Below are 115,343 nucleotides of genomic sequence, written 5' to 3'. Positions count from 1 at the left end.
TACTTCATTATATAAGAGTTGCAATGGTTCACTTGAAAAACTTATGGATTATTCTGCACTTGATATGGATGAACTTGTAGAAATAATTAAGTCTAAAGGAGAAAAAGTAATATTTATTGGAGATGGATTAGATAAATACAAAGATTATCTAATTGAAAATTGTCCAAATTGTTACTTCCCTCCAAATCACTTAAATTTAGTTCGTGCATCATCTCTAGGTGAAATAGGTAGTAAATTGCTAAGAGATGGTCAATTTGATGATCCTAACTCCACTCCATTCTATTTAAAGAAGCCACAAGCTGAGAGAGAATATGAACAAAGGATGCAATTAAGAAATGAATGTAACTGTTGATTTAATGGAAGAGGAAGATATTGATGGAGTTTTAGATATCAGTTCCTTAAGTTTTTCTCTTCCTTGGAGCAAGGAATCCTATATTCAAGAATTAAATAATCCAATAGCACATTACTTTGTTGCAAGATGTGATGATATAGTAGTAGGATTTGTTGGTACTTGGATTATATTAGACGAATCTCATATAACAAATATAGCTGTTCACCCTAACTATAGAACGCAAGGAATTGCTTCTAAATTATTAGATGAATTGCTAACATACTGTAAGTCTAAGGGATGTATTGCTTATACTCTTGAGGTAAGAGCTAGCAATGAAAATGCTCAAAAGCTTTATCTTAAACATGGTTTTAAAAAAGATGGAGTTAGAAAAGGATATTATGAAGACAATAAAGAAGATGCCATATTAATGTGGCTAAGAGAAAGTTAAAATTCTTAATAACATTTAAACTTATAGTAAAGCGATTAAGCAACTAAAAAATATCACTTATTTAGATATATATGCATAAGTTTAATAAAAAATAAAATACATATAAATTGCTTAGATTCTATATAAATCTCTTTGCAATTTATATGTATTTTTTAATTTAATTCTTAAACTATATTTTTACTTTTCTATGATTGCTAACTCTGTCCTTATCTTGGTTGCAGAATCTACTTACATAGTTTTTGCACTATTTTTAGAACCACCAAAATTAGGTTCAACTTTAAATATTGACACAGATATTTTTTTATACAATACATATGTTACTACTGATACTATAACAGACTTTATTCCATTAAAAGGTAATAGTCCTAAAGTAATATATTGCATAAGTTGAGCACTGTCCATATTCATTCCATAAGCAGGTAATAAGAAATATGCATTTACTATAATAGCTACTACCTCCATGAAAATACCACCTAATATCATGCCTATAATAGCAGTTTTCTTACTTTTCTTCTTATGATATACAAGTCCTGCTGGTACTAATAGTGCTACTCCAAATAAAAAGTTTGCAACTTCTCCAACAAAAGCAGTGCTTGTTCCCTTTATTCCTAATATTAAAACATTTTTCAATAGTTCAATTATTATTCCTACTATTGGTCCAAAACCAAATGTCCCTAACATTGCTGGTACATCACTTAGATCCATTTGCAGCCATGGGAATAGTGGTAATACTGGAAATTCTATATACCTAAGTATAAGTGCTATAGCCGATAATAAAGAAATTTTTACTAGTTTACTTGTTTTTTCATTCATTTTCTTTGCCTCCCAAAAGTTATCTCCTGGTGTAGCTTATTAGTATTTAGCCTTTGAAAATAATCTTATTTTAAATTCATTAACAAAAAAATTAAACCCTGATGTTAAATACATCAGGGCATACATTCAAATAAATAAGAATAACTAAACTCTTAAATACTAATAGGTTACCTTCTTTCATCCAGACTATACTGTCGGCTTCGGAATTACACCGAATCTGCTTAAATTAAAGCTCGCGGGCTATACCGCCGGTAGGGATTTTAACCCTGCCCTGAAGATATATTTTTTATTAATTTTATTATATCTCTTAATTAATCATATTACAACAACATCTATAACAAAATAAATTAGTCTATAATATATTTTTACAATCAAATAAGAAAATAATATGTTTACCTAATGGTAATCTATTAAATAAATATGATTATAATGCAAAAAATAGACTATTATTTTTTTGATTGTTCCTTATTTTCCTATAAATTTATCACTTATTAATATGTGATCAGATAACCAATCATTTAAAAAATCTAACACTTTTATCAAACTTTCATCTTGATTTTCATCAATCTGCTTGAAATCTAATTCTTGAAGAACATTAATAAATTTTTCATGTTGTAGTTTTTGACTAAATAATCCCTTATAATTTATACTTTCCATATATTCTTCTTCTGATTTAAAATGAAAAATAGTGTACTCCTTTAATTCATTTATTATTTCTACTATTTTATCATATTTATCAACAGCAAATTCATCTTTTAATAACATATATGCTTTGTTAGCCAACTCAAAAAGCTTTTCATGCTGCTTATCAATATGATCTAATCCAATTTTATATTCTTCTTTCATATTATACATAATAATAATCTCCTTTATATAAATTTAAATCAATTTTACATTTTAGCTCCACAATTTAAAATCTAAGATTATTTCTTAATATATTTTCAACCAAACTAAGATAATCTCCTTTATATGTAAATGTCTTATTTGACAACATCGTAGCAAGCCCATGTACCATCGACCACATGGCAATTATGTCTTGTGCATATTTTTCTTCTTTAACATTTACACTTTGTAAAAATTCAAAAGCACAATTTTCAAATACTTTAAACGTTCCACACTCTTCACTTTTTAGTGTATTTTTTTCTATAGTTATTTTATACTCTGAATTTGTTAAAAACGCAAATTTCAAATAATCTGGATTTTCTACCATAAAAGCAACATATTTTTTTCCCAATTGTATAATTCTTTCACCTGGATTATCCTTATACTTCTCCACGATTTCATTTAGTGAGTTTTTAAAGTTATAAAATACATATTCAGATATTGCATTAATCAGTTCTTCTTTATTTTTAAAATGTTTATATGGAGCTGAATGACTTACGTTGCACATTGCGGCGACTTTTCTTATTGAAAATTTTTCTGCCCCTTCTTCATTAAATAACTTTAGTCCCATCTTTATTAGACTTTCTTTTAAATCTCCGTGATGATACTTATCGACCTGCATACGTAAAACCTCTTTCCTAAATTTTATATATAAATTTACTAAAATTCAAAATATATTATTAATACTTTTTTTATATTATCTATAATATTTTTAACATATATATTGAAAATTGAAATCTACATTAAAACTATGTACTGTATAAATAAATCAATTCACAAATCATATTGCAACATATGTATAATTCAAAAATAATTTAGTAATAGAAACTTGATTTTAATGAAAAATTAAATTTGTAATCTATATAATATCATAACATGTTGACAGTGTAAACTTTAAGTGCTACTCTATCATTAAGTTGACAGTGTAAACATATATTTATTAATAAATATAACTTAAAATTACCCTAATATAAAAATTACAAATAAATATAAAATTTCAACAAATATATACTTGTTAGTTTGTATATATTTCTGTGAATAAAAAGGAGACTTTCTATGTTATTAATTCATGATTTAAATGTTGACGATTCAAAAGAACTTACATCTGTGTTACCTCCTAATTCAAGAGTACTTTCAAAAGAGATAGATAATATTAATGGTTGCTTAGGATGTTTTAATTGTTGGCTCAAGACACCAGGTAGATGCATTATCGAAGATTCCTATACAGAAATGCCAAAATATATTTTAGAAGGTGATACTTTTGTAATTCTAACTGAAATAAAATATGGCTGCTATACTTCTTACGTAAAAAATGTAATTGATAGATCAATAGGCATTTTATTGCCTTTTTTTCAAACAGTTAATGGTGAGCTTCATCATCTTCCTCGTTATAAAAAAGACCTTAAATTTATTGTAATAGGATATAATAAAAATATTACTTTTGATGAAGAAGAAACTTTTAAAGATTTAGTTAGAAGAAATGCTATTAATTTATGTATTCCAGACTATGAAGTTTATATAATTAAAGATATATCCGAATCTAAAAAAATACTTAAAAATTTGTAGGGAGGGTTTATTCTATGATTAATTTATGTATTATAAATGGAAGTCCAAGAAAAGGAAAAGGTACTTCTAGTTATCTTATAAACGAATTAACTAAATTATTAAGTACTAATGTTAAATCAAAAGAATACTATATAAGCAATCTTGTTAACAATGAGAATTCGTTAAATGAGCTTTTATTATATGATAAAGTTATTTTCATTTCCCCTTTATATGCAGATTGTTTTCCAAGCACAATGTTAAATTTTCTTGCTACATTTGAAGATTTTCTTAAAGACAAAAACACTCCAAATATTGATATGTATGGACTTGTTAATTGTGGATTCTTAGAAGGCATTCAAAATAAAATAGCTCTTGATATTTTAAAAAATTATTCTAAGAGAATAAATTTTAACTGGCGATTTGGTCTTGGTATAGGTGGCGGTGAATTTCTTAAAGGCTCTAAAAACATTCCTTTAAACTCTCGTATGAAAAAACCTGTTTATAACGCTTTCTTAACTTTAAAAAATGATATTGAAGATAATTCTAATAATTCAATAAATAATATATTTACTAATGCAAAAATGTCTAAACTTATATTTAAACTTGCAGGCAATCATGGTTGGAAATCCATGGCTAAGAAAAATAATCTAAAAGTTAAAGATCTTTATAAACAAATCTATTGATTTTATATCTTAAATTATAGATAAATAACTTAAACTTATGTAATTTCTAGTATGGGAACACATTCTAATTATAAGTCTAAATCTTAAATTAGATATCTATAGAAGGATGCGAAAAAGTCTATTTTATACAACAAATTATAAATTAGCTTTAAACTTTGAAATACATTCCAAACCAGAAAGCAAGGGTACTCTTTTGCGAGCATTGCATTTAGAATATGGCTATAGGTATTTCTTCAGTAAAAGTTGTTCAATTCTTGCTTGTCTGGGGAACATGCAGGAATTGAGCAACTCTTACTGTTAGAAATCCATAGCTATGTTCTATAGCAATCGAGCAACAGAGTACCCTTACTTTCGTTTAGTCACCTCATAAGTCTAAATTCAGACTTTTAAAATATGGTAACTTAGATAAATGTTTAACTACAAAATTTGCAGTCACTCCAATAAAAATTCCTGTACCAATTCCTGCTATCGATAATATAGGTAAATAGAGCATAACAGCTATATTTTGAACTATAGCTGAAGCTACTACTAATTGACCAATATTGTGAAATACCGCTCCAGAACAGCTTACTCCTACTATGCTCACTCTATCTTTTCCAAATTTTTTAACAAATATCATTACATAATAACTGAGAATTGCACCTGCAGCACCATACATAAATGTAGATAAGCTTCCATTGAATATAGTTGATAACAATAACCGCAATAATATTATTAGAAAAACATCCTTTTTGTTATTTAATATGTATAAAGCTATGACAGTAATTAAATTTGTTAATCCAAGTTTGGCACCAGGAGCAATGAAAGGTACTGGAATCATACTTTCAATTGTATAAAGTGCCAAAGCTTGAGAAACTAAAAGACCTATAAAAACTATTCGAAATGTTTTTTTCATTTTAACCTCCATTTCACCGTTATCTCTATCGATATAAATATTGTTAAAAGTATACATAACAGCAAATATATCTAAATTAATTCCAAATATATTTATGAAACATCAAGATTTTTTTCATTGTTGCTGCTTTTAATTTCAATCATTAATTTATGAGGAAGACAAACTGAAATTTGTCCAGGTTCTGATATAAATCCAGAGTGGACACAAATTTTATCTGGACAATCTGCATCAAGTATTCCAATAGATTGATCATTAATTTCAACTTCGTTATATCCATATTTTGTTTTTATATCAAATTCTTCTTTTCCCCTATGCTCTGATAAAAGTATCTTTTTATAAAGCTTGCCATCTAAAGTTATTTCTGCATAAGTTCCATTATAATTTTTACCCATTGCTACTCCAAAAATAATCTCTGGAATAAATGATAAACATATTAAAAAAATTATAATAATTATATCCCACTTTTTAAACATAATAGTTCCTCTTAAAATTAATCTTTATAGATATCCAAACTATAATCTAGAGTTATGTGATCACTAACCGAAATTCCATACATTCTAGTTATAAGTCTAATTCTTAAATTATTTATCTATATCAAAATCATATATATTTTACTTTACTAGTTTGCAAATTCAAATTCTTTATTTAAATCTGTAATTCTATCTTTAAAGTCATCTGATGTATAAATTTTATAATCTGATGTTGTAATTTCACAAGATACATTAGGTAAAGTTTTTATAAGATTTAATCCTTTTTCAGGTCCTAATATAAATACTGTTGTAGTTAATAAATCTGCTAACATATTTTTATCTTCATCATCGTTATCTATTACCATTGTATCGCTCATAACACCATTATCTGCTGGATATCCAGTCTTAGGATTTATTATATGATGATATCTTTTATTATCTTTTATAAAATATCTCTCATAATCACCTGATGTAGATAATGCTTCATTACTTAATTTAATTATGCCAAGATAGTTCTTAGAATCTTCACTTCTAGGATGTTTAATTCCAACAGACCATTTATTGTTATCTTTATTTTTTCCAACAGCGTAAATAGAGCTTGATCCTAAATTAATAAGACCATTTTCAATATTATATTTCTTATAAATTTTTAAGACTTCATCAGCTGCAAATCCTTTAGCAATACCACCTAAATCTAAAGCCATACCTTTTTTTTGAAGCATAACACTACTTTCTTCTTCATTAATGCTAATTTTATCACATCCAACTAATGGTAACTTAGCTTTTATTTCTTCATCAGAAGGTACTCTTTCATTATCTGTTCCAATCCCCCATAAATCAATTATAGGACCTAAAGTAATATCAAATGCTCCATCACTTAACTTTGAATATTTTATTGAAGTTTCTATCATCTTCATAATTTCAGGATGAACCTGTACATAACTTTCTCCTGATGAATTATTTATTTTATAAATATCGCTAGTATCAATATTAGTACTTGCCATTTCATTAATTTCATCTAGCTTTTTAAAACTTTCCTCAACTGCTTCTTTAGAATTTTCTCCATAAGCACTTAATGTGACTACCGTATCCATAACTATATTACTTTTTTCATAATATTTATTTCTACTACTATCACAAGAAGTAAAATTTAAAACAATTGAAATAAAAACTAGTATTGCACATATATTTTTCTTCATATGATTACTCCAATCTATTTTTATCGAAAATATTTCAAAAAAACATTTTTAGACACATCAAAAAATAACGGTTCAAAATATTCCACCAATATTTTGCGTGAGACAAACAAGTAAATCCTGCTAATAGCACACGTATTAATAGAATTGTAGTATGATGCTAACTAATCACACATACTGATATTATTCTTTAATTGTGCCTTAATACAATTCCGATTATTAATGTGAAATCACCCATAGGATTCCCCAATGAAAACTCAAAATATAAACTATCAATAATCTAAGGTACATTCAAAAAAATAATATAAGTTAAATTCTCATTGTTAAACCCTATATATGATTTCATAATTTAAATATCCTTTAATTAGTTAGCAATTTTAATTGCTGATGTTGGACATTTAGCTAAACATGTTGGTTCTTTACATTTTTCAACACATATTTTAGAATCTACTACTGCAAGATTATTTTCAATCTTAATAGCACCATAAGTACAATTTTTTGCACAAATTCCACATCCTAAACATGTTTCTGCACTACAAAGTTTTCTAGCGATAGCTCCCTTATCTTTAGAATTACAATTAACTTTTACAATCGAATTTACTGGCATAACTTCTATGACATTCTTAGGGCAAGCTGTTTCACAAGTTCCGCAGCCTGTACATTTTTTTGCATCAACTTTAGGTAATCCATCCTCTCCCATTGACAATGCTCCAAATGGGCAGCTATTAACACAAGTTCCAAATCCTACGCACCCATGTTTACATCCTTTAGGTCCACCTTGAAGTAAAGTTGCTGCTGCACAATCCTCTATACCCTTGTAATTATAACTTAGCTTTGCTTTTCCAATAGCTCCTTTACATTTAATATGAGCTATTCTTGGTTCTACTTTTTCAGCACTTTTACCTGTAATTTCTGCTACTAATTTAGCAACAGCATCCTTTCCAGGTACACATAGATTTGGTGGTACTTCTTTATTTAGCACTACTGCTTCTGCATAACCTGCACATCCTGCATAACCACATGCACCACATTGTCCCTTAGGAAGAACATCCTCTACCTCATGAATAAGTGGATTTACTTCCACTGAAAACTTTTTATTTGCAATAGCAAGAATGAATCCAAAAACAATCCCAATTCCAACCATTACTGCTAAAACCATTATTACAGTAAACATAATCTCTATTCATCTCCTTTATATCATTCCTGAAAATCCCAAGAATGCTAATGCTAACATACCTGCTAATATAAAAGCAATTCCTGTTCCTTCTAGTGGCTTTGGTACATCTGCATACACCAGCTTTTCTCTTAAACTTGCCATGAGTATTAATGCAAGTGCAAATCCCATACCAGAGCCTATTGAAAAGACTATGCTTTTAACAAACGAATAATTTGATTGAACATTTAATAATGGAACTGATAATACTATACAGTTTGTTGCTATTAAAAGAAGATAAATTCCCCACATCCTATATAACGTCGGTGCTTGTTTCTTTATAATCAACTCTAATAGCTGTACAAAACTTGCTATAAGTATAACGAAAACAATTGTTGTTAGGAACGTTAAATTAAATGGTAATAGTACAAAATGGTATACTATCCACGCTAACATCGAACTAAGAGTTATAACTGAAGTAACAGCCATGCCCATTCCTATTGAAGCATTTAAGCTTTTAGAAACTCCAAAAAATATACAAAGACCTAAAAACTTTGTTAAAACGAAATTATTTACAAGTAATGCACCTATAAACAGTGTGAAATATTCTTTCATTATGCTTCACTTCCTTCTTCTACTTTTTTTGCTTCTCTATTCGCATTATGAAGCTTAATTGCACCTATCATATAACCAATTAAGATAAACGCACCAGCTGGTAAAATCATAATCAAAGGTGCGTTATACCATGTTCCTAATATTCTAAAACCACAAATTGATCCACTTCCGAAAAATTCTCTTATTATTGATATAGAAAGCATAGCTAATGTAAAACCACATCCCATACCAAAACCATCTAGAAATGAAGGAAACACTTTATTTTTAGATGCAAATACTTCAGCTCTTGCAAGTATTATCGCGAAAACAACTACTAAATCCAAATAGATTCCAAGAGCACTATATAACGTTGGTGAAATTGCCTGCAATACAAGTTCTACAACAGTTACTATAGTTGCTATAAATGTAATATAAACTGGTACCCTAACTTTTGGATTTACAAATTTTCTTGTAAGTGAAACTACTACATTATTGCATGTTATAACAAATGTTACGCACAAGCCCATAGTTAGTCCATTAATTACTGATGATGTAACAGCTAATGCGGGACAAAGACTTAAACATAACATAAATATTGGGTTTTCATCATATAAACCTTTGCTAAAAATTTTCCACTTTTCCTTCATATTTATTTACCTCCTGTAAAATCTGTCACTTCATGTACAGCATTTTTAACAGCTAGTGTTACAGCTCTAGATGAAATAGTTGCCCCTGTCATAGCTTGAATATCGTCTTTGTCAGAAGCATCTTTTGTCACTGTTAAATTAGCTTCCTTTTTCCCTTTAAATTCATCTTTAAATGGTTGCTTTGATGCATTATCTCCAAGTCCTGGTGTCTCATTACTTGTTGTTATGCTATAATCAATTACCTCTCCATCTGGTTTAACCGCTACAAGCATCTTAATTTCTCCACCATATCCTTTACTTTCACCCGGAACTACATAGGCTATTATTTTCCCGTCTTTTTCAGCTGTAAACCATTGGTCCTTATCTGGTACTGCTTTAAAGTTATCTGCATCACTGACTAATGATCTCATAGATTCTTGTTTAGATACCTCTTTTTTTTCAGCGGCAATTGGAGCTGTAAAATAATACACTAGTCCTATTATTAATCCAGAAACTAAACAAGTTATTATCAAATTTATTGCTATCTGAAAAATTGAATATTCTTTATTAACGTGTGCACCTTCCATCTTATTACCCCCTTGCTCCAAATTCTTTTGGTTTTACAAAACGATCTATTAGTGGTGTTACTGCATTCATTAATAAAATTGAATAACAAACGCCTTCTGGATATCCACCTACTAATCTAATTAAAGAAGTTATTGCACCTGCTCCTACTGCAAAAATTATTTGTCCTTTTATAGTAATCGGAATAGTTACCATATCTGTTGCCATGAAAAATGCTCCTAAAATCAAACCACCAGCCATCATATTAAATAATGGATCACCAGTGAAAAGTCCTGTAGGCGCAAAAACCCATGTAAGTATTCCTACTGTTGCTATCATACAAACAGGAATCTGCCAATTAACATATCCCCTATATATAAGGTATATTCCTCCAAGTACAAGTAATATAGTACAAGTTTCTCCAATGCATCCATTTCGTGTTCCCAAAAACATAGCCTTATACATTGCTGCTTGACTTCCAAATGTCTCAACCAATTTACTATACCCTTGTTGCTTTAATATATTTAATGGTGTTGCGCTGCTAACTACATCAACAGATGTTGTCATTTTAGTCCAGCTAGTCATTGCAACTGGCCATGATACCATTAATGCAGCTCTTCCAATATGAGCAGGATTGAAAATATTAAATCCAAGTCCACCCATAGAATGTTTAGCAATTACAATTGCTATAAATGAACCTACTATCATCATATAAGGTGGCAAACTTGGTGAAACAGACATAGCTAACAACAATCCAGTTAAAAATGCACTTCCATCAAATGCTGTGATTTTCTTTTTACGAAACTTTTCTACTAGATATTCAAATAAAACTGCTGAAACAGCTCCTGTAACCATATTAATTAATGCTGGAAATCCAAAATAGCATATAGAAAAAATAGCCGCTGGAGCTAATGCCAAATTTACATTCCACATTATCTTTGAAATAGACTCATCACATCGTATATGTGGCGATGCTGAAACTGTAAATTGATTCTCTTCTATTCCAATTTCCTTTGCTTTAATTTCTTGTAAACTGCCTTCCTGCACTTTAACTTCTGAACTCATTTTATCCCTTCTTCCCTACTTATTTGCTGCGTGTGCTAAATTTTGAGCTTTTGAATATTTTATATATTGCACAATATTACGTTTTGCAGGACAAGAATAAACGCAGCTTCCACATTCTATGCAATTAAATAAGTTGTAATTTTCTTTAGCTTCTTTATATTTATGACGCTGTCCTAATATGCTTAACATACTCGGTATCAGTCCCATAGGACATGCTTTAACACATCTACCACATCTAATACATGGAGATTCTTCTCCTGAATTTACAACATCAGAGCTTAACGCCAATATTCCAGATACACCCTTAATTACAGGTACATCTAATGTAGATTGAGCAAATCCCATCATAGGTCCACCCATAATTATTTTTTCAGGATCTTTACTAAATCCACCACAATAATTTATTGCATACTTAAAGCTAGTTCCTATTCTTAGTAATAAATTCTTAGGTTCCTTAATTGCATCTCCAGAAACTGTTGTAATTCTTTGTATCAATGGAATCCCATTAACAACAGCATCAGAAATTGCTACTGTAGTTCCAATATTTTGCACTACAACACCAACATCCATTGGCAATCCACCTGTTGGAACTTCACGGCCAGTAAGTACTTTTATAAGCATCTTTTCTGCACCTTGTGGATACTTTGTAGGTAAAGGCACTACTTCAACTGACGTATCCTTAAAAGCATCTTTCATTACTTTTACGGCATCCATTTTATTATCTTCTATTCCTATAAACACCTTAGTAACTCCAAGTACTTTCATAATTATTTTGACTCCAGTAACTATACGATCAGCATATTCAAGCATCATCCTATAATCCGCCGTTAAATATGGTTCACATTCAGCTGCATTCACAATACAAACATCAATCTTTTTATCTTTACTTGGATTTAATTTAATATGTGTCGGAAATGTAGCACCTCCCATTCCGACTATACCTGCATCCTTAATAATATTTCGGATTTCTTCAGCATTTAACTTGTCCCATTCACGATTCAATGGAATTCCTTCAATCCATTCGTCTAAACCATCATTTTTAATAACAATTGATAAGCAGCTTCCCTTAGATGCATGTGGCATATCTGCAATCTTAGTTACTTTACCTGAGATTGATGCATGTATTGGACTATGCATAAATGCATCACTATTAGCTATGACTTGCCCTTTCTTAACACTATCACCAACCTTAACTATAGGTGTACAAGGAGCTCCAATATGTTGACTTACCGGAATAACTACCTCGTCTGGTAATGATGGAGATTCAATTGCCTTATCAAATGTATACTTTTTACTATCATTAGGATGAATTCCTCCAAGAAAACTTTTTAACATTTACAATCACCTCACAAGCTTATTAAAAAACTATTTATATTATAAAAATCTCTATAAATGCTTTTAGCTATATAATTTAATGATTAGGAGAGATTTTTTAATCAAGATATTTCTTTCATTATTAGTCTAGATATTTAATATCTCATTATAAAATACGAACAATTACTGGCTGAGATTTATTATTTGCACTAGCAGTCTTATCAAACGACTTTACAAAAATCAATGACAACACGAACATAATTATTCCGCCTATTATTTGAGATATACGAATATTTGATCCAATATATTTACTAACTACTCCTCCAAGTAATACACCAATAAACAAAGCAATTATAGGCAAAACAAAAACAACAAATGTAGCCATTAAAAAATTACTTTCTTTTACTTCAAAGGCTACTCGCTGTCCTGGTTTTGCCCCTATCTTATTAGTAGCAGTTATAACAATACTGTCATTTCCCGGACACGCACCACAATTTTTACAATCATTATGCCTGCCTACTTTAATTTTAGCCACATTATCACTCACCTCAATTACTAGGCCTTGTTCTGTTTTCATTTTTATCAAACTCCTTAAAATTGTTTTTAGGCACGTGAAAATAATTAAATTTGCTTAAAATTAATATTTTATCCACTAAAGATATATAACATGTCTAATCACCTCTCCAATCATTTATTAAATTAATTAAACTTTATTTAACTAGGTATCATTGCCAAGTTTTTATCCATATGTTAATTTATTACTTTAAAACTATATTTTGTATTTTTAATCTTATTATAAACTCTTGTTGTATTGTTTTAAAGAATAAATTTCATAATAATTAAAATTAATTTAATATATTCTTAATAATTTCCATTAAATATATATTGCAATTTTAATTTTTTAGTTAAGTTAATTCCCTATTATTCATTTTTGTTTAACCATTTTTATTTCATTGCTATGCAAATTAATTTTTATAATGTAAATACACTTGTTATTTTTTAAATGTGACTAAATAAAATAATCCACAAGGAATATTTATTAAATAACTATCCATGTGGATTACTTTTTATATTTTATGATTCTTTATTTTCTTTTAGTACATATAGATAAATAATTTTGGATTTAGAGTTTTGTTGTAATTTTACCGAAAGAAATGGTGCTCTGTTGTTTCGGTTACTAGAAGAAATCCTACAATCATTTTTTTGATAAGTAGAGTAAAAGAGAACTAATGGTAGCAATTTTATATTTTTTTTCAAATCCTATAGATTTAGTGTCTTCTATAAATTTTTCTACATCAATTACATCAATTTTAGCATACAACGCTATTGTTTCATAACTTATATAAAATTCTTCTTTTAATATATCAATTATCCCTTTAATTCTATCATCATTATCAACAAACGTTATAGCATCAGATAACATAAAACTTAAATTAGATAACTCCGCCATTGACTGGTACGAGAGGTCATGTACACTTGCTCTTTTATTCAAATAAGAATTCAGCCACTCAGGGTCCAAACCTGTTATTTTCTGTAATGCTTTGGTACTTAGTTTGAAATTAGTCACTGCTTTTAATAAGTTATTTCTTGTTGGCTCATTTTCACTTATATTATTTTTAATAGTCTCAAATTTATCCATAATCTTATCCTTTCTTATTACATATAATTTAAGCATAACAAAACTATATCATAAAATTATTTTTTCTGTGTATCTTGTACCAAGCTTGTCTGGGGAACATGCAGGAATTTAGCAACTATTACTATTAGAAATCCATAGCAATGTTCTATAGCAATAGAGTACCCTTACTTTCTGTTAGTCAACACATAAGTTTAAGTTAAAAGTTGAATATCTATAAAAAGAAAAACTTCTTAATTTTTCTCTAAATTAAGAAGTTTTTCTTTTATATCTATGCCTCCTGCGTACCCAACTAACTTACCATTTGCTCCAATCACTCTATGACAAGGAATTATAATCATTATTGGATTTTTATTATTAGCCATTCCAACAGCTCTTGATGCTTTTTCATTACCAATTAGCTTTGCAATTTCACCATAACTCCTTGTTTCCCCAAAAGGAATTTCCTTTAAAGTATTCCATACTTTCTTTTGAAATTCTGTTCCTTTTGGTGCTAATGGTAAATTAAATTCTTTACGTTTGCCATCAAAATATTCATTAAGTTGTTTTATGGCTTCTTTTAATAATTCTGTCTCATTTTTTTCTGATGGTCCTTTTTCAATATCTTTATCTACAAGAAATACTTTTGTAATTGCTAATCCATTTTCTTCTATTCCAAGTTCTCCAATCATAGTATTGTAATAAAATATATTTCTCATAATTTCCTCCTAAAAAGTTTTGAAAATATCGCTGTATTTTTCTGTAGGTATTTCTTCAGTAGAAGTTGACCTATTCCTGCTTGTCATAAACTTTCCTTAAGAACATGGAATTTATATAACTTCTACTGTTAGAAATCTACAGCAAAATTATATAGCAACAGACAAAAAGAATATAACTTCTTTCGTTAAGATATATCCTACGTCTAAGTCACTAGTTGTTTATCTATAACATATTAACGCAGCTTTTCTAAAAAGTTATTTAATATTTGAGCTGTTATCCCCCATATATTGTAGTCTTCATATTTGTAAAATAAAACTCTATAACTACCATTTTTAAATTTATAGTTGTGCTTATTAACAATTAAATCATAAGGAAAATCTTCAGGCCTTTCAACATTTAGTTTATTTTCTATTTCTAAAGGTTCTTGATTTAGAAAATAATTTACTGGAACATAAAATGTATGATCTACTTCACTTTCATTCATATCAATTTCATTAATATTTTGAATTACTCCCACATAAGGATGAATTATAATATTATCATATCTAACTACAGTATCCAATTCATTTATTATATCAACATCTTTAATACCTAGCTCTTCAAACACTTCTCTTATTGCTGCTTCTTTAGGCGCTTCATTACCATCTATCTTTCCACCTGGAAAACATATATCCCCTGGTTGACTGCTTAATTTTTTGGCTCTTACTTCAAATAATATACATATCTCATTATTTATTTTTACTAAAGGAATAATTATAGATGACCTCTTCATTCTTTCCCAACCATTAATATAAGGTTTATTGTCTTTTATTTTATTCTTTATATCTTCTATCTTCATATACTATAATCTCCCCTTTGCTAACTATTTTATATAAATATTATATCAAATTACAAATATTAAGATAATCTTAACTCTATTTCTTTTCTATTAAAAATTGATTTTTAAAAACTTTACAGATTTTAATATATTTTGCCTTTTCGTCACATAAATATATACTAAACATTTTAAATCTAAAAGTTATGAAGGTGATTTTATGAATTTACATGAATATCTTGGAAATAGAGCTAGAAAAACAATTATGAAGAGTGTATGCACAACCCTTGAAAGAAATCCTGAAAAAAATATTCCAAGACTTTTTAAAATGTTAAAACTTCTTGCTAAAGATGAAGATAGTAATAAAGCTATAAGAAACATAGAAACATATTATAGCGACAATCCATCTATTAAACAACTTATTGATTCTATCTTAATTGAAACTAATCCTAAATTTCTAAAAAAATTTTTTGTCAATTTTATAGCAAATGCAATATGGATTGGCGGTAAAAAAAGATCGGAACTTCTTGAAAATGAAGACATAAAAGTTCCATTTACGCTTCTTATTAGTCCTTCAATGAGATGCAACTTACATTGTACTGGATGCTATGCTGCAAAATATGATAAATTAAACGGACTTACATATGAAGAAGTTGATAGAATAATAGGCGAAGCTAGGGATCTTGGAGTACATTATATTATTGTACTTGGCGGTGAACCATTCTTTGTTGATTTCATGTATGATATCTATAAAAAATATGATGATATCCTCTTTACTCCTTTTACAAATGGTACGCTTTTCAACAATGATATAGCCGATAAATTAGTTTCCTTAGGTAATGTTATGCCAATGTTTTCTCTTGAAGGTTTTGAAAAAGAAACTGATGCAAGGCGTGGCAGTGGTACATTCAATAAGGTTATGGAAGGAATGGATTTATTAAAATCACGAGGCATTCCATTTGGTGTATCCTCAGCAACTTCAACTAATAACCTCAAAACTGTAACTTCAGATGAATTTATTGACATGCTTGTAAAAAAAGGCTCTAGAATGAATTGGTACTTTATGTACATGCCTGTAGGAGAATCTCCTAACATTGATAACATGTTAAAGCCAGCTGAGCGAATAGAACTCGGCAGGCTAACTAAAAAAATCAGATCAACTAAACCATATTTTACAATTGACTTTTTTAATGATGCTCCATATGTTGGTGGTTGCATTGCTGGCAAATATTACTGTCATATAAATTCAAATGGTGATGTTGAACCTTGTGTTTTTGCTCATATTGCATGTGATAATATTAAAGATAAAAATTTAATTGATATTTTTAAAAGTGAATTTTTTAAGGGTCTTAGGCATAGACAACCATACAACAAAAATATGTTAAGACCTTGCATGATGATTGATAATACAAATGTAATCAGAGAAGTAAGTGAAAAATTCAATGCTCATCCAACTGATGAAAGTGCTGAAGCTATGTTGCATGATAAAGATTTTCAAGCAAAACTAGATAAATTATCTTCAGATTTTAAACCTTATGCAGATGAAGCTTGGGAAAAAGATTTCAAATCAAAGGGCAATGATTCATTTGCAAAAGGATAAAAGTATGGAATTTAAACTTATGTAGTAATTTACCGAAAGAAATGGTACTCCGTTGTTTCAGTTACTACAGAGCACCATTTCTTTCTATTTCAGAATATATTTCAACTCATAAATCTAGTTTAGTAATTTGTTCATCTATATAAGGTGAGCGTGATTAAAGAACATTACACAATCAACAAATCGTCACATAAGCCTAATTCACAATCTACTTATCTATAATTCCATGTAGACATGTAACTAAATATTTTATATTCGAGGTGAACTTAAATTGTATATACACCAAAAAGTTAAAGGGGGAATTAAGATGTGGGTAGTATGTGCATTATTGTCTGCACTTTTTGCAGCTTTAACCTCAATATTAGCTAAAATAGGAATTGAAGACGTTAATTCTAATTTAGCTACAGCAATACGTACTGCTGTAGTTCTTTTCATGGCTTGGGGAATAGTTTTTTTAACAGGTACTCAGAATCAAATCTCAAGTATCCGATCTAAAAGTTGGATATTCTTAATTCTCTCTGGTTTGGCTACAGGACTTTCTTGGCTATTTTATTATAAGGCGTTACAAATTGGTCAAGCGTCAAAAGTTGTACCCATTGATAAATTTAGTGTAGTAATAAGTATGATTCTTGCTTTTATAGTATTAAAAGAAACCATGACAATAAAAACTATATTAGGTGGTATTTTTATAACAATAGGAACTTTCATAATGATATTATAGATGCAAACATAACTTAATAATATTATCTCAACCTAAAGATTAAAAAATAATGTTGATAATTTAACTCTTTAAACTATCAACATTATTTTTTAATTATCCACAAAACTTTTATATCTAATGTGAATAAATTTTCTAAAACTATAAATCATATACATATTTGTGGAAGAGGCATTTAAAATTGAGCTATTGAAGATTCTTAATGGGTGCTTGTTCCATTTGCTGCTTGTCAAAATGGATATTTGGAACATGCAGCAATGGTTGCAAGCTCCCATTTAGAATCTTCCAACTAAAATTTCATAAGTCCGATGAAACAAATATATATGTGATTTCGGTAAGTTACCACATAACCCTAAAGCTAAAAGTGTTTATTTTATTGCACATTATTATTCAGCTACTGGTGCTGTATTTTCTTTTTTAACTCTATAGACTAAGAATATTCCATAGCATACAAGTATTAAAGATATTAAAATTTTAATATCAAATATATTTTCTCCTAAGAATATTGCTGATAACAATGTTCCAAATACAGGAACTAAAAAATTAAATACTGATATAATTCCAACTTTATTATATTTTAATAGCTGTGTCCATATAGCAAATGATACTGAAGATAATAATGCCATATATATTAAAAGCGATGTAGATTTCATTGTAAATCTACTCAAACTACCACCAAAACAAAAACCTAAACCTATCAGAATTATGCCGCCTATAAATAATTGAAATCCAGTAACTATTGGTGGTTCTAAGATTTGAGTTATTTTTTTACCATATATTGATGAAGCTGAAAATATAAATGCTGCGATCATTATAAATCCTTCTCCTTTGAATGTAAAAGAGCTCCCTCCTAACGATTGTCCATTTAAATTAACAATTACCACACCTACAAATCCTATAATACATCCCAATATCTTATTAAAATTAAGTTTATCATTTTTGTAAATAAAATGTGCTAATATTATGCTTGCGAAAGTTCCTGTTCCATTGATTATTGAACCTCTTACCCCAGTTGTATATGATAAACCTACATAAAAAAATATGTACTGAAGTGCAGTTTGTGTTGAACCTAAAATAAATATTTGTCCAAATTGTTTTTTAGAAAATTCAAATATATTTTTCTTTGTAGCTAATTCTAATAAAATTACTAGAATTCCAGCGATTGCAAATCTATATCCCGCAAAAACCAATTTAGATCCTATTGCATTTTCTCCTATGTTAAATAATGAATATCCTGCTTTTATTGCAGGGTATGCACTCCCCCATAAAATACAGCATAGTATTGCTAGAATAATAATATTTTTTCTATTAGTATAAAATTTAGTTTTATCCATATCTTTAATTCTTCTCTCTTAAATTAAAATACACTAGTAAGTTTAATATTAGATATATTCAAAAACAGCTAGTCCATCTGTCAAGCCTATTTTTCATTTTCCATTTCTTACAGCTTCTTTTACATGCCTCAATTGCTAGTGCAATTAGAAATCATCTGTATTTTAAGTATATCATATTAATTGAAATGAACAATTATATTTTTATTACACATATTAAGATAAAAAAGCCTTAAGAACAAATACATTCTTAAGGCTTTTCATATTATCTTTTCATACTTACTACTGCTATCATTTTTATTTTTCTAATTCATTTGTTCTTTCTAGAGCTTTTCTTATACTAGACATAACAGTTCCATGGAAACCTGATTCACTTAATACATGTAATCCATCAATTGTGATACCAGCTGGTGAAGTCATTGTATCTGTAATTTGATATGGATGTTTTCCTGTCTTTTGAATAGTTAATGCAGAAGCCATTAAATTTTCTAATGCAATTGATATTGCATCTTTACGTGAAAATCCTGATTGCACTCCTGAATCCACTAATGCTGCAATAAAATACATAACATATGCAGGACCTGCACAGCTATACGCAGTAAATGCATTAAACATATTTTCATCTATAAACATTGTTTGTCCTAATGCATTTAAAAGTGATTTAATAATTTCTTTATCACTTTCTTCTACTTTATCATTTACACTTGCAGCGCTATATCCATGTTGTACCTCAATCATTGTGTTTGGCATAACACGAACAAATTTATGCTCACTTCCAAATAGTTCTTCCATTTTCTCCATTTTAATTCCAGCACATATAGAAATAATAATTGCTGATTTTGATAAATCATTCTTTATATTTTGTGCTACTTTCACAATATCTTGTGGACGTACTGCAATTAAAACTATATCTGCATCTTTCACTGCAGATGAGGTATCTTCTGCCTCCGTAATTCCATATATATCTTTAAGATACTTTCTTCTTTCATTTAATATATCAAAAACTGTAATATTTTTAGGCTGAAACACTTCATTAGATACAATTCCTTTGATAATCCCTTCTGCCATATTACCGCCGCCAATAAATGTAATCTTATTATTTAACATATATAATTCCTCCTCTTTATTCATACTTTCCATCTAATACAGTTAAATACTCTTCTCCAAATAATTCTATATATTTCTCTAGTACTTGATTAATAATTAATTTTCCATCTTCTCCAAGCTCTTTTTCTAATGTTTCACTTATTGAATGTAAAAGATGTGCAGTATGGAAATTAAAATCTCTAGTACAGCTAGTACCTAATTCAGCTTTCTTTTTGACAAGTCTCTTAGAATCTTCTTCACTCATAGAATTTCCCCAATGAAATTCACAATGATCTGCTCCAAAACTTAGATTACTAGTTGCTTTCATATGAAATTTTTCATTAAAACCATTAAAAACAGCTGAATCTATATTAATGCAGTAATACTTTCCGTAATCTAAAAGATTATATTTCTTCCACACCCTACACCATTCACATTTTGTAACATTACTAATAAGTTCTGGTTGCGTTTTTAGAACTCCAAATTCCATTTGCCCTTCTTCTGGAACCCATTCACCATAAGCTTGACTATTTATAAAATCCAAATCATCTCCATTAGCAACTGCTCTATTGGCCATTCTCTTTCCGCGTTCCTGTCCATAATTTTCAACTGCAGTATAAATTATATCTTTACCTTTTTCATCTAAACCTTCTATAATGTATTTTGCAAAAAGTGCAAATAATGTTGCATGATGTTCAATTGTGCACTGAATGTTATCTAACTCTTTCATTTTTATACCTCACACCTTTCTCAATATTTATTTATATAGACGAATTTTTATGTTCATCCATAGCTTTCAATAATATTTCTGGATTATCAATCAACATCATTCCACCTAGAGCCATAGATTTTGCTACATAAATCATTCCTTTATATCCAATGGATGATCCAACTTGCGCTGTAAATGCCCAGTGATGTAGAGGAGTCCCCTTACATGCAGTAGCTGCATTTAAAGTAATAGTTGGTACAATATGACTTACATTAGATACATCTGTAGAAATAAATATGTCTATTTCTCTATTCTCAAATTTATGTAATCCATCAAAGTATTTACCTTGATTTTTTAAATTTGCTGCTTTACTAATCGATTCTGCAAATTGTATTTCCTCTTGTGTATAAGTTGGTACTTCAATACCACTCATTGCTTTATAAAATGCATTAAGTAACGTAAAATTCAATTTAGTTTCCATGCAGCTAGCCACTAATTCGCTTTCATATCTTGTGTCCGTCATTAATGCCGCACCTTGTGCTATACGCTCTATACGAGCTGATGCATCATCAACATGTTCACGGTTTTTTCCACGAATATAATATGAAGTTTGTGCAAAATCAGGGACTATATTAGGTTTTTCTCCACCATCTAAATACGTATAATGTATACGAACATCGTCTGTTACATGTTCTCGTAAATAATTTACTCCTACATTCATTAATTCCGCTGCATCAAGTGCACTCCTACCTAAGTGTGGACTTCCAGATGCATGAGATGTTGTTCCAAAAAATTTAAATTTTTTAGAATCCATAGCTTGATAAATATCTTCTCCAACACGATTTGAATCGGATGGATGCCATGTAATTGCTGCACTTAATCCATCAAAACAACCTTGTTTTGCCATTACAATTTTCCCATACATAATTTCTTCTGCTGGGCAACCGAATAACTTTATTGTTCCTAGCTTACCACTGAACTCCAATTCACTCTTAAGAGCTGCTGCTGCTGCCGCCGCACCAACACCAAGTAAGCTATGACCGCAGCCATGTCCACATCCTTCAATTTCACAACGTTCCTCTACTGGCTTCTGACCTAATCCAGGCAAAGCATCATATTCTGCTAAAAATCCTAATACAGGCTCTCCTTGTCCCCATGTTGCTACAAAGGCTGTTTCTAACCCACCTATATTCCATTCAACTGAAAAACCTTGTTCTTCCATGAATTTTGCTAAACATTGTGATGATTGTCTTTCCTCTAATGATAATTCAGGATTTTCAAAAATAAATCTTTCTGTTTGTTTTATCTTGTCATCATTTTCACAAAACCAATTTTCAATACTATTCATATCTTTATGCTCCTTATTTAGGCACATGAAAGAAAATAACAATTCCAAAATCCCAAGATTATTTTTCATCATGCAAGAAAGTAGATTGGCCTTATAGCGAGTCTATTATGACAATCTGCCGACTCGCTTACTCAGCGAGCGTATGCGAGTCGCACTTCCTCTGGTGGAAAATAGACTTGACAGATGGACTTGTTTTTTGATTGTGCCTTATCCTTTTTTTATAATATAACACATATTTAATCATTCAAGATGTTTATAGAAAAATAAATAATCAAAAAATAACCTCTTTAGTTGTTAATGAAGATTCCCCCAAAATATGTACTAATTTTTTTCCTTTAATTCTTTATAAATCATAAATCCTGCAAAAATAATAGCTGAATATCCTGCTAAAGGATATAAAATATTTACCAATTTAGCAAAAGGAATTACTCCTCCAAAAAACATTCCTATAACAGTTAATATTATTGCAATGATATTAAATTTTTTAGTTTTGTCAACAGCAAACTTTCTAACAGTCATTGTAAGGAATGAAGCCACTGCAGAATAGATACTTACTACTATTAAAACTGTAAAAATTAATCCCAACACAGGAGATATATGATTAGCAATTGCTAATGTAGGAACTTGTTGCCCTACAATCAATTTATAATAAACAAGTTCACCTATTACAAGAGATATAATTCCAATAGTAAAAGCAACAGTTCCAATCAAGGCTGCACTTCTTGCTTCTTTTACACTTCCTGCCGATGCTCCACACTCAACTTGAAATGGTATACTAACCATAAGAGCAAGAAAAGCATATAATATTCCTGACCATGCCCAATTTGAAGAAGCTGATTCAAAACCTAATGTTGGTATAAGTCTGCTAGCTTCTGATAGTAAAGTTGGTTGTCCAAAAAAAGTAATAATACCAGCAATTCCTACTATTGCTACAAATACAATTTTAATAGGTCCTATAACACCTATTATATCAATAAGCCTTTCTTCACCTAACAAGGTTGTACCTAATGCTAAAATAGCTATTACTCCAGTGCCTATATATGCTGGTATTCCATAATATTGATTAATTGTAGCACCTGCACCCGCAAGCATAACTACAAATATACAATATACTAATACAACACTATACCATATATAAACTTGACCTATAACTTTTCCACAGTAATACTCAAAAACATCATATGGATTGCTAAATTTCTTTTTTTGACCTATTCCATATAAATTGTACGTTAAGATAATCAACAAAACCATACAAATTAATGCTGCTATAATCCCCTTTGTCCCACTTGTTGCAAAAAATTGCAGAACTTCCTGCCCAGTTGCAAACCCAGATCCAATCCAATATGCGCACAAAGCTCCAGCAAGAAGTATTACTTTTTTAAAATTAATTGATTGTTTTTCCATTATTTCCACTCACTCCTTTTCCCTTTTTCATACAATTCCTATAAGTTTAGTATGTTTTATTAATTTATTATAATTTAGAAACAAAAGTAAATCAATAAAAAAATGAAAATTATTAATATTTTTACAACTATTTATATAATTTTATCTACAATTAATATAATTAATTATTTATATTACAATATACATTCACATTCTTCTTGTCTAAAATTAGAGCCAACTTATATACAGAACATAAATTATACAAGCAAGTTCTAACTTTATTCAGCTATAAATATTAAATAACTAACACTCATAAATCTAAAAAGTAAAGAAGGTGTTATCTTCTTTATTCTAAGTACTTAATCTTCTTTGGCAAGTTTTTTATTATATTTGTAAAATTAATTCAAACATAATAATTAACAAACATTTTATAAAATTTCTTTTAAGTAAGAACTTAATAGTACTATTGCATTAATATATTTAAATAACTTATTTCTGTTATAACATATTTTTATTATAGAATATTCATCAAAATACATCAACAAAAAATGTAAAAACATTATTTTTTTTCTATTTTTATATAATTTATTACAAATTTATAGTATTATTTGTTATTTTATAGATATATATTTTTGAATTCATTGTATAGTTTAAATTATTATATATATCCCCCACTAAAATCTAACAATTCATTTGCAAAGTCAAAAAATATACTACGCTACATCATTATTATTTCAATTTTATACTTTAAAAAAAGTCTTAAGAATAAAGCTAATTTCTTCATTCTTAGGACTTTTTATACCAACTACACTTCTATCGATTCCTTAATATCTTTCATCGTTAATGAAATTCTCTTTCTTTTTTCATCAACCTCTAAAATAGCTACTTTAACTATATCTCCAACCTTAACTATATCTAAAGGATGTTTTACGAATCTATCTGCCATTTGACTCTTATGAACTAATCCATCTTGATGAACCCCAATATCTACAAATGCTCCAAAGTCTGCTACATTTCTAACTGTTCCTGCTAAAACCATTCCTGGCTTTAAGTCCTTAAGCTCAATTATTCCTGTTTTAAGTATTGGCTTTGGCATTTCTTCTCTTGGGTCTCTACCTGGCTTCTTTAACTCCTTTATTATGTCTTTTAAAGTCATTTCACCAATTTCTAGTTCTTGACTTAATTTATGCAAACCATAAGTTTCTGCTCTTTGATCAATATCTTCAAGTTTATTATTCTTAAGGTCCTCCTTGTTATATCCAAGAACTTCAATTAAATTTTTAGCAACTTTATATGACTCTGGATGAACTGAAGTATTATCAAGAGGTTCTTTACTTTCAGCAACTCTTAAGAAACCAGCACATTGTTCGTAAGCTTTTTGACCTAATCTCTTAACTTTTAATAATTCTTTTCTTGAAGTAAATTGACCTGCTTCTTCTCTATAATCAACAATATTCTTAGCTATAGCAGCATTTATTCCAGATATATGTGTTAAAAGTGATGGTGTTGCTATATTTAAATCAACCCCAACAGTATTAACTGAATCTTCTACTACACCTGCTAAAGATTCTTCAAGTTTTTTAGGTGTAACATCATGTTGATATTGACCAACCCCAATTGCCTTAGGATCTATTTTAACTAATTCAGCAAGTGGATCTTGTAATCTTCTCCCTATAGAAATAGCGCCTCTTACTGTAACATCTAAATCAGGATATTCCTTAGTTGCAAGCTCTGATGCAGAATAAACAGATGCCCCTGCTTCTGATACAATTACATAAGCTAATTCTTTACCTGTTTCATTCTTTATTTCAGTAATCATCTCAGCAATAACTTCTTCTGATTCTCTAGATGCAGTTCCATTTCCAAGAGAAATAACATCAACATCATATTTAGCTATAAGTGCTTTTAAAGTTTTCTTTGTTCCCTCAATATCTTTTCTAGGAACAGTCGGATAAACTGCTGTATTTTCTAAGAACTTACCTGTTGCATCTAAAATTGCAATCTTACATCCTGTTCTAAATCCCGGATCATATCCCATTACAACCTTTCCTTTTATTGGAGCTTGTAATAATAATGCTTTTAGATTTTCTTTAAATATCTTAATAGCACCTTCTTCTCCTATATCAGTTAACTCATTCCTAATTTCTCTTTCTATTGATGGATAAATTAATCTCTTTAATGAATCCTTAACAGCAAGTTTCAATTTTTCATCCAATATTTCATTTCCACTTAAAATATGATTTTCTAAATATTTTATTATCTTTTCTTCATTGCAAGTAATTTTAACGCTCAATACCTTTTCTTTTTCACCTCTGTTAATAGCTAATATTCTATGAGGTGGTATTCTATTTACTGCTTCTGAATAATCATAATACATTTCGTATGGTGTTGGTTCTTCTGAACTGCCTTTTGTTTCTATTAAACCTTCTCTTATAACTAATTCTCTTATATATTTTCTATACTTAGCTTCATCTGATATTTCTTCAGCAATTATATCTAGTGCACCTTGTATTGCTTCTTCAGCACTTGCTACGCCCTTTTCTTCGCTTATATATTTAGAAGCTTCTTCAGATAAATCTTCCTTGAATTTTCCTTCCATAATCAAGACTGCCAAAGGTTTTAATCCTTTTGCTTGAGCTATTGTAGCTTTTGTTCTTTTCTTAGGTTTATATGGTCTGTATATATCTTCAACTTCTGTTAAGGTTGTTGCTTTTTCTAAAGCTTTACCTATCTCTTCTGTATATTTTTCTTGCTCTTGTATTAATCTTATAACATCAGCTTTTCTCTCATCTAAATTTCTTAAATATGTAAGTCTTTCTGATAATTTTCTTAAAACTTCATCTGAAAGTCCTCCAGTTGCTTCTTTTCTATATCTTGAAATAAACGGAACTGTATTTCCATCATCTAAAAGCTGTATAACATTTTGAACTTGACTTAATTTTATCTCTAACTCTTTGGCTAATCTTTCTTCTATTGAATTCATGATACCCTCCTAATTGTCATATCAAACTGCTCCTAAGATTATATCTACACTGGCAACAATAAGATAAATTTCCTATTAATATTATAAACCTATTTAAAGTTAAGGCAAGAAATTTATATAGATAAAGTTACGTGGTGACTTACCAAAATCATATACATTATTTGTTCTATCAGACTTGTAAAATTTTCGCCGGAAGATTCTAAATAGAGGCTTCTCCCCATTTAGAATTTATTGTATCCAAGCTAGAAAGAAATGGTGCTCTTTTGTTTAGTGTTACATTGAGAAATCGACAGTTCTTTTCTCCAGTAACCGAAACAACACAGCACCATTTCTTTAGATTTGTCACCATATAAATCTAAAGCACAAATTGCTTATCTACATAAGACACATTCAAAAAATAACAAATCCATCTGCAAAGCCTATTTTGCATCATGCTGCATTAGCGGATTCCTCTAATAGCCTGTTATGAGACAACTCCACTTCCTTGCCTGATGCAAAATAATAATGGCATTTTCGATTTGTTATTTTCTTTCATGTGCCTAATATTCTCTTTTAATAGAGTTCACTTTGTTTTAAATAAATATTGTTGTTTTTTATAAATTTAATAAACAAAGATATTCCTATCGAAAATATAACTGCTCCAATTCCTAAACACATACCAATACTATCAGACGTAAGTTTTATAGATTTATCTAAAAAATTATCAATAAATATTAAATCCATAATATTATAAATATAATCAACCATCATAGGCATTAAAATATTTTTATATTTTATGTACAAAATACAATTAACTACACCTAATAAAATCATTCCTGCTATTTCTGAAGTATCTCCTATTATTCCATAAATCATAGAAGATATAATAATTCCAATATAAATATTGTTAGTTCTTTTAGAAATTCTTTTAAACAACACTGATCTGAATGTTAGTTCATCCATAATTGGACTAATTATAAGAGATACTATCGTAAAAATAATATAATAGCTAGTTTTATTTATTTCAATAGATGAATCTTTAATAATCGTTGTTGCAAAACTTGGACTAAAATAATAACTAATCCCTATAATAAGGCCCTTGCTTCCAATTATTAAACATATAACTAAACCTATAACTTTAAATATTTCATAAAACTTTATTTTTGATTTAAAGTCATAGTACAAAGACTTGACAGCTTTTTTAGTTGGCCTAAATATGCTTATTATAGCTATAGATAAAAATATTAGCATTATAATTACTGTAATATAAACATAATCACTATTAGAATCAGTTTGAAAACCATTTGTGGTAAACATTGAAACAATTGTTATTACAGCAAAATATAATATTATAAAAATCATGTATATACCTAAAATTGTAGTAATTTTAACTTCTTTAAATCCACTATCAGAATCCAAAATATCAACTCCTTATTATAATGATTATAGACATTTCTAGTTAATGTATGCTTACACCAATATTAAAATAATCTTAAATACATATATTACTGATGCTATATATGTTTAATAATATTATTATTTAACAATTGGTAACTTAAACTCAAAAATAGATCCAATTTCACTGTCTATAATCCTTATATCTCCTTTGTGTTTATTTAATATCCTCTTTGTAATTGATAATCCTAGTCCAGTTCCACCTGTTTTAGAATTTCTAGACTTATCAAGCCTTACAAATGCATTAAAAATATTTTCTTGATATTCTTTTGGAATCTTTTCTCCATCATCAGATATTTCTATATAAAAATAATCATTTATAATTTTAGTTTTGATGTTTAATTTTGCTCCATTAGAATTATATTTAATTTTATTATCTAAAACGTTATTAATAGCTCTTGATAATTTTTTTCTATCCATCATAACATAACATGGCTCTTCGTTTATTTCAAAATCATATATAAATTCTTTTTGCTCAAATTCCGAAATATAGAATGTGACTATCTGTCTTAAAAATTCACATATATCAATTTTATCAACATTTAATTTATAATTACAGTTTTCATATAATGAAAATTCAAACAAATCGTTTATTAACTTATTAGCTCTATGAGAATTTTTATTTATTATACTTATATATTCTAGTTTTTCTTTTTCACTTAAATTTTCTTCATACATCAAAGTTTCACTATATCCTAATATAGATGAAAGTGGATTTTTCAAATCATGAGATATATCTAATACAAGATCTTCTCTCATCTTCTCCAATTTCTCTTTTTCTTTTCTTTCGTTTTGTATAGTTTCTGCCATCATATTAAATCCGTTTGTTAACTCCAAAAACTCATTTTTTTTCTTAATGTTAATTCGCACATCATAGTTTCCATTTGTTAATTCAATAACTCCATCTAATAAAGTTTGTATCGGCTTTACAAATGATTTAGAAGTTATTTGTGCAAGAACATAAACACATACCATAGCAAGTATTATATTTAATAAAAGCATACTTTTAAATAACAGTTTCTGAGAAACTATTTTAGTAATAAAATTTTCCTTTACTATTTCTTTATATGGGCATCCTAACACAATTAAGCTGCCGTCCTCCTGCATATATCTGCTATATATAGAATACACTCCATCATTTTTTGTTTGTATCTTTGCATTATTAAAATCATTTAGCATAAAAATTGATTTAAAATCATTATTTAAGGATGATTCATTATTTTCCATTATCCCAAACATGTTTCTATACGTCTCTAAATTTATTGAACTAAATTCTTCTATAGTATTGCCTTTTAAATATTCAATTTCATTTTGATGGTTAATCTTTATTATAAAACCATTTATCTTACTTAAATCATCATCAGTTATAGACATATAATTTTCCTCTAACTTATTATCCAATTCTTTAAAATCAGAACTATATTTTGGAAAAGTACATAAAATTCCATATATGATAATAGACAAAAAAACTCCTATCATTATCATTGCAGTAAGGCTAATATAACCAATGAAATATGTAAAAAATAATTCTGTAACAACACTTCTATTATTTTTGCTGTGTTTCATTTACATTGACCCTCTCTATTTTATAACCTATTCCTCTTATTGTTTTTACATAAACAGGATTCTTAGGATCATCTTCTATTTTTTCTCTAATGTGACTCAAATGAACCATTATATTATTAGAATCACCAATATACATTTCTTCCCATACTTCCTCATAGATTTGTTTTTTAGTAAAAACTCTTCCTAAGTTTGAAATTAATAACTGAACTATCTTAAATTCCTTTGGATTAAGTTCTATCTTTTTATCACCTTTAAATAGCTCAAAACTTTCAGTAAATAACTTCAATTCTCCAGTACTATAAACTTTATTCTTTTGAGTTGTATATTTATAACATCTTCTAAGATTAGATTCAACTCTAGCTGTCAACTCAATTGGACTTATTGGTTTTACTAAATAATCATCAGCTCCTAAACCTAAAGCTAAAACCTTATCAGAATCATTTCCCATGGCTGTGACACAAATAATTGGTATTGTTGAAACAGCTCGTACCCTTTGTATTAAAGAAATTCCATCGATATTAGGCATCATTATATCTAATAAAATTAAATCTATCTTTTCATTCTCAAAAATCTTTAAAGCTTCGTCACCATCACAAGCCTCATAAACATTATAATTTTCTTTTTTCATGTGTAAAGAAATAAGATTTCTAATGTCTTGTTCATCCTCAGCTATTAAAATATTCACAACTCCAACTCCCTACTTTATAATTAGTAACATCTAAAAAATAACAATTCAAATATGTATATGTATGAATTGCTACTTTTTTCACGTACCTTATTAATACATTTTAACATACATTTAGATACATTAATAATGCATAATATTAATTTCTTTCTATACATTAGGCACATGAAAGAAATTAACAAGACCAAAATATAATGATTATTTTTCATTAGGCAAAAAATTTAATTTCCATCATAGCGGGCTATTCGAATAATCTGATTATAATCAGATAAGTGAAAGTCCAAATCTATAATTTCGTTTTTTGAATACACCTTATTAAAACTAGAAATTTAATTTTAAACATAAATTCATATTGCCCTAAAATACATCTAACTGTATAATTATTATGTAAATATTTACCAAAAGGTGGTGGGTTTATGATTAAAAACGTAAGTAAAATATGTTCCTTCTTCTTATTATTCCTTTTTGCAGTTCTTGCCTTAAACGAATTTAAAATAATGACTTATTCAGAAAGCCTAAAAAATATATTTTATTTTTTAACGCTTATTTTTATTATGTTTTCTTCTGTTACAACCCTTATAACAAATAAATCAGGTTTTTTTAAATTTGTTAGTGTACTTATAATGTTAGCATTAGTAATTGGCGGTATTCTCTCAATACTTAAACCTGGACTTAATGTAGCATTATATGTTTGTATACTTCTTACAGCCATATATTCTTTAGTTGACATGTTCTATAAAACTGCCTAGTCACATATCACACACATTATCCTATAGCTAAATAAACTAAGAATTAAATTTAAACTTTGAAATATATTATATACTAGAAATAAGGGGAATTCTTTTGCGTAGCATTGCGTTGATAATTTGGCTGTAGGATTTCTTCAACAGAAGTTGTTCCATTCTTGCTTGTTCTTTACTTGCTTAAGGAGCATGCAGGAATGGGCACAATTTCTGTTGTTAGAAATCCACATCCAAATTATGTAGCAAGCGAGCAAAAGAATTCCCCTTATTTCGGTTAGCTATCACATAATTCTAAATTCTAAGTTGCTTATGTATAGTATATTATTGTTTCTGGATTAATAAACTTTAATGTATTAATAATTTAAGAGGTATAAATGTGAAAATAAATATAAAGAAATCTGCATATTATATTAGCTTAGCTATATGCTTTACCTTGTTAACTTATTCTATATTTGTTCAAACTACATATTATAAATTTAATCCACAAAATGTTAAGAATACTATTAAAATATTAACTTCTGATAAATATGAAGGACGTCTTACAGGCACTGTTGGAAATTTTGAAACATCTAACTTGATTGAAGAATCTTTTAAGAATTATAATCTAAGTTCACTTAATAATAGTTACAAAGAATCTTTTGAAGTTACAACTCCAATAAAAAATAATGACTATCCTAAATTAACTATACAATCAGGTACAAAAATAATTGGTGAGTATAAATATGGAACAGATTTCAAAGATGATATGCTTAACTTTCGAACTACTAATGTAACTTTTACTAAAGATGATATTGTTGAAATATATGTAAATTCAATTATTATTAAGCATAATAATAATGCTTTTTTATTTCGTGTTGCATCTGATAACAACTTTAATTTCAGAAGTTCATTTAATGTTAATTCTCCTTATGAATTTTCAATTACTATAACAACAAAGTTGTATAACGATATTTTAAATTCATTAAGAAATAATGATACAGTAACCATAAACTTACCTTATACATTAAAAGAAGAACAAACTTCTAATGTAATTGGTGTGCTTAAAGGAACCTCTAATTCATTGCCACCTTTGGTAATAAGTGCTCATTTTGATCATTTAGGAATAGATGCTTTAGGAAACCACTATAATGGTGCACTTGACAATGCATCTGGAACTGCATTCATGTTAGAATTATCAAAAAGTCTATCTAGTTTTTCTAAACCTAAAAGAGATATTATATTTGTTGGATTAACTGGAGAAGAATTCGGCTTACTAGGTTCTCAAAAATTTGCTAATGATTATCTTAATATAATAAGAGATGGTAAAGTAATTAATTTTGATATGATAGGAGCACCTAATACCCCTCTCACTTTAATGACAGGATCAATTTGTAAGGATACAGAAGACGACTCTACCTCTGAGCTTTTGGATTCATTAAAACTTATTTGCTCTAAAAAAAATATCAATTATGATGTAGAATTTAGAGATTCTAGTGATCACGCTAGTTTTTCAAACGCTGGTATTGATGCTGTAACTCTATGTAATTCAGATATTTCAAGAATTCATACACCAAATGATACTATAGATTATATAGATACAAATACAATAAATCAGGTTTATTCTATAATTCAACAAGAAATCTATAGCTATGCTTATAATAATTTCTTTTTACTATTATACAATCCTAAATTAATAGTATTACTTAGTATACTATTTATATTTCTAATTACATTCCCAAAATTAAAACCAAATCATTAAAGTCTTGCAATACCAACCCAAATATTACACATATATGTTCCGCAGGACTAGAAAAATTTCATTGGGAGTTACTAAATGTACCTGAATTTAATATATATAGTTCCAATCATCAAAAATAAATAATAAATAGATTTTCATTATTAAAGATAAATATTAGCGAATATTAAATATTTTTCTGACTTAAACTTATAAAAAATCACATCACCAGAAAGAAAGGGTGTTCTTTTGCGGAGTGTTGCATGAAAAATACAGTTATTAAATTTACATTTTGAAATATACACTATTCTAGAAAGAAATAGCATTTTGTTGTGTAGTGTTACATTGAGAAAAAAGCTGTAGGTATTTCTTCAGTAGAAGTTGTTGCATTGTTGCTTGTCACTAGCTTGCCTAGGGAACACGCAACAATGATACAACTTTTACTGATAGAAATCCACAGCTTTTTTCTCTAGTAACCGAAACAACAAAATGCTACTTCTTTCGGTTAGTTACGCATATATTTAAATTCAATATTGTCTATCTACTGCTTTAAGTAGGCATTTATGAACACATCTATTTCTCCATCCATTACAGCTGTAACATTTGATGTTTCCACATTTGTTCTGTGATCCTTAACCATACTATATGGATGGAATACATATGATCTTATTTGGCTTCCCCACCCCATATCTTTAAGTTCTCCAGTTAAGTCTTCTATCTTTTCTTTATGAGCTCTTTCTTTCAATTCAACTAACTTAGATTTCAACATTTCCATTGCTGTGTCTCTATTAGAAAATTGGCTTCTTTCATTCTGACATTGAACCACTATTCCTGTAGGAAGATGTGTTATTCTAACTGCTGAATCTGTTTTATTAACATGTTGTCCTCCTGCTCCTCCAGATCTATAAGTATCTACTTTAAGATCGTCAGGTCTTATGGTAATATCCTGCTCCTTTGTAAGCTCTGGAAGCACTTCCATTGATGCAAATGATGTTTGCCTTTTTCCATTTGCATTATAAGGAGATATTCTAACCAATCTATGAATACCCTTTTCAGCTTTTAAATATCCATATGCATATTCGCCTATAACTTTCAATGTAACACTTTTAATTCCAGCTTCTTCTCCAGGAATCAGATCTATAGTTTCCACAGTATATCCTTGTTTTTCACACCATCTTGTATACATTCTTAAAAGCATTTCTGTCCAATCATTTGCATCTGTTCCGCCAACTCCAACATGCAAAGTTAAAATAGCATTATTTTTATCATATTCGCCAGATAACAATATCTTCATGTTATAATCTTCAATTTGTGATTCTATTGATTTTATAGTTTCTATTATTTCATTTGAAGACTCTTCATCATCTTCTTCCATAATTTCTTTCAAAACTTCAATATCTTCAATTTGAGATTTTAGCTTATCAAAACTATCTATTTTGTTCTTTATAAGCTTACTTTGCTTAGTAACTTCTTCTGCTTTCTTAATATCATCCCAAAAGCCTGGTTCTTGCATTTTGCATTCTAATTCATGCAATTGTTTTTCTAAGCCTTCACGGTCAAAGTGAAGCCCCCATTTCCTCTATAGATTTTTTTATGTTAGAAAGCTTTGCTAATTCTTTTTCTAGTTCAATAATCATCTATTTTCACCCCTTTAATTCAGTTAACTGTTTATTTATTAAGCTCAAAGAGAAAGTTTAAATACGAAATATAAAATTCTGATTCTTACTTTTCCTTTCAGCATTTCTTTAATTTTAATAAAAATTCCGTAGAAATTTAATCATAATTGTTAATCAATTGATAACAATAATTCTTTCAAACCTCTACGGAATTTATTATAACATATTTATTCTTTAAAAAACTCCTTAGAATTTTTAATCTTAATTGTTAACTGTCATTAATAACTGTTAACTAAATTAAACTTCTCTTCCACAGCAGTTTTTATATTTTTTACCACTTCCACATGGGCATAAATCATTTCTTCCATGTTTATCAACGTTTCTAATTGGACTTGCTGCTGGGCCTCCTGGTCCTGCAATTGGTCCTGGTTGACCTGGGTTACTAGCACTTGGTCCAGTTGGTCCACCTGCATTTGCATTTACATGAACCGCTTCTGTTTCTTGTGCCACTCTAACTCTTTCTGGTGCTCTTTCTATTTTAACATGGAATAATAGTTTAACTGTTTCTTCTTTGATTGATTTAATCATAGCTTCAAACATTTCACTACCTTCCATTTGATATGCTTGAACTGGATCAATTTGTTTAAATGCTTGAAGTCCGATACCTTGTTTTAAATGATCCATATTATCGATATGATTCATCCATTTAGTATCAACAGATTTTAAAAGAACAACTCTTTCAATTTCTCTTAATCTTTCTGATGTAAATTCTTCTTCTTTAGCTTCATAGAATTTAGCTGCAATTTCATATAAATTTTCTGTTATTTCTTCATTTGATAAATTCTCAAGTTCTGGTAAATTAACACTGTTTGATGGTATACAAATGTCTTGTAAATAAACCATTAAGTTTAGAAATTCTTCTCTATAATCTGCTGATTCACCTGTGATATGTGTGTTAACCGCATCACCTATAACTTCTTTTGTCATTGCTAAGATTTCTTCTTTTACATCTTCACCTTCAAGAACTTCTGATCTTTGTTTGTATATAACTTCCCTTTGAATATTCATAACATCATCATAACCTAATAATGTTTTTCTTATATCAAAGTTATTACCTTCAACTTTCTTTTGAGCATTTTCTATAGCTTTTGAAACCATTTTACTTTCAATTGCTTCTTCTTCTTGAAGTCCTAATCTTTCAACAACTCCTTGGATTTTTTCTGATCCAAATATTCTCATTAAATCATCTTCTAATGAAATAAAGAATGTTGATTCACCTGGGTCTCCTTGTCTTCCTGAACGTCCTCTTAATTGGTTATCTATTCTTCTAGATTCATGTCTTTCAGTACCTATAATCTTAAGTCCACCTACTTCAACTACACCTTCGCCAAGCTTAATATCAGTACCTCTACCAGCCATATTAGTAGCTATAGTAACCATACCTTTTTCACCAGCATGACTAATTATTTCTGCTTCTTGTTCATGGAACTTCGCATTTAACACTTTATGTGGTATACCCTTTTTATTAAGCATACTAGAAACAAGTTCTGATTTTTCAATACTTACTGTACCAACCAATACTGGTTGACCTTTAGCATGAACCTTTTCAACTTCTGATGCAACTGCTTTAATTTTTCCAAGCTCTGTACTAAATACTAAATCTGGATTATCTATTCTTGCTATTGGTCTATGTGTTGGTATAACAATAACGTCTAATCCATATATTTCTCTAAATTCATTTTCTTCTGTTAACGCAGTACCAGTCATACCTGATAACTTATTATACATTCTGAAATAATTTTGGAATGTAATAGTAGCTAAAGTTTTTGATTCTCTTGCAATCTTAACTCCTTCTTTTGCTTCTATTGCTTGGTGAAGACCATCTGAATATCTTCTACCCTCCATAAGTCTTCCTGTGAATTCATCAACAATTATTACTTCTCCATCCTTAACCATGTAATCTTTATCTCTTCTCATGGCAAAGTTAGCTTTTAAAGCTTGTGTTACATAATGTTGTAATTCTATATTTTCAGCATCTGCATAATTTTCTACTTTAAATGTTGCTTCTGCTTTTCTAACACCTTCATCTGTTAACATTACTGCATTAGCTTTTTCGTCTCTTGTAAAATCTCTTTCTTCAGCTAATTTCTTTGCAAAATAATCTGCCACTTTATAAAATTCAGTTGATTTATCCCCTTGACCTGAAATTATAAGTGGAGTTCTAGCTTCATCAATTAAAATTGAGTCAACTTCATCGACTACAGCAAAGTTTAATGGTCTTTGAACTCTTTCTTCTTTATAAATAACCATGTTATCTCTTAAATAATCAAATCCAAATTCATTGTTAGTTCCATAAGTAATATCTGAACCATATGCTTCTCTTCTTTGGTCATTATTTAACTCATGTACTATAATACCTGTTGTCAATCCTAAGAATCCGTATAATTGACTCATTTGCTCAGCATCTCTTTTTGCAAGATAGTCATTAACAGTTACTATATGTACCCCAGCTTCACTTAATCCATTTAAGTATGCTGGTAATGTTGCAACTAATGTTTTACCTTCACCAGTTTTCATTTCTGATATTCTACCTTGGTGAAGTACCATTCCTCCCATAAGTTGTTCATCATAATGTTTCATACCTAAAACTCTTGATGATGCTTCTCTAACAACTGCAAATGCTTCTGGTAATATATCATCTAAAGTTTCCCCATTTTTTAATCTTTCCTTAAATTCTGGAGTCTTAGCTTTAAGCTCATCATCCGTAAGCTTTTGCATAGCTTCATCTAAATCATTAATTTTCTTTATAGTAGGTCTAAGCCTATTAACTTCTCTTTCACTATATGTTCCAAATAAGGCACTTAATAATCCCATAATGTCATCCTTTCGAAATCTTATATTTCAATAATTACTTTCTAATCATTTTAAAAATCAAGTATTAACGTATTTTTTAATTATAACATTTTATTTATCTATTTTTCAATAAAAGTCCTGATTTTTATAGTAAATTCAGTCTTAAACGCTGAATATTGAAGAAAATAACAAGTGAATAAATTATAATCCATACTTTAACTATAATACATCAACACATTTACATAATAGTTCATAATCAAATACTTTAAGTCTTTATTTAGCATAAATATAAACAATATTATAAACTTTTTATTTTTCATATATCATTATCAATCACTAACAAAATAAATATATATTTCCTAATATATTATAATTTCCTAAAAAGCAAAAAATATTCTCATCCTAATTTTACGTAGAATGAGAATATTTTAAACTTAGGCAAATAAAAATAAATAACAAGTCCAAATTTACCTTGGCCATTTTTCATCAGGCAAGGAAGTAAAGTGCCATCATAGCTAGTGTATTATGACACTTTACTTATACAGTATGATAGAAAATAGGCTGGCAGATGGACTTGTTGCTTTTGATTTTACCTTCTTATATGAATTCCGGCTCTAATAAACCATAATCTCCATCTTTTCTCTTATAAATAACATTCACTTTACTAGTATCTGCATCTTGATATACAAAGAAATTATGTCCAAGTAAATCCATCTGAAGAATTGCTTCTTCTGAATTCATAGGCTTAACCCCAAATTTCTTAACCTTAACTAATTTGCCCTCTTCTTCTTCAAATGGCTTAAGATCTATTTTATTTATTTCACCGAATCTCAATGATCCGTTATGTTTTCTTGATAACTTAGTTTTTTGCTTTCTAATTTGTCTTTCTAGCTTGTCCTCTACTAAATCTAAAGATTTATACATATCATCAGTCGATTCTTCTCCTCTTAGTATAACTCCATTAAACGGGATAGTAACTTCTATGATATGTCTATTTTTTTGAACACTCAATGTAGCTTTTGCTTCTACATTAGGATCAAAATACTTTTCCAATTTGGTTATCTTTTTTTGCACAATTTCCTTTAATGCACTTGTTAATTCGATATTTTTTGCTATAACTGTTACTTTCATAACTTTCAGCCCCTCTCTATATGAAAAAGTTTTTGAAAAATTTATATCCTTGTGTTAAATATATTTTAACATATCAACACTTGCTTAACAAGATATTTTTCAGTAAATTCTGAAAATTAAAAAGTAAAAAAAGTAAAGCTAGTTGACCTGGTCTTTGACCCCACACTCGCCTGCTGGAATTTTCGCTAATAGAAATTAATCCCTCACTACTAACTCTCTCAACCTTTACATGCTGGCAGGACTTACTTCTATACCGCACCATGCTCCTTAGACATTTTGCCTAAATTACGTGGATCGTTTTGCCTGCGACTGGCTTCGACTTTCAACCACAAACCTAGCTTTACATTAATATTATATATGACTTTTCGATAACGTCAATAGTTTTATATCTTTTGCACCAAATTTTTTTAATATTTTATATCCTTCTTTCAATGTTATTCCTGTTGTAGTAACATCATCTATTAAAATAATATTAATGTCATTTAGATTTATACCTTCTTTTAACTTAAATGCATCTTTTATATTTTCATATCTTTCATCTTTCCTAAGCGTCTTTTGCTCTTTTGTTTCTCTTTGCTTAATTAAAGTTTCTACGACTTCAATTGATAAATCTCTGGAAATTTTTTCAGCTATATATTCACATTGATTAAAACCTCTAGATTTCTTAGATTTCTTGGATAATGGTATATATGTTAATATGTATTTTTCATATTCAATATATTTAACTATATACTCCTCTAAAAGTTTTGATAAAATATCACCTGCCGTAAAATTACTTTTAAATTTAAACTGCAATATTAATTCTTTTAATACTCCACCATAATATCCATAACTAAGTATCTCTTCTTCTTCACAATACCTTATTATATTAATGCTCTTCTTACATGATGTACATATCCCAAAGCATTCACTTTCCTTGCATATTATACAATAATTCTCTATTGGATATATGACTTCTATTATTCCTTGTAATAGATTTACTATACTTCTCTTAAACGTTTTTCCCATACCTTTTTATTGAAATCTCTTGCCATATCTTTAGCCTTTTCCATATCATTTGAAATAAAATTTGATACTAATAAAACCTCTGGCAATTTTGCGTTTATCTTTCTCATTTGCCCACATATATATAGTATCTTTTTATAAGTATATCTTTCATGATCAGAAAACAGAACTACAGCATCATCAACATAGCAGTATTCAAGTAACTCCTCTATTTTATTTGTTATTACAAATATTGCCTTATCTTTATATTTTGATACTCTTTCGCATCTTTTTATTTCATCCTGCTTAGAAACCTTTATTACCCTAACATCTGAAAGCTTTAACTTATTTTGAAAATAATCATACACTATTTCAAGTTTCTCTTTATCTGGAACATATATACATACCTTATGATTATTATCTTTAAACCATTTTAAATAATCATAAAGGCTATATGGAATATCCTCATTCAAATCTATTCTAGTAGTTATTATCCTCGGTTCTAAAAAAGGTTGATTATAGTTATACGCTGCAAGTTCAAATTTTTCTCCAATTAATGCTACCTTTTCAATACTATATAATAGAACTCTTCCTCCTAACCTGGAGCATATATCTAAAAATTCTATTATAGCAACATTACTCAAGTTCGAAAAATAAGTTATATCATCAAAGATAACCAAATCATATTCACCTTTAATTTGAAATAAATTCTTATAATTAACAAAAGTCAATTTTGTTGCTGCATTTCCACTTTCAATATATGAATGAGTTATATTTGAATCAAATTCTTTTATTGAGCTTATCAACTCTCTATTTTCTCCTTTTTTGCCCCATACATATAATATATTTCCACCATTATTTGAAATTTGGCTTACTATATTAGAAAAAATGCATGATGTATTAAACGGAACTGTTATTATAGTTAAAAATCTTATATTCTTTTTATACCAATAATCAATTTTTTTTATAGCATACTTTAAATCTTCTAAGTTGACCTTGCATAAGCTTCCCATAATATATACTCCTTCCAACTATTCTCCGAACTCGTCTTTGGTTATTATGTCCCTGATTCTATATTTTAAAGCGGAATACCTCTCCATACTATTTGTATTATTAACCATATACATTAATGCTTTTTGATAACCAACAACAACAACTAACTGTTTTGCTCTTGTTATTCCTGTATAAAGTAAATTACGATTCATTAAAAATGGTGATCCCATAAATGCTGGAATTATTACAACTTTAAACTCACTCCCTTGACTCTTATGAATTGTTGTTGCATAAGCTAAATCTAATTCATCTAAAAAGTTAAAGTCATATATAACTTTTCTTTCATCATCAAATATGATTGTTAAGGTTTTTTTTTCTTCATCTATACTTTGAATAAATCCCAAATCTCCATTGAAAACTCCAACGCCTTCATTTTCGCCTTCCCCATTAACTCTAACCCATTTTAAAGAATAGTTATTTTTGGTTTGCATAACCTTATCCCCTTCTCTAAAATCCATATCTCGTGAAGTTTTTTCTTTTTTATCTTTTGACGCCGGATTAAATATTTCTTGAAGCCTCATGTTTAAATTATTAACTCCAAGAGTTCCTTTTCTCATTGGTGTTAAAACTTGCATGTCTCTTAATTTATCCCACGATTTATTAAATTTAGGAAGTCTTCTATTAAGCAAATCTATTATTGTATCCACAATTTTCTCTTGATTATCCACATTTATAAAGAAAAAATCTTTATCTTTCTGATTTAATAACGGCATATGTCCTTCATTAATTCTATGCGCATTTACCACAATTAAGCTCTCATTACCTTGTCTAAAAATTTCTTTTAATCTTACTACCTTTATATACTCACATTCTATAAGATCCTTTAATACATTTCCTGGTCCAACAGACGGCAATTGATCAACATCTCCAACAATTATTAATCTTGTACCTAAATTAATAGCTTTTAGTAAACTATGCATAAGCATTATATCAATCATTGATGCTTCATCAATTATAATCACATCACAATCCAGAGGTGATGATTCCCCCTTTTCAAAAACTGATTCATCATCTTCTGAAACTCCCATTTCTAAAAGTCTATGTATTGTTTTTGCCTCTCTCCCAGTAGATTCAGTCATTCTCTTAGCTGCTCTACCTGTTGGTGCTCCCAAAATCACCTTCATTCCGTTATTCTCATATATATGAATTATTGATTTAATAATTGTAGTTTTTCCTGTTCCAGGTCCTCCAGTAATTATTTCTATTCCATTACTAAATGCGCCTTTTATCGCCTCTATTTGAGATGGTGCAAACTGTATCTTTTGCTCCTTTTCAAAAACATCAATCTCAAAATCAATATCTGAGTTTATTGTTTGTGTCTCTTGTAATCCTAAAGTAATTATCTTGCTAGTTACTCCAAGTTCACAATAATAGTATTGAAGTAAAAATCCAACTTCAATATCATTTACTTTTTCAACAATTATTTTTTGTTCTGCTGCCATACTGTATATATTTTTTTCTATAAGCTCCTTAGATACTAATAAGTTTTTTTGACAGTCTTCTATTATATTTTCTTTTGGCATAAATATATTTCCAGCAGCACAAAACTGATTCATAACATATTTAATTCCACTCTGAATTCTAAATTCAGAATCGCTCGCAATTCCAATACTCATAGCAATTCTATCTGCAGTTTTAAAACCAATTCCCGAAATTTCATCACATAATACATATGGATTACTAGATACTATTTGCCTTGCATTAACTCCAAACTTTTTATATATTTTTACACATTGATTATTAGTTACACCATGTTTATGAAAATATAATATTACATCTTTTAAACCTTGTTGTTCGATATATGATTCATATATAATTTGAAATTTCTTTTCTCCTATACCTTCTATCTCCATAAGTCTTTCGATATGATTTTCCATTATATCTAATGTTTCTTCTCCGAACTTTGCTATTATCTTTTTAGCAGTAACAGGACCAATACCATGTATTATACCAGCACTTAAATATTTCTCTATTCCATCTAATGAATTTGGAAGAAGCTCTTCATAATCCTGAATATTAAATTGATTTCCAAACTGCTTATGTACTGTCCAATCTCCTGTTACTTTTACATTTTGACCTTCCTTAATAAGAGGAACAGTACCTACCGCATTAATCAGATTCTTTTCAGTTCTTATTTTACAAACTACATAACCAGTATCTTCACTTCTAAAAACAATGCTTTCAACAAAACCATTTAGGACTTCCATAGAATCTCTCCAAATCTTTTATATAATATATTAATTATTTTCTCGCAAATAATTAATTTCTAACCAAAATTATTTATTTTATATTTTTTTCAATTATATCATAAATTGAATATTCTACATTATTAAGTATAAGTTTCATTATTATAACTCATCCCATTCATTAAATAAACAGAATAAAGCGACCACTCTACTTTTAATAAAGAAAATGACTAACCAACAGTCTACTACACATTAAAAATGAGGTTAATTTAAAACAAATTAGTTTCAAATTAACCTCATTCTATTTAAAAAATATATAGATGTTCTAATTAACTCTTATAGATATTTTTTAATTTCTTCAACCTTATTTAATTGTTCCCATGGTAAATTAAGATCGTTTCTTCCAAAATGTCCATAAGCAGCTGTTTGTTTATAGATTGGTCTTCTTAATTCAAGATCTCTAATAATAGCACCTGGTCTTAAATCAAATACCTTTTCTACTATTTCAACTATATTATTTTCTGCTAATCTTCCTGTTCCAAAAGTATCAACTGTTATAGAAACTGGTTTAGCAACTCCTATTGCATAAGCTAATTGTATTTCTAGCTTATCAGCAACTCCTGCAGCAACTAAATTCTTAGCTACCCATCTTGCAGCATAAGCAGCTGATCTATCAACTTTAGTTGGATCCTTTCCTGAGAAAGCACCGCCACCGTGTCTACCATATCCACCATAAGTATCAACGATTATTTTTCTTCCTGTTAATCCTGAATCTCCTTGTGGACCTCCAACAACAAATCTTCCTGTTGGATTTATGAAATATCTAGTTTCATTATCTAATAATTCTGCTGGAACTACTGCTTTGATAACATATTCCTTAAGATCATTTTCAATTTGTTCTAATGATACCTTTTCATCATGTTGAGTTGAAATAACAATAGTATCAATTCTCTTTGGCTTATTGTCTTCATATTCAACAGTAACTTGAGTTTTACCATCAGGTCTTAAATAATCTAATGTATTGTTTTTTCTTACTTCTGTAAGTCTTCTTGATAACTTGTGAGCCATAGATATTGGAAGTGGCATAAATTCTTCTGTTTCATTTGTTGCAAAACCAAACATCATACCTTGGTCTCCTGCACCTACTGCTTCTACCGCATCCTTTTCACCTTTTCTAGATTCAAATGCTTCATCAACTCCCATAGCTATATCTGCTGATTGTTCATCTATAGATGTTAAAACTGAGCAAGTATCGCAATCGAATCCATATTTAGCTCTATCATATCCGATTTCTCTAACAGTCTCTCTTACTACCTTTGGGATATCAACATAACAATTTGTTGAGATTTCCCCCATAACCATAACCATACCTGTAGTAGTACATGTTTCACATGCAACTCTTGCAAGAGGATCTTGTGCTAAAATAGCATCTAAAATACCATCTGAAATTTGATCGCACATCTTATCTGGATGTCCTTCTGTAACTGATTCTGAAGTAAATAATCTTTTCATAACTTTCTCCCTTCATTGGAACTCTTTATCATTACCCTTATTACATCTAAACGTATTTAATTGAAATAAAAAAAACTCTTCGATAAGAAGAGTACAATTCAATAATCCTTTTCTTATCTCGTAGATATAATCTACAGGAATTGGCACCTTGTAAATACAGGTTGCCGGGTTTCATAGGGCCCTTTCCCTCCACCTCTCTTGATAAGAGTAACCTTAATTTAATTTTCATTCATATCATAACATATCATATTATACTAGTCAATATTATATTTATAATTAATGATACAAAGCGAATAGTGAATGATTAAAGATTAATTATTGATCATTTGTTATTCACTTTTCTCTATATAATACTCTCTTAGCTGTTGATATCACTCAACTTTAAAATCCAAAATTCTCATACTTTTCTAGACATAAAAAAAAGAATAAACACAGTTTATTCTTTTTTGGTGGAGGAAGATGGATTCGAACCATCGAAACGAAACGTAACAGATTTACAGTCTGCCCCCTTTGGCCACTCGGGAACTCCTCCATATTTTATTTTATATATTAAAATAGTTTTAATTATTTATCAAATATCTCAATATTTGATTGGAGCTGGCAATAGGAATCGAACCTACAACCTGCTGATTACAAGTCAGCTGCTCTACCGTTGAGCCATGCCAGCATATTTTATTAAAGTTTTATAATGGTGGGCACAACAGGGCTCGAACCTGTGACCCCCTGCTTGTAAGGCAGGTGCTCTCCCAGCTGAGCTATGCGCCCATTATAAATTGGTGGAGGAAGATGGATTCGAACCATCGAAACGAAACGTAACAGATTTACAGTCTGCCCCCTTTGGCCACTCGGGAATTCCTCCATATTTTGTTTTATATATTAAGATACTTTTAATCATTTATCAAATATCTTAATATTTGATTGGAGCTGGCAATAGGAATCGAACCTACAACCTGCTGATTACAAGTCAGCTGCTCTACCGTTGAGCCATGCCAGCATATTTTATTAAAGTTTTATAATGGTGGGCACAACAGGGCTCGAACCTGTGACCCCCTGCTTGTAAGGCAGGTGCTCTCCCAGCTGAGCTATGCGCCCATTATAAATTGGTGGAGGAAGATGGATTCGAACCATCGAAACGAAACGTAACAGATTTACAGTCTGCCCCCTTTGGCCACTCGGGAATTCCTCCATATTTTGTTTTTCTTTGTCGTTGTTTTTCAGAACCAATCGACAAGGATTAGTATATATTCAAAAGACTTTTATTTCAACTCCGCTATTCCTTAATATATCTAATTTATTTTGTATATTCTCTACTTTTCTTTAACATTCTTTCTTTTACACTACTAAACATAATTATTTTTTAACAACTGATCAACTGCATCCATATCAAGAAACTTAGATGATATTTCCTTTATTTTTTCATAATCCTCATTTGTAAGTCTCTTCTTTAAAAGCACAAAAATATTTTTTATTCCCTTTTGTTCATCTGAATCTTGAATATATTCTTTTATTTTTCCTAAATCAAAAGCAGATAATTTTCCCAATATTGATTCGAAATTCTTCTTATCTTCTATCTGTAACTGTTTTAATATATCATTCTTATCCACTTTATATATAGATTGTGTATAATTTACCGTTTCTTTACTAATCTCCTCTTTATTTGAGTTTTTTTCTTCTGGATACCAATAAAATATCAAATAAACATTTAACAGCAGTGCAACCATTAATACTATACATATAAAAACTTTTTTCATATTTCCCCTCCTTTAATAGTATTTATTTCCATTTAATATTTTTTTATACTATCCTCTCTTTAATCATCATATATATTTTATATAAGGAGGTATGTCCTTTGATAAAATCAGATATTAACAATGATTCTAATCTTTCCTCTTATAATTTAGCTCTAAAAATTAAAAATTATATTAGCCAAGATACTATAATTGTCTGTATCGGAACTGATAAATGTATTGGAGATTGTCTTGGTCCCTTGGTTGGTTCTCTATTAACTGAAAACTTTTTCCCTTTACCAGTATACGGAACTTTATCTTATCCGATTCATGCTTTAAATATAGATGAACGTCTGAATGAAATCTATTCCAAGCACCCTAATGCCTCTATAATTGGTGTTGACGCTTGCTTGGGCAATGAAGATGATATTGGAAAAATAAGAATAAGGGATTACGCAATACATCCAGGTAAAGGAGTTGGAAAGGAACTTCCTGAAGTTGGTATAGCATCAGTAATAGGAATTGTTGATTCTAGCGATAATTCTGAATTCTTTTTTTCAAGGAGCATCAGACTTTCTTTTATTATGAATATGGCTAAAACAATAACTAGATTATTAATAGAGGCTTATAATTTAAATCTTGGAGAATTTCCAATGATTTAACGTTCTAATTTAAAAAGACTGCTTCAAAATACAAAATTAGTACAATAAATTTATTGTTTTATATTTTAAACAATAGATTTATTATATCTAAAATTTATTTTGAAACAGTCATTTTGTTTTACTCGATTAAAACTATTTGTTGTGAATTTATATCACTATCTAATTTATCTATATAGTTAAGCACAGCACCAGTTCCTTTTGCAACGCATTCTACAGAATCTTCAGCAACATAAGTCTCTACACCTGTTCTAAACTGTATAAGTTTATCTAATCCATGCAATAATGCACCGCCACCTGTCATTAGAATTCCTTTTTCAACTATATCTGCTGCTAATTCAGGTGGTGTTTTCTCTAACACTCTCTTTACAGTCTCTACTATATTTTCAACAGGTTCCTTTATTGCATTTCTTATTTCTTCTGTAGTAATCTCCACTTCATCAGGTAATCCAGTTATCAGGTTTCTACCTTTCATGATTGCTGCTAAATTTCTTGAATTTTTAAACGCAGAACCAATATTTATTTTTAAATCTTCTGCAGTCTTTTCACCTATCATTAGTTTATATTGATTTCTCACATATTTTATTATAGCATCATCAAATTTATCTCCGGCTACTTTTATTGATTCTCTTTCTACAACTCCACCTAATGAAATAACAGCAATATCGCAAGTACCGCCGCCAATATCAACTACCATACATCCATTTGGTTTAGTTATATCAAGCCCTGCTCCAATAGCTGCTGCTAACGGTTCTTCTATTAAGTGAACTGTTTTAGCTCCTGAGTTCATGGCTGCATCTATAACTGCTCTTTTTTCAACTTCTGTAGCTTGAGAAGGAACGCATACAATTACCTTAGGCGCTGTAATATTTCTCTTACCACAAGCTTTTTTTATGAATTCTTTTAGCATTTTTTGTGTTATATCATAATCTGAAATTACACCGTCTCTTAATGGTCGAACTGCAACTATGTTTCCTGGGGTCCTACCTATCATTTTTCGCGCTTCTTCACCTATAGCTAATAGATTATTGTTATTTTTATTTATAGCTACAACAGAAGGTTCTTTTAATATTACCCCTTTACCTTTAACATAAACTAGTACCGTCGCTGTTCCGAGGTCAATCGCAAGGTCTGTCCCTGTTCTCCAAAAACCCATTTTTATTCACTCCTATAATACATATTAATGCCTTTGTTTACATAATTCTACTAATACTATATTATAGACTTAATCCAATTAAGATTCAATAGCTTTATACTTCATCTGAGTGGCTTTTCCACCTCTAATATGTCTTTCAGCTTTATTCAATTCTAATATTGAATGAGTTTCTTCTGCAATTTCAGGATTTATCTTTGGAAGTCTCTCTGTCATATCCTTATGAATTGTACTCTTACTAACTCCAAAAACCTTTGCTGTCTTTCTTATTGTTGCCTTTGACTCTATAATATATTTGGCGACATCCAATACTCTTTCCTCAATATAATCTTTCATAATATCATCTCCATAATTTTAGTTATCAATATATAATCTGTATTTTTCTCGATTATTTATTAGTATTAATCAGCTATTTTCAAATAAAAACAACTGATTAATACTAATTTTGAAATATGTTTTATTTTGCTTTTAAAGTAAAATATTTTTCTGGATTAACTTGTTGACCATTAGCATCGATTACTTGTAAATTCAAAAATTGGCCAAATACATCTTGACTAAACACTTTTGCAGTATTCCCAACTTTACCAATTACCTGATTTGAAGTAACTTTATCTCCTTGCTTTACTGATACATTAGCATCAAGATTTCCATATCTTGTTTTCAAGCCATTAGCATGTTTTATTTCTACAACTACGCCTTCTTCAACTCCTGAATTTTCAACTAAATCTACTACTCCATCAGCAGCTGCCTTAACATCAGTTCCTATTTTAGCTTCTACATTTACCCCTCTAATAGTTCTAAAAACATTGTCTTCTACTTTAACTGGCTTAGGGTAAGTATAAGTTCTGCTTTCAACTCCATCTACTGGGTTTAAAAATTTCACATTATTTGTTGTAGCTACTGTAGTAGATTTTTGTGTTTTACTATTGTCAGTCTTATTTTTTTCAGAACTTTGTTTGCTTGTATCTGCATCATTTTGTGCTCTTTCAGCATTAGGCATTTCGTTTGTAGCTGTTTTTTGATTGTCGTCAACATTCATTGTTATTTCTTTGTTTATATCCTCTGAATTACTAACTTCATTCTTATTGCTAAGCTTCTTATAAGAAATAGTTCCAACCGCAACTATTACACAAAGGCAAAGAAATAAAGCAATATAAAATCCTTTTTTGCTAAATAGTTCTTTCAATTTGTTTTTTAAATTTTTGTCCATATGAACACCTCCTTTTCTTATTGTTTCCTTTTTGTGAAAAATAATACATAAAATTAATTTTTATATAATATTTTTCATTTATATTATTTTTTTCCAATAGTACTTGCAACATATAAAAATACTATTATTTTAGATTATGTCCATTTTATAATTTTCTAGACATGGAAAAGACATGAAACTATGTTTTTAATTTCATGTTATTAATAGTTATTTAAATAAAAATGTTAAAAAGAGGCTATTGCATTAATGTATGTTCTTAAAAAACTAAAGAACATGCATTAATGAAACAACCTCTCATTAAAAAACTTCCACGAACTTTCATATTCCTGTAGAATAAAAGCATATTTGATTTCAGTTGATTGCCACATAATTATAAACTTCAAATAATTTACTCATATTTTATTTGAGTAATTTCAACTCCAACATAATAATGTTTTAGGATTTCATCATACTTAGCCCCATTTTTCGCCATTACATTAGCTCCCCATTGACTCATTCCTACGTCATGACCATACCCCTTACAATTTACAGTTACTGCATTGGTTCCAAAATCCAAGGTGAAATTTGTTGAATTTAATCCCAATAATTCTCTAAATTCTGTTCCCTTTATAACTTCATTTCCTATTTGAATTTCTTTTACACTTCCAGCTTCAGTATAGCTTTTTATTTTAATATAAGACGCTAAATTACTTTTACTTATATTTGCTTTTGAATATTTGTTATTAATTTTATTAACAAAATCATTTGTAGCAATCTGTACAGATGTTTTATATTTAGGCGCTATCTCTTCACCTTTACTTTCTTCTGATTTAAGATATGGTACATCAACAGAAAATACGTCCTTAGCATCCTCTGTTTTTCCAGAACTAATAGCGAAAAATTGTGGATATTCGAGCACTTGTCCATTATAAGTTAATACTTGTCCTTTTGTTTCTTCAACAGCCCTCTCAATTTTTTCCCAATCACTTTTTGCTTCACTACTGCTCCAGCTTTTCATTCTTTCTTCCTTACTCATATAAACTTGACAATGAGTTGTATCGCAAATTTCTGCACCTTTTTCTTTTGCATAATTACAAGGTTGATTTCTCTTGTTCATATAGAATGTTCTAGCTGCTACAGCTTGAGCCTTTAAAGCTTCTTCCTCAAAATTTGCTGGAACTTCACTTGATACAACCCCCATTATATAATCTTCCAAATCTAACTCTTCAACTGAGTTATCCTTTTTATGGTATAATTTAACCTTACCATTAACCGGAAAAGTTATTTGTGAATTTTTCACTAAATTTTTGTTATCTAAATTGAATTTGCTAATACTAAATCCACTACCTTTTAAAATAATTAGAGGTAAAATTATTAGTACAGCAAAAATAATTAAAGTCATTATTATTAATAATCTCATATTCTTGCCAATTCGATTAACTATTTTCATTATTTCCTCCTCCTAAAGCTTGCACTATAAATTATATGTTTTATTTGGATTATTATGATGCTTATGTTAACCATCATAAATTAATGAATATATTGAAATTTTAATTTTTCCATAAAATTAAGTTGCTGCCACTCATTTTGATATAAATTATTTTTTAACATATATACTTAATCATAAAATCAATAATCCAGAATAGAAAATTTATACCCCCTTCTTAGTGATATTTATACAAATATATACTAAAAGCAGCAATCTAAAAACATAAATAAATTATATTTTTAGATTGCTGCTTTTAGTAACATTCAATTTATTATTTTCATTCATAATGCTAACTATCTATTCTATAGATATCTGCACCTAAATTCCTAAATTTCTTCTCAATTTGAACGTATCCTCTATCAATATGATAAATATCACCTATTTCTGTTTGACCCTCAGCTATTAATCCACTTAATATCATTGCTGCACCTGCTCTTAAATCTGTTGCTTTTACTTGACATCCTGTTAATTTTGGAACTCCTTCAATTATAGCAGTTCTTCCATCAATCTTTATATTTGCGCCCATCCTTTGAAGCTCTGCAACATGCATAAATCTATTTTCAAAAACAGTTTCTGTAATTACGCTAACACCATCCACAATTGATAACAAACTCATCATTTGAGCTTGCATATCTGTTGGAAATCCTGGATATGGAAGAGTTTTTATATCAACTGGTTTCTTCTCTCCTGTTCCATCTACTATTATTGAATTATTTTTATAATCACTAAAAACAACACCACATTCCTTTAACTTCTCTATTACAGGTCTTAGATGTTCTTCATTTACTCCATTAATTTTTATCTTACCATTTGTAATAGCTGCTCCTATCATAAATGTTCCTGCCTCTATCCTATCATATATAGGCGTATAGCTTATTCCCTTTAACGATTTAACTCCATGTATTGTTATTTTTCCAAGCCCTGCACCTTCTATATCAGCACCCATTTTATTTAAGAATTGTGCTAAATCCCATATTTCTGGTTCTTCTGCTGCATTTTCTATTATTGTTGTCCCTTCTGCTAATACTGATGCCATAATAATATTCTCTGTTGCTCCAACTGATGGAAAATCAAGATATATTGTATTTCCTATTAGTTTTTTTGCTTTTACTTCCACAAAACCATGCCCAATCATAATGTCAGCCCCTAATAGCTTAAAACCTTTTAAGTGTAAGTCTATTGGTCTGCTACCTATATTACAACCACCAGGTAAAGAAAGTTTACAATATCCAAATCTAGAGATCATCGGTCCCATAATTAAGAATGATGCTCTCATTTTTCTAATGAGTTGTGCATCAGGATCCATTGATGTTATATTCTTTGTATCTATTGTTAATTTATTGTTGATACTTGAAATATTAACATCACAATTTAATTCGTTTAATAACTTACATATTACCTCAACATCTTCTAACATAGGTGCATTATTTATGACAACACGTTCTGGACATAATATAGTTGCTGCAATTATAGGTAAAATAGAATTTTTTGCTGAACTTATATTAACTTCGCCTCTAAGTTGATTTACACCTTTAACTATTATTTTCTCCATATTATCCTCCATATTTGAATTGTTAGACACATAAAACAACAAACAAAGCTGCTATATATTTTGCATTAAATAAGAATGCATATTCCCATTTAACCAACTGTTTAGTTGAAATATGCCAATTCAATTCAATGCAAAATAAAATAACATGATAACTTGCTATTTTTGAATGTGACTTAGTATGTTGCAAATATTATTGGTGTACCAATAATAACATACGAACCGGTATTATAATTAGTTAAAGCAAAATTAACTTTATCTCCATTATTTAAATACCCTGTTCCAGTGCAACCATTGTTAATATCTAATATATTAGCTTTTTGTATATTAGTTTGATCTATTATTTTACCTATCAATTCTCTGTTGTTAACTTCTTTTATCTCACCTTCATAATAAAGAAAATACTGAACATCTTCTAAATTTTTATTCTCCATTTTTGTTAATATATTTTTTAAATCTATTGTTTTATATTTAGAATTTTTATTTATTAATGTAATTTCATTATAGGTATATATACTATCAGACCATAACTTTATGTTGATATCAAAATTATCATTGAAACAATCTATCTCATTTTTAGAACATTGCTTGTAATCAACACTAATATTATTATCTAAATACATCTTTACCCTATCGAATTCTTTATCAATAGTATTTTTTGTTTTATATTGAAGTTTTACTCCATTTTCTTTAAATTCACTTTCTCCCATAGCAATAGTTTCTAAACCATCAAATGAATTTTTTGTCATTTGAATATTAGAAATAGCACCCATATTTAAAAAAGATAATAATAACATAATTAACATACAAAGTTTTATCTTCATAGATAATACCCCCTTAGCTTCATCTCTCTTAATTATGGTCACATATTCCATTTTCTATTCTACTTATAAGTTAACTTTAATCATAAGCAAAAAAATAATAGATTAAAGATGTGATACATATTTCTTGCCAAGCAAGAAGTTAAATTCAGCTCATAATGTGTATCTATTAGCTGAATTTGGTGACACAGTATGACGTGAAATAAACCAACATACTGTTTCTATTATTTTTTTGATTTTGTCTTTATACTATAATATATAAATTTATTAATATTTTGTGATAGATTGTCAATATTTAGAATAAAAAATAAAGTGCAATATTCTTATAATTGGATCTAATCCGTTTATAAGAATATCACACTTTAATTTATAGACATCTTTATCTACTTTTTTTTAATCTTAATCTTTCAGTCGCTCTGATTAATGCAAGTTGTGCTCTTTTTTTATCATACTTATCAATGTCTTTTAATCTACCTTCGGCTCTTCCCCTAGCTTCTTCAGCTCTTTCAAAATCAATATCCTTTGCAAATTCAGCTGCATCACTGCTTATTGTCACTTCATTATCTGATACATTAACAATAGCTGTAGAAATGAATAAATCATTAACATTTCCTTGAGCATCTTTGAATTTTACAATTGAAGGAACTGTACTTGTTATTAATTTTGCATGGTTCGCCAATATAGTTACTAGACCATCAGCATTTTTTAAAATTAACTCTTCAACTTCTCCATTATAAACATCATGACCTGGAGTAATAATTTTTAGTAAAAAGGTATTAGCCATTATTGCTCATCCCCTTATCCTAAAGTTTTTGCTTTTTCTATAACATCATCTATAGATCCAGCAAATAAGAATGCTGATTCTGGTAATTCATCATACTTACCTTCAAGGATTTCTCTAAATCCTCTTATAGTTTCTTTTATAGGAACATATTTTCCTTTTAATCCAGTAAATTGTTCACCAACTGCAAATGGTTGTGATAAGAATCTTTGTATTCTTCTTGCTCTAGCTACAACAGCCTTATCTTCATCACCTAATTCATCTACACCTAAAATAGCTATGATATCTTGTAATTGTCTATACTTTTCAAGAATATGTTTAACATCTGAAGCTACTTTATAATGTTCTTCACCAACTAGTCTAGGATCTAATATTCTTGACGTAGATTCTAGTGGGTCAACCGCAGGATATATACCAAGTTCAGCTATGCTTCTTGATAATACTGTTGTTGCATCTAGATGTGAGAATGTTGTTGCTGGTGCTGGGTCTGTTAAATCATCCGCAGGAACATATACTGCTTGAACTGATGTGATAGAACCATTAACTGTTGATGTAATTCTTTCTTGTAAAGCACCCATTTCAGTTGCAAGTGTTGGTTGGTATCCAACGGCTGAAGGTGTTCTTCCAAGTAACGCTGAAACCTCAGATCCTGCTTGAGTATATCTGAATATGTTATCTATGAATAGTAACACGTCTTGACCCTTATCTCTGAAGTATTCTGCCATAGTTAATCCTGTTAATGCAACTCTCATTCTGGCACCTGGTGGCTCATTCATTTGTCCAAATACCAATGCAGTCTTATCTATAACTCCTGAATCTTTCATTTCGTGGTATAAGTCGTTACCTTCTCTTGATCTTTCACCAACTCCAGTAAATACTGATAAACCACCATGTTGTTTAGCTATGTTATTTATTAATTCTTGGATTAGAACTGTTTTACCAACTCCAGCTCCTCCAAATAGACCTATCTTACCCCCTCTTTGATATGGAGCAAGTAAATCTACAACCTTAATTCCTGTTTCGAACATTTCTGGTTCAACTGATTGATCTTTAAAGCTAGGTGCTGGTCTATGAATTGGATATTCTTGTTTTATATCAATATCTCCACATTTATCAATAGGCTTACCTAAAACATTAAATAATCTACCTAATACTTCTTCACCTACAGGAACAGAAATAGGCTTTCCTGTATTAACAGCATCCATTCCTCTTTTTAAGCCTTCTGTAGCTTCCATGGCAATTGTTCTAACTATATCATCACCAACGTGTTGTTCAACTTCTGCTACTAATTCACGATCTCCCATATTAATAGTGATTGCACTATATAAATTTGGAAGAGAATCTGAATCGAACTTTATATCTATTACCGGTCCAATTACTTGAACTACTTTTCCCATCTTTCCAGGCATAAGATACCTCCTTACTATTTTTGAGCTTCTGCTCCTCCAACAATTTCACTTATTTCTTGTGTTATAATTCCTTGTCTAATTCTATTATATTTAAGATTTAAACTAGCTAACAAATCATTTGCATTCTTTGTAGCTCCGTCCATTGCAGTCATTCTAGAACTTTGTTCACTACATTTTGAGCTTAACAAAATACCTCTTATTTTCCCTTTTAAATAAACGTTAAGAGCATCTCTTAATGCTATTTCTGAATTAGGTTCAACAAGACATGAACTTGATTCACCTTCAATTTTTTCGATTGGTAAAATTTTAACTGCTTTTGGTTCTTGTTTAACTGTTGATATGAAATCAGAATATACAACATTAACTTCAGAAACTTCTTCATTGATATACATTTCAAGCGCTTTTTCAAATATAGTATTTGAATCTTTTACTGTAGGTATATCTGCAATATCTACATATTCAGCTACAGTTTGAAGTTTAGCTCTTTTAATATAACCAATTCCTCTGTTTCCTACTACGATAACTTTTGCCTCTTTTTTCTTATCTCCAATTAAAGTTTCTAAGTAAGATACTACACCACCATTGAATCCGCCACACAATCCTGTTTCTGATGTTATGACTACATATAATTTACTTTGACTGTTATTTCCATCAAAATAAATATTTTTACCAGTTTCAGAACCAGATGCTGCAAGCTTTCTCATAATAGGTTCTGTTGATTCAATAAACTTATTATTTACTAATAATTCGTTTTTAGACTTTCTTAACTTAGAAGTGGCAACAAGTCCCATGGAATTTGTAATTTTTCTTGTATTCTCTACTGACTTAATTCTCTTTTTTATATCAAGAAGTCCAGCTGCGCCCATGATTTCCACCTCCTAAAGAAGGGCATAGCTTAAAATTAAGCTATGCTTCTTGTAAAAATATCTTTTTGAATTCAACTATTGCTTTTTCTAACATAGTCTTAACTTCATCTGTTAGAGTTTTTCCTGTAATAATTGTTTTCTCAACTTCTCTATAGTGAGTATCCATATATTCTAAGAATTCTTTTTCGAATTTCTTTATATCACTAACCTTAATGTCTGATAAGAAATCATTAACTGCAGCATATAATATTGCAATTTGCTTTCCTACTTCCATTGGTTTGTATTGATCTTGCTTTAATATTTCAACTAGTCTCTTACCTTTTTCAAGTCTTCTAGTAGAGTCACTATCTAGGTCAGATCCGAATTGAGTGAAAGCTTCAAGTTCTCTATATTGTGCAAGTTCTAGTCTTAATGTACCACTTACTTGCTTCATAGCTTTAATTTGTGCACTACCACCAACTCTGGATACTGATATACCTGCATTTACGGCTGGTCTTTGTCCTGCATAGAATAACTCTGATTCTAAGAATATTTGACCATCTGTAATAGATATAACGTTTGTTGGTATGTAAGCTGTAACGTCTCCAGCTTGTGTTTCTATAATAGGAAGAGCTGTTAATGATCCGCCGCCTAATTCTTTAGATAATTTAGCTGCTCTTTCAAGTAATCTTGAATGAATATAGAAAACATCTCCTGGATAAGCTTCTCTGCCTGGTGGTCTCTTAAGTAATAATGACATAGCTCTATAAGCTACCGCATGTTTAGAAAGATCATCGTATATAATCAATACGTCCTTTCCTTGATTCATGAAATGTTCACCAATAGTACATCCAGCATATGGTGCAAGATATTGTAATGGTGCTGAATCTGCTGCTGTAGCACTAACTACGATGCTATAATCCATAGCACCCATTTCAGTGAAAGTATTCACTATGTGAGCAACTGTAGATTGTTTTTGACCTATAGCTACATATATACAGATAACATCTTTACCCTTTTGGTTTATTATAGTATCTATACCTATCGCTGTTTTACCTGTTTGTCTATCTCCTATGATAAGTTCTCTTTGTCCCTTACCGATTGGAATCATTGAATCGATAGCTTTAATTCCTGTTTGTAATGGTTCGTTAACTGAACTTCTGTCTATTATGCTAGGAGCTGGAATTTCAACAGCTCTAGTTTCAGTTGTATGTATTGGTCCTTTACCATCGATTGGTAATCCTAATGCATTAACAACTCTACCAATCATACCGTCTCCAACTGGCACTTCAACAACTTTACCTGTTCCTTTAACTATGTCTCCTTCTTTTATTCCTTCTTCAGATCCTAAAAGAACGCAACCTACATTATCTTGTTCAAGGTTTAAAGCCATTCCATATACATCATTAGGGAACTCTAATAATTCCCCTGCTATACAATTATCCAATCCATAAATTCTTGAAACACCATCTCCAACTTGGATTATAGTACCAGAATCTACTGTTTTAATTTGTTTTTCGTATTTTTCTATTTCTTTTTTGATAATAGAAGTTATTTCTTCTGGTTTAATATTCATGGATTCACCTCTATTCTTTCTTAAGCATTAACTCTTTCATTTCTTCTACTTTTGACTTAACAGTATCATCAATAACATCATTTCCAATTTTTACGTAAACTCCGCCTAAAATGCTTTCATCTACTTCAGTACTGAATATAATATTTTTATCATACTTCTTTTCAAAAATATTTTTTAATTTTTCTAATTCTTCTGGTAAAATTGATACAGCAGTTTTAACTACACCTCTAACAGTATTTTTTCTTTCCAGATCAATATTTTCCATCTGGTATAATATTTCTGCTAAATTAAGTATTCTACTCTTCTCAATTAAAAGAATTAAAAAAGATAATAATTCTTCATCAATTTTACCCTTAAATACTTGAACAAAAAGTTCTTTCTTTTTCTTTGTATTAATTTGAGGGTGTTTGATTACTTCAAAAAACTCTTGATTATTTTGTATCAAATCACAAATTTCTCTTAAGTCTTTTAAATATTCATCAACTTTATCTCGTTTTTCAGCCATTTCATAAAGCGCTAAAGCATATCGTCTATCTAAATATTCATACATAATTACATACCTACCTTAGCAATGAAATCACCGATAAGTTTTCTATGTGTTTCTTCATCTATCTTTTGACTTAAAGCTTTAACTGAAAGTTCTACAGCTAAATCTATAGCTTGCTTTTTAATCTCAAATTCTGCTTTTTGTTTTTCTCTTTCGATTTCTAAGCTAGCTCTTTCTTTTAATGAACTTGCTTCTGCTTTAGCGTTACTAACAATTTCATCATAAAGTTTATCGCCTTTTTCCTTTTGTCTTTCAGTAATTTTCTTACCTTCTTCTTTAGCTGATTGCAAGATTTGTTCATTTTTAACTAAATACATTCTGGCTTTTTCAGCATCTTCGTCTGCTTTAGATATCTTTTGATTTATAAGATTTTGTCTTTCTTCAATTATTCCTTTTAGTTTATTCCAAAAGAAATGTCTTAAAAGTAAAATTATAATGGCAAAATTGATCCAAGTCATTATTAATGTTGACAATCTAACTTCCATAACTTTATCTATATCCTCCCTTCGGAGTCAATACAATTAACTCATACGAACTCATATTTAGCTATTATTTACCCATTACTATAAATGCCATTACTAATCCATAGATTGCAGTTGTTTCTGCCAGTGCTGCACCTAAAAGGAAAAATGTCATTATTCTTGGTTGTGCTTCTGGTTGTCTTGCCACTGCTTCAATTGCCTTTCCTGCAGCTATACCAATACCTGCTCCTGCTCCAATACCAGATAATACAGCTATACCTGCTGCTAAAATTCCAAAACTCATTATAGTTCCTCCTTAATTCTTTATAAAAATTTGTTTTTTAACTTTACTCTTCTGCGATATTTTTAATATTAATCATAGTTAACATTGCAAATACTATCATTTGAAGTACTCCATCAAATAAATCAAAATAACCATGCACTATAATTGGTAATCCTAATTCTGCAATAATTGATATTGATCCTAACAAGTTATAAACTATTTCTACCAATACTACAGCTGCACACATATTACCAAAAAGTCTAAGTGCTAATGTTACTGGTAATAGCACTCTTTCTAATAAGTTAAGTGGTAACATAGGCCAAAACGGATGAAAAAATGCTTTTCCATAACCAAGAATTCCATTTTTTCTAATTGCATTTATATTTACAACAAAAAATGTAACTAATGCAAATGACGCTGTTACACTAACATCATATGTAGGTGGTTTCAAACCTAGCACACCAGTCCAGTTAAGAGCCAACAGATAAATCATTAATGTTCCTATATATGGTACAAATGATTCATACTCTTCACCCATAGTGCCAACTATGAAATCTCTTACGGTTTGATATACATTCTCTACAGCAGCTTGGGTTTTAGTTGGTTTTAACTTTAGATTTCTTGTTAATGCATAAGCAGCTATACCTAAAATTACAATAACAGCCCATTGGATTATTATACCTGCTGTAATGTCTATTGTATAGCCAAAAATTTCAGGCGACCATATAGGTATAGGCGTAATCTCCAATTTTAAACACTTCCTTTCCTTCTCATTATATTTAATCCTATTAGCAGAACATAATGTGAACAAAATCCAAGCATATAACAAATCATATATTGGATATTTTTTACAAAAGGCAATATTGTTAGAATTATGAATCCCATTCTTAAAAAATATGTTACCAGAATAATCCATGCCCTACTTTTTGTAAGACAATTTCTAACTACATACCCACTTATCAAGAAATTTATTAATGATGCACACATGCCAGCCATATAGATTCCTGCATTTATGAAGGTGGAAATTAATATTATCATCAAAGATATCAATAATCCACTTCCTAAATCATATTTTACCATTTGAAGAAGTAGTTTATTCATCTCTTTTTTCATATATAACCCCCTTCCCTCAATAAAAATAATTATATCTTTATATTTATCTTTAATAAAACAGCATTTTATAGTAAAATATGCTCATTTTGTTCTTATATCAATTTTATCTTACACATTCTATAAAATACTTAGCAATTTCACAGTTTTTCTCTAATTTTCTTAAATAATGAAATTTTAAAAATTTAAACATGCATTTTTCAGAATATTCAGCAACAAGAACAGACTTTATCCTATTTTTATTGAACTTTTTATTATGACATTTGCTATGCTAAGCTAAAATTATCACGAAATTTGGTGAAAAATAACGTTTTTTATTTTTTAATACTATTTTTTGTATTGTAATCTTTTTTATACTGATGAATACAAAAATTGTTCGTAATTCAATATTTTTTATAAAATAATCCATTACTGTACATAATTAATAACTTTTATACTGACTATACATATAAAAGTATTCTCAGTATTCCTTGATTTTATAATACAAATCAAAGATTGCTGTACTTACACTCCGGTTTAATGTTATTAACAAAAACACTTTTTCATTAATTCTATATTATATTTTATTAATATCTAAATAATCTTATCCTTTTCTAAAGCTAAATCGTTTTCTTAAATTCATAAAAAGCCTTAATCTTGCATTATATATTTTACTTTTTTACTTAACTATAAAAATATGTATTATTTTAAATTTTATCATACAATTTGTCTATGCCATAATACATAAACTCTAAATCGCTTTTTATAAAAAGAAGCTATCTTGAAATAGAATTTTTTTACTACTTCAAGATAGCACTTTAAAAAGGCATATTAACTTCTATTAAACTCTTTCAACTACAAGTGCAGTTCCCATTCCTCCACCTATACAAAGTGTTGCTAATCCCTTTTTAGCATCTCTCTTTTCCATTTCATGAAGAAGAGTAACTAAGATTCTTGCTCCTGATGCTCCTACTGGATGACCCAAAGCAATTGCTCCACCATTTACGTTTACTTTTGACATATCGAATTTTAAATCTTTAGCAACAGCTAAACTTTGAGCTGCAAAAGCTTCATTAGCTTCGATTAAATCTAAATCTTCAACAGTTAGGTTAGCTGCTTCTAAAGCTTTCTTAGTTGCATGGAATGGTCCGTATCCCATTATAGCTGGATCTAATCCCCTTGATCCATAAGAAAGAATTTTAGCTAATGGCTTAAGTCCTAGTTGTTGAGCTTTTTCTGCACTCATTACAACAAATGCTGCTGCCCCATCATTAATTCCTGAAGCATTACCTGCAGTTACTGTACCATCTTTTATAAATGCTGGTTTTAATTTAGCTAAAGTTTCTACAGTTGTTCCGAATCTTGGGAATTCATCTGTATCAAATACCTTTGGTTCCCCTTTTCTTTGAGGGATAACAACTGGTACTATTTCATCTTTAAATCTTCCTGATTTAATTGCTGCTTCAGCTTTTTGTTGTGATGCTGCTGAAAATTCATCTTGTTCTTCTCTAGTTAATCCCCATTCTTTAGCTATATTTTCAGCTGTAACTCCCATATGGTAGTTATTGAATGCATCCCATAATCCATCTTTTATCATTGTGTCAACTAATTTACCGTCGCCCATTCTTTGTCCCCATCTTGCCTTATCTAATGCATATGGAGCAGCTGACATGTTTTCCATACCACCTGCAACAACAACGTCAGCATCTCCAGCTTTAATCATTTGAGCTGCTAAACTAACTGCTCTTAAACCTGATCCGCAAACTTTATTTATTGTCATAGCTGGAACTTCAACTGGTAATCCTGATTTAACTGCTGCTTGTCTTGCAGTGTTTTGACCAAGACCTGCTTGAATTACATTACCCATGATAACTTCTTCAACTACTTCTGGTTTAACTCCGGCTCTGTTTACAGCTTCTTTAATTACTAAAGCTCCTAAGTCTACTGCTGGAACTGTTTTTAATGCTCCACCAAAACTTCCTAATGCTGTTCTTACTGCACTTACAATAACTACATCTCTCATTTATTTGACCTCCTAAAATTTTATAATAAATATATTAATTCGTTAAATCCTTAACATACTTTAATTATAACCACTTCTAGTTATTTTATCAAGAGAAAATTGTTAAATATTAAACAAAGTTTCCAATTAATTTTTAACATAATTTATCTTTATCTTTATAGATAAACAACTTAGTATTTAGACTTATTATGTAACCAACCGAAAGAAAGGGAACTATTTTACTATAAATATTACCTCTAAAAACTAATCTTATAAATAATTAGAATAGATATACATACTTACTAAACTTAAATTTACATCTTTACTAGAAATAATAATACTCTTTTGTGAAGTGTTTCTAAGGAATTTTGATGGCTATGTTTCTTAGAATAGAAGTTGTTCCAAATCTGCTAGTTCAAAGCTTGACTTTGAAGCTAGAATTTTGGGTACAACTTCTATTCTTTAGAATCATCCATCAAAATTTCTTAGAAACCGAAACAAAAGAGTATTATTATTCCAATAAGTTCTAGATAGTTTTAAATTCTTCTATAGTTCTTGATGATAAATCAAAATAATTTAATATAACATCTGCTATTCTCTTTGATGCTATTCCATCTCCATATGGATTTATAGCCTTGCTCATTTTATTATAAGCATTTTCGTTTCTTAACAGTTCATTAGCCTCATTTACTATTTTTTCTACATCAGTACCAACTAATTTAACAGTACCCGCTTCAACAGCTTCTGGTCTTTCAGTAACATCTCTTAATACTAGTACTGGTTTTCCTAAATGAGGTGCTTCTTCTTGAAGACCACCTGAATCTGTCATTATCATATATGATTTATTCATTAAATTATGAGTTTCCTTAGTATCCAATGGTGATAATAAATGAATTCTTTCCTTTTCACCAAGTCTCTCAAATACAACATCCTTAACAACAGGATTTAAATGCACTAAATATACTAATTCTACATCTTTATTTTGTTCAACTATAATATTTAGAGCTTTGCAAATATTTTCTATCCCTTCGCCCCAATTTTCTCTTCTATGAGCAGTAATCATTATTACCTTTTTGCTAAAGTCAATCTTATTCAGTTCATCATTTTCAAAAACGTAATTTTCTTCAACAGTATGTTTCATGGCATCAATTACAGTATTTCCTGTAATATATATATCATTTTCATTAATTCCTTCTCTCAAAAGGTTTTCTTTTGAGCCCTTAGTTGGAGCAAAATGTAAATCTGCTAACCCACCAGTTAATTTTCTATTCATTTCTTCTGGAAAAGGAAAATATTTATTAAAAGTTCTAAGTCCTGCTTCCACATGGCCAACTCTAATTTGTTGATAGAATGCAGCTAACGCACCTGCAAACGTAGTTGTAGTATCTCCGTGAACTAATATCATATCTGGTTTTTCTTCTTTAAATACTTCTTCTAAGCCTTCTAGAACTTTATTAGTAATACCTGTTAAAGTTTGTTTTGTTTTCATTATATTTAAATCAAAGTCTGGTGTTATATCAAATAATTCTAAAACTTGATCTAACATCTCTCTGTGCTGAGCTGTTACACAGACTTTTGATTCAATTTCTTCTCTTCTTTCTAGCTCCTTAACTAAAGGTGCCATTTTTATAGCTTCTGGTCTGGTCCCAAAAATGGTAATAATTTTCTTCTTACTCAATTTATTTCCTCCTAATTTAAGCTATTATAGATTAATAACAAAGTCTAATAAAAGTTAAATTTAAAATCCTAGTTTAATACCCAAAATCTTTTGTTATTTGCAAAGAATCATCATCTTCTATCCATGATTCTACTTGTATTTCTCTAAACTCTTCCTTCGAATCTCTTATGATTACATTTGATATTCCCGAATTAATCACCAATCTTTTACACATAGAACATGAATTAGCATCCCTAACATATTCCTTACTTTTTGCATCTTTACCTACTAGATATAAAGTTGCACCAATCATATCCCTTCTCGAAGCACTAATAATAGCATTAGCTTCACTATGTACACTCCTGCAAAGTTCATAATGTGTACCTCTTGGTACTTGAAGTTTTTCTCTTATACAAGTATTTAAATCTATACAATTTTTTCTTCCTCTAGGTGCTCCTGTATATCCTGTTGAAATAATTTCATCATTCTTAACTATTATTGATCCATAATTTCTTCTTAAACAAGTTCCTCTTTCTAAAACTGTTTCAGCAATATCTAAATAATAATTATGTTTATCACGTCTCTCCATTTTTACACTCCACATTAATTGATGAATAATTAATGATTTGAGGTTGAAATCACTTCATAATTCCTAAGAAAATATATAATTCAAGAAATCTCCAAAGGAGATTTCATCATTCATTATTCATCATTTATTCTTGCATCAGATTATTTAGTCCCAAATAATCTATCCCCAGCATCACCAAGTCCTGGTACTATATATCCGTCTTCATTTAACTTTTCATCTATTGAAGCTAAATAAATATCAACATCTGGATGAGCTTTTTGTATAGCTTCTATTCCTTCTGGAGCTCCTACTAAGCACATTAACTTTAAACTCTTAGCTCCTCTATTTTTAAGCATTGTTAATGCATCTATAGACGATCCCCCTGTTGCAAGCATTGGATCTACAACTATTATGTCTCTTTCTGCGATATCTTGTGGTAATTTACAGAAATATTCTACTGGTTGAAGTGTTTTCTCATCTCTGTATAGCCCAATATGACCAACTTTTGCTGCTGGAATTAAATTAAGTACACCATCTACCATTCCAAGTCCAGCTCTTAATATAGGTACTACAGCGATCTTCTTACCTGCAAGCATTTTACACTTAGTTACAGCAACTGGAGTTTTTACTTCTACTTCTTCCATACTTAAGTCTCTAGTTACTTCATAAGCCATTAACATAGAAATTTCTTCAACTAATTTTCTAAAATCCTTTGAACCTGTTTTCTCATTTCTTAAAAATGCAAGTTTATGTAATATTAGCGGGTGATTTATTTCTGTTACTTTACTCATTTCATTATTCCTCCAAAACTTATATTATCTTTTATTTTTTATTATATACGAGGAATTTTCATAATTAAGTTATTTATTCAGTTACATTAATATATTATATAAAATTAATCAAAATATATTTTTTATTGTAATTGCTAGTTTTAACTTTAAATTATAAAAAATCCTCATCATATATATTACAATTTAAATTAATAGTACATACTTTAATTTTATTTACTATACTTCTTTTCAATTTCAGATATTTTATCTATTCTCTTTTGATGTCTATCGCCTTCAAATTTAGATGATAAGAAAGTATTTACAATATCTAATGCAAGACCTGTTCCAACAACTCTTTGTCCCATAGTTAATATATTTGCATTATTATGTTCTCTTGTTGCATGTGCACTAAAAGTATCTGAACACAAAGCTGCTCTAATTCCTGGAACTTTATTTGCAGCTATGCCAATTCCTATTCCAGTACCGCATATTAATATGCCAAATTCAAATTCTTTTTGTGCTACTGCTTCTGCTACCGGAAATGCAATATCAGGATAGTCACAAGAATCTGTTGAATATGTTCCAAAATCCTTTACTTCATATTTTTCACTTTGTAAGAATTTAATAATTTCATTTTTTAATTCGAATCCACCATGGTCGCATCCAATTGCAATTTTCATTATAAATCATCCTCCCTAAGTTATACTTCAATAATATCAAAACCAGCAGCTTTATTTAATCTATTCATAATAGCTACCCCTACACCTTTTTGTTCATAGCCTTCTGCTAAAATTAAGTCTGCACCTAAATCATCACATTTTCTTAAAGCTTCAAACAAATTCTTAGCAACCGTCGATAAATTAGATATACTTCCCAAAACAATTTTAATTCCTTCAGTATATTCTTTTTCATTTTCTTCAACAGTAAGTATGCATACTTTTTTACCTTTTTCTATATTATAGTTTACCATGTCTTTTACTTTTTCAATAGTTTTTTTTCTCTCACCAGAAATTATTGTCACTTTAGCTTTTGGAGCATAATGTCTATATTTCATTCCAGGTGCCTTTGGTTTTAAATTTTCACTTGGTTTCTGCATTATTGCTTTATCTATTTCAATTTTTGAATCTATTTCTTTTAGCATCTCTAATGTAATTCCACCTGGTCGTAAAACTAGTGCTGGCTCTACAGTGCAGTCTACTATAGTCGATTCAACTCCTACATCACTTTGAGGTCCACCTAATATACAGTCTACTTTGCCGTCTAAATCCTCTATACATCTTTGTAAATCTGTTGGACTTGGTCTTCCACTTATATTAGCAGATGGTGCTGCAATAGTTGTATTTGATAACTCTATCAACCTTCTAGCTATTTCATTATCTGGCATTCTAACACCAATTGAATTTAAATTTGCACTAGTGACATTAGGAACTATATCTTTCTTCTTCAAAATTATTGTAAGTGGTCCTGGCCAAAACTTTTCAATAAGTTTATTAGCTACTTCAGGAATTTCTTCAACATATGATTCAATATTTTTTGAAGCAACATGAATTATCAATGGATTATCTTGTGGTCTGCCCTTTGCGCTAAATATTTTTTCTACAGCTTTACTATTAAGTGCATCTGCACCTAAGCCATAAACTGTTTCTGTTGGAAAAACTACAAGTCCACCATTTTTTATAATTTGTGCTGCTTCCCTTATTTTCTCTTCATCTTCTTTAACACTTTTAATTTCACTAACTTTTGTCTTCAAAGATTTTACCTTCTTTCTTACTAGACTATAGTCTGCCCCCTTGCTATTTTTATGTTCTGTATACTGTCATCAGTATATATAGCTTTAACACAGTTCTTATATATGCAATCTAGTAATAAATATTTTTTTAATCCGCCTATTCTTATAAGTTGAAAATAATAATTTTTTTCAGGATTCAATTGTTTAATTCTTTTAAATTCTTTGTTAACTTGTGGATATCTCTTTAGAAAATCACTCTCTACTTTCCTTAAAGCCTTATTTTTAAAAGCTACATTTGTAATAATTACAATTTCTAAATCATAATCTGATTTATTGGTATGTACCAAAACAACTCTATCACATATAATTAAATATTCCCTAGTGAAAATACCTGTTTTAAATATTAACTTATTATTCATGCACCTATACTCGACACTATATGAATTAAATCTAATTATAACAGCTATAACTATTAGAAATTCTACAAAGATTAAATATCCTATATAAAATGCATTTGTTAATCCTGTTAATATTAATGCAACAGGAAGAATGATTGAAATAATAAACATAGTGACTAAGAATGTTTTAAAATGTTTTTTTTCTTTTTTTACAGCCGTATATATATCCATGCTCATTCCTCCTAATTACTCTTGAAAGAAAGCCCTACATATTTTATGCAAGGCTTTCTGAGTAATTATTACATTTGTGTGTTTCCCATTTGCTTCATCTTCTCAGCTTGGTCTGCTGTAATTAATGCATTTATCATTTCATCGATGTCACCACTTAAGAATGTTTCTAATTTATATAAAGTTAATCCAATTCTATGATCAGTAACTCTTCCTTGTGGATAATTATAAGTTCTTATTCTTTCACTTCTATCACCAGTACCAACCTGGCTCTTTCTATCCTCTGCTATTCCATCAGCTCTTTCTTTTTCTGCTGCTTCATAAAGTCTAGATTTTAAGACTTTCATAGCTTTTTCTTTATTTTTCAATTGTGATTTTTCATCTTGACATGAAACTACAAGTCCAGTTGGTAAATGCGTAATTCTAACAGCTGAATCTGTAGTATTAACACATTGTCCTCCATTTCCTGAAGCTCTAAATACATCTATTCTAATATCTTTATCCGCAATTTCTATTTCAACATCATCAACTTCTGGAAGTACTGCTACAGTAGCAGTTGATGTATGGATTCTTCCACTAGATTCAGTATCTGGAACTCTTTGAACTCTATGTACTCCACTTTCATATTTTAACTTTGAATATGCACCATGACCTTTAATCATAAATACAACTTCTTTGAACCCACCAAGATCTGTTTCATTTAAACTCATGATCTCAACAGCCCATCTTTGAGTTTCTGCATATCTTGTATACATTCTAAACAAATTATATGCAAATAGCGCCGCTTCTTCACCACCAGCACCACCTCTTATTTCAACAAACACGTTCTTTTCATCATTAGGATCTTTAGGTAATAATAAAACTTGTATTTCATTTTCTAATTCTTGCTCTCTGCTAGTAAGGTCAGAAATTTCTTCATTTAGCATTTCTCTCATTTCTTTGTCACTTTCACCACTTAGCATTTCCTTATTAGCTTGTAAGTCTTCAGTTACTTTTTTATATTCTCTGTAACTATTTACTATAACTTCAAGATCAGCATGTTCTTTACAAAGCTTTCTCCATTCATTTTGATTTTGCATAATAGATGGATCACTAATTTTAACTGATAATTCGTCATATTTATTTTCTATAAACTCTAATTTATCTAATAATAACATCTAATCACTCCGTACTTTATTTTTCGCATTTCTATATTATATCATATTTTTTTATATTTAATCAATCAACTGACCAATAACAACTCTATCAAGACTTGCAAAATCCTTAATTACTTTAACATCTTTAAAATTGTTTTCTTTCATTAATAAGCTTACTGCCTCACCTTGATTATAGCCTATTTCAAATGCTAATATTCCATTATCATTTAATACTTTTTTACTTTGTTCAACTATCTTTCTATAAAAATTCAAACCATCAATTCCACCATTTAAAGCCGTATGAGGTTCATATTTTTTAACATCATCCATAAGATTATTTATTTCCTCTTCCTCTATATAAGGAGGATTAGAAACTATAATATCATATTTTCTTTCATTTTCTATTGCTTCATTTAATAAATCACTTTTTATAAATGAAGTTCTATCTACCACATTGTTCTTTTCTATATTAATTTTAGTAACTTTCTGTGGAATAGGATAATAATCAATCAAATCCACTTTTATATTTTTTCTAAGATGAGCTAACGATATGCCAATAGCACCAGAACCACAACACAAGTCACAAACCTTCTTTTCTTCATCTTCTTCTATATTTTTAAGAACTTCATTAACCAGTATCTCTGTATCGCCTCTTGGAATTAATACACCTTCTTCAACATAAAAATCTATTCCCATAAATTCACATTCATTCAAAATATATTTAACTGGCATTTTGTTTCTACGTTTTTCAATTAAATCAAAATACTTATCTGCTTTTTCTTTAGTTACTTCTTCTTCTTTATTCGTAATTAAATATATTCTATTCTTTTTAATTACATTTCCAAGTAACAATTCAGCATCTAATCTTGCCGTATCAATACCTTTATCCTTTAATGTCATTGTACCTGTATTTATTAATTCCTCAATTGTCTTATTTGGATCTTTAATACCTTCTGCTGCCTTTAATGCTGCAATAGCAACTTCTATTTGAGCATCATCTGGTTCCTTTGTTGTTAATAATTGCAGCTTTAAACCTGGATATGCTACCATTCTAGCAATTCCCCCTTCATTTTTCCCAAGCCATTTTATCAATTCATAGCTAATGCCTGTAACTACAGGTATTAGAACTATTCTTAGTATCAATCTTTCAACTATTCCACCCCAGCCAGTAAAAGAAAAAATTATTATACTAACAAACATTATTAAAAACAAAAAATTTGTTCCACATCTAGGATGTAATCTAGATTGTTTTTTTACATTTTCAACTGTTAATTCTTTCATAGCTTCATAACAGAATATAGTTTTATGTTCAGCTCCATGATATTGAAATACTCTATAAATATCTTTCATCTTACTTATTAAAAACATATATAATAGAAGAATTACTATTCTTATACATGCTTCTATTAAATTTAAAGCCACATTAGATGTATTGATACCTTTAAAAATCGATGCTATTCCTGTAGGCAATAATACAAAAAGGCCAATTGCAAAAATAAATGAGCCAAACATTGTAGTACCCATTATTACATCATTAGCTCTTTTCCCTAATTTTTTATCAAGCCATTTTTCAAATTTTGAAGGTTCTTCAACCTCATCCTCTAAAAATGAAGCCGAATAATTTAACGACTCCATGCCTACTTTCATGGATTCTATAAGAACAAAAAAACCTCTAAGAAAAGGTATATTTAATATCTTATGTTTTTTTGTTATAGGTGTATTATCTTTTAAATCTATCTCTATATTTCCTGTTGGAGTTCTAACTGCTGTAGCCAAGCTCTTACTACCTCTCATCATAACACCTTCTATAACAGCTTGACCTCCAACATTACTTCTCTTCATTCTTCAACTCACCCACTCCCTTACGTTATTTTTCCTTATATTTGTAATAGCAATTTCCACACAACGATTCATATTGAACATCGTTTTGCTCATCTATTGCAATTTGTTCTCCTTCAAATACAAACTTCCCATTTAATTTTCTACCATTAAATATAGCTTTTTTACCACACGCACATATTGTTTTCATCTCTTCTATACTATGTGCTAACAATAATAATCTAGTGCTTCCCTCAAAGCCATCTCTCTTAAAATCAGTTCTTAATCCATAACATATAATAGGTATATCAATCTTAACTGCTATTTCAAATAATTGATCTATTTGATTAGCTTTCATAAATTGTACTTCATCAACTAAAATACAATCTATTTTTCTATTTTCATTTAAATATACTTTGATTATATCAAAAATATTGTCATCCTCTGAAATTAACAAATCTACCTTTCTATCAACACCAAGTCTAGAAACAAGTCTATCTCCACCCTTACTGTCTAAATTAGGCTTGATGATAATTACTTTCATTCCACGTTCTTCATAATTATGAGCAACTTGCATTAAATGAGTTGACTTACCTGAATTCATAGCACCGTATCTAAAATATAATTTACTCATCTCTAAAGTAATCTCTCCTTTTTAGTTATCATAAACGATTATATCATTTAATACCCGTCATAAAAAGATATTTTTATACTATTAAGTTTTATATCATCTACATATATTTTTATTAAAATCCTTACATTACTAAATTTCAACTATATATTTTAATAGTTAGAAACATTCTAGTTTATTGTTTAAAATATTGACGCTAAATTTACCCTATGATATAATCAAATAGTTGTTATTGAAATTAACATAGTTTATATAATTGAAAGAGGTGAAAAATAATGAGAGAAGGCATACATCCAGAATACCATCATGATACTGTGGTTAAGTGTGCATGTGGAAACACTTTCACTACTGGTTCTGTTAAAGAAGAACTTAAAGTTGAAATATGCTCTAAATGCCACCCATTCTTCACTGGTAAACAAAAGATTGTTGACGTTGGTGGAAGAGTTGATAAATTCAACAAGAGATTCAACCTTGGCAACAAGTAAGAAATTTAGGGAAAGACATTGTCTTTCCCTTTTTCTTTCAGTTATAATATATTAATACCAACTAAAATTTAATATTCTTTACCAAAATATTTACACACAATTAAGATTGAAATATATACATATAATATTTATATAAATTATAACTTATTATTTTAATGATATAATAAACGATAGATTATAATATAATGGAAATGAGTGAATTTCATGAAAAAGATTTTAATCTTAACAACATCTACAGGTCAAGGGCATAACCAAGCTGCAGATTCAATTTCTGAATCTTTTCAAAATGCGGAATATGAAATCACAAAACTTGATTTTTTAGCTAAAAACAGCAAATTCCTTAATGATATAATTGTAATTGGTTATGAAGTTTTAGCCTCAAAATTCCCTAACTTCTATGGGTGGTTTTATAACTTTACCGACAGTAAAATGACTAATAGATTATTAAGAATTCTCTTTTTTGTTACAAGAAGAAAAGTATCAAAATCAATAGATAAGATTAAACCCGATATAATTATTGCAACACATTCCCTTAGTATAAGTGTTATTTCCGATTTAAAAAAGAATGGATTAAAAACCCCTTATATTTTAATAGTTACAGACTTTAAAGCGCACTATCTTTATGTAGATGATTATGTAGATGCTTATATTACTGGAAGTAATTACACAAAGCAATCATTAATAGATAGAAATGTAGATCCTAACAAAATATATCCTATAGGTATTCCTATAAATAATCGCTTTTATACTGACGTTACAAATGTACGCGATTTGAAAGATGATGAATATTTTAATCTATTACTTATGAGCGGAAGCCTTGGATTAAATACTATTTCCCTAGTGTTAGAGGAATTATTAAAGAATCCTAACAAACTGAGGATAACAGTTGTTTGTGGTAAAAATAATTATTTAAAAGAGAAATTAACAAAATACTGTAATAAAAATCAATTTAAAAATAAAAAACTTCATATTTTAGGATTCACAAAGGATATTTGTTATTTAATGGATTATTGTGATGTTATAATCTCAAAACCAGGGGGCTTAACAGTAACAGAATCTATTGTTAAAAATATTCCACTAATTATCCCTTTTGCTATTCCAGGTCAAGAAAATGAAAATATAGATTTTCTAACTAAAGAAGGATATGCTTTATGCATAAGGGATTTAAGCAAAATTAATGATACATTAAATAATTTAATACAAAATCCAGCTGAATTATCTAAAATAAAAGTCAAATTAAAATCATTGTCATCAACATATTCATTAACAAAGATTGTTGACATTGCTGAAGATTTAATTAATAAAGTTAAAAAGAAATAAAAAAACGGTGAGCATTAAAACCAAAATGATCACCGTTTTTTTATTTAGGTACATTCAAATAAATAACAAGTCTATTTGCCTAATGAAAAATATCCATGACAAATCGACTGTTATTTATTTTCACACGCCTTATTATTTCTTAGGAAATATACTTACAAATTCTTTATTATCACGTGTCTTGGACAACATATTTATAAGATTTTCTGTAACTTCATCTGCATTTCCATCTTTGTACATTGTTCTTCTTATTGAGAATGCTACTTCTTGCTCTTCCTTAGATAAAATTAAATCTTCTTTTCTAGTACCTGATTTATAAATATCTATAGCTGGGAAGATTCTTCTTTCTTGTAATCTTCTATCCAGATGAACTTCCATATTTCCAGTTCCCTTAAACTCTTCAAATATCATATCATCCATTCTTGAGCCTGTTTCCACAAGTGCAGTTGCAAGTATTGTTAAACTTCCGCCTTCTTCAACATTTCTTGCTGCTCCAAAAAATTTCTTTGGCATTATTAGTGCTCCTGGATCAAGCCCTCCAGATAATGTTCTACCAGTTGGATTTATTGTAAGATTATATGCTCTAGATAATCTAGTTATACTGTCCATAAGTATAACTACATCTTTTCCTTGCTCAACCATTCTTTTAGCTCTTTCTAAAACCATTTGAGATACTTTTGCATGATTTTGTGGTTCTTCATCAAAAGTTGAATATACAACGTCTCCATTTATAGATCTCTTCATATCTGTAACTTCTTCTGGTCTTTCATCTATAAGTAAAACTATTAATTTTACATCTGGATAATTTTTCGATACATTTTGAGCAACCCTTTTTAGCAAAGTTGTTTTACCTGCCTTAGGTGGTGCAACTATTATCCCTCTTTGTCCCTTACCTATAGGACAAATTAAATCCATTAATCTAGATGATAAATCACTGTTATCTGAAGTTTCTAATTTTAGTCTTTCCTTAGGATATATTGGTGTTAATGTTTCAAATGATTTTCTTCCAATTGCCTTTTCTGGTCGTTCTCCATTAACACTTTCAACAAATAACAATGCCTTAAATTTTTCAGTTTCCTTTGCTTCTCTTACTTTACCTTGAACTTCATCTCCTGTTCTTAAATTAAATCTTCTAATTTGAGATGGTGAAACATAAATATCATCACTGCTAGTTAAATAATTTTTACATCTTAAGAAACCAAAATTATTATTCTCTAAAATCTCTAAAATTCCCTTTGCAGTATTGGATTCATTTATCATTTCCTTTAAGTTTTCCTGCTTTTCTGCCTTTGCTATTTCATCGTCTGATCTTACGCTTCCATTATTACTTGTATTTACAAATCCATTATTGGTTGGTTTAATATTTTCATTATTATTAAAACTTCTATTAATTTGTGAATTTGTATTTTTGTTTTCTTGAACCTTAGGAGCAATATTTTCCCTTAAAATTACTCCATCCTTTTCTATAGAATTAGGAGAAGTTTTTATTATCTCTTCTACTAACTCATTCTTTTTAAATTTTGATATATTCTTAATGCCTAATCCTTTAGCGACTTCTTTTAAATTCGTTAAAGTCATGGTTTCATATTGTTCTCTTGTCAAATTTGCACCTCCAATTTATAGACTGTCTAATCTATAAAAATCAAATTTTAATTAAATTTATAAACTGGAAAAGTTAATCGTAAGATTTTTAGATGTGATAATGAATTTTAAACTTAGGTACATTCAAAAAAATAACTGGTCCGCCTGCCAAGCCTATTTTTAATCAGATGAAGCTCAACTCGCATACGCTCACTGAGTAAGCGATTCACACCAAATCATTTTTATATGAGGTTAACTCATAAATGAGTTAACTAAATTCAAGAAACCAAATCATAGATTTGGACTTTCACTTATCTGCTCACATTAGCAGATTCCTCTAATAGCCCACTATGAGACAACTCCACTTCCTTGCCTTATCAGAAATAATCATGACATTTTGGACTTGTTATTCTCTTCATGTGCCTAATTTCTATAATAACTTGAATTATTAACTAGTTTTTAATTTAAGAGTTATTTGCAAGATTAAAATTATATTATATTATTTTTGTTTAATAATATAATTTTGAACTGGTAACGTTCTTAAACATTTACCAGTTCACATAAGTTATTATACTTTAAATTTTAAAATATAACAAATTTTATTTTTAGTTGTTTTTTTCTAATGCAGCTTTAATAAATCCAGTAAATAATGGATGTGGCTTATTTGGTCTTGATTTTAATTCTGGATGGAATTGAGCTGCTACATACCATGGATGATCTTCAATTTCAACAATTTCAACAAGTCTTCCGTCTGGACTTGTTCCAACTATTTTCATTCCACCTTCAGCTATTTGCTGTCTGTATGTATTATTAAATTCATATCTATGTCTATGTCTTTCACTTATAAGCTCAGAATTATACACTTCATGTGAATTAGTATCTTCTTCTAATTTACATGGGTATTGTCCTAATCTCATTGTTCCACCAAGATTTTCAATATCCTTTTGATCATTCATAAGATCTATTACTGGATATTTAGTATTTGGATTTATTTCCGAACTATTTGCACCTTCAAATCCTAATACATTTCTTGCATATTCAATAACAGCACATTGCATTCCTAAACATATTCCAAAGAAAGGAATTTTGTTTTCTCTAGCATATTTTATAGCTGAAATCTTACCTTCTATTCCTCTATCTCCAAATCCACCTGGAACTAATATTCCATCTACATCTGAAAGAATTTCATTTACATCTCCAGTTTCAATTTCTTCAGCATTAACCCATTTAATTTCAACCTTTGAATTATTAGCATATCCACCATGACTTAAAGCTTCAACTACTGATATATATGCATCATGTAATTCTACATATTTACCAACTAGAGCTATTTTAACATTATTCTTAAGATTCTTTATTTTATTAACCATTTCAATCCATTCAGAATTGTCTATATCTCTACATCCTAAATGTAATTTTTCACATACTAAATTATCTAATCCTTCAGCATGTAGCATTAATGGCACTTCGTAAAGATGTTCAGCATCAAGATTTTGAATTACTGATCTTCCCTCTATATTACAGAATAAACCTATCTTACCTTTTATGTCATCTGATAACTCTTTTTCTGTTCTACAAACTATGATATCTGGTTGTATACCAATAGTTCTTAATTCTTTTACTGAATGTTGAGTTGGTTTTGTCTTTAATTCTCCTGCTTTTCCTAAGTATGGTACTAAAGTTACGTGGATATAACAAACATTTTCTGATCCAACTTCACTCTTTATTTGTCTAATAGCTTCTAAAAATGGTTGAGATTCTATATCTCCAACTGTTCCACCAATTTCAGTAATTATTACATCTACATCTCTTTCTTTAGCTGCTTGATAAACTTTATCCTTTATAGCATTTGTTATATGAGGAATTACTTGAACTGTACCTCCAAGATATTCTCCTCTTCTTTCCTTTTCTATAACTGAACTGTATATTTTACCAGTTGTAACATTTGAATTTTGAGTCAAATTTTCATCTATAAATCTTTCATAATGTCCTAAATCTAAGTCAGTTTCAGCTCCATCATCAGTTACAAAAACTTCTCCATGTTGATATGGACTCATTGTTCCTGGATCCACATTTAAATATGGATCAAATTTTTGAAGAGAAACTTTCACTCCTCTATTCTTTAATAATCTTCCAAGAGATGCTGCTGTTATCCCTTTTCCTATCCCCGAAACAACTCCACCTGTAACAAAAATGTATTTAGTGCTCATTTTTTTCCTCCCTATGTCAAAACATGTTTTACTCTTATATTGACTTTTTTTAATTTTATGATATAATATAAATTACCCCATAAAATACATTATGGGCTATTTGTGTTGTTCAATAACATAGGTATTATAATATCACATATTTTTATTAATAGCTAGTTTTTTTTTATCAAATTTATTATTCATCTCTATGTTCTCTTCTATTTCAAAATACCTCTCTCTAAAATCCTTATTTATAAGTAATTTTTCCTCTGCTAACTTCAAGTTATTCTTTATACTTTTAGTTGTTTTGACGTTTAACATTTCTTTAATTATTTCACATTCTAAACATTTATTATTTTTTAAAATTAATAATAATAAATATTTATTTTCTCTAACTTTCAATAAGTCTATAAATTCATTTTGATTAATACCATAGTAATTACATATCATATTTAATATTTTTAAATATCTTAATTTACTTATCATAAAGATTCCTCCTTCTTTTAATTATTCCCATAAATTCAAAAATATAATCCCATTTAAATCCTAATGATTTATTTTTATACATAAACTACTTAGAATTTAAACTTATATGGCAATTTACCCGAATTAAATAACTCATTAAATTTAGTTAATACTCATTTTCTATAAATAAACAAACTCCAAACTATATTCAAGCTTAGAAATGTACGCCAAATTACAAAGTAAGAGGATTCTTTTGCATAGCATTGCATTAAAACATTGTTATAAACATTTCTGCAATAAAAGTTGTTTTATTCTTGCTTGTCACAAGCTTGCCTTGCGAACGTAAAAGAATATAATAACTTTTACTGGTAGAAATCCACAGCAATATTCTATAGCAATCGAGCAAAAGAATCCTCCTACTTTTGAATATACATTCAAAACATAAGTGTAATTTATAAATTAGATATCTATAGTAACGTTATTTTTTATATCTTTAATTATTTTTATAACAAATTTAATCTGCCTTAATATCAACTATTAATTTAGTTTTTAATGGTTGTTGACCTTCTATATGTAAATTATAAAATGTACTTATTGTACCACCATCATCAGTCATATTAATTTCTAATTTTTTTGTATTTATACAAATCTCCATTACTCCATATGGCGTTTTATATAAAGATATTGATTCATGATTTTTTTTAAATTCCATTGTAGTTTCTGTACTTCCTATTCTTATTAAGTCAAAAGACTTTTCTCTTATTATCATAATAGTATGAGTGTCTTCCATTCCAGAAATTTTTGTTTCATCGTATTCTACTTTAAAACCTTCTTCCGTTTTATAAAACTTTCCTGGAGTCACTACCTCTATTAAATCTTCTTCATCTCCAGAAATGCTACTCTTAACATTAATAATTGCCTTTTTACCCATTACCTTCCTCCAACTTTATCATTAATATTTCTATATATTGCAATTTTAATTTTTCCGTAAAATTTAATTTATTACTACTCACCTTAGTTTCAATTATTTTTATATTAAATTACACATTATATATAAATAATATTAATTTATATTATATTTATCTAATTCTTCTTGTGTTATTGAATTAACTATTTTCTTATTATTGAAATTAGTTGAAACTTGTCCGTATTTAACTTCAACCAACTCTTCATCTTTACCTTTACTGTATCTGACTGCAAGTCTGCATGCTAATGTTATATCCTCTTCATTCGGTGTATTTCCTTCTGGTATTATAACCATTGCACCATTAAATTTAGTAGTTAAAAACATCAAATCATTTTTACTTATTAATTGTTTTATATATTGTCCTTCTTCACTTGTTCTAGATACTATTATCTTAGTATTATTTTCAGTTACAAAATGTCTTCCATATCTTAATAAATTTAGATCTTTCTCTGTAACATCTCCTTTTCTATCTATAATTTCTTTTAATCTTATAGAATAGTTAGGCTCTGTTAGTTTACAGCCTCCAGCTGGTGATGGATAATCTTTTATTCCCCATTTTTCAGCTAATGCCATTTGAGGCTTTCTATTTCTTCCAGAAATATCTAACATTTTTTCTCTATCAACTAATCCATCAATCTCCATTTGTGTTTCCTTTAAATTTTTTGCACATAATGGTCTTAAAATCTTATCACTAAATCCTGATTGTTTTTTTACTACATCTAATGCTGATCTATTTTGTGACATTGGTCTTTGATTTAAAACTTCACCTGTTATAATAAAATCAGCATCAAATTTTTTAAGCAACTCTCCTGAATATCTCATCATCATTGCATGACAATCTATACATGGATTCATGTTCTTACCCCAACCATGGTTTGGATTTTTAACCATTTCAAAATGTTCCTTAGAAAAATCAACAACTTCTAATCTTATTCCAATTTGTTTTGTCATTCTTTTCGCATTTTCTTCATTAAAAAAATATGATCTAAAACATATTCCTATTACTTCTATACCTTGTTCTTTTATTAACTTTGCTGCTAATATACTATCTAGTCCTCCTGAAATCATAGCTAATGCTCTTGTCATTTTTATCCTCCTAGTTAAATAAATTCTTTATAGTTTCTACTACTTTAAACTTTATTTGTATATTGTTTTTATTATTTTGTTTATTAGATTCTTCTCCATCATTTGTAACTTCTTGAGATTTAGCTGGAGATGCATTATCCTTTTTATTGTTAGAATCATCATTGTTGGATTTTATTCTATTTTCAACTTTATCATATTCCACTTCTGCCTTTGACTCATCTACGAAACATAATGGTGGAAACATAACACACCACCAATTCTTGCCTTCTCCACTTCCTATTATTATTCTAAATGCTTCATAATTTCCTTGTGGTAAAGTGATATTTCCATAAGACTTATCTGGAAAATTTTCTCTTGATAATTCAAGTTTAACATCATAATTATAATTGTTTCTCTTTATTACATCTTCTGCAATATTTTTCACTTCATTCATGTTATCTTTTATTATTTGTCTTGATTGTTCTATGGATTTAGATTCATTTAAATATGGATATAGATAATCTATAACTCTATTTTTTACTTCTATTTTTAAATTTTGATCTTCCTCACTATCACTATTGGCAATAACGTGAAATCTGATTAATGAATCTTTTACTTCATCATAATTAAGTACTCGAGTTTTGTTTTCACTTTTAGTAGTATTAACTAACTGATTAATACTATATCCCTTGTCCACATCTTGACTACTTTCAAAACATCCTGTCAATACAGTTGTGCTAATTATAACCAATCCTATATACACTAAACTTTTTAATTTAATACTTTTTTTCATAACTAAGCCCCCTTGTAGCTAAAATTATTACCACTTGGAGGCTTTTTATACATTCAAATAAAATTAAATTGTTCTAGTTATAAATACATCTTTATAATCTCTCTTCATATTATCATAGCAATTCTGAGCTTTTAACATATCATCAAAAAATGCAAACACAGTTGCCCCACTTCCACTCATCATAGTGCCAATGCAACCTTTTGATTTAACCTCATCTTTAATATTAGCTATAATCTTATGCTTCTTTAAAGTTACATTTTCTAATAAATTCTTCATATTATTTGCTACAAAATAAAGATTATCATTTGCCATGTTTTCCATTAATTCTTCTATTCTTGGATGAAAAACAACTTTAGATAAATCAAATGATTTATATACTTCTTTAGTTGATACTCCAAAAGAAGGCTTAATTAAAACTACAATCTTATCTTTAAAAGGTTTTAATTGAGTAATCTTTTCTCCTATCCCCTCGCATAATGCAGTTCCACCATTAATGCAATATGGAACATCAGCCCCTAACTTTAATCCTAAAGCTTTCAATTCATTATCCGATGCATTTACATTAAACATTTTATTCATAATCTTCAAAACAGCTGCTGCATCCGTACTTCCACCAGCAAGCCCTGCTGAAACAGGAATATTTTTTATTAAATTAATATATACACCATCTTGTATAGAATAAGTATCTTTAAATAATTTTGCAGCTTTATATGCTAAATTTCTTTCATCTGTTGGTACATAATGTTTATTGCACTTCATCTCAATTCCTGATTGAGTTTTCTCAATATCAATTATGTCATATAAATCTATAGTTTGCATTATCATTTTTAATAAATGATACCCATCATCCCTTTTCCCAACAACATCTAAGGCAATATTTATTTTGGCATAAGCCTTAATTTTCATCTTTTATTTATCCTTTCTTCACATTTTAATAACATTTTATCATAGGTGAAAAATCCTGTCTAATTAAGTTGTTGATAAAAGGTTTATATTATATTTTTAGAAATTATAAATTTCACTTACACATTCAGGTACATTTTCCTTCTTAATAAAATCTGTAAGTCTTTTTAAATCTTCAAAGAAAACAACAATTATATCATTTTTGTTACTTATATTCAAAGCATGTTTAAGTGCCTCTACTTCATCTAGACATATGCTTACCTTTGCATTTTTATTATTCTTTAATATAGATTTTTCCAACACAGACGCAACTTCACCAATTTTTCTGCCTCTTCTATCTTTATCTTCTTTTATTACTATTTTATCTAAGTGATTAGCACATATTTTTCCTATTTCATACCCTATATCATCTTGTCTATCTCCTGGTATACCTATTACTCCAATTATATTATTTTTTTCCTTTATCTTTTCCAATGAAGATATTACCGATTTATATCCCTCAATATTATGTCCGTAATCTAAAATAACTCTTCTAGAATTGTACATATATTGATTGAATCTTCCATTACTATCTTTATCATCTAATTGAAAATCCATCAATCCTTTAGAAATCATACAATAATCTACTTTTAATCCTATTAAAGTTCCACATGCAGCCATCGCATTTTCTATATTATATTCTAATATACCATTGTAAGATACAGGTAACTTCTTAACAGAAAGTATCTCATATTTTCTGTTATTATTAATTACGCACATCATATCATTTTCAATAAAAATCGCTATTTTATTATTCCTTATATTTTGTTGTATTAATTCATTATTTTTTGATTTAGAAAAATAAATTTTCTCGCATTTAAATCTATTAATTATAGTTTTACTATATTTATCATCAGCATTTATAACAACAAAACCATCTTCCTTTACAACTTCTCCAACTAATGATTTTACAAAGCTTAGTTCTTCCATCGAATTTATGCCATCTAATCCAAGATGATCATTAGTTATATTAGTGATAACGCCAACATCTGCTACGTTATATGCTAAACCCTTTCTTATCAATCCGCCTCTTGCCGTTTCTAAAACTGCTATATCAACATCTCTATTTAATAATATTGTTTTAGCACTATTAAAACCAGAATCGTCTCCTCTGTGTATACACCTATCATTTAAATATATACCATCAGTTGATGTCATTCCAACATTATATCCCATTCTTCTCAAAACATGATTAACTAGCCTAGTAGTTGTTGTTTTCCCATTTGTACCTGTAATAGATACTATAGGAATACTACTTGGTTCTCCATCATAAAGTGATTCAAGTATTGCTTTTCCAACATCATGTTTTTTACCTTTCGAAGGGTAATGATGCATTCTTATTCCAGGTGCTGCATTAACTTCCATTATAATTCCATTATTCTCGCTTATAGGAACACTAATATCATTTGAGCAAATATCCACTCCACATATATCTAATCCTAATGTTTTAGCTGCATTTATGCAATATTCTATGTTTTCTTCACAAATCTCGTCTGTGCAATCAATAGCCATGCCTCCTGTTGACAAGTTTGCATTTTCTCTTAATAATATTTTCTTTCCATCTGCTGGTATATATTCCAAATCCATCCCCTGCTTTATGATGCATCTAATCAATTCTTCATTAATTTTTATTTTTGTTAATGGTTTTTCATGATCTTCTCCTCTTAATGGATCGTTATTAAGAATATTAATTAATGTTCTTAATTTATCCTTTCCATTTCCAGTCACAAATGGTGCAATTCTAAGTGCACCTGCTACTACTTTATAGTTTACCACACATATTCTATAATCTTTGCCATTAGCATACTTTTCTATAATAATATCTTTTTGAGTTTTTCTTAAATCTGTGTATGAATTCACTAATTGCTTTTCATTTTCTATATTAAGTATTACATCTTTTCCTTTACTTCCATATTGGGGTTTAAGAACTACTGGGTATCCTATAGCTTCAGCTTCTTTCAAAGCACCAATTATATTAAGCACCTTGTTTCCTTGTGCTACAGGTATATTCTGACTTTCTAGCAATTTCTTTGTTAATAGTTTATCACAAGAAATATCTACAGCTACACATCCTGTTTTATTTCCTATTGTAGCTTCTATAAACTTACTCATTTTCCCATAACCTATTTGATAAATTCCACTATCCCCTAAAGGTGTCACTGGAAGATTATATTCCTTAGCAGCTTCACAAATTGCCTTTGTGCTCGGTCCAATTTCCTCTTTTCTTAACGTTTCTTTTATAACTGATATTCTTTCTTGAAAGTTTAATGGAATTTGATTAATTAAACAATTAATTAAATCTATAGCTAAATTAGCTACTTCAATTGCTGTATTTTTATATTCATATTCTACAATAATGTAATACATGTCATCTTCAATTTCTCTAGCTTTTCCATATGAAACATCTATACCTAAAGTATTTTGTATTGCTATGATTATATGTTCACAAATATGCGCTAAATAAGTTCCTGTTTCAAGTCTTTTAACAAAGCCGCCTTCTTCATCAATTCCACATCTATGTTTTTTTAATTCTGGTATAATTTTAATAAGATTGAAATTAAAATTAGGTATTTCGTTACTTGGTATTTCACAATATCCCTCTAAATCAACATCGATTCTAATACATTTTTTATAAGAATATACATTCTTTCCTTCATATATTCTCTTCTGAACTATCTTCATGACTAAATTTTTCCTCCTCAAAAGGTGACTTTTTTATAAGATCAAATCTGTTTCCATCAGTTAAGATATGCAATTTTACATTATGCATACTTAAAATTTCATCTGCATATAATTCCGAAACATTTGTATGAGTAATTGCGCTTCCATCAATAAAATAAACTGCTCCTTCCCCTATAACCTCTATTATTCCTTCTTTATTTACTACTATTCCTGTATTTTCATCTATACCAATTCCTAACACTTCAGGATTTTGAGCAATTCCTGTTAACAATCTTCCAATTCTGCCTCTCTGAGCAAAATGCTGATCAATTATAACATCTTTAATTAGCCCTAAACCTGGAGCCATCTTTAATGTACATTTTCTTGGTGAATCCTCGTCCTCTCCTTGTACTATCATAGTATCACTCATTACAGACGCACCTGCAGAAGTTCCAACAATAATAGTTCCTTTTTGGCTAACTTCCTTTAGTGCATCATAAACAGAGGTGCCACCAATCAAACTTGTTATTCTTAATTGATCTCCACCTGTGAAAAATATTAAAGATGCTGATTTTATTAAATCTGCATTCGATTGTTCAAATGCTTCTAACCTATTACTAATATCTAATATTTTTATATTTTTAACATCAAGTTCCTTAAAAACTTTTTTATATTTTGCTGCTGCTTCCTTTGGATATTCGGTAGCAATAGTTGCAACTAATAATATATCCTTATCTTTATCTATTGAATTACAAACTCTGTTTAAAATTTCTTTCTTATTTTCTTTATCTTCAGCTCCTCCAATAATTATTAAATTGCCACTTAAAATTTCTTTCAATTAGTATCACCTCATATCATGTATTACATATTGTTTCCACTAAATAAAAGAATTATTCAATTAATTTTTTGATTATGCCTTATTTATACAAAAACAGCCTAAGATGATTTATAACCATCTTAGGCTGCATAGAATACATACTATTTATTTTTAAAATATCGCTCTTCCTGGAATTATCAGTTTTTGCCCTACTTCTATATCGTCAGAATCCTCCATCTCATTTATTTTAAGCAAATCCCCAACTGTTGTATTATATTTCTTTGCTAAGTTCCAAAGAGTATCACCATCTCCTACAACATAAATAGTTATACTTGCCTTTTTTTCTGGCTTGTCTCCTTCTTCTTCAACTACATCAGATATGAATTCCTTAGTTATTTCATAAAGAATCTTTCCTGACAATGTTATATTTGCCTTTATTGCAATTGTATTTCCCTCTATAGCAGTATCTAAATTTTCTAAATTTGCCCTTACTATAGCTTTCATTCTATCGTCTGCACCTGAAATATCAATCGCAGATGAAAATGGAATTTCAGCCTTAATATTAGATATAAATCTTTCTTCATCAGTCGTTGTGTATAATATATCTGCTTTAATTATGCCCTCTACAATAATTTTATCTTTTATAACTTCCTTATCTGTTAATATTATTGTTGCATTCGCTGATATAATTTGTTCTGGCTTCAAATCATTTTCTTTTAATTGAACGTTATCTTTAACAATTGACTCTGAAGTATTAGTTCCTTGAAGTATACCAATCTCATATTCATCCTTTTTCAACCCAAGTAAACACATAGGTGAATATGCATCTTTAACTACATCAATATTTTCCCTTGAAAATATTTTTATGTTAGCTTTAACTATAAATTCATTATTTATAATTCTTACTTCTCCTAAATCATCTTCTTCAAGAATCATATCATCATTTAGTATTTCATAATAAACTAAAGGAATCATATCTGGTGTTACTCCAGGGGCTTCTTCTTCCTGAGATAAATAAACATCATCTTCCAGGCAAATTATATCTCTTGACTCATCTCCTTTATATAAAATGTTTAATTTGCAATAACAACCTAAATAAATCTTATCATCAGCAATTTTTATTTCTTTTTTATGCAATGATAATGAGCAATTTAATATCTTATTTATTTGTGGTTTATCCATAGGAACTCTAATCATGGATTTACCATTTAACTCTACCTCTTTATTTACACTTATTCTATTTATTGTTTCTGTTTTCTTTAAAATCTCCACATCTTCAGTACCCTCAATATCTTTTACAAATTCAAATTCACTGCTCTTATATAGCTCCCAATCAATTGTGACTATACCCTGAATTGATATTTTCCTTTCATTCATTATAGCAGCTTCAATATGTTCCACATTGCATTCTACTTCACAAATAACCCTATGTTCTCCTTGATTCAGGTCAATATTACTTGTAAATTTTTGAGTGTAATTTACTGAATTTGCAACTAATCCATCTTCTCTTGCTAAATATAACACTGTATATTCAACTTTTCCTTCTAGTTCTATTTTATCTCCAACTAATTCTTTACTAACTATCATAGGTCTAGCCTCAACAGTCAATATCATCTGTACATCTGGATGAGTATCAGGAATTAAGTATTCTTCTTTTAATACAGTATTGGAATTATTTTCCCTAAGTAATTGTTCAAACTGAACATTTTCTTTTATAACATCTATATCTGACATATCTATACCTCCCATAAAATTCCTACTATCTATTTATATACTCATCTCTTAAACTTTATGATATATAAGAGAATATTTAAATATTCTTTTTTAGTGAAAAATTCGTAAAATTCGTGGAATAATATCTATATTCAAAGTTTTTTTATTTTTTTTGTTTTTTTTATTGACAACCATTATATTTTGTCGTAATATAGTAATTGGTTATTGACCATATAACCTCTCATAAATTCTCAATACCCTTTTATACCATAGTTGAAAGATGGAAACCCACCATCTTTCTTTTTTATTTTTAAAAATAGACAAAAACTTCTCGGTAAACCATGTATTTCTACTACTTTAAAAAATTATCAGCAAATTTTACTTTATTATAATTTATAGAGATAAAAAAAACTTCGATCATGTCGAAGTTTATATTCTAGCTGGGAATACCAATTGTACAGTCTTTGTTAATACATCTGAATAACTATAAGTCACAGTCCTTTGGGTGTCATTTTTTAACCTTATAACAAAAATACTTGGATAAACACTGTCTATAATTCCATCATTAACTAAAATCTTTTTTCTTCCACCATTAGCTTTAAGTGTAACCTTTTCTCCTACGTGTCTCTGTATATCATTCTTAATGGAAGCAATAGTTTTTACTTTTTCCATATAAACACCCTCTTTCCAATTTAAATTATACCCCTTATCCTTTCATTTGTCAACCAAAATTTTTATTGTATCATTTATTATGCATAATGTCAATGTAAACATTTTTCCAACTTTCGTTTTTTTAACCTATACCAATATATTATCTGTATTTTTTTATTTTTTATGCTATATATATTTAAATTTAATCTGTTTTACAGAAAAGTCCATAAAATACAAATCTCAGCTCATAATTACAATATTTCAAAGTTCAAGCTTATATATAACAAACTATAAATTACATTTAAACTTCAATATATATTACATACAAAAAAATGAAGACTACTTTTCATAGTGCTGCATTAATAATTGCATTGTTAGAAATCCGCAACCCAATTATCTGGCAACCAAAAATAATCTTCATTCTTTCCTTAAGTTACATTATAAATTCAAGTTCTAGTCGTTTATCTATAATCTAAATTGTTTTATTTGATTTTTAAGGTCATTTGCAACATCTTGCAAATTATTCGCATAAGCCGCAAGATTATCCATAGTTGCATTTACTTCTTCTGTTGAAGCTGTAACTTCTTCAGTTATAGATGCTGCTTCTTCTGATACTGATGCTATATTTTCAATCTGTGACTTTACATCTTCCTTATTTGAATTCATCTTTACATTTAAACTATTTATATTATCAATAGCTCCTGTTAAAGGTATTATAGAATCAACTATTTTATTAAATATATCTTCTGTTTCATTTATTGCATTATCTTGATTTTGCAACATTTCTTTACTTTCTTCCATTGCACCTTTAGCACTATTTGCATTAACATTTATTTCTATAATAACAGCTTTTATTTCATCTGTAGATTTTTTAGACTCTTCTGCCAATTTTCTAATTTCTTCTGCAACCACTGCAAATCCTTTTCCAGCTTCTCCTGCCCTTGCTGCTTCTATACCTGCGTTTAAAGATAAAAGATTAGTTTGCTCCGTAATTCCTGCTATTACATCTGATATATAATTTATACTCTCTATACTCTTTATCATTCCATTTACCATAGTTGAAGATTCAATAGTATTTTCTCTAGCCTTTTTAGATTTTTCTACTAAATCATTAAGTGTTTTTATTCCTCTAGTACTTAAATTTTCGGTTTCATTTGATAGCTCACCGATATGTTTTGAATGTTTCTGCACTTCATTCATTCTATTTGATAAATCTTCAACACTTAAAGCAACATTAGTTGCCGATTGTGCTTGATTAGTAGCTCCTGTTGCAACTTCATTTATCGCTTCTGACACTTGTGCTACAGACGCTGTAGTCTCTTCTGACATATTAGCTATGTTAACTGATGACTCAATCAAATCTGATGATGTTTTTTCAATATTCTTGATTAATTTCGATATATTATCAATCATAAAATTAAAACTATTCCCAAGGCTCCCAAATTCATCTTTAGCAGTAACTTCTATTCTTTCTGTAAAATCTCCATCTGCAACTTTAGAAAGTACTAATTTCAATTTATTTATTTCTTTTACTATGCTTAATGCAAAAACAATTCCTATGATTACTGCGACTATTATACATAGTATAGTGGTAATTATCGTTGTTATTTTCATAGCAGTAACATTATCTTCTACTTCTCTACTTTCTAAAACTCCAATCAACTTCCAACCCGTCTCTTGATTTGTTTCTTGGCATACATAAAAATCTTTACCATTATGACTCCAAGTATATACCCCTCTATCTTCATTTTTAGCCTTTTCCCAAAATTCTAAATCACTAACTTTATCTTCTGCTTCTTTATTATTATCATTATTTATTACAATATTTCCATCTTTATCTACAAGTAAAAGGAATCCTGTATTTAACATCTGTGTATCTCTTACGTAGTTTTCCATAGATTCTAATGACATGTCTATTACTATTACACCTATAAATTGACTATTATCATCCTTAACGGCTTGAGATACTGTCATTACTTGTTTTCCAGTCTTAGCATCTTTATACGGTTTTGTGTATGTAACTTTTCCATTAGCCTCTTTTGCTTCTTTATACCACACTCTCTCTTTATAATTAAGATCATTTATAGTCATTACTCCACTATCTGTTAAAAGCTCACCATATTCTCCTGCATAACCTACATTAATAATACCATCTATTGAATCCTTAGTATCTTTAAGCATGTCTTGTACATATTTAGATGTAAGTTGATGATCTGCTTGTACATTAGATAATTCTTTTACATGAATGTTTTTTGACATTATTGAAATTTGTGTACTTAATACATTTAAATGCTGATTGAATCCTTTATCAACTTCTTTGATTGTTTGTATGCTTGTTGTTTTTAAATTATCTTCCATCACTTTTCTTGATTTAATAATAGACATTTCACTTACCAATATTACTGGTAATGATACCATTAATATAATTGAAACTAATAATTTTTTCAGTAATTTGCTTTTATTAAGTGCTTTTTTCATTTTCCCCTCCAAATTTAAATATAATTATTCAAGTTAAATATTATAATTATTGAACTCTATTTTTTTATTTTAACTCATAATCCAACAGTTTTGTATATTTTTCTATTTATGTTATATTACTATAATTAAGGTTTTTTCCTATTATAACCTAGTCATTTTAATTATATATTTTTTATTGAAACTTTTATCATTAAAAATATTTAAAAACTAATCCTAGCAATTTATTCAAAAAAATAGGAATAGTCCGTGTAACCCACAAACTATTCTTATTATTGTTGCTTGATCTTACATTATTTTTTTAGATAAGTTTTCCCCAACATTAAACTTCCCATTACTAATTGATTTATATTATTACTATTTAACATATTCACACCATCAAGACACTTTGCATTTCCAAGCATTTTTTATTTAGTACTGATTTTTTTCTTTTTTACATTTTGATCTTTAACCATATTCTTATATACCTGTGGTGATACATTTAATTTAACTTTTGAAGATCCAAATGATATCTTTTGAAGTCTATTTTCTATATCTCTTCTTATGTCTTCTGCTGCAATATCTTCTTCTGAATATATAGCATTAGTCCATTAGTAGATATACTGAAAGTTGTTTTACTATGAAATTCTTCTATTAATTTCAAATAAAAAGACCTGTAAATCCTCTAATAAATAGAGAATCTACAGGCTTATTTTTTGATTTTACTTATATATAAGGTGACTTAGGATACCCTTCCCTATACTTTCCTCTAGTTTGAAGCCCTCCGACACCTTTTATTCCTGTTATAGTATTTTCAATTACATCAGTTATTGAAACCACTTGATCTATTCTTGTGTAGGCAATCTTCTCACATACAAAAACTGGATCTAAACAATGAATTAAAACCCTATTGGGACTTGAAGCAAAGTTAGCACCCATGTCTAAAATTCTTTCATAACAACTTTGACATGCTCCTGCAAATATAACCAGCTCATCATAGCTTGAATTATAATTTCTTAAATTTTTTACTGATTCTAAATAGTATTTAGAATTTCTGTAATTATCTAAATCCAAATAATCTTTAGGATCTTTTATCACACTATCATGACCTGTTAAAACAACTATATCTGGTTTTATTTCTTTAACCAAACTTACAATAACCTCTGGCTGCTTTCTTTCTGGTATGGCTTTACCTACTGCATCTAATGCTAACTGCTTATATACCTTTAAACAGGTTTCCATGTACTCACTATCTCCATCTACATGAAGTATTTTTCCTGGTCTTCCAAAAAACAATTCATCATTTTTTTTTATTTTGGGATATTTATCAACTTTATCTCTAACATCACTTCTTAATAAAACTGCATTCTTTATTGCTTCTTTTACTCTTGTATTTAAAATTTTATCCTGTGACCCACTATTCTCTTCAGCCATCTCAAGATCTTCACCTTTTGAATCTGCTATAATTCTTATATTAATCCCCTTTAAAATAAAATTTCTTTCTCCTACATTTTCTTTGATATCAATTATCTTAAAAGTAACATCTTTATCATAAGATTTCCTAACAACTATATCCCCAATATCCATTACTTTCTCCTCAGCATATTATTATATACTGTATAATATGGTCTAATATATTAAAGGTTGCATCATATATGTATTATATGTTGTTCTACCTTTAAACAAATATCGATAAACTATAGACTGAATAGAGGCTATTTCAAAACACATGTTAGATACAATATCTAGATAGTTCAAAAATAGAATCAACTTACATATTGTGCTAAATTTGTATTTTGAGACAGCCTCATCATCCACATTACTCTCTTATAATTTATATTCATTCTTAAACTTTTCTAAAAATTCTAAGTACTTATCCTGCTCATCTATTATGGAACCTAATTTACTTGCAAATGTATTTTGCCCCCAATTAACTTCATTATAGTAATATCTATTTGCAAGCCTCCAATATCTTTGAGGAAATTGAAGATATGCGTATAATACTTTATACTCTTCTGGTTTTAACTCTGATACTGAATTATATGAATTTAAAATATTAATAGCAAAATCTAAATCCCAGTCTACTCTCTTTAAAACTTTTGTCATAAAATTACTTATATCAAATGTTCTAACTTCTCTCTTACAATAATCAAAATCTATAACATGTACATCCATGTTCTCACTAAGAATTATATTATGATAAGTAAAATCATGATGGCAAAAGCTTTTTTCATTTTCTGCAATCATACATAATTCGTAGTAGTCAGATTCTTTTAATGTTGTCAAAGCTTGTCTACCTATTTCTTTATAAAATTCCATTGATTTTAAGTAAAGCATATCAAAATCGCTTTTTATGTTTTTCTTCCTTACCATATCTCTCATTTTATCTAACGATTTTATTCTTTTTTCCATTAGATGAGGCCATCTACCAAGATCGCTTTTCAATTTAGAATTTTCTGGTGGATCATATCCTTTAGATGCTTCATGTAGTTTTGCTAAAGTTGAAGCCGCTATTTTTACTTCATCTATATTGTGAAAGTCACATTCTCTTCCATCCAACCATTCTGATAAAGTATACAAATCCTCATTAACCAATGCATAAGGTTCTTTATTTATGTTTAAATAATAATTATCTAAATTTGTGAACCCATTTTTTCTTAAATGCTCTTTCGCACCATATACAAACAATAATTTTTGAGGACCATAGTTTATCTTTTTTAAACATCGCTCTCCCTTATCTGTTTTAAGATAGTAAACACCTTTATTTGCTTTAATTTTTTCTATCTTAATGTTAAATTGTCTTTCAATTTCAAATTCCCTCATCATCGTTCTCACCTCCTATATATTTATATGTGGATATAACTTCTTTTATTAACATTTTTTATATTCTTTTAATATAATACAATAAGATAAATACTGTGGAAGGGTTTAGTAATGAAAATAGGAATAGATGGTAGGGCTGCAAAGTGGTATAGGGGGACTGGAATAGGAACATATACCCATGAATTAATAAGAGGTCTTAATAGTACTGATTGTAGTAATGATTATTTAATTTTTATGCCACAATGCGATTCTTTAAGTAATTTAAAGGATAATTTTAAAATACAACCTGTTGAATCTATATCTTCAAATAATTTTTGGGATAATGTAAAAGTTCCAAATATACTAAATGACGCAAATATCGAACTTTATCATGTACCTCAAAATGGTGTTGGACTTTCAGATAACATTAGCTGTAAAAAAGTTATTACTTTACATGATATCATTCCTCTCAGAATGCCTGAAACTGTTAGTGATAGATATCTCAGAATATTCAATAACGAGTTACCTAAAATTTTAGATAACTGTGATGGGATAATTACAGTTTCACAATTTTCTAAGGATGATATTTCAAGAGAATTTAATTTTCCTCTTAAAAATATTTATGTAACACCTCTCGCTGCTGAAGATATTTATAAACCATTAAGTAAATGTCAATCCAAAGCCCTAATTACAAAAAAATATGGCATAGAAGAAGATTTTATACTTTATGTTGGTGGATTCAGTCCAAGAAAAAATATCTTAGGTTTAATTGAAGCGTATTCAAAACTTTCTAACAAATTAAAAGAAACATTTAAATTAGTTATTACAGGTAGAAAAGGTCCGTCTTATTACAAATACAAATCTAGAGCAGAGGAACTTAGCGTATCTAAAAATGTAATCTTTACAGATTTTGTACCCCTTGAAGATATGCCTTTATTTTATAATGCCACAGAAGTATTAGTATACCCATCTTTCTACGAAGGATTTGGTCTTCCTCCTGTAGAAGCCATGGCCTGTGGTACTCCTGTTATTGCTTCTAATACAACATCTCTACCTGAGGTATGTTACGAATCAGCTCTTTTAATAGATCCTTATGATATAGATTTATTAGCTTATGATATAGAAAGAGTATTAAGTAACAGTTTGTTAAAATTAACAATGGTTAAAAAGAGTTTAACTCGTAGTAATGAATTTTCTTGGAATAAAACAGCTATAAATACCATAAATGCTTACAAATCAATCATAAGCTCATAAACATTCGTGCGATTATTGAAATTCTATGATAACCAATTTAGACTTATGTGTAATCAACAAAAAAAAATGGTGTTCTTTTGTTAATGTTACTTGAGAATGTAACACTCCACAAAAGAGCACCATTTCTTTATAGCTTGAACTACATTTCAAAGTATAAATCTACTTCCTTGCCTGATGCAAAATAATCATGGCATTTTGGACTTATTATTTTCTTTCATGTGCCTTATAAACATCTAAAAATTCGTATCTAAACCTTTCATTATCTAATTTTGCCTTTAATCTGCTTAAATAAACATCATAATCCCAATTTTTTCTTTTATAATAGTAATCTCTAGATATATTATAAAAATCTTGAGGAAATTCTAAAAGTATATATAATAATTCTTTTTCTTCATTTCTTAAACTGCTAACACTTTCATATCCTTCTATTGCTAGAAGCATTTTATTAACATCATAAGCTGCATTCTTTATAGATTTTAAAATAAAATCTGCAACATCCATTATTCTTAAATCTAAAGTCATAAAATCAAAATCTATTATACTTATTTCTTTATTTTTAACTAGGAAGTTATGATATGCTAAATCATTGTGACAAAGGCAAATCAACTCTTTGTCCTGCCTTAATTTTTCATAGCTGCTTTTTTCAAGTTTATCTTGCACTTTCCTTATTTCAAGCAAATATTTATTTATATTGTTGCTGAATAAAGTATCAAATTCATTTTTATATTTATAATTATTAACTAAATTTTTCATATAAACAAGTTCATCATAAGCTTTTTGAAATTTCTCTTTCAATGATATATCCAGAAAGTCTTTATTATATTTCTCACTTAAATACTCTCTTAAGCCTTTTGATGCTTTATGCATTAAAGCTATATTTTTTGCACAAAGGCTTACTTCTACTGGGTTTGAAATAGATACTTCTCTTCCATCTAAAATATCCATAACAACATAAATATCTTTTTTCCATTCCTTGTAATTAAGATTATTTTTAAGCTTGTTATATGATATTACATTCTTATAAGTTTTTTTTATATACTCTAAAGAATCACTAATTAAATTTACTTTATCTATATCATAATTAACTTTTTTTAAAATTTTATTTCCATCATCAGTAGATATAACAAATACCTTTCTAAGAGGTACAATATCATTCACTTTAATTCCTAATTCATTAAAAAACTCTAAACTCAAATCATAATTACATAAATATTTTTTTTCAGAATATTTAATTTTATTCATTTTCGCCCTCCTAATAAACAAATGAGAACTATTTAAAAAAGCTCTTCCCTTCATAATTAAGGCTATTCTTCAATTCTGCTAAAAATTCATCATTTGTCTTTCCTTTTTTGTTTTGCCTATATCTCTCCCAACTCCTAAAAAAGTCCCTTGGATAACTACATAAACCTCTTAAATATTCAAGACTGTTAAATGATAAATGAGATGAATGTACAAATATGTTTATGAGCTCTTCTTCATCTATGTTAATTCTCTTTCTCTGTAACTTCTTAATATATTTATACATATCTTCTTCTACTAAATTATATGTCATATTCTTAATCGTACCTATTTCAAATTTTTCTTTGTTCTTTCTTAAATTTCCGTGATCAACCCGTCCAATACATATTTCTTGTCTATTCATACTACGTTCTATAGCTGAAAAATAATCGTGTTTATAAATATAGTCTATTGATTCTGCTCCTTGCTTAAGCATATTATTTCCTTCTAACAAAATTAACCTATCTACATTGTTTTGACAACAATTATTAAGAATATAATCATAATTTCTCTGAAGTCTTCTTATTTGAACTTTATATGATTCTATCTCTTTGCCTATTGTACTTCCAATCCTGCTTAATCCTTCAAATCTACACCCCATTAAAGTTTTATGAAAGTCCACTATTAAATTAATTTGAGAAAAAATATTTTTACTGTCTAAATTTTTATCATAACTAAAATATTTTCCAACAATATTTATGCCATTTTTATTTAAATATTCATTAACCGATGAAGCATTAATATTAATCTCCTCCCTTAAAATAGCTGTCAATAAATTCTTCTCTCGCAAGGCAGTCAGACAGATACTTTTTCATTTTATTAATAAAAAACTCTTCTCCCCAAGGCTGCTGCTCCCAATATACTTGAAGTCCTATTTGCCAAAAAGCTTGTGGAAATCTTATAAATTCTCTTATTATTGGTATTTCATAATTTTTTATTTCCATTACTTTTCTATAGGAGTTTAATATTAAATCTGCTTTTTCTTTTTCCCATTTATCATCCTTCATAGTCCTTATTAGAAATGACGACAGATCATGTAAATGTGAATCTAATATACAATAATCAAAATCTATAACATTAATATTTCTATTATCATCTATTAAAATATTGTGATGAGCGTAATCATGATGGCAAAATCCTCTACCAAAAACCTCTTTTTCCATAACCTTTATATAATTATTTTTCTTAAGACCTGATATACTTCTATCTGCTCTCTTTATTTCCTGTTCAATATTATCTAAGTATAATAAGTCAAATTCTGATTTATTAGCTTTTTGATTTATTCTATTTTTAAAATCTAATATTTCATTCTTTCTTGTTTCAAATACTTTCTCCCATGAAAACCATCCTATTCTTGGCTTCATTTCTTTTTCTAACGTAAATCCCTTGCTACATTGATGCAGCTTCCCAAGTTCAGCTGCAATCTTAGCTAATTCTATTGGATTATCATAATTACTTACTCTTGATGGAATCCATTTTGTTAAATAAACATAATTACCATCTAAAACTCCATAATCCTTCTTATCCTTATTTAAAATAAACTCTGGAATATCATTAAAACCTTTTCTCTGTAAATGTTTCATCGCAGATAAAATAAAATAGAAATGAGAAAATTCATATCTAATTACTTTTAAACAATATCCACCATCTTTAGTAAGAATTTTATAGCTATTTTTAACTTTTTCTACATCTTCTACATCTAAATTGTAGTTTTTCTCAACATAGTCCTTAATTCTCAGTATCTCTTTACTATTATCCATAAAATTCCTCATAAACCATGATTCTTCTTATTATATGTGGGTAAATAATTTATTGTGATTTATATTCACAAAATTAAAATATACTAATACTTTATAATATAGATGTATTTATAGAGGTGTTTATATGAAAATTGCCATAGATGCACGTGGTGCTAGTTTATATCACGGGACTGGCATTGGTACTTATACTAATAACCTTATATCAGAATCTCTTTCTATTGATTCAGAAGATGAATTCACCTTGTTTTGTACTGGAAAATTTAATGATGAATTCAATAAAAAAAATGCTAATATCATATTGTCCTCCGGCAAACATGGTGGTTTTTATGAAAAGTATTATATACCTAAGCAATTAAACGAACTTCATGTAGATTTATATCATATTCCTCAAAATGGAATAGGTTTTGATTTTGATACAACTATTCCTACACTTGTTACAATACATGATTTAATTCCTTATATAATGCCAGAAACTGTAGGTAAAGGCTATTTAGAAAGATTCTTACGTGATATGCCTAATATAATTATGAATTCAGCAGGTATTTTAACTGTATCAGAATACTCTAAAAAAGATATTTTAAAATTTTTCAGCTTTTATCCTGAAGATAAAATATTTGTGACTCCACTAGCTGCAAATAGCAGTTTTAAGCCTTTAAATAAAGAGAACTGCATGTCATATGTAAAAAATAAATTTAAACTAAGCGAACCATATATACTATATATTGGTGGATTTAGTCCCAGAAAAAATGCTTTAGGATTAATAAAAGCGTTTCAAAATGTATATAAGGATTTGAATAAGCCATATAAATTACTACTTGGGGGTTCATTAAAAGATGAAGGTGAGAATCTATACAAATTTGTAAAAGAAACTAACTTACAGGATAGAGTTATTTTTTGCGGATTTTTAGAAGATGAAATATTACCAATTCTATATAGTGGATGTGATGCATTTGTATACCCTTCTCTATATGAGGGATTTGGACTTCCACCATTAGAAGCTATGAGCTGCAAAGCACCTGTTATAACCTCCAATTTATCTTCAATACCAGAAGTCACTGGAGACAGTGCCATATTAATAAATCCATGTAATAAAGACGATTTAGAAAATGCCTTAGTAAATGTTTTAAATAATGAAGATTTAAAAGATACACTTAGAGAAAAAGGATACATGAGAAGCCGTAATTTTACATGGCAGAAAACCGCACAAAAAACATTAACTGCCTATAAATCATTAATATCTAGTTATAAATAAACACATTAATACTTAAAATTATAATGTAATCAACCGAAATAAATGGTGCTCTTTTGTTTGGCTTACTAGAAAAAATGATTGTAATAATAACTTACTCAAAGTAAAAAAACATTTTTCTCAATTACTATACTTACTTATACTTTAAAATGTGTTAAAAATCAGAAAGACATGGTGATTTTTTGTGAAGTGTTACATTGAAAAAATAGTTGTAGAATTTCTTCATGAGAAGCTGTTCCATTCTTGCATGTCCTAACCTGTTTAAATAACATGCAAAAATGGATACAACGTTTATTATTAAAAATTTACAATTATTTTTTCCAGTAACAGAAACAAAAAACCACCATGTCTTTCGAAAAGTTAAGCACGTGAAAATAAATAGTATGTCCTATTTACCATGGATATTTTGCGTCAGGCAAAGAGGTAAACTCATCCCATAGTGTATGATCTATTGGGTCAATTTGCCGATGCAGCCTGATGGAAAATATACTATAAGATAGACTTGTTATTTATTTGAATGTACATTATATTTAAACTTTAACTCATAAGTTCTTTTTTTACCTTGATGTATTTATCATAGTCATCTATTCCTAGTGCTTTTTCTTCTACATTACTTAAAACTATAAGTGGACTTTTACCTACAAAGTTCTTAACTGGTTGTTCTATTTCCTTTTCTTTATAAGTGTACAAATAACTTGAGAAAAATTCTCCACTCTTCACATATTTAATAGCTTCTTCGTTGTTTGTTATTACATAAGTTATAAACTTTTCAATCAACTTTTGATTATCACTATTTTTATTTAATATAACTAGATTATCTCCTTCTGTTGCAAAAAATTTATTTGCTCCTGGTTGAATGCTTGGTACATTATCTATACTCCATTCACATGGTACATCTAACGCCATTATTTCCTTCATTCCATTAATTGAAGCTATACGAGCCAAAAATTCTCCATTTTCTTGTAAATTCAATATATTGTTGTCTTTTAATTCTTTTATCATAGATTCAACTTGTGACTTGACTTCTTCCTCACTTTTACCTAAATTTAAATTTTCCATTATTAATAAATCTAATAGATCTTTATAATCTTGCCCTGTTGCATTTATGATTCTAACTGTTCCATTACTTTTTTGATAAATATCTTTTCCTATTTCTATTAAATCATTCCATGTATTCATGCTATCTCTTTTATATCCATATTGCTTAAGCATATCTTCCCTAACATAAAATCCTAATGGTCGAGAATTCAATGGTATTCCAAAAGATTTTTCATCACTTTTAACTTGATCAACTCTATATTTTGCAAAGTTTTTAGAATATGTATTCAAAAGCTCTGTCTCATCATTATCATATTTTGAATCATTTATCTCTAATTTTTCAAAGCTGCATCTATCTATTTGACCTACATTAGCAGGCTTTTCTTTATCAGATTTATTTAATGCATCTTTAATTTGGCTATAATCATCCATCTTTTTTATATTAATTGTAGTTTTATCATTTAATTTCATAAATTTATTTGCACATGTAACTAAATAATCATAAGAATTTTCATTTACTAAAAGTTCTATGCTTCCTTTAACCTGTTGTTCCTTATTAGGTTGAAATAAGTTAATGCTTATTATTCCTATAACTAAAACAGTAGAAAAAACAAAAGCATACTTGAGTTTATTTTTCATAATTACACCTCTGCCTAAATATAATTTGTTTGTCATTTTTTTAATATAAATAAATTATTATATATATTAGGCACGTTCAAAAAAATAACAAGTCTATCTGATAAACCTATTTTTCTTTCATGTACCTTATAAAATCATATTATTAAGTATAACATAAAAAGTTCTCTTTAAAAGAAAACTTTTAAAGAGAACTTTTCACTAAAACAAATAACAACTATATAATTTTAATTGTTAATAATTAAGACTTTATAGTTTCTGTTCATTATCATTACTTACATCCAGAATCATGTCTTTTGCACTTATTACCAATACAGTCTCCATCAGAACATTCTGCATCAATAGGATCGTATCTGATAGTAATATTATCTTTATAAATCTTTAACATATATTTTTGATTAGGACAAAGTGGTCCTAACAAAAATTGACCATATTTATCTGTAAATGTGTGTGTTAATGGAATTATTCTACCATTATCACAAACTTGCAATAATTTAACTACTGCATCAGCTACAGGATCTCTATTTTCATCTATTACTGTCCCATAAATAACACTTCTTCTTTCTCTGCCTATTTTAATTACTGCATCAATTTGCTCATTTTCTCCTGGACATATAGTACACATACTTAATCTTCCGCTCATTATTTTCCCCTCCAAAAGTTATTTATACTAATAAAATATGAAAATTATATATATTTGGTGAATTATTTGTAAAAGTTGAAGACAAAATAAAAAGGTGTCACTTTTGCTGATACCCTTACGCTTATCGTAATATAAAGATATGTGTTCTATTTATAATATATAGCAAATTATAAAAAATGATGTTCTGTTATGAAGTGTTACGTTAAAGTAACCTAAACAACAGAGCATCATTTCTTTAAATTTATTTCATATATCTTTAATTTATATATTACTACATTTAAATTCTATTATGATTTTTCTTGTAATACGACAGATAAATCAATAGTTTTCTTATCTCTTATTACTTCTATACTAATAGCATCACCTGCATTTTTAGTATCCTTTATATCCTTAAGTTCTTTGAATGTCTTAGCTGATTTTCCGTCTGCTTTTACTATAATATCTCCAATCTTAAGTCCAGCTTTTTCAGCTGGCGAGTATTCATCAACTGAAGCAACATAGATTCCCTCTGTTAAGTCATACTTCTTAGCAGTATCACTATCAAGTTCTCTTATTTGAATTCCTAAATTTAATGCTGGTTTTGATAAAGCATCTATTTTACTCTTCACTTCATTTATAGGAATTGCAAATCCTATACCTTCAACTGAAGTAGAAGCTCCTGCTGCTTGGCTTCCAATCTTCATAGAATTTATTCCTATAACTTGACCTTTAGCATTTACTAATGGTCCACCACTATTACCTGGATTTATAGCTGCATCTGTTTGAATCAAATTCATCTTAGTTCCATTTTCGCCCTCTATAGTTCTGTTATTACCACTTATAACTCCCTTTGTAAGTGTTTGTGCAAAATCTTTTGAAAGTGGTGTTCCAATCGCTATAACCTCTGCACCTGGATATACTTCATCAGAGTCACCAAGTTCTGCTACCGCTGGCACCTTAGTTCCTGCTTTTAACTTAATCATTGCAATATCTTTTTCTTGATCGTAATTAACTACAGTTGCTGGAACTTCAGTTTTATCACTTAAAGTAACTGTAATCTCTTTAGCATTTCCTATTACATGATAATTTGTTAGTATATCGCCATCTTCATTTATTATAAAGCCCGACCCCATACCTTCCACTTCTCCACTTGTAAATCCATTACTTGCTGAACTTTTAGTTGAAACAATAACAACTGCTGGTGCTACTTTATTAAATACATCTGCAGCTGACATTGCATCAGATGTACTAGCTGTAAATGATTGTGGAATAGTACTTGTTATTTCTTTAGGATAAATAGATGATATATTTTTTTTCATCAATGAATATGTTATACCACTTCCAAATAATCCACCTACCATTGTAATAATTAAAAGACCTGCTACTTTTCCTAACATACGAATTCCTTTTTTCTTTTTCTTTTTATTATATATATAATTTTCATCTTCAAAACAATTTTTCCAAGCAACTTGTTGTCCTTCATCAACTGGTGATGATTCTACATCAATAAAATTATTATTTTTATTATTATCCATATATAATTCCTCCCATACTAATCTCTTAATTCAATAATATATTATTCATAAAAATAAATTAAATTTTCCTTAATATTTTGTTAAGGAACTGTTCTATGATATTAGTATAGAATTATTTTGTGTCAAACAAATGACAATAATCTATATTTTATAAATAAACATACTATAGATTAGACTTACGTATAAAATTACACCTTATTATATATAAACTTTTAAATGTATCACAGATTAGGAAGAAATGTTGCGCTGTTGTGTAGTATTACATTTAAAAAATGCTTGTAGAACTTCTTTAATACAAGTCACTTCATTTTGCATGTCATTAACTTACTTAAGACTCATGCTGAATGATACAACTTTTGTTATTTGAAATCCACAAGCATTTTTCTAGTACTCTAAACATCAGAGCATAATTTTTTTCTGTTAAGTGCTATATATATAATTTAAATTTATGAACTCTTCGCTAATTTTCTTACTTCTTTCAACGTAGTGTTTATTCCATTTACTATTTCATCTGAATCTAATAATGATAATGTATCACTATTTGCCTCCGATTTAACTACAGTAGTAAGTGATTGATTTCCTATCTTCTTTATGGAATCATCATCATTAGATGTTATTAAACATAATGGTTTATTGGATAATAACCCTTCTGTCTGGCTTTCAGATGCATTTCTGTATAAATTCTTCAATTCATTTGACACAGCCTCTTTATAATTTTTCTTGTTCTTAAATTTATTAAATTCCTCTAATTCATTTTGATCTATATTTTCTTCAAAACTTTTATTTTCTATAGTTAATCCCATTTTACTCATTAATGAAGTCAATCCAAAATTAGAACCTATTTTTTCAAATTCACTTCTATAGTATTTATATTTTATACTATTTTTAAATTCTTCTGTATTTATGTTTTCCTCAGACAAAGGATTTACTAATACAGCACCCGCTACTGACTCCGGATATAATTTTGCAAAATTGGTAGCAACTAAACTTCCATATTCTTCTCCAACAAAGATATAAGGTTCAGGAGCTCCTGCTTTTTTTAACAAATTCTTTAAAATCTTTGCTTGTTCTTCTGGCGTCATAAGATCTCCACCATCGTTAAACTCATAGCCACGTCTATTATATACAAATGTTGATAATTTCTTATCAGCTTCTAATGTTTTACAAACCTTATCCCATTCATACATATTAGCTCCGATTTCACCGTCAAACACCACAGTATAATCTGAACCACCACTGCTTTTAAGTTTATATTCAATCTTTTTTCCATCTATCCTAACATATTTAAATTTTGATTTTAATCCTAAATTATCTACAAAATCTGTTACCATTTGTATCACAAAACCTAAAATTAGCAATCCTATAAAAAAAATAATGCATCGTTTTATAATTGCAATCTTTCCAAGCTTTTCCTTGTCAACTGTATGTAGTCCATTAGAGTGTGATATTAACCTCATACTGCCATCTAATCCTCCCCTAATTTCAAATTAGGCTTTGCATTAATATCTAAATCTGATACTAACCCTTCTTCATAATTATAATAAGCCGCACTTCCAATCATAGCCGCATTATCAGTACATAATATTGGTGCTGGGAATAAAATTTCAATTCCCTTCTTAGCTCCTTCATTTTGAAGTGTTTCTCTTAAACAAGAATTAGAAGCAACTCCACCTGCTACTGCAATCTTCTTAACACCTCTTCTTTCACATGTTAAAAAAACATTATTTTTTAATACATCTACAATTGCTTTTTGAAATGATGCTGCAACATCAGCTTTGTTTACTTCTACATCTTTCATTTTTGCTTTGTTTAAGTAATTTAATACAGCAGATTTCACTCCACTAAATGAGAAATCTAATGTATCATCATGAAATTTAGCTCTTGGAAATTCTATTGCATTCTCATTGCCTTCTTTAGCTAATTTATCAATTTTAGGTCCACCTGGATATCCAAGTCCTAAAGCTCTTGCTACTTTATCATATGCTTCTCCAGCTGCATCATCTCTTGTTTGTCCTATGACTTCAAAATCCCTGTATCCTTTTACATAAACTATAAATGTATGACCACCTGATACAACTAATGATACAAATGGTGGTTTTAAATCTTTATGCTGAATGAAATTAGCGCTAATATGACCTTGAATATGATTAACCGGTATTAGTGGTATTTTTGAACCTAAAGAAAGTCCCTTCGCATATTGAAGACCAACCAAAAGAGCTCCAACAAGTCCTGGACCATAAGTAACACCTATTCCATCTATATCTTTTAAAGAAACTTTAGCTTCCTCTAAAGCTGCTTTTACTACGCTGTCTATTACTTCAATATGCATTCTTGATGCAACTTCTGGAACAACGCCTCCAAACTTCTTATGTGTATCTATTTGTGATGCAATTACATTAGACAAAACTTCCCTGCCATTTACAACAACTGCAGCAGATGTTTCATCGCAACTCGATTCTATTGCTAAAATTATTTTTTTACTCATATATTTATCCCTCTTCTTATTTTAAGTTTTTCTTCATAATTCACATGAAAGAAAATAATAGACTAAAATTTCGCTGAATATTTGGTAGCAAACAATGAAACAAATTATACTTACAAACAAGTATCTCGTCATAATTTGCGAACTCAATATGGTGCTAAATAATCAAGCCTATAATCTATTCTTTTGATTATTCTTAATAACTTGGGTACATAAAATAAAATAACATGTCAAAATGGAATGGATATATTATGCCATGCAGTAAAGCAACTTGTTTACCTGTTGAGCATCATGATGACTTGTTATTCTTCTAGATTTAGTTTAAATTTATATCTATAATTATAACTTATAAAACTTACATTATCCTATCAATTATATTACATATTTATTATATTTAAACATACATAAAATGCAATATGTCGTAAAAAATCAATTAAATATGTATATTATGAAAAAATAATTTATCATAATACAGATGACAGTAACTTTATTTTATTTAACTATTAAAATTGCAACATAATATTTAAATATTTTTCACATTTATATTACTCAAATATTATACTTTATCTATCCAATATTATCAATTTATGATTATTGTATAATATATATGTTGTATATTTTAGTGAAAGACAAAATATACATACAAAAAATAATATATAATTTTATTCAAGGAGAATTTAAATGGCTGATTACGCTAAAGTTATAATCAATGGTTCACCCATAACAAAATCAAATTTTAAATTACATAATATAAACGGACGTGCTATTCTTCCAAATAATTCAGGAAAATATCATGATAGATATGCATTATATGAACAAGAAATTGCATTATTAGCAAGAAGTCAAAATCCAGATATCATTTTCGATGAAAGTTTAATTGCTATACTTAGAGTTTTTTATAAAAGTGAAAAGCGTCATCCAGATACAATCAACATTACAAAAAGCATATTCGATGGCATAGAAAAAAGCGGATTAATTGTTAATGATGCTCAAATAACAAGAATTTTTACTGAAGAATATTATGATAATAAAAATCCTAGATTTGAATTAGAATTATTTGCTGAAAGTAAATACAATTTTAACTTTACAATAACTCAAAAACCTATACCTTCACAACCAAAACTATATTCTCCAATAAAAAAAGGATTATTTAATAATAATCTTGAAAATACTAGCTCCAAAATAGATTTAACCACTACAAAATCAAAAAAAAATACTACTAAATCACAACAAACTGATAATAATAAAACTATTCCATTATTAAAAATATGTACTATATGTAAAAAAAATATAACATCTGATGATTATGTAAAAGCTGATAGTGGTAAAACTTTAATTTGTAAAAAATGCTTCAATAAATTATTCTAATATGTTTTAGGTCATGATAGATTAGACTTGTTATTTTCTTTCATGTGCCTAAAATTTACTTGATTAACTTTTAATTAGAAAGGGATTTTTATTATGGACAATAATTTTAATATTATATTTTTTGGAGACAGCTTAACAGTTGGATATGGAGTATCTAAAGAAAATTCTTGGGTATATAAGCTTACTGAAAAACTTCATTTTTACTCATTAAATAAAGCATGTAATGGAGACACTACACCCTCAATGATTTCTAGATATTACACTGATGTATTAATGTATTCTCCATCTAAAATTTTTATAATGGCGGGGACAAATGACCTTCTTCTTGGAAGAAGTGTTAATTCAATAATTGAAAATATAGACTTAATGATTAAAGATACAATAAATATTAATTCCAAAATCATAATAGGTATACCACCTAAAATTATTGGCCAAATGGCATCAAAAATATTTGCTCCCTCTTCATTTTATGATTATGCAGAAAGTGAACTTAAAATATTAAGAGAACGACTTATTGACTTGTGCAATAGATATAATATTAAATTCATTGATTTCTATACTTTAACAATAAATCAGGATGAAAGAATATATCTAGATGGACTTCACTTAAACTCTTTGGGTCATGAGCTTATGTACAAAGAAGCCATGAATTCCATTGACTTCAACATATAATAAACTATTTTAAATTTAAACTTATATTGTATAATTTCTTTAACAAAAGTTGTTTCCTTTATGATGGTCCTTAGTTTACTCTGAAGATCATGCATAAATAAGTACAACTTTTGTTATTAGAAATCTACACGCATTTTCTCTAGTAATCGAAATAAAAGAATACCATGTACTTTAATTAATTATTAGACAACTCTAATATATATACTTTTGTATATATTCTGCTGCTTTTATTCCACACTCAATACCATCAATTTCTTCCATATTTAACGCTGCTTCACCATATATAATATTTCCACAAGCAAAGAATCCATCTAATGATGTTTTAAAATCTCTTACTTTAGGTCCTAATGTTTTATCATCAAAATTTATTTTTAATTTTCTAAGTATTGAAACTTCTGGTACAAATCCTACAGATAATAGTAATGAATCACATTCCTTTTCGGTAATTGTCTTATCATTTACGTTCATGATTCTAATTTTCTGTACTCTAGTTTTTCCCTCAACATTAATAACTTTGGAATTTTCAATTATAGGTATATTAAAACCATCAATTATACTTTCTATCTCTGGATTTGCTATTTTGTTAAATTCATTTTCAAGTATTACACCTTCTACATTTCCGCCTTCTATTATTAATCTTCTTGCCATTATAAATCCCCATTTATCCTTAGCCATAATAATAGTTTTCTTTCCTGGTAAATATCCTTCTAAATTTACTATTCTCTGAGCTTCTCCAACTGTAAATATTCCTGTTAATCCATTTGTAGGTATTAAAAAGTTACCAGAATATTTTTCTTTAGCACCCATTGCAAGTATTATAGCTCCTGCACTTTCATCCTTTACCCCATCTTTAGGGCTCACATATGTGACTACTTTTTCTCTTGTAATATCTAGGACATTAGCATTTAAAACTACATCTACATTAGCTTTTTCTAATTGTTTTTCTATGTGACAAATGTATTCTGGACCTGTTACCTTCTCTCCTATAAGCTTTTCTCCAAATCCATTATGAATACATTGATTAATTATTCCTCCAACATTTGATTCTTTTTCAAGCATTAATATCTTCTTAATCCCTCTTTCTCTAGCCCCTATTGCTGCCGTCATTCCTGCTATTCCAGCACCAATAATAATCAATTCATAATTAGGCATGTTAACATCCTCCATACAATAACACTTCTCATTATATTTCTTACTAAATATATATGTATATTTATCAATTCTTATAATTTTATTAAGTTCTTTGATTTTTTCATCAAAATAACCATATGATACATATTTGTAATATCACCAAAAGTAATGTCTTCTTTCAAATTATAATAATCTAAAGATGTATCATTAATTAAAATCCCAACACCTTTTTTATGTAACATTCTTATTTCTTCTAAAGTCTCTGAATCTTTTGCAAATAACTTAACAGCTGAATTTAAGAATAATATATGTCGAGGAAGTTCATCGCATTCATTTAATGCCTCAAAATATTCTTTAATTAAAATTCTTCCTAACTTTTCATCTTCTCCAAATTTATCACAAGTAACTAATATAGAAAATATTTGCTCTTCTACCTCGATTTCTAAACATCCTCTTTTTTCAACTTTTATTCTAAATATGTCATCATCACTTTCTTGTTCTACATGATATCCCTTATGTAATGTGTATCTAATAACATTGGATTTACCAAGATCACTATCAACTATTACTATAGCTTCTCCTTCACCAATTGAATTAAAATAGCCTTTTATTTCTCTTATTATTTTTAAATAAGATAATCCTCTACAATCTATTTCTTTCATATAATATAACCCCTTTGTAAAATATTTAGTTGATTCTATTAATCACTATTATTCAACTTAACCTTTAAATTTGCTACTACTATTATATAATTTTTTTGCATTAATAGTATACCCCCATATATTAATCTTGGTTTAATTTATAATTTTATGTATACTATATTGTAGTAACTATTAATGAATTGAGGTGAATTTATGAATTCTTTTAGCTCCAAGCTTAATGAATTTCTAAAAAATAATTTAACAAAACATACAATTGTAAAATCTGTTTTATTTTTGATTCCACTAATTTCAATGGTCTTAAAGGGCATTTTCGTCCAAGGATTTCTTACAAGTAAAAACCCTTATAACTTTAATTTTTTTGCAGGTTATAATTCTGCTAATGCATGCTTAACTTACTATATAGCTTTTACCCTAGTACTTTTGAGTTTTTCCCTTTTATTTAAAGGAAGAGGAATGGTAATATACATATTTATAGTAGACATAATTACAACATTTCTAGTATTACTTGATGTTTGGTACTTCAGAGGTTTTCAAACAATGCCATCAGCATTGCTTCTATCTCAAACATCTAACTTAGATAACATGACAGGCAGCATAATGTCAATGATTAGTTCTTATGATTATCTATTTATTTTAGATTTAATAATACTTCCTATATATGTTTTCTTTACTAGAAAATCTTATGTTAAAAACATTAACAGGTCACCAAAAACATTCCTGTGTGTTTTTATTGTTGCATTAATATATATAGTTTATGTTCCATTTAACATTAATGTACTACATAATAAAAATGTTAAAAATTCTTATTTTTTTGATAACTATGATCCAACAAGTACAACAAGATACCTTTCACCTGTAGGTTATCATATAATCGATGCTTACACAGTATATCGTGATTCTAAGCCATATAAGTTAACTAAAGAAGATATGACTGATATTAACGAATACTTTGAAACAAAAAAAGAGAATTTACCCGATAATGAGTACTTTGGTGCTGCAAAAGGTAAGAACTTAATTTATATTCAAGTGGAATCTCTTGAAAACTTTGTCATTGGACAAAAAATTAATGGACAAGAAATTACACCTAATTTAAATAAATTGTTAAACAACTCACTTTACTTCCCTAACACATTCGAACAAGTTAATGAAGGTACAAGTGCAGATTGTGATTTCATGACAAATACATCATTATTACCACTTAGAAGAGGCTGTACATTCTTTAGATATCCAAATAATGACTATGCTTCAATGCCAAAAATTTTAGCTAAAAATGGATATAACACTACTGTTATACATCCTGATAAAGGTTCATTTTGGAACTATCAATTAGCTTTAAGTGGAGGAATTGGTTTTCAAAAATTTACTGATTATTACTCATTTAATCATGATGAAGAAATAGGTATGGGAACAAGTGATAGAAGCTACTTTGAACAAGTTACCCCAATGTTAAAGCAAGAACCTCAGCCTTTCTATGGTATGACTATAACTTTAACTAGTCATGGTCCATTTGATTTGCCACAGCAATATAGAAAGTTAAATCTTGATCCTGAATTAGATAAAAATAAACTTGGCGGATACTTTGAGAGTATTCATTATACAGACGAACAAACAGGTCACTTCCTTGACTTATTAAACCAAGAAGGTATTTTACAAAATAGCATTATTGCTATCATGGGTGATCATACTGGAGTTCATAAATACTATGATGATGATATCGATCAACTATCAACTAAACAAGATTGGTTCTTAGATAATGGTAATCACAACGTTCCAATTATAATTTATGATCCATCATCAACTATTAAAGCTAAATCATTTGACAAATTATATAATGGAGAAATTGATTTAATGCCAACACTACTTTATTTACTTGGTGTACCTAAAGATCAATATGAAAATTCAGTTATGGGTAGAAATCTTCTAAACACTGAAAGATCATTCGCTATAATAACAGATGGTACATTAAAGGGCGGAGAAAATCTTACAGATGAACAAAAAGCAATTTATAAAAAATCACTAGACATTTCAGACAAAATGATACGTGCAAATTATGTTCATAAATAATATTAAAATTATTTTGTAACTAACCAAAATTAAGGGAACTCTTTTGCTAGATTGCTATAGAATAAGGCTGTGGATTTCTAAAAGTAAAAGTTGTTCAAATCCTGCATGCTCCTCAGGCAAACTGATAACAAGCAAGATTTGAACAACTTCTACTTAAGAAATACCTACAGCCTCATGCTAAATGCAATGCTACGCAAAAGAGATCCCTTAATTTCTATTACTAAATATATTCTAAGTATAAGTATAATTCGAAGTCTTTTTATAGATAAATAATAATAATAATAAGCGTAAAGTTAACCTATTCTAATGCAGATAACTGATAAAAATTAATTTATTTCAATCATTGTGACTTTATATCTTATAATATTTAACATATAGTATAATAGTTACTAGCTTTGCTTTACGCACATGAATAAGTAATTAATTATTCATTAATTTTACTTTACAAAATTCTTTTATTTACCTGCTATTGAAAGTTCTTTTATGATTACTGATGGGCATCCTATACTGCTCATAGGGAATTTTAGATCACTTCCTACTTCTTCTATATCCTTTAATAAAGTAAAGAAATTTCCTGCTACTGTAATCTGTTCTATAGGGAATGTCTTCTTTCCATTTTCTATCATGAATCCCTTAGCTGCTAAAGAAAAATCGCCTGTTACTGAACTTGCACCTGAATGAAGTCCAGCAAATTCAGTTAATATTACACCATCTTTCACATCTTCACAAAGCTCTTCAAATGACTTCTTTCCTGGATTTATATAAAAGTTTGTTGCACTAGTTCCAACTATTGATGCATATGATGATTTAAACCCATTAGCTGTTGATTTAACTCCTGCTTTATGTGCAGTTTTTAAATTATATAGCAAAGTGTTTAATTTACCATTACTTATAATTTCCTTTTTGTAAGTTGCAACACCTTCATCATCAAAACAACATGAACCAAGTCCATCTTTTAAATGTGGATCATCAACTAATGTTACTATGTTCGAAGCTATAACTTCTCCTTCCTTTCCCTTTAATAAAGATAATCCTTTTTGAGCCTGTTCTGCATCAAAAATAGAATCAAATGTTCCAAGTAATGATACCATAGCCTCGTTGTTTATAATAATCTTATATTTACCTGAAGGAATACTCTTCCCACCAACTTTAGAAAGTGCTTCTTCAAGACCTTGCTTTGCTAATTTTTTAGGCTCTATATCACCTAACTTCTTAGCAACAACATATCCCATACCATCATATTTTTGATCTCCATCTTCAATTATAGGGACTACATATGCAGTCAAACTATTTCTTGAGCTCTTTAAATCAAGACCTTTTGAATTCATTATTCCATAGCTAGACTTACCATACCCTATTCCGCATCCACCAAAATTAACTACCTTATCACATTGTTTCTTACATTCTTGTTCCATTTCTAATGCAAGTTTAATATATTCATCCGGTTTAATGCTATCTAGCTCTTTTTTATAATAATCTATATTTTTATACTCTTTATCTCCTTCATAGATAAATTGGACATCATCATTTTCTATAGCAATAGCTGCCCCCTTAGCATTATTAATAAGCATGGATATTGCATCTTTATCTAATATTTCAGTATAAGAATATCCCATTTTACCATTTATCTTACCTCTAAAAGATAATCCAAAAGCATTATTTAACTTATACTTTTCAACTTCACCTTCATAAATATTTAAACTTAGACTCTCTGCATCTGAATAAAATATTTCACATTCTTCAAATCCATTTTTCTTGGCTTCTTTAAATAACTCTTCCTTAAATAAGCTAATATCCATATCCTATCTACCTCCTACAGTCATTTTCTTTACTCTAATCATAGGTTGACCTACATTAGTTGGAATATTTCCAGATGAAGCTCCACAAACGCCCTGAGCTAATTTCAAATTATCTCCAACCATATCAATATCCATAAGAACCTCACTTCCCTTACCAATAAGACTGGCACCTCTTACAGGCTCTTGTATAATACCATTCTTAACTAGATATCCTTCTTGAACAGAGAAATTAAACTCACCAGTTACAGGATTTACAGATCCTCCTCCTAGTTTTTTAGCATATAATCCATCAGAAATAGATTTAATAATATCTTCTGCTTTATCAGTGCCTGCAGCAATATAAGTATTAGTCATTCTTGAAGTTGGTTGATATTTATAGCTTTGTCTCCTTGAACTACCAGTAGCCTCCATGTTCATACGTCTTCCATTTAACTTATCAATCATATAACCTTTTAAAATTCCATTTTCAATTAGCACATTTTTTTGAGTCTTATTACCTTCATCATCTACATTTAATGATCCCCAAGCATTTGGAATTGTCCCATCATCTATAGCAGTAACTTTAGTTGATGCAATTTGTTGTCCTAATTTATTTGCAAAAACAGAATTTCCTTTGGAAACTGAACTCGCTTCCAAAGCATGACCACACGCTTCATGGAATATAACTCCACCAAATCCATTATCAATTGCAACAGCCATATTACCTGCTGGACAATTTTTAGCATAAAGTAAAGTTGTTGCTACTCTTGCAGCTTCCTTTCCATAGTATTCTGGATCTATGGTATCAAATAATTCAATTCCTTTATGTGCACCTGGTCCTTCAAAACCAGTTTGATTTTCATTCTCCTTAGATGCAATTGCACTTATTCCAAGTCTTGTTCGTACTCGTGTATCTTCTATATATAATCCTTCAGTATTTGCAATTAAAATATGTTGTTGCTTATCTGAGTAGTTTGCAACAACTTGTGAAATATCATCACTATAATTCTTAGCTGCTCCATACCCACTTTTCAAAATACTTATTCTCTTTTCATAAGCTACATCTTTAGGATAATAGATTATTGGATGTATTGTAGTTATCTTACTTTCATTAAGTATAATTGATTTATCTTCTTTTATTTCTCCTAATGCTAACGCTGCACTATAAGCAGTTTCTAAAAGACTATCTAAACTATTATTATTTGTATATGCATATACACTTTTTAACCCTTTAAAAATTCTGATTCCTATTCCATAAGTTCTTCCACCTATTGCATTTTCAACTCTTCCATCAATTAATGATATAGAATTATTAATCGAATCATCTTCAAATATTTCAGCAAAGTCTCCACCTGTCGCTAAGCACTTTGCCAATACCTCTTGAGCAATATTTTTTGATAACATGTTATTCCTCCTTATTCCTTGCATAATGTGAAAATAATATTAAGTACCAAAAGATCACCTATATTAATAGTTTATCATTACTAAATAATATTTCAATTAAATTATTAAACCTATATTCTTAATATATATTTTAAAAAATAATTTATAAAAAAATGAATACTAATAGCTTAATTTTTTATATTTTTCTAATACTAGACTTTAAAATTAGAAAAAGCTTGTTAATTTTCTCAATATACTAAAATAGGCTATGTTATTTTAAATTAATAATATATATTAATCTTCTAGTTTAACTAGTACATAATATATAAAACTAAAAATAACATAGCCTGTCTATTTTTAATACTTATATTAAATTATTTCATAATTTTAAACTCGTATCCTTGCCCTTTTAAGTACTTTATTACCTCAGGTAAAGCTTTTGCTGTTTCTTCTTTACCATAAGTATCATGCATTAATATTATAGCCTTCTCTCTACCAGCGACAGTTTTTATAACTTCATCTTTTAACTGTTCAGCATTCTTAGGCGAGCCTTCTGCATCTGCTGATAATGCATTCCAATCAATTTGATGCCAATCTTTTCCGTGTAATGATTTATCCATAGCATCTGCTCCAGTAGGGTCTTTCTTACTCCATGTCATTTGTCCTCCTGGAAATCTAATAGCTCTCGTTGAAAAATCTTGTCCTAAAACATTTTTTAATGATTGTTCAGTCTTTTCAAAATCAGACATACAATTTTGTAAATTTATCTTTCCATTTGGATATAAATAATTATAATCATGTGAATAAGTATGATTTCCTATTGCATTGCCTTCAGCTAATTCTCTTTTTACTAAGTTTTTACTTGTATCATCTTTATCAATATATTTTCCTATAAGAAAAAAAGTTGCATGTACATTTTCATTTTTAAGAGTATCTAATATTTGTGGTGTTACTGTTTCTGATGGACCGTCATCAAACGTCAAATATACAACTTTTTTGCCATCTGCACCATCAGGTTTTTGACCTTTCATCTGCTGATCTAAATATTTTTCTATAAATGCCGGATTTTCAACTTCCGAATCACTTTCTTTTGTTATATTATTTTCTGTTTCTTTGCTACTTGCATTTTCTCCTTGAGAATCAGTTTGCTTATTTGCTTCAACTGCTTGGGCTTGTACATTTTGTTTATTTGCAGAAAACTTTTGAGCCATTATAGTACTACCTACAACAACAATTACAGCAATAACAATACATGAAATAATTAATCTTAATTTTTTAATATTTCTTTGTTTGTTTTTATTGTACCTAAAATTATTTTTCATTTTTATACCCCTTAGATTTTAAATATAGTATTGTATTTTATTCTCTTAAGTTTATATAGAACTGCAATATTTTCTCTACACATATTATATAGCTTTTAGCGCATTTTTTACAATAAAAAAAGCCGATTTCTCGACTAAATATTCTTAAATTTTTATTAAATTTTTTTACGATCTCATAAAAGTTTCATATTTTTAAAAAACCTTATAAAATAAAAATGGCTCCGCGAAGAGGACTCGAACCTCCAACCTATCGGTTAACAGCCGAGTGCTCCACCATTGAGCTATCGCGGAACGTCATTCTGAAAGAATATTGTTCTTTCAAAATTGCATACATTAATGTATAATTTACAACTTGATTATATTGGTCAAGCCCTCGACCTATTAGTATCAGTCAGCTAAATACGTTGCCGCACTTACACCTCTGACCTATCAACCTTGTAGTCTTCAAGGGGTCTTACTAGCTTATGCTATGGGAAATCTCATCTTGAGGTGGGCTTCACACTTAGATGCTTTCAGCGTTTATCCCTTCCCGACTTAGCTACCCAGCTATGCTTCTGGCGAAACAACTGGTACACCATAGGTCAGTCCATCCCGGTCCTCTCGTACTAAGGACAGCTCCTCTCAAATTTCCTACGCCCGCGACGGATAGGGACCGAACTGTCTCACGACGTTCTGAACCCAGCTCGCGTGCCGCTTTAATGGGCGAACAGCCCAACCCTTGGGACCTACTTCAGCCCCAGGATGCGACGAGCCGACATCGAGGTGCCAAACCTCCCCGTCGATGTGAACTCTTGGGGGAGATCAGCCTGTTATCCCCGAGGTAGCTTTTATCCGTTGAGCGATGGCCCTCCCACGAGGTACCACCGGATCACTAAGCCCGACTTTCGTCCCTGCTCCACTTGTAGGTGTCGCAGTCAGGCTCCCTTCTGCCTTTGCACTCTTCGAACGATTTCCGACCGTTCTGAGGGAACCTTTGGGCGCCTCCGTTACATTTTAGGAGGCGACCGCCCCAGTCAAACTGCCCACCTAACAATGTCCTGTCACCAGTTTCATGGCATCCAGTTAGAATTTCAATACTATCAGGGTGGTATCCCAACAACGACTCCACTAAGGCTGACGCCCTAGTTTCCCAGTCTCCCACCTATCCTGTACAGACAATACCGAAATTCAATGCTAAGCTACAGTAAAGCTCTACGGGGTCTTTCCGTCCAATCGCGGGTAGCGAGCATCTTCACTCGCACTACAACTTCGCCGGATTTGCAGTTGAGACAGTGCACAAGTCATTACGCCATTCGTGCGGGTCAGAACTTACCTGACAAGGAATTTCGCTAC

Annotated in this window: 101 protein-coding genes, 8 tRNA genes, 1 rRNA gene and 2 riboswitches (2 of these 112 cut by a window edge); of the genes, 15 read left to right on the top strand and 95 right to left on the bottom strand. The window is 28.9% G+C overall.

Annotated elements, in window-relative coordinates; all coding sequences use genetic code 11:
- Together tsaB and rimI are read left to right on the top strand one after the other, a co-directional pair.
- Positions 1-352: the 3' portion of a tRNA (adenosine(37)-N6)-threonylcarbamoyltransferase complex dimerization subunit type 1 TsaB gene (tsaB, locus tag CLSA_RS02795; protein ID WP_022743875.1), read on the top strand. The gene continues 365 nt to the left of window position 1, outside the view; only the last 352 of its 717 coding nucleotides appear in the window; its start codon lies off the left edge, out of view; the stop codon is at positions 350-352.
- Positions 336-779, top strand: coding sequence for a ribosomal protein S18-alanine N-acetyltransferase (rimI, locus tag CLSA_RS02790; RefSeq protein ID WP_022743874.1), 444 nt, complete (start codon positions 336-338; stop codon positions 777-779). Before tsaB ends, rimI begins: the two co-directional genes overlap by 17 nt.
- A 228-nt stretch (positions 780-1,007) precedes the next feature.
- Here rimI and CLSA_RS02785 read toward each other — a convergent pair whose 3' ends face one another.
- The 3 genes from CLSA_RS02785 to CLSA_RS02775 all read right to left on the bottom strand — a co-directional run bounded on the left by CLSA_RS02785 (position 1,008) and on the right by CLSA_RS02775 (position 3,096).
- Complete coding sequence (locus CLSA_RS02785; protein ID WP_022743873.1) at positions 1,008-1,592, bottom strand: ECF transporter S component; 585 nt, start codon at positions 1,590-1,592, stop codon at positions 1,008-1,010.
- A gap of 165 nt (positions 1,593-1,757) precedes the next feature.
- A riboswitch (FMN riboswitch) is annotated at positions 1,758-1,875 on the bottom strand.
- 182 nt (positions 1,876-2,057) lie between these two features.
- Entirely contained in the window at positions 2,058-2,447 is a 390-nt protein-coding gene (locus tag CLSA_RS02780) for a bacteriohemerythrin (protein WP_022743872.1), read from the bottom strand.
- A gap of 55 nt (positions 2,448-2,502) precedes the next feature.
- Positions 2,503-3,096 carry a TetR/AcrR family transcriptional regulator gene (locus tag CLSA_RS02775; RefSeq protein WP_022743871.1) on the bottom strand — a complete coding sequence of 198 codons (594 nt, stop codon included), beginning with the start codon at positions 3,094-3,096 and terminating at the stop codon, positions 2,503-2,505.
- Between the two features lie 434 nt (positions 3,097-3,530).
- On the opposite strand from CLSA_RS02775, the gene CLSA_RS02770 reads away from it, so the two are divergent.
- Together CLSA_RS02770 and CLSA_RS02765 are read left to right on the top strand one after the other, a co-directional pair.
- Entirely contained in the window at positions 3,531-4,040 is a 510-nt protein-coding gene (locus CLSA_RS02770; protein ID WP_022743870.1) for a flavodoxin family protein, read from the top strand.
- Positions 4,041-4,054: 14 nt separating this feature from the next.
- Complete coding sequence (locus CLSA_RS02765) at positions 4,055-4,702, top strand: hypothetical protein (RefSeq protein ID WP_022743869.1); 648 nt, start codon at positions 4,055-4,057, stop codon at positions 4,700-4,702.
- Between the two features lie 364 nt (positions 4,703-5,066).
- Here the strand turns inward: CLSA_RS02765 and CLSA_RS02760 are convergent, their stop codons facing one another.
- From CLSA_RS02760 to CLSA_RS02700, 13 genes are all read right to left on the bottom strand, one after another.
- Entirely contained in the window at positions 5,067-5,597 is a 531-nt protein-coding gene (locus tag CLSA_RS02760) for a Gx transporter family protein (RefSeq protein ID WP_041716036.1), read from the bottom strand.
- A gap of 92 nt (positions 5,598-5,689) precedes the next feature.
- Positions 5,690-6,070, bottom strand: a complete 381-nt coding sequence (locus CLSA_RS02755) for a NusG domain II-containing protein (RefSeq protein WP_022743867.1) — start codon at positions 6,068-6,070, stop codon at positions 5,690-5,692.
- Between the two features lie 146 nt (positions 6,071-6,216).
- Positions 6,217-7,266, bottom strand: a complete 1,050-nt coding sequence (locus tag CLSA_RS02750; RefSeq protein ID WP_022743866.1) for an FAD:protein FMN transferase — start codon at positions 7,264-7,266, stop codon at positions 6,217-6,219.
- Between the two features lie 361 nt (positions 7,267-7,627).
- A complete protein-coding gene (gene rnfB / locus CLSA_RS02745) occupies positions 7,628-8,437 on the bottom strand; it encodes an RnfABCDGE type electron transport complex subunit B (RefSeq protein ID WP_022743865.1) in 810 nt (269 codons plus the stop codon).
- An 18-nt stretch (positions 8,438-8,455) separates the two neighbouring features.
- Positions 8,456-9,031 (bottom strand): electron transport complex protein RnfA, encoded by a 576-nt coding sequence (locus CLSA_RS02740; RefSeq protein ID WP_022743864.1) that lies wholly within the window; start codon positions 9,029-9,031, stop codon positions 8,456-8,458.
- Positions 9,031-9,657, bottom strand: coding sequence for an electron transport complex subunit RsxE (rsxE, locus tag CLSA_RS02735; RefSeq protein WP_022743863.1), 627 nt, complete (start codon positions 9,655-9,657; stop codon positions 9,031-9,033). The genes CLSA_RS02740 and rsxE overlap by 1 nt, the downstream gene beginning before the upstream one ends.
- A gap of 2 nt (positions 9,658-9,659) precedes the next feature.
- On the bottom strand, positions 9,660-10,223 hold the full coding sequence (locus tag CLSA_RS02730; protein ID WP_022743862.1) for an RnfABCDGE type electron transport complex subunit G: 564 nt from the start codon (positions 10,221-10,223) through the stop codon (positions 9,660-9,662).
- Positions 10,224-10,227: 4 nt separating this feature from the next.
- A complete protein-coding gene (locus CLSA_RS02725) occupies positions 10,228-11,265 on the bottom strand; it encodes an RnfABCDGE type electron transport complex subunit D (RefSeq protein ID WP_022743861.1) in 1,038 nt (345 codons plus the stop codon).
- A 15-nt stretch (positions 11,266-11,280) separates the two neighbouring features.
- Positions 11,281-12,600, bottom strand: coding sequence for an electron transport complex subunit RsxC (gene rsxC, locus CLSA_RS02720; RefSeq protein ID WP_022743860.1), 1,320 nt, complete (start codon positions 12,598-12,600; stop codon positions 11,281-11,283).
- 145 nt (positions 12,601-12,745) lie between these two features.
- A complete protein-coding gene (locus CLSA_RS02715; RefSeq protein WP_022743859.1) occupies positions 12,746-13,156 on the bottom strand; it encodes a SoxR reducing system RseC family protein in 411 nt (136 codons plus the stop codon).
- Positions 13,157-13,774: 618 nt separating this feature from the next.
- Complete coding sequence (locus CLSA_RS02710) at positions 13,775-14,218, bottom strand: HTH domain-containing protein (RefSeq protein WP_052334782.1); 444 nt, start codon at positions 14,216-14,218, stop codon at positions 13,775-13,777.
- Positions 14,219-14,448: 230 nt separating this feature from the next.
- The gene (locus CLSA_RS02705; RefSeq protein ID WP_022743857.1) at positions 14,449-14,913 is read right to left on the bottom strand and encodes a methylated-DNA--[protein]-cysteine S-methyltransferase; all 465 of its coding nucleotides are present in this window, start codon (positions 14,911-14,913) and stop codon (positions 14,449-14,451) included.
- 233 nt (positions 14,914-15,146) lie between these two features.
- The gene (locus CLSA_RS02700) at positions 15,147-15,752 is read right to left on the bottom strand and encodes an NUDIX hydrolase (RefSeq protein WP_022743856.1); all 606 of its coding nucleotides are present in this window, start codon (positions 15,750-15,752) and stop codon (positions 15,147-15,149) included.
- A gap of 196 nt (positions 15,753-15,948) precedes the next feature.
- On the opposite strand from CLSA_RS02700, the gene CLSA_RS02695 reads away from it, so the two are divergent.
- Both CLSA_RS02695 and CLSA_RS02690 read left to right on the top strand, forming a co-directional pair.
- On the top strand, positions 15,949-17,328 hold the full coding sequence (locus CLSA_RS02695) for a radical SAM/SPASM domain-containing protein (RefSeq protein WP_022743855.1): 1,380 nt from the start codon (positions 15,949-15,951) through the stop codon (positions 17,326-17,328).
- A 304-nt stretch (positions 17,329-17,632) separates the two neighbouring features.
- The gene (locus CLSA_RS02690; protein WP_022743854.1) at positions 17,633-18,046 is read left to right on the top strand and encodes an EamA family transporter; all 414 of its coding nucleotides are present in this window, start codon (positions 17,633-17,635) and stop codon (positions 18,044-18,046) included.
- Positions 18,047-18,429: 383 nt separating this feature from the next.
- Here the strand turns inward: CLSA_RS02690 and CLSA_RS02685 are convergent, their stop codons facing one another.
- From CLSA_RS02685 to CLSA_RS23555, 10 genes are all read right to left on the bottom strand, one after another.
- Positions 18,430-19,377: a DMT family transporter gene (locus CLSA_RS02685; RefSeq protein WP_022743853.1), complete on the bottom strand. Its 948-nt coding sequence runs from the start codon at positions 19,375-19,377 to the stop codon at positions 18,430-18,432.
- A 294-nt stretch (positions 19,378-19,671) separates the two neighbouring features.
- Positions 19,672-20,481, bottom strand: coding sequence for a pyrroline-5-carboxylate reductase (gene proC / locus CLSA_RS02680; protein ID WP_022743852.1), 810 nt, complete (start codon positions 20,479-20,481; stop codon positions 19,672-19,674).
- Positions 20,482-20,497: 16 nt separating this feature from the next.
- The gene (locus CLSA_RS02675) at positions 20,498-21,190 is read right to left on the bottom strand and encodes an L-2-amino-thiazoline-4-carboxylic acid hydrolase (protein WP_022743851.1); all 693 of its coding nucleotides are present in this window, start codon (positions 21,188-21,190) and stop codon (positions 20,498-20,500) included.
- A 31-nt stretch (positions 21,191-21,221) separates the two neighbouring features.
- Positions 21,222-22,517 (bottom strand): amidohydrolase, encoded by a 1,296-nt coding sequence (locus tag CLSA_RS02670; RefSeq protein ID WP_022743850.1) that lies wholly within the window; start codon positions 22,515-22,517, stop codon positions 21,222-21,224.
- Positions 22,518-22,838: 321 nt separating this feature from the next.
- On the bottom strand, positions 22,839-23,921 hold the full coding sequence (locus CLSA_RS02665; protein WP_022743849.1) for a YkvI family membrane protein: 1,083 nt from the start codon (positions 23,919-23,921) through the stop codon (positions 22,839-22,841).
- Positions 23,922-24,705: 784 nt separating this feature from the next.
- On the bottom strand, positions 24,706-26,883 hold the full coding sequence (locus CLSA_RS02660; RefSeq protein WP_022743848.1) for a Tex family protein: 2,178 nt from the start codon (positions 26,881-26,883) through the stop codon (positions 24,706-24,708).
- 552 nt (positions 26,884-27,435) lie between these two features.
- A complete protein-coding gene (locus CLSA_RS02655) occupies positions 27,436-28,281 on the bottom strand; it encodes a CPBP family glutamic-type intramembrane protease (protein ID WP_022743847.1) in 846 nt (281 codons plus the stop codon).
- A 117-nt stretch (positions 28,282-28,398) separates the two neighbouring features.
- The gene (locus tag CLSA_RS02650) at positions 28,399-29,883 is read right to left on the bottom strand and encodes a sensor histidine kinase (protein WP_022743846.1); all 1,485 of its coding nucleotides are present in this window, start codon (positions 29,881-29,883) and stop codon (positions 28,399-28,401) included.
- Positions 29,864-30,568, bottom strand: a complete 705-nt coding sequence (locus CLSA_RS02645) for a response regulator transcription factor (protein WP_022743845.1) — start codon at positions 30,566-30,568, stop codon at positions 29,864-29,866. Before CLSA_RS02645 ends, CLSA_RS02650 begins: the two co-directional genes overlap by 20 nt.
- A gap of 529 nt (positions 30,569-31,097) precedes the next feature.
- Entirely contained in the window at positions 31,098-31,298 is a 201-nt protein-coding gene (locus tag CLSA_RS23555) for a hypothetical protein (protein WP_022743844.1), read from the bottom strand.
- Between the two features lie 389 nt (positions 31,299-31,687).
- On the opposite strand from CLSA_RS23555, the gene CLSA_RS02635 reads away from it, so the two are divergent.
- Positions 31,688-33,049, top strand: a complete 1,362-nt coding sequence (locus CLSA_RS02635) for a M28 family metallopeptidase (protein ID WP_022743842.1) — start codon at positions 31,688-31,690, stop codon at positions 33,047-33,049.
- Positions 33,050-33,566: 517 nt separating this feature from the next.
- On the opposite strand, the gene prfB is transcribed toward CLSA_RS02635, so the two are convergent.
- From prfB to CLSA_RS02560, 15 genes are all read right to left on the bottom strand, one after another.
- Positions 33,567-34,662, bottom strand: a protein-coding gene (gene prfB / locus CLSA_RS02630) for a peptide chain release factor 2 (protein ID WP_144079371.1) whose coding sequence is annotated in 2 segments (ribosomal slippage) — positions 33,567-34,583 and positions 34,585-34,662 — 1,095 coding nt in all. Because the reading frame shifts where the segments join, the coding sequence is not laid out codon by codon here.
- A gap of 276 nt (positions 34,663-34,938) precedes the next feature.
- Entirely contained in the window at positions 34,939-37,515 is a 2,577-nt protein-coding gene (gene secA / locus CLSA_RS02625) for a preprotein translocase subunit SecA (RefSeq protein ID WP_022743840.1), read from the bottom strand.
- A gap of 576 nt (positions 37,516-38,091) precedes the next feature.
- The gene (gene hpf / locus CLSA_RS02620) at positions 38,092-38,625 is read right to left on the bottom strand and encodes a ribosome hibernation-promoting factor, HPF/YfiA family (protein WP_022743839.1); all 534 of its coding nucleotides are present in this window, start codon (positions 38,623-38,625) and stop codon (positions 38,092-38,094) included.
- Positions 38,626-38,976: 351 nt separating this feature from the next.
- Positions 38,977-39,633, bottom strand: coding sequence for a ComF family protein (locus CLSA_RS02615; protein WP_022743838.1), 657 nt, complete (start codon positions 39,631-39,633; stop codon positions 38,977-38,979).
- On the bottom strand, positions 39,606-40,622 hold the full coding sequence (locus tag CLSA_RS02610; RefSeq protein WP_022743837.1) for a hypothetical protein: 1,017 nt from the start codon (positions 40,620-40,622) through the stop codon (positions 39,606-39,608). Before CLSA_RS02610 ends, CLSA_RS02615 begins: the two co-directional genes overlap by 28 nt.
- A gap of 18 nt (positions 40,623-40,640) precedes the next feature.
- Positions 40,641-42,869, bottom strand: coding sequence for an SF1B family DNA helicase RecD2 (recD2, locus tag CLSA_RS02605; RefSeq protein WP_022743836.1), 2,229 nt, complete (start codon positions 42,867-42,869; stop codon positions 40,641-40,643).
- Between the two features lie 315 nt (positions 42,870-43,184).
- Positions 43,185-44,360: a methionine adenosyltransferase gene (gene metK, locus CLSA_RS02600; protein ID WP_022743835.1), complete on the bottom strand. Its 1,176-nt coding sequence runs from the start codon at positions 44,358-44,360 to the stop codon at positions 43,185-43,187.
- 110 nt (positions 44,361-44,470) lie between these two features.
- A riboswitch (SAM riboswitch) is annotated at positions 44,471-44,568 on the bottom strand.
- Positions 44,569-44,807: 239 nt separating this feature from the next.
- Positions 44,808-44,892: transfer RNA gene (locus tag CLSA_RS02595), tRNA-Tyr, on the bottom strand.
- Positions 44,893-44,952: 60 nt separating this feature from the next.
- A tRNA-Thr gene (locus CLSA_RS02590) sits at positions 44,953-45,027 on the bottom strand.
- 22 nt (positions 45,028-45,049) lie between these two features.
- A tRNA-Val gene (locus CLSA_RS02585) sits at positions 45,050-45,125 on the bottom strand.
- A 9-nt stretch (positions 45,126-45,134) separates the two neighbouring features.
- A tRNA-Tyr gene (locus CLSA_RS02580) sits at positions 45,135-45,219 on the bottom strand.
- Between the two features lie 60 nt (positions 45,220-45,279).
- A tRNA-Thr gene (locus CLSA_RS02575) sits at positions 45,280-45,354 on the bottom strand.
- A 22-nt stretch (positions 45,355-45,376) separates the two neighbouring features.
- Positions 45,377-45,452: transfer RNA gene (locus tag CLSA_RS02570), tRNA-Val, on the bottom strand.
- Between the two features lie 9 nt (positions 45,453-45,461).
- Positions 45,462-45,546, bottom strand: a tRNA-Tyr gene (locus CLSA_RS02565).
- Between the two features lie 154 nt (positions 45,547-45,700).
- Positions 45,701-46,111 carry a hypothetical protein gene (locus CLSA_RS02560; RefSeq protein ID WP_022743834.1) on the bottom strand — a complete coding sequence of 137 codons (411 nt, stop codon included), beginning with the start codon at positions 46,109-46,111 and terminating at the stop codon, positions 45,701-45,703.
- A 98-nt stretch (positions 46,112-46,209) separates the two neighbouring features.
- Between CLSA_RS02560 and yyaC the strand changes: the two genes are divergently transcribed.
- Positions 46,210-46,749, top strand: coding sequence for a spore protease YyaC (gene yyaC, locus CLSA_RS02555; protein ID WP_022743833.1), 540 nt, complete (start codon positions 46,210-46,212; stop codon positions 46,747-46,749).
- A 118-nt stretch (positions 46,750-46,867) separates the two neighbouring features.
- Here the strand turns inward: yyaC and mreB are convergent, their stop codons facing one another.
- The 25 genes from mreB to CLSA_RS02430 form a co-directional block, all read right to left on the bottom strand.
- Entirely contained in the window at positions 46,868-47,902 is a 1,035-nt protein-coding gene (gene mreB / locus CLSA_RS02550) for a rod shape-determining protein (RefSeq protein ID WP_022743832.1), read from the bottom strand.
- Positions 47,903-47,980: 78 nt separating this feature from the next.
- Positions 47,981-48,235, bottom strand: coding sequence for a sporulation transcriptional regulator SpoIIID (gene spoIIID / locus CLSA_RS02545; RefSeq protein ID WP_002582280.1), 255 nt, complete (start codon positions 48,233-48,235; stop codon positions 47,981-47,983).
- Positions 48,236-48,356: 121 nt separating this feature from the next.
- The gene (locus tag CLSA_RS02540) at positions 48,357-49,109 is read right to left on the bottom strand and encodes a M23 family metallopeptidase (RefSeq protein WP_022743831.1); all 753 of its coding nucleotides are present in this window, start codon (positions 49,107-49,109) and stop codon (positions 48,357-48,359) included.
- A 388-nt stretch (positions 49,110-49,497) separates the two neighbouring features.
- The gene (spoIID, locus tag CLSA_RS02535; protein ID WP_022743830.1) at positions 49,498-50,538 is read right to left on the bottom strand and encodes a stage II sporulation protein D; all 1,041 of its coding nucleotides are present in this window, start codon (positions 50,536-50,538) and stop codon (positions 49,498-49,500) included.
- Positions 50,539-50,866: 328 nt separating this feature from the next.
- Positions 50,867-52,129: a UDP-N-acetylglucosamine 1-carboxyvinyltransferase gene (murA, locus tag CLSA_RS02530; RefSeq protein ID WP_022743829.1), complete on the bottom strand. Its 1,263-nt coding sequence runs from the start codon at positions 52,127-52,129 to the stop codon at positions 50,867-50,869.
- A 173-nt stretch (positions 52,130-52,302) separates the two neighbouring features.
- On the bottom strand, positions 52,303-52,950 hold the full coding sequence (locus CLSA_RS02525) for a hypothetical protein (protein ID WP_041716032.1): 648 nt from the start codon (positions 52,948-52,950) through the stop codon (positions 52,303-52,305).
- Between the two features lie 376 nt (positions 52,951-53,326).
- Positions 53,327-53,731 (bottom strand): ATP synthase F1 subunit epsilon, encoded by a 405-nt coding sequence (gene atpC, locus CLSA_RS02520; protein ID WP_022743827.1) that lies wholly within the window; start codon positions 53,729-53,731, stop codon positions 53,327-53,329.
- A 14-nt stretch (positions 53,732-53,745) separates the two neighbouring features.
- On the bottom strand, positions 53,746-55,137 hold the full coding sequence (gene atpD / locus CLSA_RS02515; RefSeq protein ID WP_022743826.1) for a F0F1 ATP synthase subunit beta: 1,392 nt from the start codon (positions 55,135-55,137) through the stop codon (positions 53,746-53,748).
- A 14-nt stretch (positions 55,138-55,151) separates the two neighbouring features.
- Entirely contained in the window at positions 55,152-56,003 is an 852-nt protein-coding gene (gene atpG, locus CLSA_RS02510) for an ATP synthase F1 subunit gamma (RefSeq protein WP_022743825.1), read from the bottom strand.
- A 40-nt stretch (positions 56,004-56,043) separates the two neighbouring features.
- Positions 56,044-57,558 (bottom strand): F0F1 ATP synthase subunit alpha, encoded by a 1,515-nt coding sequence (atpA, locus tag CLSA_RS02505; protein ID WP_022743824.1) that lies wholly within the window; start codon positions 57,556-57,558, stop codon positions 56,044-56,046.
- A 10-nt stretch (positions 57,559-57,568) separates the two neighbouring features.
- Entirely contained in the window at positions 57,569-58,108 is a 540-nt protein-coding gene (locus tag CLSA_RS02500) for a F0F1 ATP synthase subunit delta (RefSeq protein WP_022743823.1), read from the bottom strand.
- A gap of 2 nt (positions 58,109-58,110) precedes the next feature.
- Positions 58,111-58,590 (bottom strand): F0F1 ATP synthase subunit B, encoded by a 480-nt coding sequence (locus CLSA_RS02495; protein ID WP_022743822.1) that lies wholly within the window; start codon positions 58,588-58,590, stop codon positions 58,111-58,113.
- Between the two features lie 64 nt (positions 58,591-58,654).
- Entirely contained in the window at positions 58,655-58,870 is a 216-nt protein-coding gene (gene atpE, locus CLSA_RS02490; RefSeq protein ID WP_022743821.1) for an ATP synthase F0 subunit C, read from the bottom strand.
- Positions 58,871-58,913: 43 nt separating this feature from the next.
- Positions 58,914-59,597 carry a F0F1 ATP synthase subunit A gene (locus CLSA_RS02485; RefSeq protein ID WP_041716030.1) on the bottom strand — a complete coding sequence of 228 codons (684 nt, stop codon included), beginning with the start codon at positions 59,595-59,597 and terminating at the stop codon, positions 58,914-58,916.
- A gap of 2 nt (positions 59,598-59,599) precedes the next feature.
- Positions 59,600-59,962 carry a hypothetical protein gene (locus tag CLSA_RS02480; protein ID WP_041716028.1) on the bottom strand — a complete coding sequence of 121 codons (363 nt, stop codon included), beginning with the start codon at positions 59,960-59,962 and terminating at the stop codon, positions 59,600-59,602.
- Positions 59,963-60,779: 817 nt separating this feature from the next.
- Complete coding sequence (locus tag CLSA_RS02475; protein ID WP_022743819.1) at positions 60,780-61,961, bottom strand: acetyl-CoA C-acetyltransferase; 1,182 nt, start codon at positions 61,959-61,961, stop codon at positions 60,780-60,782.
- A 505-nt stretch (positions 61,962-62,466) separates the two neighbouring features.
- Complete coding sequence (gene wecB, locus CLSA_RS02470) at positions 62,467-63,618, bottom strand: non-hydrolyzing UDP-N-acetylglucosamine 2-epimerase (protein WP_022743818.1); 1,152 nt, start codon at positions 63,616-63,618, stop codon at positions 62,467-62,469.
- Between the two features lie 73 nt (positions 63,619-63,691).
- Positions 63,692-64,186 (bottom strand): deaminase, encoded by a 495-nt coding sequence (locus CLSA_RS02465; protein ID WP_022743817.1) that lies wholly within the window; start codon positions 64,184-64,186, stop codon positions 63,692-63,694.
- A 140-nt stretch (positions 64,187-64,326) separates the two neighbouring features.
- Positions 64,327-64,956, bottom strand: a complete 630-nt coding sequence (upp, locus tag CLSA_RS02460) for a uracil phosphoribosyltransferase (RefSeq protein ID WP_022743816.1) — start codon at positions 64,954-64,956, stop codon at positions 64,327-64,329.
- 209 nt (positions 64,957-65,165) lie between these two features.
- The gene (gene rpiB / locus CLSA_RS02455) at positions 65,166-65,615 is read right to left on the bottom strand and encodes a ribose 5-phosphate isomerase B (protein WP_022743815.1); all 450 of its coding nucleotides are present in this window, start codon (positions 65,613-65,615) and stop codon (positions 65,166-65,168) included.
- Positions 65,616-65,635: 20 nt separating this feature from the next.
- Positions 65,636-66,685, bottom strand: coding sequence for an L-threonylcarbamoyladenylate synthase (locus CLSA_RS02450; RefSeq protein WP_022743814.1), 1,050 nt, complete (start codon positions 66,683-66,685; stop codon positions 65,636-65,638).
- Positions 66,686-66,705: 20 nt separating this feature from the next.
- Positions 66,706-67,293: a hypothetical protein gene (locus CLSA_RS02445; protein ID WP_022743813.1), complete on the bottom strand. Its 588-nt coding sequence runs from the start codon at positions 67,291-67,293 to the stop codon at positions 66,706-66,708.
- A gap of 68 nt (positions 67,294-67,361) precedes the next feature.
- The gene (prfA, locus tag CLSA_RS02440; RefSeq protein ID WP_022743812.1) at positions 67,362-68,447 is read right to left on the bottom strand and encodes a peptide chain release factor 1; all 1,086 of its coding nucleotides are present in this window, start codon (positions 68,445-68,447) and stop codon (positions 67,362-67,364) included.
- 57 nt (positions 68,448-68,504) lie between these two features.
- Positions 68,505-70,268, bottom strand: a complete 1,764-nt coding sequence (prmC, locus tag CLSA_RS02435) for a peptide chain release factor N(5)-glutamine methyltransferase (protein WP_022743811.1) — start codon at positions 70,266-70,268, stop codon at positions 68,505-68,507.
- A gap of 25 nt (positions 70,269-70,293) precedes the next feature.
- A complete protein-coding gene (locus CLSA_RS02430; RefSeq protein WP_022743810.1) occupies positions 70,294-70,878 on the bottom strand; it encodes a thymidine kinase in 585 nt (194 codons plus the stop codon).
- Between the two features lie 272 nt (positions 70,879-71,150).
- Here CLSA_RS02430 and rpmE point away from each other — a divergent pair, with 272 nt between their 5' ends.
- Positions 71,151-71,360, top strand: coding sequence for a 50S ribosomal protein L31 (gene rpmE / locus CLSA_RS02425; protein WP_022743809.1), 210 nt, complete (start codon positions 71,151-71,153; stop codon positions 71,358-71,360).
- A 204-nt stretch (positions 71,361-71,564) separates the two neighbouring features.
- Positions 71,565-72,680, top strand: a complete 1,116-nt coding sequence (locus tag CLSA_RS02420) for an MGDG synthase family glycosyltransferase (protein WP_022743808.1) — start codon at positions 71,565-71,567, stop codon at positions 72,678-72,680.
- A gap of 132 nt (positions 72,681-72,812) precedes the next feature.
- Here the strand turns inward: CLSA_RS02420 and rho are convergent, their stop codons facing one another.
- The 14 genes from rho to CLSA_RS02350 all read right to left on the bottom strand — a co-directional run bounded on the left by rho (position 72,813) and on the right by CLSA_RS02350 (position 91,801).
- Positions 72,813-74,279 (bottom strand): transcription termination factor Rho, encoded by a 1,467-nt coding sequence (gene rho, locus CLSA_RS02415; RefSeq protein ID WP_022743807.1) that lies wholly within the window; start codon positions 74,277-74,279, stop codon positions 72,813-72,815.
- A gap of 584 nt (positions 74,280-74,863) precedes the next feature.
- Positions 74,864-76,468 (bottom strand): CTP synthase, encoded by a 1,605-nt coding sequence (locus CLSA_RS02410; protein ID WP_022743806.1) that lies wholly within the window; start codon positions 76,466-76,468, stop codon positions 74,864-74,866.
- A gap of 132 nt (positions 76,469-76,600) precedes the next feature.
- The gene (locus tag CLSA_RS02405) at positions 76,601-76,933 is read right to left on the bottom strand and encodes a hypothetical protein (RefSeq protein WP_022743805.1); all 333 of its coding nucleotides are present in this window, start codon (positions 76,931-76,933) and stop codon (positions 76,601-76,603) included.
- Between the two features lie 493 nt (positions 76,934-77,426).
- Positions 77,427-77,843 carry a YwiB family protein gene (locus tag CLSA_RS02400; protein WP_022743804.1) on the bottom strand — a complete coding sequence of 139 codons (417 nt, stop codon included), beginning with the start codon at positions 77,841-77,843 and terminating at the stop codon, positions 77,427-77,429.
- A 132-nt stretch (positions 77,844-77,975) separates the two neighbouring features.
- A complete protein-coding gene (locus CLSA_RS02395; protein WP_022743803.1) occupies positions 77,976-78,965 on the bottom strand; it encodes a DUF814 domain-containing protein in 990 nt (329 codons plus the stop codon).
- A 10-nt stretch (positions 78,966-78,975) separates the two neighbouring features.
- Positions 78,976-79,737, bottom strand: coding sequence for a stage II sporulation protein R (gene spoIIR / locus CLSA_RS02390; RefSeq protein ID WP_022743802.1), 762 nt, complete (start codon positions 79,735-79,737; stop codon positions 78,976-78,978).
- 63 nt (positions 79,738-79,800) lie between these two features.
- The gene (ispE, locus tag CLSA_RS02385; RefSeq protein ID WP_022743801.1) at positions 79,801-80,643 is read right to left on the bottom strand and encodes a 4-(cytidine 5'-diphospho)-2-C-methyl-D-erythritol kinase; all 843 of its coding nucleotides are present in this window, start codon (positions 80,641-80,643) and stop codon (positions 79,801-79,803) included.
- Positions 80,644-80,739: 96 nt separating this feature from the next.
- Positions 80,740-83,361, bottom strand: coding sequence for a cyanophycin synthetase (cphA, locus tag CLSA_RS02380; RefSeq protein WP_022743800.1), 2,622 nt, complete (start codon positions 83,359-83,361; stop codon positions 80,740-80,742).
- Positions 83,333-84,178, bottom strand: coding sequence for a cyanophycinase (locus tag CLSA_RS02375; RefSeq protein ID WP_022743799.1), 846 nt, complete (start codon positions 84,176-84,178; stop codon positions 83,333-83,335). The genes cphA and CLSA_RS02375 overlap by 29 nt, the downstream gene beginning before the upstream one ends.
- 150 nt (positions 84,179-84,328) lie before the next feature.
- Positions 84,329-85,891, bottom strand: coding sequence for a DUF3794 and LysM peptidoglycan-binding domain-containing protein (locus CLSA_RS02370; RefSeq protein ID WP_041716024.1), 1,563 nt, complete (start codon positions 85,889-85,891; stop codon positions 84,329-84,331).
- Between the two features lie 408 nt (positions 85,892-86,299).
- Positions 86,300-86,542, bottom strand: a complete 243-nt coding sequence (locus tag CLSA_RS02365; RefSeq protein ID WP_022743797.1) for a Veg family protein — start codon at positions 86,540-86,542, stop codon at positions 86,300-86,302.
- Positions 86,543-86,986: 444 nt separating this feature from the next.
- Positions 86,987-88,999, bottom strand: coding sequence for a methyl-accepting chemotaxis protein (locus CLSA_RS02360; protein ID WP_022743796.1), 2,013 nt, complete (start codon positions 88,997-88,999; stop codon positions 86,987-86,989).
- A gap of 702 nt (positions 89,000-89,701) precedes the next feature.
- Complete coding sequence (gene yabG / locus CLSA_RS02355) at positions 89,702-90,562, bottom strand: sporulation peptidase YabG (protein ID WP_022743795.1); 861 nt, start codon at positions 90,560-90,562, stop codon at positions 89,702-89,704.
- A gap of 240 nt (positions 90,563-90,802) precedes the next feature.
- A complete protein-coding gene (locus CLSA_RS02350; protein WP_022743794.1) occupies positions 90,803-91,801 on the bottom strand; it encodes a CotS family spore coat protein in 999 nt (332 codons plus the stop codon).
- A gap of 108 nt (positions 91,802-91,909) precedes the next feature.
- Here CLSA_RS02350 and CLSA_RS02345 point away from each other — a divergent pair, with 108 nt between their 5' ends.
- Positions 91,910-93,031 carry a glycosyltransferase family 4 protein gene (locus tag CLSA_RS02345; protein WP_022743793.1) on the top strand — a complete coding sequence of 374 codons (1,122 nt, stop codon included), beginning with the start codon at positions 91,910-91,912 and terminating at the stop codon, positions 93,029-93,031.
- A 204-nt stretch (positions 93,032-93,235) separates the two neighbouring features.
- Here the strand turns inward: CLSA_RS02345 and CLSA_RS02340 are convergent, their stop codons facing one another.
- Genes CLSA_RS02340 through CLSA_RS02330 form a run of 3 tightly spaced genes read right to left on the bottom strand, consistent with a single transcriptional unit; the run spans position 93,236 to position 96,069 of the window.
- Entirely contained in the window at positions 93,236-94,273 is a 1,038-nt protein-coding gene (locus CLSA_RS02340; RefSeq protein WP_022743792.1) for a CotS family spore coat protein, read from the bottom strand.
- Positions 94,274-94,301: 28 nt separating this feature from the next.
- The gene (locus CLSA_RS02335; protein WP_140395219.1) at positions 94,302-95,081 is read right to left on the bottom strand and encodes a spore coat protein; all 780 of its coding nucleotides are present in this window, start codon (positions 95,079-95,081) and stop codon (positions 94,302-94,304) included.
- Positions 95,053-96,069 (bottom strand): CotS family spore coat protein, encoded by a 1,017-nt coding sequence (locus CLSA_RS02330; protein ID WP_022743790.1) that lies wholly within the window; start codon positions 96,067-96,069, stop codon positions 95,053-95,055. Before CLSA_RS02330 ends, CLSA_RS02335 begins: the two co-directional genes overlap by 29 nt.
- 124 nt (positions 96,070-96,193) lie before the next feature.
- Between CLSA_RS02330 and CLSA_RS02325 the strand changes: the two genes are divergently transcribed.
- On the top strand, positions 96,194-97,321 hold the full coding sequence (locus CLSA_RS02325; protein ID WP_022743789.1) for a glycosyltransferase family 4 protein: 1,128 nt from the start codon (positions 96,194-96,196) through the stop codon (positions 97,319-97,321).
- A 534-nt stretch (positions 97,322-97,855) separates the two neighbouring features.
- On the opposite strand, the gene CLSA_RS02320 is transcribed toward CLSA_RS02325, so the two are convergent.
- The 5 genes from CLSA_RS02320 to tsaD form a co-directional block, all read right to left on the bottom strand.
- Positions 97,856-98,995, bottom strand: a complete 1,140-nt coding sequence (locus tag CLSA_RS02320; protein ID WP_022743788.1) for an ABC transporter substrate-binding protein — start codon at positions 98,993-98,995, stop codon at positions 97,856-97,858.
- A gap of 268 nt (positions 98,996-99,263) precedes the next feature.
- Entirely contained in the window at positions 99,264-99,635 is a 372-nt protein-coding gene (locus CLSA_RS02315) for a carboxypeptidase-like regulatory domain-containing protein (RefSeq protein WP_022743787.1), read from the bottom strand.
- A 287-nt stretch (positions 99,636-99,922) separates the two neighbouring features.
- A complete protein-coding gene (locus tag CLSA_RS02310) occupies positions 99,923-101,149 on the bottom strand; it encodes a S1C family serine protease (RefSeq protein WP_022743786.1) in 1,227 nt (408 codons plus the stop codon).
- Between the two features lie 446 nt (positions 101,150-101,595).
- Entirely contained in the window at positions 101,596-102,606 is a 1,011-nt protein-coding gene (locus CLSA_RS02305) for an alpha/beta fold hydrolase (RefSeq protein ID WP_022743785.1), read from the bottom strand.
- An 8-nt stretch (positions 102,607-102,614) separates the two neighbouring features.
- A complete protein-coding gene (gene tsaD / locus CLSA_RS02300; RefSeq protein ID WP_022743784.1) occupies positions 102,615-103,634 on the bottom strand; it encodes a tRNA (adenosine(37)-N6)-threonylcarbamoyltransferase complex transferase subunit TsaD in 1,020 nt (339 codons plus the stop codon).
- A 678-nt stretch (positions 103,635-104,312) separates the two neighbouring features.
- On the opposite strand from tsaD, the gene CLSA_RS02295 reads away from it, so the two are divergent.
- The gene (locus tag CLSA_RS02295) at positions 104,313-104,999 is read left to right on the top strand and encodes a RusA family crossover junction endodeoxyribonuclease (protein WP_022743783.1); all 687 of its coding nucleotides are present in this window, start codon (positions 104,313-104,315) and stop codon (positions 104,997-104,999) included.
- A 93-nt stretch (positions 105,000-105,092) separates the two neighbouring features.
- Positions 105,093-105,671, top strand: coding sequence for a GDSL-type esterase/lipase family protein (locus CLSA_RS02290; RefSeq protein ID WP_022743782.1), 579 nt, complete (start codon positions 105,093-105,095; stop codon positions 105,669-105,671).
- Between the two features lie 192 nt (positions 105,672-105,863).
- Here CLSA_RS02290 and CLSA_RS02285 read toward each other — a convergent pair whose 3' ends face one another.
- Positions 105,864-106,823 (bottom strand): NAD(P)/FAD-dependent oxidoreductase, encoded by a 960-nt coding sequence (locus CLSA_RS02285; RefSeq protein WP_022743781.1) that lies wholly within the window; start codon positions 106,821-106,823, stop codon positions 105,864-105,866.
- Positions 106,824-106,894: 71 nt separating this feature from the next.
- On the bottom strand, positions 106,895-107,464 hold the full coding sequence (gene yedF, locus CLSA_RS02280) for a sulfurtransferase-like selenium metabolism protein YedF (RefSeq protein WP_022743780.1): 570 nt from the start codon (positions 107,462-107,464) through the stop codon (positions 106,895-106,897).
- Between the two features lie 192 nt (positions 107,465-107,656).
- On the opposite strand from yedF, the gene CLSA_RS02275 reads away from it, so the two are divergent.
- Positions 107,657-109,528 (top strand): LTA synthase family protein, encoded by a 1,872-nt coding sequence (locus CLSA_RS02275; protein WP_022743779.1) that lies wholly within the window; start codon positions 107,657-107,659, stop codon positions 109,526-109,528.
- Between the two features lie 455 nt (positions 109,529-109,983).
- On the opposite strand, the gene CLSA_RS02270 is transcribed toward CLSA_RS02275, so the two are convergent.
- From CLSA_RS02270 to CLSA_RS02250, 5 genes are all read right to left on the bottom strand, one after another.
- The gene (locus tag CLSA_RS02270) at positions 109,984-111,327 is read right to left on the bottom strand and encodes a TldD/PmbA family protein (protein WP_022743778.1); all 1,344 of its coding nucleotides are present in this window, start codon (positions 111,325-111,327) and stop codon (positions 109,984-109,986) included.
- 3 nt (positions 111,328-111,330) lie between these two features.
- A complete protein-coding gene (locus CLSA_RS02265) occupies positions 111,331-112,710 on the bottom strand; it encodes a TldD/PmbA family protein (protein ID WP_022743777.1) in 1,380 nt (459 codons plus the stop codon).
- 353 nt (positions 112,711-113,063) lie between these two features.
- A complete protein-coding gene (locus tag CLSA_RS02260; protein ID WP_022743776.1) occupies positions 113,064-114,011 on the bottom strand; it encodes a polysaccharide deacetylase family protein in 948 nt (315 codons plus the stop codon).
- A gap of 216 nt (positions 114,012-114,227) precedes the next feature.
- Positions 114,228-114,302, bottom strand: a tRNA-Asn gene (locus CLSA_RS02255).
- Between the two features lie 70 nt (positions 114,303-114,372).
- A 23S ribosomal RNA gene (locus tag CLSA_RS02250) occupies positions 114,373-115,343 on the bottom strand; it runs 1,939 nt beyond the window's last position.

Source organism: Clostridium saccharobutylicum DSM 13864, assembly GCF_000473995.1.
Lineage (GTDB): Bacteria > Bacillota > Clostridia > Clostridiales > Clostridiaceae > Clostridium > Clostridium saccharobutylicum.
Note: the sequence above shows the minus strand (reverse complement) of the source record. Positions and strands in the feature narration are given on the sequence as shown.

What these genes read in the sequence shown, in the direction of transcription:
- prmC (WP_022743811.1), bottom strand. Translation starts at nt 70,268, where the DNA reads ATGAAGAGAAGTAATGTTGGAGGTCAAGCTGTTATAGAAGGTGTTATG.
- CLSA_RS02665 (WP_022743849.1), bottom strand. Translation starts at nt 23,921, where the DNA reads ATGGAAAAACAATCAATTAATTTTAAAAAAGTAATACTTCTTGCTGGA.
- CLSA_RS02615 (WP_022743838.1), bottom strand. Translation starts at nt 39,633, where the DNA reads ATGGGAAAAACGTTTAAGAGAAGTATAGTAAATCTATTACAAGGAATA.
- CLSA_RS02610 (WP_022743837.1), bottom strand. Translation starts at nt 40,622, where the DNA reads ATGGGAAGCTTATGCAAGGTCAACTTAGAAGATTTAAAGTATGCTATA.
- spoIIR (WP_022743802.1), bottom strand. Translation starts at nt 79,737, where the DNA reads ATGAAAAAAAGTATTAAATTAAAAAGTTTAGTGTATATAGGATTGGTT.
- CLSA_RS02480 (WP_041716028.1), bottom strand. Translation starts at nt 59,962, where the DNA reads ATGAAAAAAGAGATGAATAAACTACTTCTTCAAATGGTAAAATATGAT.
- CLSA_RS02405 (WP_022743805.1), bottom strand. Translation starts at nt 76,933, where the DNA reads ATGATAAGTAAATTAAGATATTTAAAAATATTAAATATGATATGTAAT.
- atpC (WP_022743827.1), bottom strand. Translation starts at nt 53,731, where the DNA reads ATGGCTAATACCTTTTTACTAAAAATTATTACTCCAGGTCATGATGTT.
- CLSA_RS02715 (WP_022743859.1), bottom strand. Translation starts at nt 13,156, where the DNA reads ATGAAAACAGAACAAGGCCTAGTAATTGAGGTGAGTGATAATGTGGCT.
- CLSA_RS02540 (WP_022743831.1), bottom strand. Translation starts at nt 49,109, where the DNA reads ATGGACAAAAATTTAAAAAACAAATTGAAAGAACTATTTAGCAAAAAA.
- CLSA_RS02755 (WP_022743867.1), bottom strand. Translation starts at nt 6,070, where the DNA reads ATGTTTAAAAAGTGGGATATAATTATTATAATTTTTTTAATATGTTTA.
- ispE (WP_022743801.1), bottom strand. Translation starts at nt 80,643, where the DNA reads ATGAAAATTAAGGCTTATGCCAAAATAAATATTGCCTTAGATGTTGTT.
- CLSA_RS02320 (WP_022743788.1), bottom strand. Translation starts at nt 98,995, where the DNA reads ATGAAAAATAAACTCAAGTATGCTTTTGTTTTTTCTACTGTTTTAGTT.
- mreB (WP_022743832.1), bottom strand. Translation starts at nt 47,902, where the DNA reads ATGGGTTTTTGGAGAACAGGGACAGACCTTGCGATTGACCTCGGAACA.
- CLSA_RS02360 (WP_022743796.1), bottom strand. Translation starts at nt 88,999, where the DNA reads ATGAAAAAAGCACTTAATAAAAGCAAATTACTGAAAAAATTATTAGTT.
- atpE (WP_022743821.1), bottom strand. Translation starts at nt 58,870, where the DNA reads ATGAGTTTTGGAATTTTAGCAGCAGGTATAGCTGTATTATCTGGTATT.
- cphA (WP_022743800.1), bottom strand. Translation starts at nt 83,361, where the DNA reads ATGAAGATAGTTCAGAAGAGAATATATGAAGGAAAGAATGTATATTCT.
- rsxE (WP_022743863.1), bottom strand. Translation starts at nt 9,657, where the DNA reads ATGAAGGAAAAGTGGAAAATTTTTAGCAAAGGTTTATATGATGAAAAC.
- atpD (WP_022743826.1), bottom strand. Translation starts at nt 55,137, where the DNA reads ATGCCTGGAAAGATGGGAAAAGTAGTTCAAGTAATTGGACCGGTAATA.
- CLSA_RS02410 (WP_022743806.1), bottom strand. Translation starts at nt 76,468, where the DNA reads ATGAGCACTAAATACATTTTTGTTACAGGTGGAGTTGTTTCGGGGATA.
- prfA (WP_022743812.1), bottom strand. Translation starts at nt 68,447, where the DNA reads ATGTTATTATTAGATAAATTAGAGTTTATAGAAAATAAATATGACGAA.
- CLSA_RS02660 (WP_022743848.1), bottom strand. Translation starts at nt 26,883, where the DNA reads ATGAATTCAATAGAAGAAAGATTAGCCAAAGAGTTAGAGATAAAATTA.
- CLSA_RS02365 (WP_022743797.1), bottom strand. Translation starts at nt 86,542, where the DNA reads ATGGAAAAAGTAAAAACTATTGCTTCCATTAAGAATGATATACAGAGA.
- CLSA_RS02690 (WP_022743854.1), top strand. Translation starts at nt 17,633, where the DNA reads ATGTGGGTAGTATGTGCATTATTGTCTGCACTTTTTGCAGCTTTAACC.
- CLSA_RS02525 (WP_041716032.1), bottom strand. Translation starts at nt 52,950, where the DNA reads ATGAAGATAAAACTTTGTATGTTAATTATGTTATTATTATCTTTTTTA.
- CLSA_RS02370 (WP_041716024.1), bottom strand. Translation starts at nt 85,891, where the DNA reads ATGTCAGATATAGATGTTATAAAAGAAAATGTTCAGTTTGAACAATTA.
- rpmE (WP_022743809.1), top strand. Translation starts at nt 71,151, where the DNA reads ATGAGAGAAGGCATACATCCAGAATACCATCATGATACTGTGGTTAAG.
- upp (WP_022743816.1), bottom strand. Translation starts at nt 64,956, where the DNA reads ATGAGTAAAGTAACAGAAATAAATCACCCGCTAATATTACATAAACTT.
- CLSA_RS02495 (WP_022743822.1), bottom strand. Translation starts at nt 58,590, where the DNA reads ATGGAAGTTAGATTGTCAACATTAATAATGACTTGGATCAATTTTGCC.
- rimI (WP_022743874.1), top strand. Translation starts at nt 336, where the DNA reads ATGAATGTAACTGTTGATTTAATGGAAGAGGAAGATATTGATGGAGTT.
- CLSA_RS02750 (WP_022743866.1), bottom strand. Translation starts at nt 7,266, where the DNA reads ATGAAGAAAAATATATGTGCAATACTAGTTTTTATTTCAATTGTTTTA.
- rsxC (WP_022743860.1), bottom strand. Translation starts at nt 12,600, where the DNA reads ATGTTAAAAAGTTTTCTTGGAGGAATTCATCCTAATGATAGTAAAAAG.
- yedF (WP_022743780.1), bottom strand. Translation starts at nt 107,464, where the DNA reads ATGAAAGAAATAGATTGTAGAGGATTATCTTATTTAAAAATAATAAGA.
- CLSA_RS02290 (WP_022743782.1), top strand. Translation starts at nt 105,093, where the DNA reads ATGGACAATAATTTTAATATTATATTTTTTGGAGACAGCTTAACAGTT.
- tsaD (WP_022743784.1), bottom strand. Translation starts at nt 103,634, where the DNA reads ATGAGTAAAAAAATAATTTTAGCAATAGAATCGAGTTGCGATGAAACA.
- rnfB (WP_022743865.1), bottom strand. Translation starts at nt 8,437, where the DNA reads ATGTTTACTGTAATAATGGTTTTAGCAGTAATGGTTGGAATTGGGATT.
- CLSA_RS02650 (WP_022743846.1), bottom strand. Translation starts at nt 29,883, where the DNA reads ATGAAACACAGCAAAAATAATAGAAGTGTTGTTACAGAATTATTTTTT.
- CLSA_RS23555 (WP_022743844.1), bottom strand. Translation starts at nt 31,298, where the DNA reads ATGTCAACTAAAGAATATATGGCTGTAAGAAGTATACAAACATATAAT.
- CLSA_RS02785 (WP_022743873.1), bottom strand. Translation starts at nt 1,592, where the DNA reads ATGAATGAAAAAACAAGTAAACTAGTAAAAATTTCTTTATTATCGGCT.
- CLSA_RS02740 (WP_022743864.1), bottom strand. Translation starts at nt 9,031, where the DNA reads ATGAAAGAATATTTCACACTGTTTATAGGTGCATTACTTGTAAATAAT.
- CLSA_RS02760 (WP_041716036.1), bottom strand. Translation starts at nt 5,597, where the DNA reads ATGAAAAAAACATTTCGAATAGTTTTTATAGGTCTTTTAGTTTCTCAA.
- CLSA_RS02260 (WP_022743776.1), bottom strand. Translation starts at nt 114,011, where the DNA reads ATGAAAAATAATTTTAGGTACAATAAAAACAAACAAAGAAATATTAAA.
- CLSA_RS02420 (WP_022743808.1), top strand. Translation starts at nt 71,565, where the DNA reads ATGAAAAAGATTTTAATCTTAACAACATCTACAGGTCAAGGGCATAAC.
- CLSA_RS02330 (WP_022743790.1), bottom strand. Translation starts at nt 96,069, where the DNA reads ATGGATAATAGTAAAGAGATACTGAGAATTAAGGACTATGTTGAGAAA.
- CLSA_RS02770 (WP_022743870.1), top strand. Translation starts at nt 3,531, where the DNA reads ATGTTATTAATTCATGATTTAAATGTTGACGATTCAAAAGAACTTACA.
- proC (WP_022743852.1), bottom strand. Translation starts at nt 20,481, where the DNA reads ATGTTAAATAATAAGATTACATTTATTGGCGGCGGTAATATGGCAGAA.
- CLSA_RS02295 (WP_022743783.1), top strand. Translation starts at nt 104,313, where the DNA reads ATGGCTGATTACGCTAAAGTTATAATCAATGGTTCACCCATAACAAAA.
- CLSA_RS02765 (WP_022743869.1), top strand. Translation starts at nt 4,055, where the DNA reads ATGATTAATTTATGTATTATAAATGGAAGTCCAAGAAAAGGAAAAGGT.
- CLSA_RS02695 (WP_022743855.1), top strand. Translation starts at nt 15,949, where the DNA reads ATGAATTTACATGAATATCTTGGAAATAGAGCTAGAAAAACAATTATG.
- spoIID (WP_022743830.1), bottom strand. Translation starts at nt 50,538, where the DNA reads ATGAAAATAGTTAATCGAATTGGCAAGAATATGAGATTATTAATAATA.
- atpG (WP_022743825.1), bottom strand. Translation starts at nt 56,003, where the DNA reads ATGGGCGCAGCTGGACTTCTTGATATAAAAAAGAGAATTAAGTCAGTA.
- CLSA_RS02275 (WP_022743779.1), top strand. Translation starts at nt 107,657, where the DNA reads ATGAATTCTTTTAGCTCCAAGCTTAATGAATTTCTAAAAAATAATTTA.
- CLSA_RS02710 (WP_052334782.1), bottom strand. Translation starts at nt 14,218, where the DNA reads ATGGATAAATTTGAGACTATTAAAAATAATATAAGTGAAAATGAGCCA.
- CLSA_RS02315 (WP_022743787.1), bottom strand. Translation starts at nt 99,635, where the DNA reads ATGAGCGGAAGATTAAGTATGTGTACTATATGTCCAGGAGAAAATGAG.
- CLSA_RS02445 (WP_022743813.1), bottom strand. Translation starts at nt 67,293, where the DNA reads ATGGATATATATACGGCTGTAAAAAAAGAAAAAAAACATTTTAAAACA.
- CLSA_RS02305 (WP_022743785.1), bottom strand. Translation starts at nt 102,606, where the DNA reads ATGAGGTTAATATCACACTCTAATGGACTACATACAGTTGACAAGGAA.
- rpiB (WP_022743815.1), bottom strand. Translation starts at nt 65,615, where the DNA reads ATGAAAATTGCAATTGGATGCGACCATGGTGGATTCGAATTAAAAAAT.
- CLSA_RS02270 (WP_022743778.1), bottom strand. Translation starts at nt 111,327, where the DNA reads ATGGATATTAGCTTATTTAAGGAAGAGTTATTTAAAGAAGCCAAGAAA.
- CLSA_RS02475 (WP_022743819.1), bottom strand. Translation starts at nt 61,961, where the DNA reads ATGAGAGATGTAGTTATTGTAAGTGCAGTAAGAACAGCATTAGGAAGT.
- yabG (WP_022743795.1), bottom strand. Translation starts at nt 90,562, where the DNA reads ATGGATATTGGGGATATAGTTGTTAGGAAATCTTATGATAAAGATGTT.
- spoIIID (WP_002582280.1), bottom strand. Translation starts at nt 48,235, where the DNA reads ATGAAAGATTATATTGAGGAAAGAGTATTGGATGTCGCCAAATATATT.
- CLSA_RS02725 (WP_022743861.1), bottom strand. Translation starts at nt 11,265, where the DNA reads ATGAGTTCAGAAGTTAAAGTGCAGGAAGGCAGTTTACAAGAAATTAAA.
- CLSA_RS02675 (WP_022743851.1), bottom strand. Translation starts at nt 21,190, where the DNA reads ATGAAAGAGTTAGATAACATTCAGTGCACAATTGAACATCATGCAACA.
- CLSA_RS02780 (WP_022743872.1), bottom strand. Translation starts at nt 2,447, where the DNA reads ATGTATAATATGAAAGAAGAATATAAAATTGGATTAGATCATATTGAT.
- CLSA_RS02350 (WP_022743794.1), bottom strand. Translation starts at nt 91,801, where the DNA reads ATGATGAGGGAATTTGAAATTGAAAGACAATTTAACATTAAGATAGAA.
- CLSA_RS02325 (WP_022743789.1), top strand. Translation starts at nt 96,194, where the DNA reads ATGAAAATTGCCATAGATGCACGTGGTGCTAGTTTATATCACGGGACT.
- CLSA_RS02340 (WP_022743792.1), bottom strand. Translation starts at nt 94,273, where the DNA reads ATGAATAAAATTAAATATTCTGAAAAAAAATATTTATGTAATTATGAT.
- CLSA_RS02265 (WP_022743777.1), bottom strand. Translation starts at nt 112,710, where the DNA reads ATGTTATCAAAAAATATTGCTCAAGAGGTATTGGCAAAGTGCTTAGCG.
- CLSA_RS02730 (WP_022743862.1), bottom strand. Translation starts at nt 10,223, where the DNA reads ATGGAAGGTGCACACGTTAATAAAGAATATTCAATTTTTCAGATAGCA.
- CLSA_RS02310 (WP_022743786.1), bottom strand. Translation starts at nt 101,149, where the DNA reads ATGGATAATAATAAAAATAATAATTTTATTGATGTAGAATCATCACCA.
- CLSA_RS02670 (WP_022743850.1), bottom strand. Translation starts at nt 22,517, where the DNA reads ATGAATAGTATTGAAAATTGGTTTTGTGAAAATGATGACAAGATAAAA.
- murA (WP_022743829.1), bottom strand. Translation starts at nt 52,129, where the DNA reads ATGGAGAAAATAATAGTTAAAGGTGTAAATCAACTTAGAGGCGAAGTT.
- metK (WP_022743835.1), bottom strand. Translation starts at nt 44,360, where the DNA reads ATGAAAAGATTATTTACTTCAGAATCAGTTACAGAAGGACATCCAGAT.
- CLSA_RS02395 (WP_022743803.1), bottom strand. Translation starts at nt 78,965, where the DNA reads ATGACAAGAGCATTAGCTATGATTTCAGGAGGACTAGATAGTATATTA.
- CLSA_RS02560 (WP_022743834.1), bottom strand. Translation starts at nt 46,111, where the DNA reads ATGAAAAAAGTTTTTATATGTATAGTATTAATGGTTGCACTGCTGTTA.
- CLSA_RS02500 (WP_022743823.1), bottom strand. Translation starts at nt 58,108, where the DNA reads ATGTATGAATATTTAGATAGACGATATGCTTTAGCGCTTTATGAAATG.
- atpA (WP_022743824.1), bottom strand. Translation starts at nt 57,558, where the DNA reads ATGAATATTAAACCAGAAGAAATAACTTCTATTATCAAAAAAGAAATA.
- CLSA_RS02345 (WP_022743793.1), top strand. Translation starts at nt 91,910, where the DNA reads ATGAAAATAGGAATAGATGGTAGGGCTGCAAAGTGGTATAGGGGGACT.
- CLSA_RS02465 (WP_022743817.1), bottom strand. Translation starts at nt 64,186, where the DNA reads ATGGAGAGACGTGATAAACATAATTATTATTTAGATATTGCTGAAACA.
- CLSA_RS02400 (WP_022743804.1), bottom strand. Translation starts at nt 77,843, where the DNA reads ATGGGTAAAAAGGCAATTATTAATGTTAAGAGTAGCATTTCTGGAGAT.
- CLSA_RS02430 (WP_022743810.1), bottom strand. Translation starts at nt 70,878, where the DNA reads ATGAGTAAATTATATTTTAGATACGGTGCTATGAATTCAGGTAAGTCA.
- CLSA_RS02685 (WP_022743853.1), bottom strand. Translation starts at nt 19,377, where the DNA reads ATGGATAAAACTAAATTTTATACTAATAGAAAAAATATTATTATTCTA.
- CLSA_RS02775 (WP_022743871.1), bottom strand. Translation starts at nt 3,096, where the DNA reads ATGCAGGTCGATAAGTATCATCACGGAGATTTAAAAGAAAGTCTAATA.
- hpf (WP_022743839.1), bottom strand. Translation starts at nt 38,625, where the DNA reads ATGAAAGTAACAGTTATAGCAAAAAATATCGAATTAACAAGTGCATTA.
- CLSA_RS02700 (WP_022743856.1), bottom strand. Translation starts at nt 15,752, where the DNA reads ATGAAGATAGAAGATATAAAGAATAAAATAAAAGACAATAAACCTTAT.
- CLSA_RS02285 (WP_022743781.1), bottom strand. Translation starts at nt 106,823, where the DNA reads ATGCCTAATTATGAATTGATTATTATTGGTGCTGGAATAGCAGGAATG.
- secA (WP_022743840.1), bottom strand. Translation starts at nt 37,515, where the DNA reads ATGGGATTATTAAGTGCCTTATTTGGAACATATAGTGAAAGAGAAGTT.
- CLSA_RS02705 (WP_022743857.1), bottom strand. Translation starts at nt 14,913, where the DNA reads ATGAGAAATATATTTTATTACAATACTATGATTGGAGAACTTGGAATA.
- recD2 (WP_022743836.1), bottom strand. Translation starts at nt 42,869, where the DNA reads ATGGAAGTCCTAAATGGTTTTGTTGAAAGCATTGTTTTTAGAAGTGAA.